Genomic DNA, 115,343 nt, shown 5'->3' with positions numbered 1-115,343 from the left:
GATGCGGATGCCAAGCTTCGGCCACACCGGATCCCAGTTCTGGATGCCCTCCACGTAGCGCCACATGCGGTCGCCGTTGATGAGGCGAGCTCCCGCGCTCGCGGAGCCACTCGCGTTTCTCGCCGGCAGCAAACTGAAGGTAGGCCTCCGCCCAGCGGCGCAGTCACTCGTCATCGTCTCGATCAAAACTGGCAGTGCCGAAGCAGTCCTGCGTAGCGAGCTCGAGAGAGTCTTTGATGCCCAGCCGCAGCGACCAATCCGGCGAGGCCTCCGCCGACAACGATCGCGTCCAATTCGGGGGACTGCGGCATCCGTGACTCCTTCGACACTGAGCGACGCCAACGGTGGCGACTCCTGCGCTGACAGTATGCCGGTCATCCTCACAATCTGGGGCAACTTTGGCGTGGAACCTTGTGCCCCGCCCACGGGGTAGGTACCGTCAGATTAACTCCGAGCGACGAGGCTCGGATCAACCGGCGATTTACCAATCGCGGTTGTGAGGATCGCTAGAGCGCAGCACATCAGCAGGCGCGCTGGCGGATCGGAGAAACGATGAGTACCACCGTGCCCGTGAAAGCCCAGATTCCTGGAGCGAAGAAGCAAACTCCTGAGTTTGTGCAACTTCTTGACCCAGACGGAAAACGGTTAAGCGACGAACTCTATGACCCTTGGGTGTCAGACGTCACCGGTGATCAGCTCGCAAGTCTCTATGAAGACCTCATCATCGTGCGCCGTATCGATACGGAAGCAACCGCTCTGCAGCGTCAGGGCGAACTTGGCCTCTGGCCACCGCTCCTCGGGCAGGAAGCCGCTCAAGTCGGCTCTGCCCGCACTCTGCGCCCCGACGACTTTGTCTTCTCCAGCTATCGCGAGAATGCGGTGGCGTATTGCCGCGGAGTGCAGCTGCCTGACCTAGTGCGGGTCTGGCGCGGCACAGCAGCCTCGGGTTGGGATCCTTTCGAAGTCGGTATGGCAACGCCTGCCGTCATCATCGGGGCCCAGACGCTGCACGCCACCGGCTATGCGGTCGGGTGCACGTTTGACGGCGTCGACAGCGTCTCGGTCGCCTACTTTGGCGATGGCGCGACGAGCGAGGGGGACGTGAGCGAAGCGATGGTGTTCGCGGCCTCCTTCAACGCTCCCGTGATTTTCTTCTGCCAAAACAACCAGTGGGCAATCTCTGAGCCCGTGGGGCTTCAAGCTCAGCGGCCGATTGCCGATCGGGCTCCGGGGTTCGGGATTCCGAGCATCCGGGTCGATGGCAACGACGTGTTGGCCGTCATGGCTGCGACACGCAGTGCCCTTGACCGGGCGCGCAATGGCGGCGGACCCACGTTTATCGAAGCCGTGACGTATCGTCGCGGGCCGCACACGACCTCCGATGATCCGAGCCGCTATGTCGACCCGGTTGTTGCCAAGGAATGGGAAGCGAAAGATCCCATTGCGCGCGTGGAAGCCTTTTTGCGCAGCGAAGGGGTGCTGACCGACGAACTGGCGGCATCCATTCAGGGTCGAGCAGATGCAGTGGCGGCCGAATTCCGCGCCGGATGCTTGGCGCTCGAGAATCCCGAACCGCTCAGTGTGTTCGACAACGTCTATGCAACCGAGCACTCGGGGCTGGCGCGTCAAAAGAGCCAGTACAAGGCCTACCTTGAGGGGTTTGAGAAATGACCGAACTAACTCTTGCGAAAGCTCTCGGCTCTGGGTTGCGGCGTGCGCTCAGCGACGACGACAAAGTTGTCTTGCTTGGTGAAGACATCGGTACTCTCGGTGGCGTTTTTCGCGTGACCGACGGGCTGCAGCGCGACTTCGGCAAAGACCGCGTGATCGACACCCCTCTCGCCGAAGCCGGAATTATCGGTATGGCGGTCGGCCTTGCTTTCCGTGGCTACCGCCCGGTCTGCGAGATCCAGTTCGACGGCTTCATTTACCCGGGCTTCGACCAGATCGTTGCCCAGGTCGCCAAGCTGCACTACCGCACCGCCGGCAAGGTGCGGATGCCGCTGACGATTCGTGTGCCCTATGGCGGAGGTATCGGCGCTGTCGAGCACCACTCTGAGTCACCGGAGGCGTACTTCGCGCACACCGCTGGACTGCGCGTCGTCACCTGTTCGACGCCGCAGGATGCCCACAGCATGCTGCGCGAAGCAATCGCGAGCGACGACCCGGTTCTGTTCTTTGAGCCCAAACGTCGCTACTGGACCAAGGGTGAGGTTGACGAAGACGCCACCGCTCTGCCCATGGGCAAAGCCCGCGTCGTGACCGAGGGCACCGACGTCACCCTCGTCACCTACGGCCCGCTCGTCGCCACCGCTCTGGATGCCGCAGTTGCTGCCGCCGATGACGGCGTCTCTATCGAGGTGGTTGATCTTCGCTCGCTCTCTCCGGTCGACTTCGACACTGTTGAGGCGAGCGTGCGCAAGACGGGGCGGCTCGTGATTACCCACGAAGCTTCGGAATCGGGCGGCCTCGGTGCCGAGATCGCTGCAACACTCACAGATCGCTGTTTCTACTACTTGGAGGCAGCTCCTGTGCGCATCACGGGCTTCGATGTGCCGTACCCGGCCGCGAAGTTGGAGGACCACTTCTTGCCTGACCTTGACCGCATCCTTGACGGTGTTGACCGTGCGCTGGGTCGCGTGAATTCACTCACCGGTTGGAGCGCGTAATGGCTGTCAAAGAGTTTGCTCTGCCCGATTTGGGTGAGGGCCTCACGGAGTCTGAGATTGTCGAATGGCATGTTGCTGTCGGCGACCTTGTGACGCTCAACCAGCCCATTGCTGAGGTGGAGACCGCCAAGGCGATTGTCTCCCTGCCTTCGCCAGTCGCCGGCAAGATTTCGGCCCTGCACGCTGAACCCGGTTCGACCGTGCAAGTGGGCACGCGTATCGTCACGTTCGAGTTGGATGGTGGCCCAAACGCCGCCCCTGACGCTGCTGGCACTCCGGCTGTCGGTGGTGCCTCTGCGGACGCTGACGCTGCAACTGGCGCTGGCGCAGAGAGCGCGAAAGCGGATAGCGCAGAACAGGCGCCGGTCGCTGAGGCTGCCCCTGAGCGCAACGCCGTGCTCGTCGGGTATGGTCCCGCCGTCGAGAGCGGCAAGCGCCCTACGCGCAAGCCTCGCGCCGCGCGGGCGGCATCCGCAGCGGCAGTGGAAGCCCCTTCGGCTGTGGCTGCGGCAGAGCCCGCGCCAGTGCCTGAATCCGAGACCGCGCCACAGACTGCGCCCGAGCCTGCCGTGACATCCTCCGATGCCCGCACCAAGACGACTCCGCCGGTGCGCAAGCTCGCGGCTGATCGCGGCGTCGACCTGACGCAACTGACCGGCACGGGCCCCGAGGGCATCATCACGCGCGACGATGTGCTGAGCGCGGCAGAACAGTCGCCCGCTGATACGCAGCCGGGCGACGACACGCAGACTGGCGACGACACTGCGGCAGGAGCATCCGCACCGCAGGCGGCGAGAGCCGTCGCGGGCACTCGTCCGCGCGAGACCCGCACGCCGATCAAGTCGGTGCGCAAGGCAACCGCGGCCGCGATGGTGGCGAGTGCGTTCACGGCGCCCCATGTCACCGAATTCCTGACGATCGATGTCACGCGCACGCTGGAGCTGGTAGCGAAGCTGAAGGCGAGAGGCACCGCAGCATCCGTTCTCTCCGTCGTTGCGAAGGCGCTGTGCATCGGTGTGGCGCGTCATCCGTCGCTCAATTCGCGGTGGGATGTCGAGGCGAACGAGATTGTTGAGTTCGGGTACATCAACCTCGGTATCGCCGTCGCGACGCCCCGGGGCCTGATGGTGCCGAACCTCAAGGATGCTGATGCCATGAGCCTCGCCGAGCTCACTGACGCGATCGGCGACTTGGCGCGCAATGCGCGAGCGAGCAAAGCAACTCCGGCATCGCTCAATGGTGGAACTATTTCGATCACCAACGTGGGCGTCTTCGGCATCGACGCAGGCACCCCCATCCTGAACCCGGGAGAAGCCGCGATTCTGGCGATGGGTGCTGTTCGCAGAATGCCGTGGGAGCACCACGGCGAAATCGCCCTCCGCGACGTCATGACGTTGAGTTTGTCGTTCGATCATCGCCTTGTTGACGGCGAGCAAGGCGCCCGTTTCTTGACCGATGTTGGTTCGATTCTGAACGACCCCGGCACCGTTTTGACGATGGTGTGAAAGCAGCGGTGGCCGCAACAGGTAAGAATGGTCTTATGACCGAGAATCTCGACCCTGCTGCGGCCACCCCTTCTTCACGCGCTCCGCGTCGTTTGTTGGTTGGTGTTTTCGCGCTCGCCGCTTTTGTGATCGCGGCAGACCAGCTGAGCAAGTGGTGGGCTGAAACCAATCTCGGTGGCGGCATCAACATCCCGATCATTGGTGATCTGTTGTCGTTCCAGCTCGTCTACAACCCCGGCGCTGCCTTCTCGCTTGCCGAGGAATACACCTGGGTGCTCACGATTATTGCGGCGCTCGCCGTGGTCGCGATCACGTGGTACGCGTGGACAGTTCAGTCCCGCGCCTGGGCCATCGCGCTCGGCATGCTCCTCGGCGGTGCCATCACTCACCTCGGTGACCGCCTGTTCCGTGACCCCGGTTTTGCGCGCGGTCACGTCGTCGACTTCATCAACTACAACGGCTACTTCATCGGCAACATCGCCGACATTGCCCTCGTGGGCGGTGCGATCATGATCGTCATCATTTCCATCATGGGAATCGCCGCCAAGCCCGAAGAGGCAACGGCATCGAGCGCGGATGCTCCGGCGGAAGCAACGACCACCGAATGACCGATCTCAGCCTGCGCATGCCCAACACGCGTCTGCGGGCAGTGCTCAACCTCGGAACGCAGCGCTCACCGGCGCTCGACCTCCCGCCTGCTCTGAAAGCTCCCGAGCTCTTCGGCGATTGGGATGACGAAGCTCAGGTGAGCGATCTCTACGTCGAGTATGCCGATGGGCAACTGCACTTCGAAACAACGAGTGCGGGCAGCAATCACCATTTCCACACTCCGGCGGGTGAGCATCGCGGCTCGAGCCCGTGGTCGGCTAACGACACCCGCGTGCTCCTGCAGTGGGCAACGCAGCTTGCCAGCGCCTTTCACGCGCTGCTGCCGAAGCTGCTCGACGACATCACCCAGGCCGCGGCGTGGCACGATGCCGGGCTCGATCTCTACATTTGCGAGGTCGAAGAGCCGGTGCAGCTCGATCTGCTCGAGATCGAGGTCGAGGGAGAGCTCTTGACGCTCCCGTGGCTCGGTGCCGGCACCGTGACGCACGACCACATCGAGGGCGAGAATCATCCGATTGCGCTGCTCTGGGGCGCAGGGGAGTCAGAGCCCGACCGACCGATTGCTCAAGCGTGGACCGATCCGCGCACGGGCGAGCCGCGCTCTAAAGCTGTGCCCGGTATTGACTGGAACGTCATCGGGCTTGCCGCTGAAGAGGTCTTGCCGTGGCTTGAGGGTATTTACCTCAACCACCATGTGATTCCGGATGCCGCGGGCACGCTCTTGAACGCCGTCTTGCGGCGTTTGGGCGGCCTGTCTTCAGACCGCGCCTCGTCCTAGCGATTCGTAGCGCTTCGTAGCTAGTCGAAGCTGATCGACGGCTCGTCGCTGACAGACAGCGTCAGCACGGCCTTCTTGATCAGATCGTTGCCCTCGATCGAGCGTTCGAGCTCACGCAGTTGACGTGCGACTTCTTCTTCGCGGTGGTTGCCCTCTAGGTCGATGGCTGCCACGACGAACAGTTGTGACGGGCCTACGAACTCGAGGTGCAGGTAGGTGACCCGACTGATTTCGGGATGCTCGGCGAGAGCCCGCCCCGCTACAGCGCGCGCAGCATCGCCCGGCGTTTGACCGACGAGGAACCGACGATTGCGGTTGATGAGAACGACCGCCACCACACCGAGAAGGAGGCCGATCGCAAGCGAACCAACGGCATCCCACACTGAATTGCCGGTGAGCTGGTGCAGCAGGATGCCGAAGAAGGCGATGGTGAGGCCGATCAGGGCGGCAGCATCTTCGGCCAGCACCGCACGAAGGGTGGTGTTGGAACTGTTGAGGGCATATTCGAGGGTGCGGCGGCCGAAGCGTGCGGCTCCTTTTTTGGCTTGGACCATTGACTGCACGAAGGAGACGCCTTCGAGCACGGCGGCGATCCCGAGCACGAGGTAGGCGATGCCGAAGTCACTGGCGGGTTCTGGGTCGATGAGTTCGGAGATTCCGTGCTGCACCGAGACGACAGCACCCGCGGTGAACAAGCCGACGGCCGCGAAGAGTGACCAGACGTAGGCCTCACGTCCGAATCCGAGTGGATGGCTCGCATCGGCAGGTTTAACCGAGCGGCGTTCGGCAATGAGGAGAAAGATCTCATTGCCGGCGTCGGCCCACGAGTGTGCGGATTCGGCGAGCATCGAAGCCGAACCGGTGATCAATGCTGCGATCGATTTTGCAATTGCTACGAGAAGGTTGGCAACGAAGGCGACCACGACGGTGCGCACTTGTGCTGTTTTCTTGGGAGCGTCACTCATAGTTACACGCTAGTACCGTGGCTCCTAGCCGCGGTACGCAGGGCTGGTCGATCAGCACCGAGCGCTGCGTCAGTCTCCGACTGCACCGATGATCCGGGTGCTGCCCCTGACTTGAAAACGAAGCGTCGCTGCACCTGGAAGCTGATGATGTAGAGCGTGACGTCAGAGAAGACCTTGGCGATGACGAGCGGAACGCCCCAGTCGACGAGTACCGAGAGCCACACGTAGCTGGAGGCGACGAGCGCGAGCGCGAGAATGACGTAGCGCAGGGCATCCCGCGCCACATGTTCGCGATTGCTGGCGTTGAACACTAGGTGGCGGTTGATGAGGAAGTTCACGGAGGCGCTCACGAGCCGGGCGCCGACCACCGACACGAGCAGCGACTGGGTGAGGGCAAAGAGGATGAAGAGGCCGATCGCGTCGATCAGGAAGGCCGCCAGAGAAGAGGAAATGTAGCGCAGCAGTGGCGCGAAGACTTTCACCGAATCAACGATCGGTCGAAAGTGCGAGGAGGCATTGTGCTGCAAGTAGACCGTCTCAATCTCGATTTCTTCAATCCGGATGCCCGCCGAGCGCGACCCGAGCAACGCGTTCAGTTCGTACTCGAACCGTTCGCCCTTCACTCCGAGTAGCCAGTCGAGCATTGTGGCGGGGTAGCCGCGCAGCCCGGTCTGAGTGTCGCGCACGGCAACGCCGGTGGCGAACTTGAAAGCTGCGCGTGAGACGGCGTTGCCGAAGCGGCTGCGGGTGGGAACGTCGCCCGCAAAGGCGCGACCGCCGAGAACCATCGCGCCGTCGGACGCCCGCAGTTGGGCAACCACGCGCAGGATGTCTCCCACTTTGTGTTGGCCGTCGCTGTCTGCGCAGACGACGGCCTCACCGGGGTGATTTTTGCGGATAGAGCGGAAGCCGAATTTGAGGGCGTGCCCTTTGCCGCGGTTGTCGTCGTAGCCGATCACGTCGGCGCCGGCGTGCTGCACGGCAGCGAACAGGTCGGCATAGGCCGGGCCGCTGCCGTCATCCACGACGACGACGCGGAGCAGAGGGGCAGTCGCGCGCAGATCGCACACGAGCTGCAGGAGGCGGTCATCCGGTTCAAAGGAGGGGATGAGGATGATCATGATGCGGCTCCCACGTAGAGGATGTCTGAGGTTTCGCGTTCTCCGCCATTGGACGGATGGTTGATGACGGTGCCGTTGAAGTACATGGTCGAAGAGCCGCCGCCATCGAGGTTGTAGGCGGTAGTGGCACCGAGATCTTGCATGATGACGGCGAGGTCGGGCAGGGTCACACCGGCGCTGTAGCCGGGGTCGCGACCATCGACGACAACGAAGACGAGATGGTTGTCGTCGATCACGCCGACCGCAGTGCGGGGCTGTTCGCCCTGGATGGAGTGATTGCCGAAGTTGGTGTCGATCTCGACGTTCTCGATACCGGCAACGACATCGCCGTCTTCGACGATTGCGGGCCCGAAGGAGAGCGTGTTCCAGACGCCGTCGGCGATCAGCTCGTCGGCAGAGGTAGTGGTTTCGTCATAGACCTCGACGCTGCCGTCGAGATAGAACGCGAGCCCATCGCGGGCCGGTTCGTCGCGGTAGGTGACACCGTTGCGGATGACGATGCCAGTGTCTCGAAAGCCGTAGTAGTCGCCGTTGATGGCGAAGATCGCATCGTGCTCAGCCGCGATGGACGAGGTGAGGTCGATGATGTTCTCACCGAAGCTGTTCTGAGCAAATGCCGACCGCAGGGCAGTGGCCTCCGTCAGTTCGACATCCGCGACGTAGTAGGTGACGGTGTCGGCACCGCTGCCAGAGACGACCGTGGAGATTGTGACGTTGGCGTCGCCGGAGGTATAGCTCGTCTCGGTGAGAACGGGTTCCGTGGACGTCGCGGTCGTGGGCTCGGCGCTCGTGGTGGTGCTGTTGTCGGCTTCGTACTGCGCGACGTCAGAAATCTCGACGTGCTCGATGACAAATCGATCGAGAGCCCACGCAGCGGTGCTGCCCAGACCGAGCACGAGCACCAGCACGGAGCCGATGACGATGTGCCGTTTTCGCAGAGGTTTCTTTTGCATGGTCTAAGGAATACGGGGAGTTGCTATCCCGGCCTCATGAAATAGCTGAGAGCTTGCAAGGAGCCGCCAGAGAGTCTGCTTTGAAGACAAAGAAGGGCCTGCGACCGATCAGTCGCAGGCCCTTCGTCCTCGGGGGAGGTGCTGGGTGGTGGTTAGTCGTCGGTGGGTGCTTCTTCGACCGCGTCAGCGTCATCATCACGGTTGGGTCGGTCTGCGACGTCGCCGCGATCGCCGTGGCCTGCGCGGGCGCCCGGGGTGCCTTCGCCGTTACCGTCACCGCCGCCGACGCGTTCGTCGCCAGAAGCTTCCCTGGCGGCTTCGCGGTCAGTTCGAATGTCAGCAAGTGCGGTGGTTACCGCGTCTTCGTCAACGTTGAGTTCGGCAGCGAGAGCCGTCACGAACGCGGCCTGGCGGGCATCCTTGGCGGCCATCTTTTCATCGGCGGTCGCGTCTTTATCGAGGGTTGTTTCGGATGGTTCGGTTGCGTCCCGCACGGCAGTCACGGCGTCAGAGACTTCAGTTTCGGTGAGTCCGAGTGCGGTGGCGAGAGTTGCAGCATCAATTCGGGCGCCACCCTGGCTGTGACCGCGGGCAGCACGGTCGCCGGTGGCGGAAGTGCCCGATTCAGAGGCGCTTGAGCTGGAGGTGGCGGTCGTGAGAGTCTCGGCCTGAGCGGGCAGGGCCACTGCAAGTCCGACGCACGAGGCCAAAACTACTCCGGCCGCTCCTGCAATCAGTGTCTTCTTCATGGTTGATCCTTTTCGTCATTTCCGGAATCTCCGGTGTACGAAACCAACACTGCGGGCCGGGTCTATCAAGGCACTGTGCTGGCACTGCACGCCCCGTGGGGAAGTGCTGATGTAACCCAATGAGGCGGCTATGCGCGGCGCTGAGTTCGGCCGCGGGATGCCGGCGGCTGGCCGGGCGTCGAGGGCGGCTAGGCGGCGAGCGGGCGGTTAGGCGTCGAGGGCGGCCAACGCCATCCGCTCGAGCACGGCACTGGTGGCGCCGGCACGCCCGCTGTGGGGAGTGGAGTTGATGAGCCCGAAAGTGGCGTGGGCGCGGGTGCGCAGCTCGGTGGTCGCGGCATCCGGATGCAGCTGAGAGAGCACGCCAACCCACAGTTCAACGTAACTGCGCTGCAGGGCGCGCACCTCGTGTTGGTCGCTGGCGGTCAGGCTGTCGAGGTCGCGATCTTGAACCCGGATGACGTCGGCATTGCCGAGCGCAAACTCCACATGAAACTGAACAAGGCTTTCGAGCGCGGCTCGCGGTGTGGCGGCGTGCTCGATCACGTTCTGGGCTCCGCGGCACAGGTTGGAGCTGGCATCGACCAAAATCGCGGCGAGCACGTCTTGTTTGCCGTCGAAGTGGCGGTACACAGCGGGGCCGCTCACGCCGGCGGCGGAGCCGAGTTCTTCGAGCGAGACGCGCGTGAAGCCGCGCTCGGCGAAGAGGCTGGCGGCGGCGTCGAGGAGGGCCTCGCGTCGGTCGGCCTTCGCTTGGCTGCGCGGAGTTGGCGTCTCGTTCATGTTCTGAGTCTAGACAGTTCGGTTAATGCTCGCTAACCTAAATTCAGTTAGTAATGACTAACCCAAGTGGCCACAAGCTGCGCTGAACGAAGGTGTTCGATGGAGAAGATTTCCTCGGCCGCTCAACCGTCCCACCCGACGTTTGCGGCTAACGAAGAGTCAATGCGCGGCCTTGTCGAGCAATTGCGCGAACGACTCGCGACGACGGCCCTCGGTGGCTCGGAGAAATCCCGCGAACGCCACGTCTCCCGCGGCAAGCTGCTGCCTCGCGACCGAGTCGACGAACTGCTCGATGAGGGCAGTCCCTTCATCGAGATCGCCCCGCTCGCCGCGAATGGAATCTACGACGACCAGGCTCCCGGCGCTGGCGTTATTGCCGGTATCGGCCTCATCCACTCTCGCCCTGTGCTCGTGATCTCGAACGATGCGACGGTCAAGGGCGGCACCTACTTTCCCCTCACGGTCAAGAAGCATTTGCGGGCGCAAGAGATTGCGCTCGAGAACAAGTTGCCGTGCGTGTACCTCGTTGACTCGGGCGGCGCGTTTCTCCCGATGCAGGACGAGGTCTTCCCCGACCGCGACCATTTCGGGCGCATCTTCTACAACCAAGCTCGACTCTCAGCGGCCGGCATCCCGCAGATCGCCTCGGTCATGGGCTCCTGCACTGCGGGTGGCGCTTACGTTCCCGCGATGAGCGACGAAACGATCATCGTGCGCAATCAGGGCACGATCTTCTTGGGTGGTCCGCCGCTCGTGAAGGCTGCCATCGGCGAGATCGTCACGGCCGAAGAGCTCGGTGGGGGAGACGTGCACGCGCGCACCTCCGGCGTCACCGACCACCTCGCCGACGACGACCGCCACGCGCTCGAAATTGTGCGGGACATCATCAAGACCATCCCGAAGCCTGCCGCTCCGGCGTGGGATGTTGTTGCCTCGCGGCCTCCCGCCGTGAACCCCGACGAGCTGTACGGCGTTGTGCCGACCGACGTGCAAAGCCCCTACGAAGTGCGCGAAGTGATTGCGCGTCTCGTGGATGGCAGCGAGTTCCACGAGTTCAAGAAGGAATACGGCACGACCCTCATCACCGGGTTCGCAACGCTGCACGGGCATCCGATCGGCATCGTCGCCAACGCCGGGGTGCTGTTCAGCGAGTCGGCGCTCAAGGGCGCGCACTTCATCGAACTGTGCGATCAGCGCGGCATCCCGCTGCTGTTCCTGCAGAACATTTCCGGCTTCATGGTCGGCAAGGAATATGAGGCCGGCGGCATCGCAAAGAACGGCGCCAAGATGGTGACCGCGGTGGCGACAACGCGCGTTCCCAAGTTCACGGTCGTGATCGGCGGCTCATTCGGTGCCGGCAACTACTCGATGTGCGGCCGCTCGTACTCTCCGCGCTTCTTGTGGATGTGGCCCAACGCCCGCATCTCGGTCATGGGCGGCCCGCAGGCTGCTGCGGTGCTCTCCACGGTGCGCCGCGATCAGCTCGGCGAGGAGGCCTTCACCGACGACGACAAGGCCGAGTTCGAGAAGCCCATCCGCGAGCAATACGAACGCCAGGGCAGCCCCTACTATTCGACAGCCCGCCTCTGGGATGACGGAATCATTGACCCCAAAGACACCAGAGACGTGCTCGGCATGGCCCTCGATATCGCCGCGGCCACCCCGCTGCCTGAGCCGGGCTTCGGCCTCTTCCGGATGTGATTGCCATGTTCTCTGCCGTTCTGGTCGCCAATCGTGGCGAAATTTCCTGTCGCATCACGCGCACCCTGCACTCGATGGGCATCCGCTCGATCGCGGTCTACACGGAGCACGATCGTGACGCGAAGCACGTTCAAGTGGCGGATGCCGCGGTGCTGATCGACAGCTACCTCTCGGTCGAATCGATCGTTGCTGCCGCTCATGCCGTAGACGGCATGCAGGCCGATGCGGTGCACCCGGGCTATGGCTTCCTCTCCGAAAATGCGTCTTTGGCTGAAGCCTGCGCGGCAGCCGGAATCACGTTCATCGGCCCCGGCGTCGAGGCGCTCGAGATCATGGGCGACAAGATCGCGTCGAAGAAGCACGTGACGGAGCGTGGCGTTGCCGTGATCCCCGGCATCGCTGAGCCGGGCATGACGAACGATGATCTGGTCGCTGCTGCTACCGAGGTCGGATTCCCGCTGCTGATCAAGCCATCGGCTGGTGGTGGTGGCAAGGGCATGACGATCGTGCGCGAGCCCGACGCCGTTGCTGGTGCACTCGACTCCGCTCGTCGCGTGGCTAGCGCCGCGTTCGGAGATGACACGCTCTTCCTCGAGCGCCTTGTGGAGAAGCCTCGCCACATTGAGGTGCAGGTTCTGGCCGATAGCCACGGCACGATCATCCACTTGGGGGAGCGCGAATGTTCGCTGCAGCGTCGCCACCAGAAGATCATCGAAGAAGCGCCGTCACCGTTGCTCGATGAAGCAACGCGGCAGCGCATCGGCGAAGCGGCCTGTGAGGTCGCGCGCAGCGTGAGCTACGTCGGCGCCGGAACGGTCGAGTTCCTCGTCTCCGACAATGCGCCAGACGAGTTCTTCTTCATGGAGATGAACACGCGCCTGCAGGTGGAGCATCCCGTCACCGAAATGGTCACCGGCATCGACCTCGTGGAGTGGCAAGTGCGAATCGCTGCCGGCGAGCAACTCACGGTGGAGGCGCCAACGCTCACCGGTCACGCGGTTGAGGCACGCATCTACTCCGAAGATCCGGCCAACGACTTCTTGCCCTCCGCCGGTCAGATCGTGCACCTGCACGAAGCCGCCGACGGAAGTGCGCTCAGCGCCGGCACAACAGGCACAGCCACAGCCAGCACAGCCACATCCAGCGTGCGCGTCGACAGCTCACTCATCCAAGGCGGCACGGTCTCGGCCAACTATGACCCGATGCTCGCCAAAGTCATCGCTCACGGTGCCACCCGCGCCGAAGCGCTCCAGACCCTCGACCGTGCTCTCGCCGACACCGTCATCCTCGGCGTCACGACGAACATTGAATTTCTCCGAGCCCTCGTCGCTCGCGACGACGTACAAGCCGGCGCACTAGACACGGGCCTCATCGAACGAGCTCTTACCGAGATCGAGTTCGCCGCGCCAACCCCGGCGGTGCTCGCAGCTGCGGCTCTGAGCATCCATTCGGAACGCTGGATGCCGGGCTCACCCTGGCAGCAGCCCAGCGGTTGGCGTGTGGGCCAGCATCGCCCGGCCCGCTACCGTCTCGCGAGTGCGGGGCAGGTGCACGAGGTTCTGGTTGCCGGCCCGCCCAGCGCAGCGGAGGTCACGATCGACGGCACCACCAGCCCGGCGCGCTTGACGAGCACCGGTGTCGAGTGGGGCACCCAGAGCATCCGCCTGGCGATAGAAACAGTCGACGCCACGGTGTGGGTTGGGCAGGAGGGCACTTCCTGGGCTCTCACTGCGCAGTCTCGCGCCGAGTCGCTCGCGGCCCATCGCGCGACGCTCGCGAGAGTCGCTGGCGTGGTCGATCCCGAGTTGCGTTCGCCCATGCCCGGCACCGTCGTGGCCGTGGCAGTGGCGAACGGAGATTCTGTGACTGCCGGTCAGACGGTGCTCACGATTGAAGCCATGAAGATGGAACACCCCGTTGTCGCGACCCTTGATGGGGTTGTCGACATCAGTTTGAAGCCTGGCGATCTGGTCACACGCGATCAGATCGTTGCCCGAATCGAATCGCCACAAGCGAGCACTGAAGGAGAAACCTCATGAGTCACGACGCTACCCGCGGCGAAATCACCCACCTCGGCCTCACCGATGAGCAGTTGAAGTTGAGCGCTGACGTGCGCGATTTCGCTGACAAGGTTGTTGCTCCGGCAGCGTATGAGTACGACACGAAGCGTGAACTGCCTTACGGCATCATCGCCCAGATGGGTGAGATGGGTCTCTTCGGTTTGCCGTTCCCCAAGGAATTCGGCGGGCAGGGCAAAGACTACGTTTCGCTGTGCCTCGCGATTGAGCAACTTGCTCGCGTTGACCAGTCGATCGCGGTGACGCTCGAGGCCGGCATCGGTCTTGGCGCGATGCCGATCTTCAAGCACGGGAGCGAAGAGCAGAAGCAGCAGTGGGTTCCGATGCTCGCGCGCGGTGAAGCTCTCGCTGGTTTCGGTCTGACTGAAGCGGATGCCGGCTCCGATGCTGCGGGAACTAAGACCACTGCCGAGCTCGTCGATGGCGAATGGGTCATCAATGGCACGAAGCAGTTCATCACTAACTCGGGCAGCGAGATCACGAAGGTTGTGACGGTGACGGCGGTAACTGGTCGTCGCGAGAATGGGCGCCCTGAGCTGAGCGCCATCCTCGTTCCGAACGGTACGCCCGGCTTCACGGTGCACCCGCCGTACGACAAGGTCGGTTGGCACACCTCCGACACGCACCCGCTGTCGTTCGACAACGTGCGGGTTCCCGAAGAGAACCTGATGGGGGAGCGCGGCCGTGGCTTCGCGAACTTCATTGAGGCTCTGGATGAGGGCCGCGTCGCGTTCTCGGCTCTCTGCACGGGTGCGGCTCAAGGCTGCTTGGAGGAGTCGATTCGGTACGCCAACGAGCGCCACGTCTTCGGTCGTTCGATTGGTTCGAACCAGCACATTGCGTTCAAGATTGCGCGGATGCAGGCCCGAGTTCACTCGGCACGCTTGGCAACCTACGATGCAGCCCGCAAACTGGTTGCTGGAGTTCCTTTCAAAATGGAGGCGAGCATGGCGAAAATGATCAGCAGCGAGGCGGCCATGGATAACGCTCGGGATGCCACCCAAATCTTTGGTGGCTATGGCTTCATGAACGAGAACCCTGTCGCCCGCCACTACCGTGACTCGAAGGTGCTGGAGCTCGGTGAGGGCACCACTGAGGTGCAGATGATGGTCATTGCTCGTGAGCTGGGGTTCGCGACCCTATGACCGGCAAACGTATTCAGCAGCGCGGCCTCTGGTTCGACGAGTTCGAGGAGGGCGCGGTCTATCTGCACGCGCCCGGCCGCACCGTCACCGAGGCCGACAATGTTCTCTTCACGACGATGACGATGAACACCCAGTCGCTGCATTTGGATGCCGCGTGGTCGGAGCAGCAGCCGTTCGGACAGCGTCTGGTGAACTCGATGTTCACGCTCTCGACGATGGTGGGGGCATCCGTTGCTCAACTGACGCAGGGCACGATTGTGGCGAACTTGGGCTTCACGGAGGTCAACTTTCCGCATCCGCTGTATCACGGCGACACGATGTATTCCGAGAGTGAGGTGCTGGAGAAGCGGCTCTCGAAGTCGCGCCCCGGCCAGGGAATTATTTCGTTGCGTCACACGGCCAAGAACCAGGACGGTGTTGTGGTGGCTGTCGCGACCCGTTCGGTGATGGTCTGGACTGAGGAGGGCGCACCGTGAGCTTTACATTAGGGCCGTCGATTCTGTTTGTGCCGGGCGATCGCCCCGACCGTTATACCAAGGCGCTTGAGCGCGCGGATGCCATCATCATTGACCTTGAGGATGCCGTAGCCAGTGTCGACAAGGCTGCGGCCCGCGCTGCTTTGATTGCTAACCCGATGGATCCGGCCCGCACGATCGTGCGCCTGAACCCGGCGGGCACCGAGGATCACGATAGTGACCTGGAGGCGTTGGAGCAGACGGAGTACCGCACGGTGATGCTCTCGAAGTCGGAGTCGGTTGCCGACTTCGATGCGCTCACTGACCTCGACGTGATCGCCCTGTGCGAGACGGCGCGCGGTGTGCTGGCGGCGACAAGTTTGGCGGCGCTGGATTGCGTGGTTGCCCTCATGTGGGGCGCCGAAGATCTGGTGGCGTCGCTCGGCGGTTCGTCGTCGCGCGAGGATTCCGGCCCCTACCGTGGCGTCGCGTTGCATGCGCGCTCGTCGGTCTTGTTGGCGGCCGGAGCCTATTCGAAGGCTGTGATTGATGCGGTGCATCTCGACATCGCAGACCTGGACGGTCTCGGTGCTGAGGCTCGGGATGCCGCGGCTCTCGGGTTCACGGCAACGGCCTGCATTCATCCCTCTCAGGTCGCTATTGTGCGCGAAAGTTATGCGCCCACGGTCGAGCAAATCGCGTCAGCACGAGCACTTCTCGCCGCCGCGGAATCGCAGCCCGGAGTCTTCAGCTTCGAGGGTCGCATGGTCGACGGGCCCATCCTGCGGCACGCGGAGTGTGTGGTCGCGCGGGCGGGGTTGCGCGAGGGTTAGAAGCCTCTTGCATTGGCCAAGGGGCGAAGCGGGAGTTGCGGGTGGGCATTGCATGGGGGGGTCCAAGCGTGAGAAGTTGCCTGCAATTTGAGCGGGTCAACCTGACTGAATATGCGCGAAATATGGGAGGAGTACATCAAAGTTTCCTGAAGTAGCGCGCTGTAGATCAACGATGTCGTTATCTCCTGCTCGTGCCTTCACGCACCCTGATTCAGGTTGGGCGCGCTGAGAAGGAGCGCGCCTTGGAGACACCGACAAAATAACTGCAATGATTGCGGTTATCACCGAAGAACCGGAGGTCAGCAATGAGTGAAATTCAGCAAGAGTGGCTTGAGTCCGGCGAGACCGACGAGACTGACGAGAATTTAGGTCAAATTGACGAATATGATCTGACGTCATCTCCGAACGATTTCAACGTGAAGACAATCTACGATTTCATCGATTCAGGTGCGGTCAAGATTCCTGGGTTTCAACGTAACTATGTTTGGGATATCCGCAGAGCCAGCAAGTTAATCGAAAGTCTAATAATTGGCTTGCCTGTTCCTCAGGTATTTCTCTATGAGGAGGGACGAAATAGCTTTCTCGTGATTGACGGGCAACAACGCCTGATGACGATCTATTACTTCATCCGGGGACGGTTTCCTCGCCGTGACAAACGTGTTGAGATACGACGGATTCTGAGCCAAGAAGGTCGGATACCTGACGCTATTTTGGAAGATAACGAGTACTTCGACAACTTCAATCTGCAGCTCTCCGAAATCTCGCCCGGGCGACCAAACAAATTCAACAAGTTGAATTACCACACGCTCGACGACCACCAGCTGCAGTTCAATTTGCGGACGATTCGAAACGTCATCGTCAAGCAAGTACGCCCCTCAAACGACGATTCCTCGATTTATGAAATGTTCAATCGGCTAAACACTGGCGGCATTTTGTTGACGCCGCAGGAAATTCGGTCGAGCCTCTACCATTCGAAGTTTTACGACGCACTCGCGCGCATCAACTTGGATCCTCGCTGGCGTCGCCTTCTTGCGCAGCCCGATGCGGATTTACACATGCGCGATGTGGAAGTGCTCTTGAGAGGAATCGCGATTTGGAAGAATGGCGAGACATATTCGCCGTCAATGGTCAAATTCCTGAATCGCTTCTCCAAAGAGGCTGGAAAACTCGACGAAAAGACGATGGACGAGATCGAGACTGTCGTCGATAAGGTATTGAACGCGCTCGACGGGCTACCTCGTGCTCCGTTTTTGACCAAGCAGCAGCGTTTCAGTCTTCCCTTCTTCGAGGCGGTGTTTGCTGTGGCGGCGAAGAAATTTGAGTCCGGAGAGGCCTGGACTTTGGATGCCGAACTGCTCCAGGAGCTGGCAGATTCGGAAGAGTTCCAAGGGTTCACGCAGGAGCAGACGACGAACACTAGTCATGTAAAGGGACGATTGAACGTGGCAGAACGGGTACTCAACCGGGCCAGGGGTTAAGCATGGCCGGGCCGGTAGACGAGCTCAAAGCACATCATGATGCGCTTCTTGCGCATCTCGAACAGGAGCCCTCTCTCGCGGTTTCAACTCGGGCGGTGCTTTCGAAAGCACTTTTGCTCGCCGGAGCCAGCGAACTAGAGGTGGACGTTACACGGATCATCGAGGACTATTTTTCCGAAGTGACGAGCAATAACTCGACTGCGACCGCCTTTGTCGCGAAGGCGGCGTTGGCCCGCAGATACCACTCATTTTTCCAGTGGGACGGGAATAATATCAACTCATTTTTTGCGCTATTCGGCCCCGATTTCAAAGAATACGCCAGCAAATTGGTCGGAAAGAATTCTGATCTCGAGAAAAACATTCGAGGATTCTTGCGGATCGGTTCGGAGCGCAATCTCCTAGTTCACGGAAATTTCGCGGCCTACTCTTTGACATTGACATCCGATGAAATCTATAGGCTCTATACCGAGGCCGCAGGATTCAGGGACGCATTGCCGGGCATTTTGCGACGAACGGAAGCCCACGAGGTGTAGAGCAGGCCGTCTCTTTGAGTCTTCGCTGGAATTAGGCCGCGACGCCCAAGGATGGCTTTGGTCGGGCCGCTAGAGTTCTCGTTCGCAGTTGCATGCACTGCAATTCTCTTCTCTCCCGTGAGTCGATGTTGGCCTGTGGCCCATGGAAAGCGTACCGGCGGCTGCAATTTCACAATCGTGCGTTACTTGGCCTGCCATGCCATTTTTCATGGCCGCGAGGTCTTATCGGTTGCGCTCCGTGCTCCAGTTCTCTTTAGGTCTTCGTCTATTGCCGTCGAATATTTTGCAGGTACACCTCAAACGTATTGACCATGGCTTGAGCGGCACGGTTGAGGCATGACCAGTTTTCGGCATTCTGAATTCCGCTGCGACTGCGTGTTTTTGGCCTAGCGCGAAATGCATGAAAAGTGAACGTGCTTGCGGCTCGATCTGCTTCCTGGAACGTCTCGCTTGCGGACAAGCGCTAGCGCCTATGATTTGGTCTAGAGAAACGACGTGGGAGGGGCTCGAGTGAAGGTATTCGTAAGTTGGTCCGGGGACGAAAGCCGAAAACTGGCGGAGGGTATTCGCGCGTGGCTTCCCCAAGTGCTTCTCCAGAACGTAGAGGCGTTCGTTTCCAGTCAGGATATCGAGAAGGGATCTCGCGGGCTTAGCGTAATTGCGAATAACCTCGACGACACCGACTACGGAATCATCATTCTCACTCAAGCCACACAGGATGCGCCTTGGCTCAACTTCGAAGCAGGGGCCCTAGGGAAGTCGTTAGGCGAGTCGCGTGTCTCGCCTCTGCTGGTCGATCTAACGCAAGCAGATGTGACCGGCCCGATCCAGCAGTTTCAGATGACCAGCCTCGCCCACATTGAAGACGTGTGGAAGCTGGTCACTGACATTAACAAACTCGTTGACAATCCGGTCCCACTGGCTCAGATGCGAATCCTCTTCGACAACGCATGGCCGGCGTTTGAGAAGGCGATAAAGGTTGCGCAGAAGGGGGCAGGCCCCGCTAAAACGACAAGGCCGTCCCAAGAAATCCTCGATGAAATCTTATTCAGAGTTCGGAACCTCGAACGCCGATCGAGCCCTCAGCCGCGCCGCATGGGACCCTCCGGCCTTACCCGCGAGGACGAGCACAAGCTCGTCCTTTTGGTTCTCGGACTAATCGATTCCCCGAGCGCTGAGAATCTTCGAGCAGGAATTAAGGTCGGAGCCTCGGGCCCGATCGTGACGGTGTCGGTACCCCGTGACGCGCGGCCCGACCTCGACGGCTTGCAGCAGATTGCAAACGACGAGAATGTCCGAATTGAACTCGACGAGCTCGGAATAATCGTTGAGCCCCATGGCAGATTTCGTGATCCCGCCGCTGGCAAGCAGGCGGATTAGTGTAGTACGCAAAAGGAGCACTGACCATGCAATTACGTCTCAGCGACGAACACCTCGAGCTGATGGACCGCATTCGGCCTGTCGACGTACCCAATGTCCCGTGCTCTGAATGCGTCCCTTCTGTCGACGGACGGATGATCACCCACACTGATGAATGTCCACTCATGCGAAGCATCGAGGGCGAGTGCGAGAGTGACCGAAACTGGTTTGATTCTCACCCGGCGGCCGAGTTCTTTTATAGACAGATTTGTTGGGCTGAGGCCGCAGAGCTCGCGGCGGTCCACCCAGAGCTATGCGCTGCTCTTCCGGAAAACCACAGACTGGTCGCCCAGGGGAAGGTTCGCGTTGAGCGGGTTGCTGATGGGGTACGTATTCGTCGGTTCGAGGACATCTACTTCGTGGTTGAGGCATCCTGAGATCGATTTCAACCGTTTCAGGCAATCATCGATTCAGTAATCGCGCGTCCACTTTTTTGCAGTTAGTCCTCAAGCGCGTTGACCCCTCGTACCGGGCACGGACATGGTGAGCACCGATTTCGGCGTCGTACGGTCGTGGCAGAGCTCGATGGTATCGAGAGGTACCAGCCTGTGGGGTGAGCAGCGGCCACGAGCGTCTGGGGTCACTGTGAGGTGGGCAGCTTACGAAAATGGAGTTTCTCGCATTCCAGGCTTTACGTCTTCGCGCCGCCCTAACGCCGGTCTAAGGATCTGGCTCGACAACAGGCCCGCCACTCCGGATCCATCACCGCCTCAGACCATCGACCCCAAGTCTGACCCCGTCGACGGGTACGCGGCGGTTGTCGCCTTGATCTGGCGGGTGGTGAGGCCGTTCTTCATGGCGAGAGCGACCGTGTTGGCGAGTTCGGCGTAGTCGTGGCCGAGGAGGTGGGCGCCGATGATGCGGTCGGTGCTTTTGTCGACCAGGATCTTTGTCGCACCGGTCGTCTCGCCAATGCGGTAGTTGGAGAACCAGCCGCTCGTGTCAGTGAAGCGCACATCAACGTCGAGGCCGCTCTCCTTGGCCTCGTGCTCGAGCATGCCGACTCTCACGAGCTCCGGAATGGTGAACACCGCAGTGGGAATGGCGCTGTAATCCGGTGTCGCCGAATTCGGCTTCAGCATGTTGGATGCCGCGATCTTCGCCTCGAACACCGCTACCGGTGTCAGCGGCATCCCTGGGGTGTCTGCAGCATCGCCAGCCGCGTAAACGTCAGGGTTCGTGGTGCTCTGGAGGTGCTCCGAAACCTGGATGCCGCGAGGGCCGAAGGCGACATTGGCCGCTTCGAGGTTCAAACGACCCAGGTCTGCGGTGCGCCCCGCACCGTGCACAACAAGGTCAACATCCATCGTGGATTCTGTGCCGCCCTGTTGCGTCGTGACGCGGAATCCTTGGGCGAGTTTCTCGACGCTCGCAATGGTCGTCTCGCGACGCACCGCGACGCCGGCGCTCTCGCCACGCTTGAGCAAGAGTTCGACGAGGTCTGGGTCGAAACCCTTCAGCGGGATGCGGCCGCGGTCGATCACCACTGGGGTGCTTCCCGCGCGGGCTGCAATGTGCGCAAACTCGAACGACACGAAGCCGCCGCCAATGAACGCAATCCGTCGCGGAAGCTCGGAGAGGTTCAGGAAGCCGGTGCTGTCTATGAGGTGCTCGTGGCCGGGGAAGTCTAGCTCGCGGGGCACCGCACCCGTCGCGATCAAGAATTTGTTCGCCTGAAACTTCGTGCCGTCGATCTCGATGTGGTTGGTGTCGATGAACGTCGCGATCCCGTGCAGGGTGTCAACGCCGGCCGCCTTGAGGCCCTTCTCCATGCTCTCGGGCACCGGATCGGTGAACCCGTGCTTGTGCTGCATGAGGTCAGCCCAGTTGACGCTGAGGTCATCCGCATTGACTCCTTTGCCAGCGAAGAGGCGGGCAGAATCGACGATCTCTGCAGCGCGCCGAAGGATCTTCTTGGGGTCGCATCCACGAAGCGCGCACGTGCCGCCATAGGGGAGTGCATCCACAATTCCGACGCGCCACCCGCGTGACGCCGTCTTCTTCGCGGCGGCAATGCCGGCCATTCCGGCGCCGATCACGAGCAGGTCATAGTTGTTGTCACTCATGGCTGTTCAACTTCTCTCTCAGCTGGTCGATGGTGGGTGCGCCGGCAAAGCCGTCCGGAGTGATGTAGCGGCGGCATGCGAGCCCGACCGGGGCATCCGGCTGGGCAAAGGGATCCACACCATCGAAGAGGATGCTGGGCGACCCGCGGAACCCCACACGCTCAGCTTCTTCAACCGTGTCGACCAGGTGTCGCGACACGGTGATCTGCGGGAACTCCTGTACGAGTTCGTTGATGTGCTGATCGGCAACCTTCCAGTTGGGGCAGCCCTCGAAGTATTGCAGCGTGATTTCCATACCTTCACCGTAAACCTTGAAGTGCACTTGAAGGTCAAGCGCTAGTCTTGCCCCATGCTTATTGGAGAAGTCGCCGATCGTCTGGATGTTCCGCGCCACACGATTCGTTTTTACGAAAAGCAAGGGCTTCTGCCCGAGCCTCAGCGGCAAGGCAACGGGTATCGCGACTACGATCCCGCCGTTGTCGACCGAGTCACGTTCATCCGCAACAGCCAAGCCGCGGGGCTCACGCTGTCGGAAATCATGAGCATCCTGTCGCTGCGGGATGCCGGCGAAGCGCCCTGCACCCACGTCTCAAGCTTGCTCGAACACAAACTAGAAGGCGTGCAGGAGCGCCTGAAAGACCTAGCGGCGCTCGAAGCGGAGCTGAAGCAACTCATCAACCAGGCGCAAGCTCTCGACCCGGCCAACTGCAGCGAGGCGGAGATTTGCACGATCATCCCGGGCGCCCAACGCTAGTGGAGTTTCTCTTACTTTTTCCGTAGGGTGGGCGGATGATTGGTCAAATTGGGATCGTAGGAATCGTCTTCAACGTCGTTTTCTTTGCCGCAGTACTTGTGCTCGTTGTGCTGGCTATCTGGGCTCTCATCCTGTCGATAAAGGCACTGAAGAAGTACCTCGGGCAATCGAACGCGACGGACTCGGTCGATCAGAATTCGTAAATCTCGGTGAGCTCATCTGACAGCAGCACCGTGTACGGAAGGCCTCGCAGAGCATCCGCATCAGCCTAGATGTCGTGGCTGCTGTATCGCGATCGACGGTCTGAAACGGTTCATCGCTGCTACTCGTCCGTAACATTTTCGAATACCTGATACATGACGCGCTGTTCATCTTCGTCGGCGTACGTACTAACGCTGATCTGGTAAGCGTCGTTCGAGAACATGCCCGCGATCAGGTACGAGTCACTCCACAGGGTCTCTTCGAACCCCGCTTCAACAATCATCTTGCGCGCGGCTTTGACCGACGATTTTGCGTCATCGACGATGAAAGTTACCGTCCATGTTTGTTGGCCTTCGATCGTGAGGCCAACTGCCGATTCAATCTTTCCCTCGATAATCGGGACCTCGTCCGGAAAGTCCTGGGGCATCGTCCCGTTGGCTTCGATGTCAATATCGCTCCCCGTAGCTCCTTCAATAAGCTTTTCCGCACCTTCTTCAGCGATGCCGCTGCCGATTTTGTCAGTTAGCTGGTCAATGGGGTTAGCAAAGCAGCCGCTGAGCGACAGAGTTGTCGCCAGCGCTACCGCGATGATGGTGGACTTGGTGAAGGTGGTGTGTGTTGTCATAGCTGCCGGCGGGCCGGACTCTCTTTTCTCATCGATAGTTGCTGATCGTGCGATGAAGTCTGCAGGTGGTCGCTCAGAGGCAAGCAGGCGAAGTCGCAAGAGTGTTGCTGACACTCTTTATGGCGGACTGGACGTCGTCGGCGTCAAGAATCGCATCGACCTCTCCGGCTTCGAGACCGACAGCGCTGATTGCCGCATCATGATAGATCTGGTAATCCGCGCGTACAGGGTCTGGCAGTTGGTCTGCGTAGGGGGTGGTGTCACTGAAGATGGCGGCGACAACTTCTTCGGTCAGAGGGGCTTGTTCAGCCTGCAAGCGCAACCCCGCTTCAACAAGACCAACCGTGCCAAATGCCGCAATACAGTCTTTGTCGATTTCGGATTCTTCCTCCGCACCTTCGGGCTCAGCAGCAGACTCACTAGGGGTGAGTGCGCTGTCACCATTCGAGACAGTTCCCGTTGCGCATCCGCTCAGGGCGACCCCTAAACCGAGCAGGAACACTAAGGACCAAGGTGCGAGTGAATATTGTCTGTTCTTCATCGTTGCCTCTCTAGGGACTGACTCGAGGAACGTGACGCATCAAACGACGCGCGGTCGCCCGATGCCGTTCACCATTAGTCCCCGAGTAGATGCTGATCCTCAAGACAACCCCATGCCGCTCACAATCGGCTCACACTTTATTTCCCGGGGGCAGCACAGACGCTGCACAGTGGGCGGTGCTCGCCCACTTTCTCACCGTCATTCTGCGTTCGCCTGCCTAGGTCCTCCTCACGTTCAAGGAACGCCGCCGTCATGTGGCAATCGAGAGCAAGGAAGCGCTGAACTGGACGATCAATACCTCTGGATCAAGTAACCCACGAGACCAGAGCAGGTTTTTCGCTGAGCAATTGCGCGACAGCGGAACGCTGATGTTTCAGTTGGTCAGGCAGGCCCTCAGCACCGGAACCCGCGATCAAGGACACCCAAGTATCCGCCGCGGTTGCTACGAGCCCCAGTTCGCGTGCGTCGCGAGCAATCTCGTTGAGTTCGATCGCGTCCCCAGCGACATTTGCTTCACCGTGACGCAAGAGCAGGGTGAGTAGACCGCCGCCAGCAATAGCATGTGCCTCGCCCAGAACCGCCACAGCTTCGTCCATTTTGCAGCCTATGCGGATCGCGCAATGCGCAAGCATCCCCGCAAAGTAGGTGTGCTGTGCCCAGAGCAACCACTGCGCCGTCTCCACTAGCGTGTGTGCAGCCTCTTCGCGATGCCCCTCGGCCCAGGCGCTTCGGGCCTCAGCCCAAACGCGGAGCATCACGACTTTGGGGTCGCTGGACGCTGCCGCGGGGATGCCATCGAACATTGCTCGTGACTCCGCGCTAGGGTGCCCCGCGGCCAGAGCGCTTGCCGCTGTGAGCGCTTGTGCCGCGGGAAGGAGACCGGTCGCATCACGCCATTCGAGGTGCTCGACGGCAGACAAAGCAAGCGTGTAGGCCTGCGACGCATCCCCGGAAAGCAACTCACTGAAACCGAGCGCGTACTCCCACTGCCCCAGCGACTCAGGAGCACGGGCACTCGCCTCAACGATCTTCTTTCGAAGTCGATGCTGAGCCGCAACAACGTCACCCGAGTTCGAGAGAGCCATAATCTCGGTGAGGGTGATGAGGGCAGCGCCACCGGGAACCAAATCGATGATTTCTTCGGGTACCTGGTGAAGTTGCGCGAGCACCCTATGAGCTTCATCAAGCGGGCCTGTGATCACTCCCGAAACGCCAATGATGATCAGTCCCGACGCATCCGCGACATCAGAGGTGATCGCGGGAGGCGACTCAACCTCGCCGCCCATCCCCGTCCCCGTTCTTGTCCCTGCCACCGCAGACCAGCGCATCCGCCCGCGGTGAAGCTGAGCTAATTCGCCCGGCGCTTCGACCAAGCTGAGCGCTCGTTCGATAATTTCTAGTGCGCTCCTTGGGTCCTGAAGCCGAAGACCGCTGTGCTGCGCATGGGCCAACGCGACGGCCGTGATTTCGGCCTCGGAAGCAGCGTAACGGTGTGCGTTGCCAAAATGAGCGTCAGCAGCATCCACCATCCTTAGTGCTGAAACTGCAAGTCCGGCGAGCCTGTACGCGTGAACATTTTGGGGATCCTGCATGATCACGGCTTCGACTGCTCGGAGGGCGAGACGTTCATCGAATGCCCCAAGAGCCATTTCGGCAAGCGCCATCGTCGCAGGGATATCGATCGGGTCACCAAGATCGAGTGCCAGAATATGGGCACGGAGTTGCGCCCGTGGCATGTCTGAGGCCAAATCGCTCTTCAGGACCTGCACAACTTCGCGGGTGAGGTCATTCCACAACGCTTTCGAGAATCGGGCGCGAAGAACCTCAGACTCTAGTGGATTCTTGAGGCGCCACCGCCCGCCATCGGACAACACCAGCACATCTGCGCGTACCAGAATACGTCGCTGCGTAGCCCCCAGAGCCTCACCGGGATACTCACCGGCGATAGCCACTAGCGCCGCGGCTTCAACGCTCGCATCCTCGAGCCCGTCGAACCGCGCGCCGACCAGTTGCGCTAGCCGAGGCGACGGGGCGGGATGTCCACGCAGTTCCCAGCCGTGTTCGGTCTGCACTAACAGCCCGTCCGTCAGCGAACCCGCAATGATCTCACGCACATGAAAAGGATTACCGGCGGCGGCATCGAGGATGCTCAACCGGGAGTCAGGAGTCAGAGGCCCTCCAGTGATGCTGACTGCTAGCTCGTAGGCCTCCCCGTCGCTCAGCTTCTGGACTGAGACCTCAGTGAGTTCGCCGCTGTCGTACAGAGCTTGTATTTCGGCCGGAGCCTCGGTAAGGCTCCGCGCGACCATAATCGTAGGGACGCGAGAGGTGCTGATGAGTTGCGTAACGACGAAGAGGGATGACTCATCCAACTGATTCACATTGTCGACGAGCAGAACCGTAGTAGATCGGTGACGAGTGAAAGAGTCGATCAATGCTGCAGGTGTTCTCCACCCCTCTGAGAAGGAACCCGCAGTACCGGCAAATACTCCGAGCGGTATCGAGCGGCTGAGCGTACTCGCGGACAAAAATGGTGTCAGGCAGTGCTGAGCCTCAAATCGTGCCCGAGCTGCCCGGAGCAGGTGGGTCTTCCCGATCCCTGCAGGTCCGGTGACAATCAATGCTCGGTGCTGCTTCACTAAAGTCGCGAGCGTCTCCGTGTCATTCGAGCTCAACGCCAGGCCTATTGCGGGAGGTCGCCCGAGTTCCCTGGTGATTTGGGACAAGACCGGCGTTGCTACCGGGAGGCGTAAGAGTGATTCTGACGGTTGTTCCTGCAAAATGCGCACATGCAGCTGCCCAAGTTCGCCACTAGGTTCCACACCGAGCCGATCGGTGGAAATCGCGCGGGCGCGCGCAAAGACGTCGAGAGCTTCTTGCGCGTGACCACGTCGATACAGCGCAGTCATCAACTGACCCCAGTGTCGCTCGAGCAGGGGACTCTCTTCGACCAGCGCGGCGAGTTCAGGAATAGCAGTGGATTCGCGCCCGAGTGCGAGATCGATATCGATGCGGTCTGCCAGCGCCGAAGCCCGCAATTTCTCAAGTCGCGCTGATTCTGCTTGAAGCGCCGAGGACTCAGGTAAATCAGTGAAAGCGGCCCCGCGCCACAGCTCGAGCGCCTCGTGAAGACGCTCGGATGCTTGGACGAGACCACCGTCGGCGAGGAGCCAGCCGCCTTCCTCCCTCAGATTCTCGAAACGCATAGTGTCTGTGTGAAAACCTGTCGGAGCAAGACTGTAACCCCCGTTGACGAGCCCAATCTCGAGCGACGGAAGAGCTGACCTCAACCGAGACACTCGCGCTTGTAGCGCATGAGCAGGATCACGGGGAGCAGTCTCATCCCACAAATCACCGCACAATCGGGATGGAGAAAGAGGGCGGCCTCGGGCAACGACCAGCTGAGCGAGAAGTGCTTGCTGTTTGGCTCCACCGAGACGGTAATTCTGCGCACCCCGACGAACTTCTACCGGCCCGAGAACGAGGATATCCAGCATCAGCACACCCCCAACCGTCGCGCGTGAGATTAGGTTAGCAAAGTTCAACTGCCCTCAGGCGGAAAGATCATGGCGACCGTGCTGAGGGCAATAAGTAGTGTTGATTTAGCTGGAGGTACGGGGCTCGCGCCGTCGACGATGCTTGTCTTTTGACCGGCATCGTAGGATCGCCGGCCAGATGATTGGTCACATCGGGGTGCTCGGAATGGCCATCAAGCTACTTTTCTTCGCCGCCGTAGTCGCCCGAGATTGACCAACACTCTTTCGGATCTCATTTCACGATCACAGGCGCTGTCGCTGTGAAGACCGCCGTCGATCAGAACTCGTAAATCTCGGTGAGCTCATCCGACAGCAGCACCGTGTGCGGAAGACCGCGCAGAGCATCAGCATCAACCGAGATGCCTCTCAGTTGTGCGGCCTCGGCGTAGCCTTCCCAGGGAAAAGAATCGGGTTTCGCGGCGTCATCGTTCCGCACCAGATCGAGAACCTCGGAGATCACATCGGCTGCGGATCGTTTCCACGAAACGACGTCGCCACCCCCAAATCTGGATGTGGTCACTCCGCGATCCATATCGAGACGGATCATTGAATCATCGGAGACCCGCAGGTACTGGGTCATCTTCATGCTCATGGTTGGTTGGGTATTTTCTGGAGCTGGAACATCGAGCTCGCAGATGATGACCAGACCGGTCACCGACAGCGTGGACATGTCGAAAGGGAGACGATGCAGGATCTCCGAGCTAGCGGCTGCGCGCCCGATCGGCGCGTAACTGCCCTGCTCATCGCTATCTGTCATGGTGTGTAGCAGTGTAGATCGTCCTCGTCGCGCTGCGAAATGAAGCGAACTACATTGCTTACGGTGATCTTGGCCGGGGTTATGTTGATAGCAGCGCGGCGGCCACCGCCCAGCCGTTAACGATGACGTGGATCGCGATGATGGCTGTGAGGTTTCGGTAGCGCCACCACATCACGCCGAGGAATAGCCCGAAACTACCTTGAAGGACGATGAATCGAGCAACGTCCAGCACAGCATCTCCGGTGCCATGTGACCCGGCGTGCATGAGGGCGAACAGGAGAGACGTGATTACTATCGCGGGCCAGGGGCCAAAGGCCGCTTCGAGACGAGTCTGAATCCATTTTCGGTAGAAGAGTTCCTCTCCGATGCCCGCAGTAACAGCGGTTGCCAGCGCACCGACCACCACATAACCGCGATCCATCCCCGTTATATCGAACGGGGGGTTCCACGGTGCGACCTGCGATAACACTGTCCAAACGAGAACCACAATCGCCGGGGCCCACCATCGCGAAGAGTTCTTATTCCACTGGATGCGCACACTCCGTCTCCAGATAAGCACCAGCATGCTGGGAACGATCATAAGAATTACGAGCTTTCCGAGGACGTAGAACTCACCCAGAAGCGGAACAACGAACGCCAAAAACGGAAAGGCAAGTGCGAGCACGAGCAGCGCAATTGTCGTGATGAGAAATGGGCGACGTTCTCTCACGACAGCCGGGCGAGGCAGCGAAGGTCGTGGCAGGAGCAGAGTAAGCCCGATACCAACAGCGGTGGGAAGCAGAATCACCCAGTACGCGACTGGTTGTGCGCCGGCGTCGGACGACACCGGTGTGCCTGAGGGCGAGAGCGTCAGCACGATCGACAAACTCACGATCCACAGGGCTGCCCCGGCCAATACAATCCAGCGTCCGAGCAGCGGATTCGTTATTAGTGGCCGATCCCTCATGAATTAGCCCGCTTTCGCTAGTGTGCGAATATCCTACAGAATTCTCCGCTCGGGATCGCCGAAGTCGTGCCTTAGGCCAGGCGCTCGTTCTCCGGTCCACCGATTTGCCTTGCTACTCCTCAAACGTGTTGACCATGGCGTGCGCGGCGCGGTCGAGGTACGCCCAGATTTCGGCGTCGTAGAGCGGCGGCAATTCGAGAGTGTCGAGGGCATTGCGCATGTGGTGCAACCAGCGGTCACGAGCATCCGGGTTCACCTTGAAGGGCATGTGGCGCATGCGCAGGCGGGGGTGTCCGCGTTCCTGGCTGTAGGTGTTCGGGCCGCCCTAGTACTGTTCCAAGAAGCCCGTCAGGCGCTGGATCGCACCCTCGAGATCGGGCTGCTCTGGGTACATCGGCAGCACTCTTCGACTGGTGACGCGCCTACGGCGTCGCTCGCGGCAGGTACCGCTTCGGGCCGAGCATCGCGAGAGGTCTGCCCGGCGGGCTCGGATGGCGCGGGTTTCCTTTCACCGTCAACGGGTCAAGCGTGAAGGCTCGCACACCGACGCGATCAAGCGTTGCCAGAATGTCAAGCTGCGCGCGCCTTAACGTTTGATGCGGCATGTTTCCCCAACCAGCCAGCACCTCAGTGATGTTGAGGTCTCCGAGCACCTGCTCGATCGCCGTGCAGTTCGCGGCAGAGAGCGCTGAGTCGTAGGGAAGGAGATACTTCGGCTTCGGCGAGCGTTCGGGATAGAGGTTCAGCATGACCCATCCCGAGTAGCCGTGCTGCTTACTCGCGTCGATGAGTCTGAGCACGGTCTTGTCCGCCGCTGAGCTCTTCGCGTGGGACGGGTTCATGCAGATCGCTACCAACGGGGGAGTCGCTGGCGAAGAGCTTCCAATCGAGCCCAGAGCGAACCGGTGGGTCAATGACTCCGGCCTCGGCTCCCAGAAATCAGGATTCTGGCCAGCAGGATACGCGATCAAGACGTCACTGCTGTCGTCTTCGATATCTCATCCGAGAGGACTGTGTGTACGGTGCCCACCGACACACCGATTGCGCGAGCAGTCATTCGGATCGACTCTTCCTTCTCTCTTCGCTCCGTGCCCGATCGGCACGAAACTGCGCTGCTGGTCATCATTATCACCTGTCACGGTGCGTCGTCGTTTAGGAGTTCCGCGTTGCGCTGCGAACTGACTTGCTCTTGGCGCTGATGCTACTCCTCAAATGTGTTGACCATGGCGTGCGCGGCACGGTCGAGGTAGGCCCAGATTTCGGCGTCGTAGAGCGGTGGCAGTTCGAGGGTGTCGAGGGCGTTGCGCATGTGGTGCAACCAGCGGTCGGGAGCCTCCGGGTTCACTTTGAAGGGCATGTGACGCTGGCGCAGGCGGGGGTGGCCGCGTTCCTGGCTGTACGTGTTCGGGCCGCCCCAATACTGTTCCAAGAAGCCCGTCAACCGCTGGATCGCACCCTCAAGGTCGGGCTGCTCCGGGTACATCGGCAGCAGCACCTCATCCGTTGCCACGCCCACATAGAACTCGTGCACGAGCTTTTCGAACGTGGCGCGACCGCCGATGAGTTCCCACATCGAATCGGCCGGAGCTTTTTCGAAGGATGTGATTGATGCCGTGCATTTCGATATCGACGACCTGGATGATCTGCGCGCTGAGGCTCGGGATGCCGCTGGGCTCGGGTTCACGGCGACGGCCTGCATTCATCACTCTCAGGTCGCTAATGTGCGCGGAAGTCATGCTCCCACGGTCGAGTAGATCGCGTCAGCACGGGCACCACCTCATGCCACAGTGGAATCTGAGCCCAGTCGGTTTCCAGAGTCGACGCGGCCACAATCACCACGCGGACTGAACTCAGGACAAGTCCCCGTCGGGTATAGAGCTCACGCCGCATTGTCATGTCCAAGGCGTAGGCCATCGAGCTTGGCCGCTACGCAGCCCTACTGGATTATTACGTGAAGTAGGGCGACCGCTAGCCGCGGTTCGCAGTAGAGAGCCAGGATTCGAGATACTGGGCGACACCATCATCGTGGTGAGAGGCGGTGACCACAGTGGCAGCAGCTAACACCGCGTCTTTCGCGTTGGCCACGGCGATCGAGGTTCCGACTACATCGAAAGCGGGCAGGTCGTTGTAGTTGTCCCCGAAGAAGTAGCAGTCGCTGACATCCACCCCGAGGTCGGCTTCTACTGCACGCAACCCGCTGCCTTTGTCGCACTCTGCGTTTGCGATCTCGAGATAGGTGGGCTTCGATCGATAGGTGACCACATCGCTCACCGTGGAAAGGGATGCCTCGATCTGATTGATCAGATGCTCATCCCCCATGCACATGATCTTGTGCGGCGGCATGGTTGTGATCGCTCCACTTGAAGCATAGAACTCGGCTTTCTCCGGACGCGGCTGCACGCCCGTGTTGTTGATTTCACGGTCGGCCCAGCGGTCGTCGGCCCACACATGCCAATCGTCGCCGGAGTAGAAGCTGCCGTGAACGCCAAGTCGATCGCACAGCTCATAGATCTGGATAGCGGTGTTCGGGGGAATTGGCGTGTTGCGCACCACATCACCGGAAGCAGACAAGACCAACCCCCCGTTATAGGCGATAAGCGGCGCATTCTCACCGGCGTACAGGCGCTCTAGGATACGCATCGATGCTGGCATGCGTGATGAACACAGAACGAAGGTGTGGCCAGCGTCGCGGACATGCCGGATGGCTTGAATCGTGCGTGGGGAGAGGGTGCGCTCCGGGTTGAGCAACGTTCCATCGATGTCTGAGCAGAAAACAGCCATGCTAATTTACTCCCGTTGTGGTTCGGTAGGATTCGGGCCAGCGGGTTTCGCTGTTGCTCCGAGGCTTATTGATGATGGTGCCGATAGTCACGCAGTCGCGCAAGTCAGTGCCACGCAAGTCGGGCTCATCCCAAAGCGCTGAACTGAGGTCTGCACCCCGGAGGTCGGCACCCGAGAAGTTAGGCCGGACGAGGTGCGAGGCCACGAATTTAGCCGCACGTAGGTCGGCGGAGGGGAACATCGTGCCTGTACCCTCGGCTCGGCCAAGGTCGGCTTGCTTGAGATCGCTGCCGACGAAAGTGGCGCCGTCCAGAAGCGCGTTATAAAACCTAACGCCCGACATGGGGCACCGGACGAAACTTGCGGACGTCAGCACAGACTCTCCAAAGTTGGCGGCAACGAACGAAGACTCAGTCGATGAAAATGATTCGGCGGTGGCCGACCGCAAGTCGCATCTCGAGAAGTTGGCGTCGGCGGCGACGGCACCCGAGAGCATCACGCCCACAGCGGAAACGCCGCGCAGGTCGGCCCGGTCGAGCACAGCGTCAGTTAGGTCGGCCGCAGTCAAATCACGTCCCGCTAGCATCACGCTGGAAAGCACCCGACCGCGCAGACGCACACCAGTCAGGTCCTCAGAAGCAAGCAGGCTGGCCAGGAAGCGCTGCTCGTCGGCGGCGGCGGCGTCCCTGCTGGAGGTATACCGCGCGAGCGAGCGCTCAATGACGATGATCCCGAGTCCAACGATCGCGCTCACGAACAGGCTCACCCCGAGGTCCGTGTATTTGTCGCCATCGATGGGACCGCCGACCCACAACACGACACTGCCCGCCAAGGCAGCGAGGGCGACCGCAAGGATGAGGATGAGGGTGAGGGTGTTTCGAGGTCGCCTGTCTCTGATCTTCGTCACTCGGCGACAATTTCTCTAACGATGGCCAGTCTCACGCGAGCCGCACGGTCTTCTTCGCCGTTTGCATCGAGTTCCCGAGCGGCCACTTCGAGCACGTCGTGATCGGTCAGGTCGCGCTGCCCTGTCGCCAGCCGCAGTCGCTCGAGCGCTTCGGCGGTGCGACCGAGCCGCAGCGCCGTCTCGCCAAGGACTAACTCGGTTTCGTGGATTCCCTGAGAAAATCCGATCTGCCGGTGGTCCCGCAGTGCGCGCTCCGCCAGACCCCAAGCTGCCATCAGGTCGGCTTCAGATTCCGCGATTGTCATGAGGATCGTCGCTCGATACTGGGTCGCGATTGCCTCAGAGCGAAGGGACCCAACCTGCGCACTCCACGCGAGCACTCGATCCACGATTTTGAGCGCCTCGACGGGCTCGCCAGCAAGGCGCAACGCCTTTGCGTAGGGAATTAGAAATCGATGCTCGGAAACGCGGGCATCCGCGGATTCGATCGATTGGCGGTAGAGCGATACTGCGTCGGATAAGTCGCCGGACACCCGCGCCAGCTTCGCCTTGTTGCGCAAGACTCTCGCGAGCAGGGGGCCCTTGGACAGCTTTCGGTGCAGGCGGTATGCCTCTTCGACGTTCTCGACATATGCCGCTCGGTGCCGCTGTGACTCAGCAGGATTGATTCCCGACTGGCGCTCGTACTGACGTCCATGAAGTTCTGCGAGGTCGCACATGACCTCACAGAGAGCGACCTCGTCATCGAGGTGCACAGCTAGGTCGCGACTGGCGTCGTACGCAACCAACGCCTGAGTCACCTCGCCGTCGAAGAGCAAGGCGTCCCCGAGTAAGTTGAGCGCCAGAACTCGGATAGTGGATGCCACGCCCGCGCCGGTCAACTGCTTGAGCACTTCACCCGCTCTTGCCGCCTCACTCGCCGCAAGCAGTGCGCCCGCGAGTTCTAGTTGGATAGTCTGCCGCGAGTCGTCTCCCGATAGCACGGCTCCAGTTGATGCTTCAATCGCCTTTTTGAAGAGCGCAGCGGCGTCGGACGATGATCCTGTAGCTTGGGCGTTCCTTGCGGCCTGTAAAAGATACGGGAAAGCGTCAGCGTGGCGAGCGGCCAAGAACAGATGCTCCCCGATGAGGGCATCCCAGTCTTCGTTGGCCGTCGTCACGAGCTCGGAAAGGACTGCGGCCACCTGCGCGTGAACCCGACGGCGGCGCAGTTTACTCAACGACTCGTACAGAACATCGCGGATTTTGCCGTGTGAGAACTCGAAACTTTCGTCGTCCTGGTCAAGCTCGCGAATAAGATCGAAACTCAGAAACTGCTCGACGTCGCGCAGTATTTTCTCTTCCCCCGCTTGCATCAGGCCGGAGAAGACCTCGAACGCGAATCGTCGGCCTACGACAGCCGCGATCTCGAGTTCACTGCGTTGCTCGACATCGAGTAGGTCGAGGCGGGCAGCGATCACCTCTTCGACTGTGTCCGGAATGGCCCATTTCTCGACGTCGTCGCCGAACGTCCACGCCCCATCGGTGATGGTGAGCGCCCCCGGGGAATCATCCGCGTTGGGTGAGCGAAGCATCCGGAGGACTTCGCGGGTAAAGAGGGGGTTTCCTTCAGTTTCGGTGTAGAGCTTGCGATAGAAAGACGCAGGCAACGATGTCTTTCCCGCGAGGATGTTGTCGACGAGCGAATCGAAGTTGCTCTCGTCGAACCCCTTCAGCTCGAACATCGTGCACACGCCGTCCATGCGACGTGCGGATGTGAGCACTGGTCTAAGAGGATGAGCCGAAGAAGCGACGAGGTCAGTCCGGTACGCACCGAAAAGGACCACTTTGCCCTCATTGAGGCGGGAGACGAGGCAGATCAGCGCATCGGCGCTCCCGACATCGAGGTGCTCAAGGTCATCGATAAAGAGAAGGATCGGCCGCGCACCGGGCTTTGCGAACCTGCCGAGAATGATGTTTGTGAAGGTCGCGACAAGCGCTTCCCGTCGACTGGAGGGGTCTGCATTAACGGACTCACTAACCGAAGCCATCTCGGTCTGAGGAGAGTCCTCGCCAAACAGTTCGGCGATCGCAGCACCCGTCGCTCGCCCGCCGGCGACTTGGCGCACCAACTCTCTAGTCGGAAAGTAGCTCATTCCCTCGTGGAACGGCTCGCACGCTGTTCGAAAGACGTCGAACCCCTGTTGTGCGGCACGCTCGAGCACGACGCTCGCTAGAGCTGACTTGCCGACGCCACTGTCACCGCCAATGACGATTACTGCCCCAGACGGAACTGCGTCCCCTTTGGCTACCTCGCTGAGCCGCGCGCTTACGGCTGCCAGTTCGGAGACTCGGCCGTAAATGGAGTTACCGGTTCGGGAATCCACGGACAGCCCCTATCATGAGTGCGGATTGTACATAGCGAGATTGGTCAATTCCCAAACCTTATCGTGACGCGAGTGCAGTGTGGAGAATAATCGAGTGTTCGTCGGATAAGAGACGTTGATCGAATGATCATCGTCACACCGAATTTCACGATCGACCGTGTGGTGTCGGTCGATGAGCTCGTGTCGGCGGGTGGTGAAGGGGTGAATGTAACGCGAACTCTCGCCGCGATGGACAGCCGCGCAGACCTCGTGTGCTCGCCCCAGGGTTCGCTTGTCGAGGTCACGCACGACTTGCGGTGCTCGCAAAACAAGCGGGGTGCAGAGTTGCTGTGGACGAGGCACGCGACTTAATCGCCAAGGCCTTGTCCGCGACGCCTGACTTTGTCTGCTCAAGCCTTTCAGAAGCGCTAGAAATTTTGGGAGGCAACCGCCTAGGCCTAGTCGCTGAGTCTCGCCCGGACCTGCCTGAAATGGCGCGTGCGGCAGGCCGAGCGCTGAGCGAATGGGGTGCGATTCGTGCGGCGGTCACCGGTGGCGCGGCTGGCGCAGGCCGTGTGTGACGGAGGCATAACTCGCTGGGTTCCGGTGACCAAGGTCGACGCCGTGGGGGCTGGAGACTCTTTCGTTGCTGGATTTGTATCCAGCCTTGAGTACTCGAACAACATCGACCGCGCAGTCGATTGTGGCGTTGCCATCGCATCGGCCGCAGTAGTAGTCCCTAGTCGCAAGTCGGGTCCGTGCCACTCGTGCGCAGTGGCTATTCGGCCGGAGGTAGACCGGATTCTAGGAATCAATTGGGAGGGTCTGCCTAGCGACGAGAACCGGGACTGCTGCAAGAGCCACAGCAACAGGGAATCTGGTGTCGAGACACTGCTATCGCCGCCATCGTTGACAGAGTCACTTTCATTCGTAGAGGCCAAATCATAGGGCTCGCGCTGTTGCAGATCATGGTGATCCTGTCGCCACGGGATACCGGAGAAGCGCCGTGCGCCCATGGAATGGGGCTACTCGAACACGAACTAGAAGATTTTCGATAGCGGCTAGGAGACCTCGCGCCTCTCGAATCGGAGCTGAAGGGCGTCAATCAACAAAACTAAAGGTCCCGACCCGGCTAACTGCAGCGCGGCTGAAACCTGCTCCATCATCCCGAGCTCCCGAGCTCCCGAGAGAAATGAAGCCCGGAGGCCCTACTCCTCAAACGTATTGACCATGGCGTGCGCGGCACGGTCGAGGTACGCCCAGATTTCGGCGTCGTAGAGCGGCGGTAATTCGAGAGTGTCGAGGGCGTTGCGCATGTGGTGCAACCAGCGGTCTCGGGCATCCGGGTTCACCTTGAAGGGCATGTGACGCTGGCGCAGGCGGGGGTGTCCGCGTTCCTGGCTGTACGTGTTCGGGCCGCCCCAATACTGTTCCAAGAAACCCGTCAGGCGTTGGATCGCACCCTCGAGCTCGGGCTGCTCGGGGTACATCGGCAGCAGCACCTCATCGGTTGCCACGCCAACATAGAACTCGCGCACGAGCTTCTCGAACGTGTCGCGACCGCCGATGAGTTCCCACATCGAATCGGCCGGAGCATCCGGGGTCACCGCCGGCTTCGCAATCAACCGAATCTTCGGCAATTTCGCCGGCGCAGCCTCACTTGTCGGCTCGACGCCATCAGCGGGCTCGGTCACGTTCTCAGCTTCGGTCATTTCTTGGGCTTCTCCTCGGGAAAATTCACCGGTACCGGCCGCGTGCGGGGCGGTCGTGCACCGCGCACACTCGCAGCACCATCAAAGCCACTCAACACGATCGAGTTCAATGCGGGAAGTTTGACACCCGCCTCATCCAAATCCTTCTTCAAACGGGCGCGCAACTCGCGCGCAACGTCATCCTTTGTGGCGGATGCCGTCTTCACGACGAGTCGAACGACCACGGCTTCATCCGAGATCGATTCGATGCCCCAAATCTCGGGCACCTCCAAGATGCGAGTAGCCCATTTGGGAGTCTTCGATAGATCGATCGCCGTCTGCAAGATGCGCTCCTGCACGGCATCCACATCCGACTCATACGGCACAGCAAGATCGATGATCACGCGCGCCCACCCCTGCGACATGTTGCCGACGCGGGTGATTTCACCATTGCGCACAAACCAGAGGGTGCCGTTCACATCGCGCACCTGCGTGGTGCGGATATCGACAGATTCCACAACGCCCACAGCCGGCCCGAGGTCAACAATGTCGCCAACGCCCAACTGATCCTCGGCCACCATAAAGAGACCGTTCAGCACGTCTTTGACCACGTTTTGGGCACCGAAACCGAGACCGGCACCTGTGGCTGCGGTGATGAGTGCGAAGGCGCCCGTGGCGTTCGGCGCGAAGAGATCGAAGAGCAACAGCAGCACAACGATCACGATGGCAACCGTGATCAGGCTGGAGAGAACTCCGCCGAGGGTGCGGGTGCGTTGAACAACGCGCACCGCCGCCAGGGGAGAGGTCAGAAGAACTTGAGTGTCGTGGATGTTCTCTTTGTGCTTCACGCCGTTCACTACGCGGTCGACGACGCGCTTGATGACGAACAGCAGAATGAAGCGGAGAACCCACGCGCCCGCGATGATGACGACGCCTTTGAGTAGCGTCGAGCCCTCGTAGAACGCGCGCACAGCGGCCCACAAGCCGCCTATCGTGAAATCTTCCATGTTGGGGAGCCTAGCGAGCGACTGCTGAATAGTCGCCGCTAGGCTCCCGCACGGCCACCCGAAGGCGGCTGAAAGGGGTTAGGAGTTGTCGCGAGCCTGAACTACCAGCGCACGCTCAACACCCGCAAGGTTCTCCACGATGATGCGGCGCAGGGCCGGCACGTCGGGGTTTGCCTCAAGCCAGGCGTTCGTGGCATCCACGAGTCCCTGGTTTGCCAGCGGTGCCGGGTATAGGCCACGCAGGACCGTCTCGGCAATCGCGTAGCTGCGGTTGTTCCACACATCGTTGATCGCCTCGAAGTACGGAGCCACAAAAGCTTCCAGCACAGCGGGGTCGTTCACGTGGGTGTAGCCCATCGTCACGTTGCGCACGATCGCGTTCGGAGCCTTGTCGCTCTTCACGAGCGAATCAAACGCAGCCTGCTTGCCAGCCTCGGTTGGAATCGTCGCACGAACCCGAGCCGCAGCCTGCTGGCCGTTTGCCGTCTTGTCCTTGGCGAGCGCCTCATCCACGTCAGCATCACCGGCAGCACCGTTGAGCACGAGGCCCTCCAGAAGCTCCCAGCTCAGGTCAGTGTCAATCTCGAGACCCTCCAGCGTGGTCGAACCGCTGAGCAGAGCGCGAAGCACCGTAACGTGCTGTTCGGTGGAGGCCACATTCGCGAAGTACTTCACGAACTGGAACTGAGCATCCGATCCAGCTTCAGCACTCTGAGCGAGACTCCAGAGCGTGTCGCCGATCTTCTCGACCGTGGCGGCACGACGCTCAGGAGCAACGTACTGCTTAGCAACCAGAACCAGCTGCGCGAGCGTGGTGCGGATGGTGGTCGACTCGGTCTCCGACGCAATGTTGCCGAGAACCAGGGCAACATAATCGCTGGCCGGAGTCTCAGAATCACGAGCAGCATCCCACGCGGCACCCCACACGATGGCACGAGCCAACGGGTTAGTGATGTCCGAGAGGTGGTTCATCGCCACCGCCAATGACGCGTCATCGAGACGGATCTTCGCGTACGCGAGGTCGTCATCGTTGATCAGGATGAGGTCGGGGCGCTTCGTACCGACGAGCTCGGGAACCTCGGTGCGCTCGCCTTCAACATCGATCTCGATGCGGTGGTGGCGAACGAGCTTGCCGTCCTCCAGCGAGTAGTAGCCGATAGCGAGACGGTGTGGGCGGATCGTGGGGTAATCGTCGGCTGCGGTCTGAACGATTGCGAAGCTTTCGACGGTTCCGTCTTCAGCGGTCACCACATCCGGACGCAGCGTGTTCACGCCAGCGGTCTCAAGCCACAGCTTGCTCCACTCCATGAGCTCGCGGCCACTGGTCTTCTCCAGCTCAACGAGCAGATCCTTGAGCTCGGAGTTGCCGTAGGCGTGCTTCTTGAAGTACGCCGCAACGCCAGCCATGAACGCTTCGAGGCCAACCCAAGCAACGAGCTGCTTGAGAATCGAGCCACCCTTGGCGTAGGTGATGCCGTCGAAGTTGACGAGAACGTCATCGAGGTCGTTGATCGACGCGTAGACGGGGTGAGTCGACGGAAGCTGGTCCTGCTTGTAGGCCCAGCTCTTCTCCATGGCCGCGAACGTGGTCCACGCTTCGGTCCACTCGGTAGCTTCAGCGGTAGCGATGGTGGATGCCCACTCAGCGAACGATTCGTTGAGCCACAGGTCGTTCCACCACTTCATGGTCACGAGGTCGCCGAACCACATGTGAGCCAACTCGTGCAAGATCGTGACGACGCGACGTTCCTTGATGGCGTCGGTCACCTTCGAACGGAAGACGTAGGTCTCGGTGAACGTGACAGCGCCAGCATTCTCCATGGCACCCGCGTTGAACTCGGGCACGAACAGCTGGTCGTACTTGGGGAAGGGGTACGGGTACTGGAAGTGCTTCTCGAAGTACTCAAAGCCCTGCTTGGTCTTTTCGAAAATGTAGTCAGCATCGAGGTACTCGCTCAGCGAAGCACGCGTGAAGATACCGAGGGGGATGACGCGGCCATCGCTCGAGGTGAGCTCGTCGCGAACCTCGGCATACGGGCCAGCCACGATCGCGGTGATGTAGCTCGCCATGATCTGAGTGGGTGGGAACTCCCACGTGGCGTTCTCGCCATCCACAACAGGCTCAGGGGTGGGCGAGTTGCTGATCATGGCCCAGCGTGCCGGTGCGGTCACCGTGAACTGGAACGTGGCCTTGAGGTCAGGCTGCTCGAACACAGCGAAAACGCGGCGCGAATCCGGCACCTCGAACTGCGAGTAGAGGTAAACCTCGTCGTCAACGGGGTCAACGAAGCGGTGCAGACCCTCACCGGTGTTGGTGTATTCGGCATCCGCCACAACCTCAAGAACGTTGTTCTCAGCAAGGTTGTCGAGCTGGATGCGCACACCATCGTTCACGGCAGCAACATCAAGAGCGGTGCCGTTGAGGGTGACCGAGTCAACCGTGCGGGTGATCGAATCAATGAAAGTGGATGCGCCAGCAGTGGCAGTAAAACGAACAGTCGTGCTGCTCTTAAACGTCTCAGGGCCAGTGGTGAGGTCAAGCGCAATCTCATAACTGTCTACGTTGACAATCGCTTTGCGTTCTTGCGCTTCAACTCGGGTGAGGTTCTCTCCGGGCACGTACAACTCCTTCGTCTTGGGGCGGTTTGTGACCGCACCCAACTAGCTTATGCCGCGCCCGCTGAATGTCGGCAATGGTGGATGATCGCGACCGTAGACTGGACAAATGCGCATCCATATCGCCACCGATCACGCTGGCCTCGAGTTCAGTGCCACCCTGCAGCAGCACCTCACCGATGCCGGCCACGAAGTGATCGATCACGGCCCCGTTCAGTACGACGCTCTCGACGATTACCCCGGATTCTGCATCGCCGCAGCCCGTGGTGTCGCCGCCGACCAGGCTGCCGGTGTCGAAGCGCTCGGTGTTGTCTTTGGTGGGTCGGGAAACGGTGAGCAGATCGCCGCCAACAAGGTTGTGGGCATCCGCGCCGCCCTCGTGTGGAACGACTCGACCGCCGCTCTGGCCCGCCAGCACAACGACGCCAACGTCATCTCCATCGGCGCCCGTCAGCACACCGTCGACGAAGCCACGCGCTTCATCGACCTCTTCATTGCCGAGCCCTTCTCGGGCGACGAGCGCCACGCCCGCCGCATCGCTCAGCTTGCCGAGTACGAGACGACAGGCGCCATCGCCGCGCACCCCTTCGACGACTAATGCCTGAGGGGCATTCCGTACATCGCATTGCGCGCCAGTTCGCGCTGCACTTCGTCGGCAAAACCGTCGCCGTGTCATCACCGCAAGGTCGCTTTGCTGCGGGAGCCGAACGCATCGATGGACTTCGGATGCTCAGCGCCAAAGCCGTGGGCAAGCAGATGTTCCTCGAATTCGAGCACGACCGCTGGCTGCGCGTGCACCTCGGGCTCTACGGAGCCTGGGATTTCGCCGGCAACTTCACGGCCGACGCGACTACCGCATCTGCTGCCGGGCGCATGGGGCAGACCAACCAGCACGGCACCGTTGTTGATGATGCTGACGCTGGGTCTGGGGCTGTCGAGATGAGCAGCGCTGCGGCGGGTGCGGGCAACACGGTTGTGGGGGAGCACGAAGACTCGCTTGCGAGCATCGGTGCCCCGCGCCGCACGCGCTTGCGGATGTCGGAGCAAGAGAAAGCCAGCGACACGGTTTCAGAGTTCCCGCCCGAGCCCATCGGCGCCGTGCGGGTTCGCCTGCTCACCGACACGACGTGTGCTGACTTGCGCGGGCCCACCGCGTGCGAAGTGCTGAATCCCGACGAAGTGCAAGTCGCGCTCAACAAGCTCGGGCCCGACCCCTTGGTCGACGACAATGGCGAGGCCGAAGAACGCTTTGTGGCAACCGTTCGCAAGAAGCAGACGGCTATCGGCATCCAACTCATGGATCAGTCGATCGTCAGCGGCATCGGCAACGTCTACCGTGCCGAGATTTTGTTCCGCGCCCGCCTCGATCCGCACACACCGGGCAAGCTCATCCCCGAAGAACTGGTGCGCGAACTCTGGCGCGACTGGGCCCACCTGCTCGAAATCGGTGTGCGTACCGGCCAGATGATGACAATGGATGGGCTCACCGGCGACGACTACACGGCCGCGCTCGCGAGCCGGGATGACCGTCACTGGGTGTATCACCGCGAAGGTCTGCCGTGCCGTGTGTGTGGCACGAACATCGCAATGGAACTCGCCTCGGCCCGCAAGCTGTACTGGTGCCCCAGCTGCCAAGCACCACTGGGTAGCTAAAGTGCGTCACCGCTCTAACTGCGCGTACGCTAGCTCAGAACTAGCCGCAGAAATGACAAGGGCACTACCGAGTGAAACTGACTAACGCGCGCATCGTCGGCGACGATGCCTCCGCCCTGGTCGATGTCACCCTCACCGAGGGACGCATCTCCGCTATCGAGCCCCACGGGCAGTCGGCGGATGCCGCTGGCGACGTTGCTGCAGACAGCGACGCTGCCGATCACGACACCATCGATCTCGACGGCCGCTGGATCATGCCCGGCCTGTGGGATCAGCACGTGCACTCCAGCATGTGGGCGCAGCAATCGCAGCGCCTTGATCTCAGCCACACGACCTCGGCCACCGAAGTTGCTGTCACCCTTGCTACTTCGGTGCTCCCGCAGTCCGACGGCATCATCGTGGGTCAAGGATTCCGCGACGCCCTCTGGCCCGACCAGCCCACTCGCGCCCTGCTCGACTCGGCCGTCTCCGACATCGCCGTCGTGCTCGTCAGCGGCGACCTGCATTCCTGTTGGCTCAACAGTCTCGCCCTCGAGCGCTTCGGTTTTTACGACCACCCCACCGGGTTCCTGCGCGAAGAAGAAGCCTTCGCTGTCGGAAGTGCGCTCAGCCGAGTGGAGCCCGACATTCTTGATGGCTGGATCCGTGACGGGGCTGCGGAAGCGGCATCCCGTGGCGTCGTCGGAATCGTCGATCTCGAAATGACGTGGGAGTTCGAGAACTGGCAGCGCCGCATGCTCGAAGGATTCGATCTCTTCCGGGTGCGCGTTGGTGTTTACCCGCGCTTCCTGGAACGCGCCATCTTCGAAGGCCTCGCCACCGGGCAACAGTTGGCGCCACTGCTCGAAGTCGGGCCGTTCAAGATCATCACCGACGGTTCGCTCAACACCCGCACCGCGTACTGCGTCGAGCATTACCCGGGCGAACCACACAACAGGGGAGTGCTCAACATCCCCGCTGACGAACTCGTCGAGTGGATCCGCACTGCCAGCGACGCCGGTTTGTCGCCCGCCGTGCACGCCATCGGCGACGACGCCAACACGCTCGCCCTCAACGCTTTTGAAATCGTCGGATGCCGTGGCCGCATCGAGCACGCCCAGTCACTTTCTGAATCGGACTTGCCTCGCTTCGCGGCTCTCGGAATCGCAGCAAGCGTGCAGCCCGAACACGCCATGGATGACCGCGATGTTGCCGACGCTCTCTGGCCCGGACGCAACCACCGCACGATCGCGCTGCGTTCCATGCTCGATGCCGGCATCGAACTTCTGATGGGCTCGGATGCTCCGGTCGCCCCGCTCGACCCGTGGGCAGCGATCGCGTCGGCTGTGAGCCGCAGCCGCGATGGGCGGGAGCCGTGGTATCCCGAACAGCGCATCACCGTAGCCGAAGCTCTCAAGGCCTCGGTGCAATCGACCATCGCCGTGGGCGAAGTGGCGGACATTGTTGTGACACGCAAAAACCCGCTCGACTGCAGCGGTGATGAGCTGCGGGCGATGCGGGTTGACGCGACGATTCTGGATGGGCGCTTCACTCACAACCAGTTGTAGCGACGACGAATCGGAGGCTCAACTAGTCGCGGTGAAGCGACCGCCAGAGAAGTTACTTGGTGGCGAGGTGAGCGAAGAGGAACCAGCGGTCCTTCTCCAGCCCACGAGCGATCTCGATGGCAACATCTTCGCTGACCTTGTCGAGCTCACCGAGCTCGTCAACGGCGGTGCGGACGGTCACGAGAGTCGCATCGATCGCGGCGATAACCTGCGCGATGACCTCATCGGACTGCTGGAAGCCTGCGGTCATGCTCGGAGTCGTTGCCTTGGCGCCGACGGTCTGCGTGCGAGCGTCAATCGGAAGTCCGAGAGCGACTACGCGCTCTGCTGCCGTGTCTGCCCACTCGCGGGCGTGGTCGACGATGACGTCGAGAAGTTCGTGTACTGCCTGGAAGTTGACACCGCGAACGTGCCAGTGAGCCTGCTTGCCGTCAATCGACAGGGCCGTGAGGTCGGTGACGACCGGGCCGAGGAACTGGGCAACACCCGAGGTGACATCAGGGTCTGCTGAGGTCTGCGGAACTGCTTTAATTTCGGTCATTGTGTGCTCCTTCGTTGTTCTACAGGTACAACGCTACGTCGGCGCAAAAAATTCGCAAGCAAGCTGAGGCAACGCTAACCCGCTACAACACGCGGTTTCCGACAGTGCCGAATGGATGCCAGTCTGCAACGCAGAGCTCGCTCACGGGGGATATCCCCACTGCCGTTTTGTGTGCATCCACGCTGGGGAGTGTTTCTGCTTTTCGCGATTCTGTAGGAGACGAACATCCGCCCCGCCAATGCGCGAGACTAAAGCGAGAGACTAATGACTACAGACACTGTGACGAAGCCCCGAAACCCCTATTGGCAGCTGTGGCGCACCACGCCAAAAGAGGTGCTCTATCTGATCCTCGGATTCCCGATTGCGATAACTGGATTCGGCGTGGCAATCTCGCTCGTCGCTACCGGGATCGGCACACTCGCGGTCTTTCTTATCGGGTTCTTTGTCATGATTTTGGCGTTGTATGTTGGCCGCGGCTTCGGGCTGGCCCATGTCAACCTTCTGGAATGGACTGGCCGGGCCCGGCTAGAGCGCCCGGATTGGCAAGACGACCGAGCCGCTACAGGTTTCGGCGGCTGGCTCGCTGCGACGCTCGGCAACGCCCACTACTGGCTGTACCTGCTGCACACCACAATTCTTGGCTTCATTCTCACGATCATCACGTGGACGATCTCCTTCGTGTGGCTCACCGTCGGACTTACCGGAATCTTCGCGTGGGCCCTCGATGGTGAAGTGCAGACGGGCGACCCCGACTGGTCGATCGGCGAGTGGTCCTTCGGCCTCTTCGGGGTCAACACCGCCGGTTGGAACCCTGTAATTGCCGACAACATCGTTGCGTTCGTCATCGGCCTCATCTTCATCGCCACCCTCCCGTTCGTCACTCGCGGCCTCGTTCTGACCCAGTGGTGGCTTGCCCGCGGAACCCTCACCGCCTTCAAGTCGGATGGTCTTCGCCGCGAAGTGCAGTCCCTCGAAGAGTCGCGTGGCGCTGCCCTCTCGGCAGAAGGTCACTCGCTTCGCCGGCTGGAGCGTGACATCCACGACGGCCCGCAGCAGCGTCTCGTGCGACTGCAGATGGATCTCGCGGCTGCTGAACGCCAGCTCGACACCAATCCAGACAAGGCTCGCCAGTTGCTCACGGAAGCCCAAGCGCAGTCGGCTGAAGCGCTCGAAGAACTGCGGGCTCTGTCACGCGGGTTCGCACCGCCACTTTTGCTCGACCGTGGCCTCGTTGCAGCCCTTGAATCAGTAGCCGCGCGCGCAGCCGTGCCAACGACGCTCACCTCCGAGCTTCCGACCCCGCTCGTTCTTCCAGGCGAAGTCGAGCGTGCGTCGTACTTCGTTGTCGCTGAATTGCTCACCAACGTCGCCAAGCACGCTCACGCTGGCCATGCCTCCGTTCGGCTTCTCACCGAGCAATCGGATGGCCGTCCCTGGCTCCTCGTTCAGGTCACGGATGACGGCCAGGGCGGCGCCGCGGTGCTCGCCGACCACGGTCTTGCTGGCATCGAAGAACGTGTTCGCGGTGTCGGCGGACGCCTTGAGATCGAGAGCCCCACTGGTGGGCCAACGACGGTAGCGGCGCGGCTGCCTTTGCCCAAACTGAGTGCAGATCGGGCGCCCGTTGACCTCTAGTCTTAAGCGCATGAGCCCTTTGCGCGTTGCTGTTGCTGATGATTCGGTACTGCTGCGCGAAGGGCTCGTGCGTGTGCTCGTCGAAGCCGGCTTCGATGTTGTCGGTGCGTTTGGGGACGCGGATGAGCTGCTCGCGAACCTCGACGACTGTGCTCCCGATCTTGTGGTGCTCGACGTGCGCATGCCGCCGACGTTTCGGGATGAGGGAGTGCGCGCCGCCATTCGCTTGCGTGAATTGCGGCCCCAGATCGGCATCCTCTTGCTCTCGCAGTATGTCGAGGTTGTGTATGCGCAAGAGCTCTTGTCGTCAGGTCGCGGCGGGGTCGGCTACCTCTTGAAGGATCGCGTCGCGTCTCTGGATGAGTTGCAGGATGCGGTGGAGCGGATTTCTGCCGGCAGCACGGTGCTCGATCCCGAGGTTGTTGCTCAACTCGTCGGTCGCCGTCAGGATCCCTTGATGTCGTTGACTCCGCGTGAGCACGAGGTCATGACGCTCGTGGCCGAGGGCCGCACGAATGCGGCTATCGCCAAACAGCTCGTCATCGGTGTTGGCGCGGTCGAAAAGAACGTGACGGCAATATTTCAGAAGCTGAATCTCGAAGATTCGGGCAGCGACCACCGCCGCGTTCTCGCGGTGCTCACCTGGTTGCAGCGCTAGCGTCGCCTTCTTTCTGCTTAGCGAAGGGCGCTGAATTTGGTGTTGAGCGTCTTGAGATCGCGGATGCGCCGCTCGAGCGTAATGCCGAGGAACAACACGATCGCGCCACCGACCACAGCCCACAGCCACCACGAGGTCAGCTGGTAGAAGCTGATGAGCGCGGGAGCAAAAGTGTGCGACGCGTGAATGAGAACGACAACGGTGGCAATGATGAGGGGCGCTTTGAGCTTCAGCCATGCTCCGAGCACGATGATCGTCACGCCGACGATTCCGAGAGCAACAATGCGCCACTGAGTTCCCGCGCTATCGGTGTCCACAAACGTCGCGATGAGACTGGGGGCCAGCAGCACAACGAGGCCGCCGCTAAGCCACTGCATGCTGCGCGCATCCGGATCGCTCACCATCCGCAGCCCTCCGTGGGCGAGCAGAGCCACCCCGAGAAGCACAGACACCCACTCGAGTGGCTCCACGAGCGTTCCGAAGTACCCGATCACGCCGAGGATGCTGGCGAGAGTGAAGGCGAGGTAGCTCATGCGGTGGGTAAGCGGTCGCGTAGAGGCACGAGCCGCGAGCACGAGAAGAACGCTGCCGAGTGCGACCAGGCTAATGATGCGAACGGCGTCGACCGACGCGTTTCGCTGGTCTGTGCCGAGCAACGTCAGGATTTCCATCCCATAAAGCAGCACGAGGGCACTGCCGAGCAGCACTTCGCTCATGGTTGCCCACCCCGGGCGGTTCTCGTCACGAGAGAATCCACTCGCAGCGGCACCGAAGCTGGCGAGAGCCAGAAGCGCAACCGCGACCAGCAGACCGGAGTCGAGTTCAGGCAACAGTCCTCTATTTTCAGACAGCAGGATGAACGCCCGTGACGCAGTCGCGAGAATGAGCCCGGATGCGGACGCAATGATTGCGACGCCCCAGAAGTCGATGAGCTCGCTGCGTGGCTCCACGAAGGCGGCCGCCACTAAGAGAGCTCCGCAGAGCCCCGCGATGATGAGGGTGCGGAGTCCGTTGCCGTCTGCAGCATTGAGCGCGAGGGGAAGCACCGCAATGAGCAGGCCGACGAGAGCGATCGCCGGTGCCGAAGCTAGCCGCGCCCCTCTCAGCTCTGCGCGTGCAATCAGTATCGAGAGGGCGATCACGACGGCGCTGAGAGGCAGAACGTACGCTTCAAGAGCGTCGACGCGGGCCTGATCGAGTCGAAGCCACAGTGCCCACGTGCCAAAGGCCACCGCAGCCCACACCACGTGGCGGCGAAGTGATGCAGACCCGAACACTCCGTCAGTCGAAATGGCACTGAGTAGCAGCGCGACCGACACAAACAACACGATCAGCCATGGAGTGCTCTGTGGCTCGAGAACCGCACTCACCGTCGTGATTGCGGCAACCGTAAGAGCACTGATCTCACTTGCTCGACGAACGGCGCTGCGGTGATCCCGCAGTCGCAGAATCATGCTGAATGCAGCGACGAGCACTGCTGCCGTTGCGGGAGCGAGTTCGATCACGACTGCCGAGAGCTCGATCATTCTGGCAGTGCTATCGAGCAGCCAGGCGGTCGCGGGGGCGAGAGCTGCCGCTGCGGCAATGTTCTCGGGCACAAACGTGTGTGCGCCTCGAGCGAAAATGGTGAAGCTCAACGCTACGACGAGGAGCGCGGCACCCACGGTATTGATGACGGCTACATCGAGCATGAAAGGAGCGGTGACTCCTGATCCGCCGACGACGTTTGCGTTCCAGAAGTGTGCTCCGGCGAATGCGGTCGCGCCAAAGCCTGTCCACCAGAGCGCTTGCGGTTCGAGCATCGTGACCTCACGCGAGCGAATAATTAGTGCTCGTGCGATCATCCCGAAGCCAAGGATGGCGGCGATCAGCCAGAACTCGAGGTACTGCACGACGCCCAGGGCGTAGGTCGCGAGTGCAATGAACGACGCGAGGGTGAACGCAAGGTAGGTCACGTGGGGGGTGAGAGGCGGCGTCGCGAAGCGCGCGCCCACAACGAGAAGCACCGCGCCAAGAGCGACTAAGGCAAGCACCCGGATGTCGGTGAGAGGTGTCGACGAAGTAGACGGGTCAATCACGATGATGCCTTCAACCACATACAGCAGTGTCACGGCGGCGCCGAGCAGCACGGGCCCCGACCGCTGCCACAGGGTGGAGTGCGAGACACGCGCGAAACCGGCGGAGGCGAGTCCGAAACTCGCGATCGTCATGACTACTACAGCGCCGATGAGCCACACTTCTGCTTCGGGCAGCGCGCTCGGTGCGGCGGTCACGGAGTAGAGAACGCGCGCTGCTGTGGCGGTGATGAGTCCCGTGGCTGAGGCGACAACGGCGATTCCCCAGAAACTGAGCAACGACTCGCGCGGCGCAATGAACGACGCGGCAATCAGGAGCGCCGCACACAGGGCGGAGATGACGAGGGTGCTGGTGCCTGAGCCACTTGCGGAGTTCAGCGCGAGCGGCACAACGGCGATAAGTAGTCCAGCGAGAGCGATGAACGCTCCAGAACGCAGGCGGGATTCGCGTAGTTCTGCTCTGGCCGTAAAGATGGCGATTGCCACCACAACCGCGGCAAGCGGCAGTACGTAGGCCTCGAGCGCCTCGACTCGGTATTGCTCAAGGCGTAGCCACAAGGCCCACGTGGCGAATGCGACCGCACCCCAGATAACGAAGCGCCGTGGCGAAGCCGAGCCTACGATTCCGTCGGCGGAGATCGATGCCAGCAGAAGGGTGATCGAGACGAGAAGCGCGATCAGCCAGTGTGTCTCGTGGGGCTGAAGAATTGCACTCGCTGTGGTGAACAGTGCAACGGTGAGCGCGCTGAGTTCAGCGATGCGTCGCACGAATGTGTGTCGGCCCCGCACACGCAGGGCCATCGTGAGCGCTCCGACGAGAACGGATGCCGTGGCCGGCGCTAACTCGATCGCTATAGCGCCGAGACCAGCGGTACGGCTCGCACTATCGAGTGCCCACACCAGCGCGGGCGCGAGCGCCGCAGCGGCAACGAAGCTTTCGATCGAGCGCCCTGTCGGTGCACTCGTTGCACTCGTTGCGCTCGCGGCATTCGTAGCGCCCGTATTTGCTGAGGCTCGGGCAACTAGCGCGGTGTTGTTGAGCATCGTGACGATAAGCACTGCGACGAACAGCACAGAGACGAGCAGGCTGATGGTTGTGAGGCTCAGGGCGAGTGGTGCATTCGCGAAAGGGGCCCCGCTGCCTGTTGCTACCCAAAGAATGATGCCCGCAACTGCGGTGCCGACAATCCCTATCCACCACAGAACCTGTCGTTCGAGGGCGGTCACTTCGCGGGTGCGGGGCCAGAGCGATCGCGCGCTGATGACGACGGCAAGAACGGAGACGGTCATCCACGATTCGAGCGGATGGGGATCGAGGGGAGTGAGTGCGAATTGCAGCTGTTCTCCCACGCCCGCGGCCGCGAGCAACAGCACGAGCATCGTCAAGCCCAGCATCGTCGTGCGAACTGACACAACGGTCACGAGGTAGCGGGCGGCAAAGAGCACGGCCGCTGTGCCGAGGCTGGCGAGAAGCCACGTTCCGTAGCTGGACCATCCTGAACCGAAGGCAAGCGCTAGCGGAGTGAAACCGCCCAGGGCAAGAATGATTGTGCTGAGGCGCAGTCCGGGGCGGCGGCGTTGGCTCACACCGATTGCCACGACAGCCAGTACAGCTAGCGCAAGCCACACCGCAACAGCGAGCAGCAGCGTTCCGGCCAGCGGCGCTGCTAGGGCGAGCGCGGCCCCTGCGCTCGCGAGCAGCAGAGAGAGCCGACCGCGGAGTTGCCGCGTGGCCCACCACGCCAACGCCATAATTACTGGAACGCTGAGGAGGGCAAGCTGAGGCCAGCCGTTGTCGCTGATGGCGAACGGCGCGCTCGCCGCGGTGGTGCGGCGCAGGGACGTCTGAGAGAAATACTGCAGCGCTACAGAGAGCGACGCACTGAGGGGCGCGATCAGCGCGATCGCGGTAATCGCCCAAACGCCGAGCGATGCCCACAGGGTGGTACTCCGGCTTGTCGCGCCGAAGTGTCGCCCGCTCGCCTCGCTCAGCACCGCAAGAGTGGTGAGCGCAGCGGCAACGGAGAACACCGCGATAGGGGAGTCGTTCGATAGGAGAGTCGACACTGCTGTCGCGATCGTGAGACCTGCGATCATCGCGAAAGTGTTGCGGATGATCGGATCGAAGGCCGCACGATGAGCCGCGGTGCTGTGGATTGCCGCTACCGCGCCCAAGACGAGGAGCCAGATTCCCGTCGAGCGATTGCCAGCGAATTCTGACGAGACGAACAGAGAGATGATTGCGCTGAAGAACCCGATCGAGAGCCCCAGATAGGCGAAAACGAGCATGGTCGTGCGCTCTACTCGCCCAGAGTATTCTCCGTGCGCAGCTACGAGGTAGATGAGCGTCGCGGTGGTGAACGCCACCATGGGGAGCAGCACATTTGCCTCAGGGAACCGTCCGTCGGTCAAGCCGGCGACGACGAGGGCAGCCGCGGGCGGGAAAGCCACGAACGCCACCACATTGACGAGCCTGATTGTGCTCGCCCGATGCCACCACATGAATCCCAGCGCAGCGACGATCATCGCTGAGCCCCAGTACACGCGGCCGGCAGGGTCGCCGACGACAAGTAATTCATTCGCACGCACAGCGTAGATATCGAGCCCGACAAGCACGATGGCAAGTGCGGATAGGGCTTCAGCGGTAGCAGAGAGCCCACGCTTCTTCACCATGGTTGCCCCGACGATGCTGGCGATAGTGATGGTTGCGATGATCGCCGACCGCCAAATGAGCCCAAAGCTAATGAAGGCGTAGATAAGGAAGAAGATCGCGCCGACCGAGAGCAGCGACACTCCCACGATCAGCAGGATGACCTGGATGCCAGCGTGCGAGCGAGCAGCGGGGGCGTCGATCGTTGTCGGAGCTGTGGCTTCAGTGGTGGGTGGAACTGAAACGGGAGTCGGCATCGCGGAAGCGACCGGGGTGGGAGCAGCGATGGGCGTGGGCTGCGGGAACTGCGGATGCACCGGAGCCTCGATCGGAGCCGGCGTCTCCGGGGCCGCAACGGTGTGATCACTGGATTGCAACATGGCGGCCACGCGGGCTGCGCGTTGTGCTGCCGCAGCTTCGAGCGCAGCGTATTCGGCATCCCGAACTTCGTCACGAACGCGTTTGCGTTCGGCGGCGGTCTCGAAACGGATCTTGCCGATGAGCTCGAGCCGGGAATCGAGCAGAGCCGCGACGTCGAGTGATTCTTCGCGGAGAAGGGCGGCATCCGGGTGATTGAGATCAAGCCCACATTGTGAGCACACCGCGGAAGGCGGGAGCGTGACAAAGCACGCCGGGCATCGCGAAGTATCTGTGAGGTCTAGTGGTCCACGGGGAAAAAGAACGTGACCGACGTGCTCTATGAACGAACGCGGTGCATCAACCATGTACTCGGGACTTCCTTTCGGGAGGAAGCCCCAGAGTATCGCTGACTAAAGCTTAAGAAGCGATAAGCCGCGAAAGTGTGGACTGATTGTGGTTGTAACCGTTCGCAGCCTGGATTTCAGGACGAGGCTTTTCGAGACGGTTAGTCCACGCCTTGCCGTCCCACCAGCGCAGCATGTGGCTGCCTGCGGGGTCCGGGTACCAGCCGAAGGGAGGAAGTTGGGTTGCAGTGTTAGACATCGGGGGAGTCCAAAGGTGCCCTGCCACGAGGGGCGATACGGGTGTGGCGTTCGATCCAGCCGCGGAGGATCAGTTCGGGGGTAACGGCTATCCCCAGTATAGGGGACACGCTAGAGCCCTGACAAGAGGTCACTTTCCGCGGCGAGGGTGACTTCGGAGTTCGAGTCTGCATGGGTAAGATGGAGCCGTGAATATCTTCGGTTTCGTAATCTCCTTCGTGCTCTTTGTGGGCGGCATCTACATGATGGGCGAAGCTTTCTACGTGGAGGGCCTTGAGTCGGTCGTGTTCATCGGCGGCTTGCTTGTTTCCACGGCGGGCGTCTTCATTCCCATTCACGTCATGAAGCGCGTCGACAGCTAGCGCACAATGGCGAGCCTTCTTAGCCGGCTCGCTCCACTTGCGTTGACCCTGCGAGGGTCAAAACGCATGTTTAGCGATCCAGAGCGCACTCTCGCGCGGATCGCTGAGCTTCGAAAGCATCCAGTTTCGTTTGATCCACCGGCATCAATCGCCCGGCACGTGAATGTTTCGTCTCACGATGTTGGCGGCTGGCCCGTGTTTACGATTGCGCCGAAGACGCCATCGAACGCTGGTCATGTTGTCTACCTTCATGGTGGGTCGTACGTGTTCCAGATCAATCCGCTGCACTGGAAGTTCATCGCCCGCCTAGTTCGAGCAACGGGAACCACCTTTATGGTCCCGATCATGCCGCTGGCACCGGAGGGGCGCGCTGCGGTCGTAGTCGACCGCGCAGCAACGATCGTTCAGTCGATTGTCCAAGACGTCGGTGCCGAGAACGTCAGCATCATGGGGGATTCCTCGGGCGGCGGGATGACGATGGCGGTGTCAATGGAGCTGCGCGATCGCAAGCTTCCGCCGCTTCACGCGATAGTGCTCATCGCGCCCTGGCTCGACATCAGCGGCACGGATCCGATGCTCGCAGAGATTGCACCGCACGACCCGTGGCTTGCTGTTCCCGGCACCCATGCGGCCGGCGCCCTCTATCGCGCCGAGCTCGACGAAAGCGATTGGCGGGTCAGCCCCATCCATGGCGATCTCAGCGGACTGGGGCCGATCACCCTTTTCACGGGCACACGCGATCTTGTGCACGCGGATGCGCTGCGCCTTCGTGAGCGCGCACAGCACGAAGGCATCGCGCTCGACTTCCACGTTGGCGAGGGCATGATCCACGATTACCCACTCTTACCGATTCCTGAAGCAGCGCACGCCCGCAGGATCGTTGAACGAGCAATCGTGTGCGGTGGCTCGACGGTGTGACGAGCTAAGACCAACACGCTACGCATCCAGCCATGGATGGCGCAGCCGAATGCTGTGCGTCAGTTAACGAACGAAGGCCACCTCAACCGAGGTGGCCTTCGTTCTGTAGTGGAGGGGATACGGAGAATCGAACTCCGGTCATCAGTTTGGAAGACTGAGGCTTTACCATTAAGCTACATCCCCACTTGGCACCCGATCATGCTGTGCACCGAGGAATACTGTACCCGAAACCTAGCAAAGTACGAAGTCGAGATCGCTGCCCGCGTAATCCGCCCCATATTTGCTGGGTTCTGGCCCCGTAAATGCTGCAAGCGCGGCCCGAAAAACATTGATCTTGGTATCTCGTCAACATTCGGTGCGCGCTCAGGCTAGACTTGCCGAGGTCAAATTTGTACCGGCATTTCTACGTGATGCCATGACCGTAAGACAGCACGGCGCCCCGGGGCGTAGCTCAGCTTGGTAGAGCGCTCGGTTTGGGACCGAGAGGTCGCAGGTTCGAATCCTGTCGCCCCGACGAAATACACCATCGAATTACAGGAGATCCACGACGTGAAGACAACCGTTGAGAAACTGAGCCCGACCCGCGTCAAGCTCAACATCTCGGTCACCCCCGAAGAACTCAAGCCGAGCATCGATCACGCGTATGGCCACATCGCCTCGCAGATCAACATCCCCGGCTTCCGCAAGGGAAAGGTTCCGCCGCAGCTGGTAGACCAGCGTGTCGGCCGCGAAGAGATCCTGAACCACGCGGTCAGCGACGGACTTGACGGTTTCTACCGCCAGGCAGTTACCGAAGAAGAGATTCGCGTTCTCGGTCGCCCCGAGGCAGACATTGTCACGTGGCCCGAGGTCAAAGACTTCAGCGGAGACCTCGTTCTCGCTATTGAGGTAGACGTTCGCCCCGAGTTCGACATGCCCGCCTACGACGAGCTCACCCTCACGGTTGAAGAAGTCAAGGTTTCGGCAGACGACGTCAAGGACGAGCTCGACACCTTGCGTGCCCGCTTCGGCACGCTCGTCACCGTCGAACGCCCCGCCACGAAGGGCGACTTCGCTCAGCTCGACCTCGTCGCCAAGATTGGCGAGACCGAGGTTGACTCCGCAACCAGCATTTCCTACGAGCTCGGCTCGGGTGAACTGATCGAAGGCATCGACGAGGCACTTGACTCGCTCAGCGCCGGCGAATCGACCACCTTCGAGTCCGTACTGCTCGGTGGCGACCACGAGGGTGAAACCGCTGTAATCAGCGTGTCGCTTCTCACCGTCAAGGAGCGCGAGCTTCCCGAAGCAGACGACGACTTCGCTCAGATGGCTAGCGAGTTCGACACCATCAAGGAACTCAAGGCAGACCTCAAGGAGCAGATCAAGCGCTCCAAGTCGTTCGGCCAGGGTGCAGAAGCTCGTGACCAGATCGTTGACGAGCTGCTCAAGAGCGTTGAGATCCCCGTTCCCGAGAAGCTCGTTGAAGACGAAGTTCACCGTCACCTCGAGAACGAGAACCGCCTCGAAGACGACGAGCACCGCGCCGAGGTCGTTATCGCTAGCGAGAAGACCTTCCGTTCGCAGATTCTGCTCGACTCCATCGTTGAGTCCGAAGAGATCAAGGTCAGCCAAGAAGAGCTCACCTCGTACCTCGTGCAGGGCGCACAGCAGTACGGCATGGAGCCCGGCGAGTTCATCCAGATCCTGGACAAGAACGGCCAGATCCCGGCCATGGTTGCTGAGGTCGCTCGCAGCAAGGCTCTCGCAGTCGTGCTCAGCAAGGCCAAGGTCGTTGACACCAAGGGCAAGTCGGTAGACGTTTCGGCATTCACCGCCGTAGCAAACGCCGAGCCCGTTGAGGAAGCTCCCGAGGTTGCTGCAGTAGAAGCAGCAGACGACGAGTCCTAAAACACTTCGCTTAACCCTCACGGCCAACTAGTTATCTAGTTGGCCGTGAGGTCGTTAACGGGCCGTTTCGCTTGAACTACCGTGTGATGGTGTCGAGGAACAGCTTCGCGTAACGTGCGCTATCGATCCCGAGCGCCACATCAATTCGGCGGAAAAGGGGATCTCCTGCTCCGGCCTGGTCGTGGCCGGCCGTGCGATGATCCACGACCGTTTGTCCGCGAGTGAGAGGATCAGCCAGGCTCACTCGCACCGGCAGATGTGTGGTGCTGAGTCCATCCGGATCGATCGCAGCGCACACCGCGCCCGCATCGCCAATATCGCCGTGTCCATCACCGGCGACGCGCACCTCACTGCCTTTTACCGTGACCAAATGCTGCAGCAGGCGCCCGGCGAGCTGCGTGCCGGGTTCGGGACTGGCGGCGAGCCGAACGATGTCCTCAGGCGGGATCGTCACGGCATAGAAAACATCCAAGCCATACATGGTGATGGGGGCGCCAGAGGTCAACACGATTTCGGCGGCCTCGGGATCGTGCCACGTATTGAACTCGGCAACCGCAGTGGCATTGCCGACAGAGGCTGAACCTCCCATGAAGACGATCCGCTCCACGTTGTCTAACACTTCTGGGTACAGGCGCACGAGAAGCGCAATGTTGGTCATCGGCGCAAGCGGCACGAGCGTTACCGGCGTCGGGCTCGCCAGAATTTCTCGACGCAGCAGTTCAACCGCGTGCAGTGGCACGACAGTGCGCGGCGACTCGGGTAAACCGAGGTCGCCAAGACCGTCAGCGCCGTGCACGTGAGCCGCTGAATGAGCCTCAGAGAGCAGCGGACGGTGAGCGCCTGCCGCAACCGGAATATCTCCCGCGCCCGCAGCATCCAAGACCGTCAGAGTGTTGCGCACCACCTGTTCGAGGCTCGCATTGCCGGCGACGCACGTGACAGCCCGCAGATTGACTCCCGGATGCCGCACCGCCAACAGGAGCGCGAGCGCGTCATCAATGCCGGTATCAACGTCGAGAATCATTTGCTGCATTCGGCAATGCTAATGGTCGCAGGGAGCCTGCCAACGCTGAGGCGATCGCGGGGGAACACCGCGAGGCGCTACTCGGCCACCAGCTCCGCTGCGTAGCCGCGCACCGAACGCTGATAGATCGGCAAATAGTTCGCCAATGCCATCAGTGCGACCGAAGCCGCCAGGGTGGGATCGCCGCGAGTGGTGAGGGCAAGGGCGAGAAATGCGGCGGTTGGCCCCGTCCACTCATCGTCGGGATGCTCGTGCAACTGCTGCTCGAGCAAAGCAATCGACTCATCGACGCGATTGAGATTGCGCAGCGTACTCGCCAACTGGATGACCGCGCGTGGCCGCAGGGCGGCATCCAACCCATTGTTAAGAGCACTGCGGTACAGCGGCTCTGCCTCAGTCTCACGACCGGCATAGTCGCGGGCGCCCGCTGCCTCGAACAACGCCTCAGCGTCGTCAGGGGCACGTTCAGCAACGAGCTCATCAATTGCCGCGACAACATCTCCCTCGGCCATAGTGGCGGCGTGGGCCCAAATATCTGCGATTCGATCGCGCCAAGTCTGCTGCATTTGGCGAGCCTACAAGCAGCCTCCGGCGACGCGGTACTTTGCCTAGGGCGAACACGCCAGAATAGCGGCGCGTACTCGGATAGATTCGTATCACGCGATAACTGAAATGGAGCGCAACAATGGCCCAACCGGCATTGGTCTCGAGCATCTTCGACCAACTCCTCAAGGACCGCATCATCTGGCTCGGCTCAGAGGTGCGCGATGCAAACGCGAACGAGATCTGCGCAAAGATCTTGCTGCTCGCCGCAGAGGATCCCAAGCGCGACATCTACCTTTACATCAACTCACCCGGTGGATCCATCACCGCGGGAATGGCGATCTACGACACGATGAAGTTCGTGCCGAACGACATCGTCACCGTCGGCATTGGCCTTGCCGCCTCGATGGGGCAGTTCCTGCTCTCCTCGGGCACCAAGGGCAAGCGCTACATCACCCCCAACGCGCGCGTGCTCCTGCACCAGCCGTCGGGTGGATTCGGTGGAACCGCTGCAGACATCCAGACTCAGGCTGGCGTCATCCTCGATATGAAGAAGCGCATGGCCGAGCTCACCGCCGAGCAAACAGGCAAGAGCGTCGAGCAGGTTCTCATCGACAACGACCGTGACAACTGGTTCACGGCCAAAGAAGCCCTCGAATATGGCTTCGTCGATCACCTCCGCGAATTCGCCTCTGACGTAGTTGGCGGCGGCGGAACTGAAGACAACGCAACCGGCAAGAAGGACTAATTATGGAGAACTTTAACCTCGGAGCACAGGCTCCCGCCGGCATTGGTCGTCCGGATGCTGACGCTCGCTACATCTTGCCGACGTTCGAAGAGCGCACGGCCTACGGCTACAAGCGTCAAGACCCATACGCGAAGCTGTTCGAAGACCGCATCATCTTCTTGGGTGTGCAGATCGACGACGCTTCCGCGGACGACGTTATGGCTCAGCTTCTCGTTCTCGAGAGCCAGGACCCTGACCGCGACATCGTCATGTACATCAACTCACCCGGTGGCTCGTTCACCGCGATGACGGCGATCTACGACACGATGCAGTACATTCGTCCGCAGATTCAGACCGTTGTTCTCGGCCAGGCTGCGTCAGCGGCTGCCGTGATCACTGCCGGTGGAACCAAGGGAAAGCGTTTGGCTCTGCCCAACGCTCGCATCCTCATCCACCAGCCCAGTGGTGGTTCTGAAGGCTCAAGCCAGGCTTCGGACATCGAGATTCAGGCTCGCGAGATTCTGCGCATGCGCGGATGGCTCGAAGAGACCCTGTCGTTCCACTCGAACCGCACCCCTGAGCAGATCAACAAGGACATCGAGCGCGACAAGATCCTGAGCGCAGCTGAGGCAATGGAGTACGGTCTCATCGACCAGGTACTCACGAGCCGCAAGACGCTTCCGGCGATCACGAGCTAGTTCTACGTTCTTAACGTTACTGAGGCCGTTACCCATTGCGGGTGGCGGCCTCAGTGCGTTAACTGCGTTACGCCAAGGCCCATTCTCGCCACACGGTATCGAGCGGCGAGAGGTGGGTTTCTCTCCCAAGCCACCGCGCAAGACCACCCGGCTCCTCGAAATCGAGCACGACTGCAGCAAGATCGATGGACGATGCGGGTGCCCGCGCGCCAGCAAGCAACACAGTATCCATGACACGTTCGTCACCAAGATGACCCCAGACGGGTGCGTTCCCGTCGAAATCTTGTTGCTCAATCAACACGGGTACAGCGTTTGCCGAGACGGAGGTTCGGGTCACCACCCGACCGCCTTTTTCCCCTTCGCGCCCTAACACAAGGGTCTCTCGAATGAGCGCTACAGCGCCTTCATCCAACTCGACGTCAAGGACCCGCTCGACGCAGGCGCCGTCGGCGATGATGAACGGGAGGGTTGCCCAAGACAATTGGGCTCCAGCCTGCAGCCGGACCTGAATCGTCATGGTCGCAGACTGCCCCTCACCGTCGTACGCCACCATTCCGCCAATGTCTTCGAGGGTGAGGCGGCAACCCGCGCCGACCGTGATTTCGATCGCAACGGTGTCGCCGCCGAGCAGGAGCGCGCCCCCGGCGACCAGAGCGACATCCGCTGACTGATCCGTGCAGGAGATGAGTCGCGGTATGAGTATTCCTGCCCTCAACTCCACGCGCGCGTTCCCTGACGCGTTCGCGTTTACCGAGACTCGCGTGACTCGCGAAGCCGCATCAGACTGCACGCGAAGGCCTTAAGCTCTCACTGGATGGTCATGGCCGTGGTCTGAACTGGGACTGTGGGTGTGAACCACAGCTTGGCCGCCCTCATCGAGGTGACTATGCGGCGCCATCGGACCGGGGTCTTGGGGGCTGTGGGTTCCGGAGCGATAGGCGGCGAGCATCTCAAGCACCCACAGCCGTAATAGGGCAATCGAGTTGTCATCCGTTCGCGACAGGGCGATAACGGGCCGACCTTCGCGCGCGTGAGTTGCGTCAGAGACCATCGTCGCGACATCAACGCCGACGTAAGGCGCAAGATCTGTCTTGTTCACGACGAGCAGATCGGCGCGGGAAATGCCCGGGCCACCCTTGCGCGCTACGTCGCCGCCGCCGGCGACATCAAGCACGAAAATTTGCGCGTCTACGAGGGCGGGAGAGAACGTCGCCGTCAAGTTGTCGCCGCCGGACTCGATGATGACAATGTCGAGGGGAGCGAAGTCGGCTTCAAGATCTTCGGCAGCCAGCAGGTTCGCCGTCACGTCATCGCGGATCGCTGTGTGCGGGCACGCTCCTGTCTCCACAGCACGGATTCTTTCGGGATCCAGTACTCCAGCAGACCGCAGGAATCGCGCATCCTCATCCGTGTAGATGTCGTTGGTGATGACACCCAGTCTCAGTTCCTCACCAAGGGAACGACACAGAAGTGCGATGAGCGACGACTTTCCGGTTCCCACTGGACCGGCTATTCCCAGACGTAGTGCGCGGGAGGGCGCGTTTTTTTCAGGCACGGAACAACCTCTTCTTCATAACGGAGTGAGCCTCAGCCCACCCCTCGGCTTGCGGAGCGCCCAAGGCGGGGATCGCCTCAGGCGTAGTGATAAGTGAGAGCTGATGGACAAACGGTTCGGCTACTTCGCAGGCATTGAGCACCCAGGTAACCACTGTGGCGGGGTCGATCGGGTCGAGCTTGAGGACAGCGGATGCTGCATTCTGAACCTCTTCGTAGACGACAAGACGAACCAGGTCGGCTGGCTTCATCAGGGCGGTTGCCGCGATCGCTCCGAGCACGACGGCCCGGGGTGGCTGTCGCAGCTGAGCGCAGAACGCAATTGATGCGCTGCTCGGCCACACGGTGCGGCCAATCCTTGTGTAGCCGCGACCGAGGAGTCGGGAAGCGTCGCGCAATGCCGGGCTAGGGGTTCTCGCCGCCCAGGCCGCGATTAGAGCGTCTATCCCCGACGGCGCGGCTTCGCTGATGAAATGATGCCGTGCCACTACCGCCGTTCCGGCTTCGACGAGTGTTGTCGAGCGTGTTTTGCCGGCAAGGAACGAGGGGATGTCGTCTCGCTTGAGCCCACCAAGCAAAGCAGGTTCCATTCCCGCCGAGTGAGTGTGTCCGCCGGTGGGCAGGCGCGCATCAGCGAGGAGCATCGCGAGCGTCCCCGAGTCGACCATTAGAACATCGTGTAGAGCTGAGCGAGGGGCAGGGTATCGACGGGAGCGGGCACGACAAGTTCGTCATCGATCGAGATCGCGAAGGTATCCGGACGAATATCGATCTTCGGGAGCGTGTCATTGTTCTTCAGGTCATGCTTGGTCACTTCCCGAGTGGACTGCACGGCGACAACGGTGCGCCCAAGTCCCATCCGTTCCTCAAAGCCGTCATCAATTGCGGCCTGCGCGACGAACGAGAGTGAAAGTCGGTCGCCAATGGCATCCGCAAATGACGGTCGCATGAGCACCGGCTGCGGGGTAGGGATTGAGGCGTTGGGATCGCCGAGAGCGCCCCACGCCAAGCCGCCTCCCTTGATGACAACTTCGGGCCTAATGCCGAAGTATCGCGGATCCCACAGCACCAAGTCAGCCAACTTGCCTGGCTCGATGCTCCCTACTTCTTTATCGATTCCGTGACCGATGGCGGGGTTGATTGTGTATTTAGCGATGTAGCGCCGTGCGCGCTCGTTGTCGGCGGGGTGCGCGGCGCCGAGCGACCCGCGCCGTGCTTTCATGACGTGTGCAACCTGCCACGTACGGGAAATGACTTCGCCAATTCGGCCCATCGCCTGAGAGTCTGACGACGTGATCGACAGTGCTCCGATGTCGTGGAGGATGTCCTCCGCCGCGATCGTTGTTGCGCGAATTCTGGACTCAGCGAAGGCGAGGTCTTCGGGCACCGATGCATTGAGGTGATGGCACACCATCAGCATGTCGAGGTGTTCCGCAACAGTATTTATGGTGTGGGGGAGCGTCGGGTTCGTTGATCCCGGGATGACATTGGGCAGAGACGCGATCGACAAAATATCGGGCGCGTGACCGCCGCCAGCACCTTCAACATGAAATGCGTGGATGCCGCGTCCGCCGATCGCATCGATCGTGGACTGCACATAGCCGGCTTCGTTGAGCGAATCGGAGTGCAGCGCGACCTGTAGACCGAAGGTGTCGGCGGCCTCAAGAGCCGCATTGATCGCTGCAGGTGTCGCGCCCCAATCCTCATGAATCTTGAAACCACCAGCACCGGCTAACGCCTGTTCCTTGAGGGCTTCGGGCGAGACGGTGTTTCCCTTGCCGAGCAAGAGCAGGTTAACCGGCAAGCGATCCATGGCGCGGTGCATGGTTTCCAGATGCCACGCGCCGGGGGTGACAGTGGTGGCTTTTGATCCCTCGGAAGGCCCGGTGCCGCCACCTACCACGGTAGTGATTCCTGTGGCGAGCGCTTCATGAATTTGGGAGGGGGAGATGAGGTGAACGTGAGAATCAATACCGCCGGCGGTGAGGATGCGACCCTCTCCCGAGATCACGTCAGTCGATGGGCCGATCACGAGTAGGGGATGGACGCCGTCGGCGATGTCAGGGTTTCCTGCACGGCCTAACGCAACGATTCGTCCATCTCTGATGCCGACATCCGCCCGCTGAATGCCCCACCAGTCAAGCACGATGGCATTCGTAATGAGGGTGTCTAGCGCGCCTTCGGCGCGAGTGCGCACGCCTTGAGCCATAGACTCTCGAATCGATTTGCCGCCACCGAATACGGCTTCTTCTCCACCAACGGTGAGATCGCGCTCGATTTCGATCCAGAGGTCGGTGTCGCCGAGGCGTATCTGGTCGCCCGCAGTAGGACCATAGATTGCTGCGTAGCGTTGTCGGTCAATGGATACCATCGAGTTGCTCCTTGCCTGCATGCGAAAGTTGGAGGCCGGGAATGCGCCTCGCTCCCTGAATTGCGACCGCGTCGAGTTCTCGAGAGGCGCCTGGTTCGAATCGTTGCGATGTTCCCGACGGGATATCGAGCCGGAAACCGTGGGCCGCTTCGCGGTCGAAGGTGAGGGCGGCGTTCGCGTCCGGCAGGTGAAGATGAGACCCGATCTGGATAGGCCGATCTCCAGAGTTGAGGAAGACAACGCGAATACGCTCAGCCTCCGTGCGGTCGGCATTCAGTTCGATGATTCCCGGTCGAATTCTGAAGGCGCCCGGCCCTTCGGAGCGTGCACTAGCCATGATCTATCTCCCTTTTACTGGATGGGGTGATGCAAGGTGACGAGCTTGCGACCGTCGGGAAAGGTTGCTTCGACTTGAACGTCGCGGATCATGTCGGCGACACCGGGCATCACTTGGGCGCGCGTGAGCACCTCCCGGCCTTCGTCCATGAGGTCGGCGACGAGTGCGCCGTCACGGGCGCGTTCGATCACCCAGCTGCTGAGCAAGGCGATGCTCTCGGGGTAGTTGAGGATGACCCCGCGGTCGAGTCGCTCCCGAGCGACCATCGCCGCAACGCTGAGCAATAGTTTTTCGGTATCGGCAGGTGTGAGATGCATCAGACGCCTTCTTTCATCATCGGCTGAGGAGCAACGAATGCAGAGGTGCGATCGCTGTGTGATCGTCCGATTGCCAGCACAACAAGCCAGCCAACAAGGATGAGCCCCGCTAGTACGAAGCCAAGAGATGATACTTCGGCACCCGAGATCCAATTCAGTACACCCGCAGTTCCTCCGGATGCAGTAACTGCCGAAGCGAGCTGTACGACACCGACAACAACCGCGACGGTGACAGCGACGACAGTCATTCCGATGCTGAAGGCTCGTTGGACGCGTGAGGAGCGCGAGCCTGGTCGGTAAACGCGGCTCGCCATGAGGCCTTGAAGGGTATCCATCGCGGTCATTCCTGCTGCGAACAGAATGGGAAGCGCGAGCACAGCCCACAGCGAAGCAGACGAGAGAGCGGCTGCGCCCAACAGGACGAGAAGCCAGATCTCTGTGGCGGTATCGAGGCCGAGTCCGAACAACAGACCGACTACGTACATTCGACTTGGTCGATCCACAGCCTTATCGAAACGTCCGAGTAGCCAAGTGACGGGGCCACGAACTCCGTGACTATGGGAACGGGTGAGCGCAATAATGTTGGCAGCGGCGATGACGAGCAGGAAGACTCCTGAGATCGTGGGGCCGTAGACAGTCGTGGTGAACTGAACCGCTGAGCCGTCAGCTGCCATGGCGGTTTCCAGTGCCTGCCCGAATGCCATAAGAAGCACGCACAGGACCGTGACGATCGTCGAATGCCCCAGCGCGAACCAAAAACCGACGGTGCCGCGCGCTTCGCGGGGCGACGTCGCGAGTCGTCGGGTCGTGTTGTCGATGGCGGCGATGTGATCGGCATCAAAAGCGTGACGAACTCCCAACGCGTAGGCGGTGAGCCCGATTCCGAGAGCGACGGCCAACCCGCTCGCTGCGCCCGAGGAGTCCGCTGCTGACGGCGCGCTCGCGAGAACGAGCGCGCCGAACCCGACGACGTGGAGCGCAACGATGGCACCGAGAACGCCCCAGGGGCGGTTCATGCGTGTGGTCGTGGCAGACCGTGACGGCAGGCTCACGACTTATCCCTCGGTCTGATCGTCACTGCGACCGGAGAGTTCACTGACGAGGGTGAACAATGCCGAATGATCGAGGTCGCCGTCGCCGCGGGCTTTGAGCGAACCCATGAGCTGCGCCACCACGGCTCCGAGAGGAATAGCGACCCCCGCCTCCCGTGCCGCAGCCGTAACGATTCCCAAGTCTTTGTCGTGCAAGGTCACACGGAAGCCCGGTGCGAAGTTTCTGGAGAGCATGTTCGGAGCTTTCCGCGAGAGAACTGTGCTGCCGGCAAGACCTCCCGAAAGCACCTTCACTGCGGACTCCATGTCTACTCCGTGGGCTTCGAGGAAGACGAGAGCTTCGGCGACGAGTTCCATCGTGCCGGCCACGATGAGCTGATTTGCAGCCTTTACCGTCTGACCAGAACCTGACGGGCCCACGTGAACGATCGTTGATCCAACAGCGTCGAAGACGGTGGAAGCCTGAGCGAAAGCCTCGGCTGATCCTCCGACCATGACGGATAGTGCACCCTCCACAGCTCCCGCCTCACCACCCGAGACCGGCGCATCGAGCATGTGAATCCCTGAGCTTGCTGCTTCTTCGGCCAACCGGATGGCAACATCCGGTCGAATCGTCGAAAAGTCGATGACGAGGGTGCCCTGAGGCACACGTGCGAACACGCCGCTTTCGCCGCTCAATACAGACTCGACATCGGGGGAGTCCGGCAGCATCGTCACCACAATTTCGGCGCCGGCGATCGCCTCTTCGACGCTCTGTGCGCCTGACCCGCCCTGCGCAATGAACGTGTCGACGGCGGCCCGGCTGCGGTTAAACCCTGTGACGTCGTGGCCAGCGGCAACCAAGTTGGCCGCCATAGGCGCGCCCATGATGCCGAGACCGATGAATGCAATTTTTGTCATAGTGAAGAACCTCTCGTTACTGAAACTGTGATCGATGGGAAATCATTGAGATTGGCGATGCTGGCTTGAGTGTCGCCAGTGGACGGCTTGTACTCGAGCGCGACCGCCCCGGTATAGCCCTGCTCGGTCAATTCGCTGAGATAGCGGTCTAGATCGAGCGTTCCGGAGCCGGGTTCTCCTCGGCCAGGGAAGTCCGCGATTTGTACATGCGCAACGGATGAGGCGTGACTCTTGATAGCGGCTGAAACATCATCCCCGTTCGCGGCTAAGTGGAAAATATCGAGCAAAAAAGCAACGTTCGAGTGTCCGGATGCCCGGACGCGATCTACCACCGCGATAGCGTCCGCCGCGGTGCGCAGCGGATAAGGCTTGGGGCCGCTCACGGCTTCGATGAGCACTGTCGCCCCGATGGTGGCGGCAGCGTCGGCGGCAAAGCCGAGGCTCTGGATGGCGAGCTCATCCTGTGCTTCCGGAGTCGAGGTCTCGACTCGGTTTCCATAGAGCGCGTTGAACGCTCCCACGTTGAGGCGCGAACCGATGGCCGTTGCGATTTCCACGCTGTCGCGAAATTCTGCTTGGCGGTCGGGAAGAGAGAGGACACCGCAATCGGGCCCGAAAAGGTCCCCAGCAAAGTAGTTGAGTCCGACAAGCTTCGCTCCGGAATCGTCAATAGCCCCGACAAACTTGTCGACGTCGCTATCAGTGGGCGAAGCAGAATCGAACGGCCACCAATATTCGATCGAATCGAAACCAGCGTTATAGGCGGCGGCCGGCCGCTGGAGGAGGGGCAACTCTTGGAACAGCAGCGAGCAATTGGCGACGTAGGTGGAACGTTGGGGGGAGTTCATGCGATGTCCTTACTTGAGTCCGGAAGAAGCGAGGCCCTGCACGAAGAAGCGCTGAGCGAAGAGGAAGAGGAGGATCAGTGGCACTGTGGCCACAGCGGCGCCCGCGAACGTCAAGCCCCAGTTGGGCAGCTCACCCGCAGATACCGACTGGGCAATGGCGACCTGAATGACCTGGTTCTGAGAACTTTGCACGACCGTCAACGGCCAGAGGAATGCGTTCCACGAGAACAAGAAGGTCACGAGGCACAGAGTTGCCAACGATGTGCGCACGTTGGGAAGGATGATCGACCAGAAGACCCGGAAGTGTCCCGCACCATCGAGTCGTGCCGCCTCATCCAACTCCATCGGGATCTCTTCGAAGGCTTGCTTCAGAAGGAAGAGCCCGAAAACGCTCGAGACCCAGGGAAGCGCGACCGCGAGGAGTGTGTCTTGCAGGTTGAGGCCAGCAATTACCCCATACATCGGCACGACAAGCGCTTCTGCCGGAAGCATGAATGTTGCGAGGATCACCGCGAAGACCACGCCGCGGCCCTTGAACGAAATTCTCGTCAACGCATAGGCAGCGAGGGTGCAGACCACCAGGGTGCCGCCCACTTGGATGAACGCGACGATGAGCGAATTGACGAGAGCGAGACCGATTCCTTTTTCGAAAAGCGCCACAAAGTTGTCGATCGTTCCGCCGACGGGAAGAAATACCTTCCACGAGAGCGGGTTGAGATCATCGAAGATCGCGGTCTGATTTTTGAATGCAGACGACACCATCCAGAGGTAGGGCAGGAGGAATGCGCCCACGATGATGGCAATCACCACAAACGAGACGCCGAAGCGAGCGATAGTCATGGGGAGTCGGCGAAGCTGATGTGGTTCCGCTATGCGTTGAGTAGTCATGGCGTCCTCCTAATAGTTCCAACGAGTGCGAAGTAACCGCATCTGGATCAAGCTGATGATGATGGCGAAAGCAAGCACGACGAGCGCCATTGCGGAGGCGTAGCCCGGCTGCTGAAGAATGAACGCCGTCTTGTAGATGTGATAAATGATGAGGTTCGTCGTGCCCTGAGGGGCGCCACCCGTCATGATGTACGCCGGCGCAAATGCTTGGAGTGCGAAGACAGTCATCACTACGACAATGAACAGGGTCGTGCGGGAGAGCAGCGGAAGAGTGATGCTGAGCGTGCGACGGAGGGGCCCGGCTCCATCCATATGTGCCGCCTCGCTGAGCTCGGCGGGAACTGCTTGCAGCCCACCGAGAAAGAGAACGGTTGCCAGGCCGACTTGTTGCCAGACGGTCATCACGATGATGGCGGGGAGTGCTTGGGTGGTGTCGGTGAGAAAACCTGCGGACGGAATTCCAACTGTCGCGAGCACCGAGTTGATCAACCCTGTCTCATTGAGCAGGAACGTCCAGAGTGTCGCGACGACAACCGACGAGGTGACAACGGGAAGAAAGATCATGGTGCGTACGAGAGCCCGAGCGGGCAGCTTGCCGTTGAGAAAAACCGCCAGTGCGAAGGACGCAGGGACGACAAGAACAAGGACACCGAGAATGAACGCGAACGTGATCAGCAGCGACTGGATTGTCTCTGCATCCGTGAAGATCCGGATGAAGTTGTCCGCACCGACGAAGGTTGCGTTGTCGGGGTTGAAAAGGCTGTAGTCGAGCACGCTGCTGCGAGCCATGACTGCCAGCGGAATGTATTGAAAGACCAGCAGAAGCAGAAGGAACGGGGTGAGGAAGGCAAGCGCAGGTAGTGCGCCCTTCCCCATCGCGCTCTTCGATCTGCGCCTGGGCGGAAGCGAAGTGCTTCCGCCCAGGTCTCTGACCGCGAGCGGCGTGGAATCGATCGGGCCAGAATGCATGACGATGTTTCCTGTTCTACTTCGAGAGGATCGGGTCGAGCTTGGCGACTGCCTGATCGAGCTCAGTCTTCGGATCCGCTCCATAAGCGATGTTCTTCAGCGCTGCAGTCACGTAGAGGTCATACGCGTCGAAGTGCGGTCCGGGAGGACGCGGTACGCCCCACTCCTGGATCTCTTCGACGGGAATGTTCAACGGTGCTTCGCTGAGCGAAGGCAGTGCTTCGGTCGTCGACACCAACACTGGAATCCGGAGGTTGTTCTCAACCCACTCGAGGTACTGGTCACCGGTGTCCATTGCAACAACGGCCGTGGCCGCTGCCTCTGCGTTGTTCGAACGTGCGGTGACGCCGAATGTAACAGCGCCGGTGTGCACAACAGGGGTAACGAGATACGGCGTTGGGCTCACACCGAAGTCCACTCCCGCGTTAGTAAGAGTCGTAGCGTTGGAGCTCACTTCGAGGTCGAAGCACGCCTTGCCATCGATCAGTGCATTGGGAAGACCAGTCTTCGATGTCACAGCATCCGGGCCTTCGAACAAGTTCTGGTAGAAGGTCGCACCCTCGATAGCTTCAGGCGTGTTCAGCCAGCCATCGACAGTGGTTCCGTCGTCAGAGATTGCATAGAACGTCTTGTACGCCGATGATGACTCAGGAGCAGTGGGGTCTCCCATACTGCGCAAGAAGAGCTGATCGCGGTACGACGTTCCCGGGGTGCCGTCTCCGAGTCGTGACGGTGCGAGACCGTACACGGTCGACCCAGCAGCCTCGGTTGCCGATACCTGGCAGGTCAGCATTGCGGCTTGCGCCTCTGGCCATGTCCACGCGGTGTCAAGAGAGGTGGGAGGTGTGATGCCGGCTGCATCAGTCAGCTCCTTGTTGAAGTACAAGGAGAGAGTGTCTTGCTCGTTGCCGGGCGAGTAAACCTGGCCGTCCCACGAGTTCTCCGTCAACGTCGCTGACGTCACGTCGTCAAACCAGCCATCGGGCAGGTAATCGTCAAGGGGAAGCAAGAAGCCCTGCGATGCGTAGGATGCGGTGCTTGGAGCGTCGAATCCGACAATGTCTGGCGGGTTCGACGACGGTGCGAGCACCGCGATCTTTGCTGCCAAGTTGCCGAACGGAACTTCGTCCACGGTGAAAATGACGCATTTGTTGGCGGCTGTGTAGGCATCCAATTGCTCGTCAGTGGGGGAGTTGTTTTCTGCGCGGAGTACGGAGAGTTCGGTTACGCCGTCCTCGCAGCCTGCGATGGTGGGGGTGGAGCCGGCAGAACATCCGGCGAGAGCCATAATGGCTACCGTCCCGACCGCCGTGCTCAGTGTTGCGATGTTGCGTTTCATTGTTTTCCCTTGCTTAGGTGGAGCGAAATATTCGAAACGTGAAGAGCAGTGGTTATCGCTGGATAGAGACACACTCCTTCAGCAGTCGATAGAAGACGTCAGCGTTCGCCGTCAATGCGACGTAGGCGTTCGGTTCTTCTATGCCTCGGTGACGAACGTCGATAACAGTCCTACCGAAGGTGCGCACTCCTGTTGTCTCGATGCCGACGTGAAGGTGGTTAAGAGGAAGGACAGCGGGGTCGAGCAGATACGCGATGCAGACGGCATCGTGAATGGGGGCGCTGTCGGGAATCGCCTGTGGCTGGCTTTCATCGTGGGCGACGATGCGCTGTTGGATACAGATCGCGGTCGCCAGTCCAGCGGGGGTACTGAGAGCGTGAAGCTCGGATGCCTGTGCTCCGGTGACGAGTGCGTCGTGCGTCGCGTCGAGGGGAACCAGAACAATTCGCTTGAAGCCGGCTTTGAAAACGACGTCAGCAGCTACGGGGTCATGCCAGATGTTCGATTCTGCCGACGGCGTTGCGTTGCCGAAAGCGTGCGCGCCACCCATGATGACGATCTCGTCGACCTTCTCGATGATCGAGGGGTCGAGGGTGATCGCAGCCGCGATGTTTGTCAGTGGACCGACTGGCACCAGCGTGATGGGTTCAGTACGAGCTCGCAGCGTCTCGACTAACCACTCGACAGCGCCCTGCGTTTGAGCAACCGAGGTGGCGGGCGGGAGGTCGAGCTCCTTCGGGTGCATCTTTCCGCCGCTGTGATCGTCCGAAGGGCTGGGCTGCGGTACGCCGATAGGGCCGAATGGCTCATCGAGTCCCCGATAGACAGGGATGTCGGAGCGGTTGATGTAGTCGAGCACGCGAAGCGTGTTGTCAGTCGTATTCTCGACCGGACGATTGCCCCACACGGTGGTGCACGCAACGAGGTCGATCTCTGGCGATAGCGCTGCCATCATGATTGCAATCGCGTCGTCAGTTCCTGTGTCGACATCGAGGATGATTGACCGTGGCATGTAGTGTGCTCCTTCTTGTTTGGTGATGATGAGGATCAGACCGCGAGTGCGGGGTCTGTCCGGAAGCGATCGTTCAGCATTTCTCCACGGAAGTCCTCGCGTGGGAACTCGCCGTCAGCGAAGACGACGACGCCGCCGCATACGGTCACGCTCGGCCACATCCGCAATGTCATGCCGGCGTAGGGCGAGTAATCGATGGGCGAGTGAAGATCTTCGATCCGTACGACTCGCTCACCTTCCTCGAGGATGACGAGGTCGGCATCCATACCGATTGCGACCTTGCCTTTACCTTCGAGACCGAATCTCACGGCGGCATTGCGCGAGGTGAGTTCGATGAGGCTTTCCATGCTCATGCCGTTGTCCACGACAAGGTGCGTCAAGAGCAGCGGGAGCATGAGGCCGATACCGGGCAATCCAGGCTTGGAAGTTTCCCAGTCAGTTTTTGCGGCGCTTGGCCATTCGTTGTGGTCGGATCCGAAGAAATCGATCTCGCCCGCGAGAACTGCCTCGGTAATGGCGTCGGAAAGACTGCGGTCGCGGATGGGCGGGGCAACTTTGCCCTCCGGGCCAATTGCCGACTCAGTGCTGAGCACCATGTAGTGAACACATGACTCAAGTGCCGCGCCCGGGTAACCCAATGCCTTTCTGGCTTTGATCGCTTCCAAGCTCGAGACGTGCACGATCGATACTTGGCAGCCCGCCTCTTCTGCAAGATAGAGAGCGGTCCAGGCGGCATCCCCTTCGGCGATGGTGGGGCGCGATCGCTCCCACCCTGCGAGCGAGTCGAGCCCAGCGGTGCTTTCCGTTTGCATAGCAGCGTCGACGATGTCGCCATCTTCGGCGTGCACCAGTGCTTGAGCACCGTTGGCTACGATCGCGGCGAATGCTTCTCGCATTTGCGCGTGGTTGAGGCTTCCGATTCCGCCCAGATTCTTGGCCTCTTCACCCCGGTAGGGCATGAAGATCTTGAACGTGCGCATGCCTTCTTTGGTGGCCTGCTCGATTTCTGAGACTTGGCCCATATTCATGAGGCAGCCGTGGAACATCACATTGATCTGAGACTGAGCACGCGCCGCGGCCAGCCCGTCGTGGAACGAATCGAGCAGCGACGGGGTGCCGAACTGCACGTAATTGAGCGCAGTGGTGCAGCCACCGGCAAGCGCGCCGCGCGACTCAGCGGAGAAATTGTCGTCCGGTCCAAGGCCGGGAATGTGGTTGTACTCGTCAGCGCGCTGGTTGATGTGAGCGTGGGAATCGATCGCACCGGGAATCACCCACCGACCCGCGGCATCCGTCGTTTCTGTTGCGTGGCCTAAATCTTGCACGTTGCTCGACATTGCGACGATGACGCCGCCCTTGATGCCGATGTTGTAGAGCGCGTCGTCGTCGGAACGAATTTTTGCGTTCGTGATGACGAGGTCAAGTTGCTCGGCGGGCGCGGAGGCGCTGTGATCGTGGGACATTACTGTGCCATCCATTCAGTCTTCAGATAATCGGTGTCGAGGTAACGTTCGGAAAGTTGGGTGCGGTACCACTCGTCTCGCTCTGTTTCATCGAGGGCTCGGTACTCGCGCCACAGGAGTCCGATGGCTACCCCGGCGTAAAGCTGGTAGTCGAGAACATGGGCGAGCGCCTCGTGGTCGTTCAGGAGCGCGTCGGCGCTTTCAGTGGTGAGCGTTTGAGGGGCCAACGTGACGAAGTCAGCGAATGCTGCGCTCTCGACCGCTGCGAGCGAGTCAACGTGGGGTCGTCCTTCGGGGCGGGAATCGACGTACGTCACGAGATCGTCGTAAAGAGCGAGCCACTGGCTCCGTTGAGGCTCATCGAGCCAGAGCGCAGAGCTGAAGAGCATGAGGGCGTGGTGCCGGATCATCGTGTAGTCGTCCACTAGCCCGTCGAGCTGAATTTGGAGAATGTCGTTCGTGATCGACATTTGGATGCGACTGGTATCGGTCAGCAACGTGCGGTACGACGGGTTCGCGTCGAGCACCGGAGCATAAGCGATCTCGATGAGTCGGAGAAAGAATGCTGCATCAGGAAGATGCCAGATGCGGCGAACTTCTTGGCTTGAGTCCAACCACGTCAACATGAAGTTTCCGAAAGTCCAGTCAGTCTCGTCGTCGGCGAGCACACCGACGACGTCGGCGCGATGCGCAACGGGCCCCGCTAAGGAGAGCAGGTGATCAGAATGCGACTGGGCCTTCGCTACCCACGCTGGCACATCAGCCGTGACAACGGGGGCACAGGTTGGTGCGTGGTGGTGAGGCGAGGGGAGTGAGGAAAGAGCCACAGCCTTGGTTCCTTTCGAATCGCCGGATGAACGTGCGATGTGAGGTTTGTTTAGCGATCTACGCGGGTAGATTGTGGACTATACAAACAGACCGTTTCGTCAGGGTCAAGCACTAATTTTGAAAATGGACCAGTGATTACGCAGATTTAACGTCGAAGAAACATGGAAATCTGCGTGAATTCTTTCTGTACGCACGTTTATTGCCTACCCGCGTAGATATTTTTCGGGTAAAGTGATTTTTCTTTAGCCTTCCACCTTGGATTGCGACATGATCGTCTGTGCGGCGTGTGCGCCGTCGACGTGCTCCGAACGGCACAGGGGAAAGCACTGATGAATAGGGAATCGAATACACCTTGGTAACCAGAGACGATGTTGCTCGCGAAGCGGGCACCTCTACTGCCGTTGTCAGTTACGTCATGAACAACGGCCCCCGCAATGTTGCCGCGCCGACGAAACAGCGTGTGCTCGATGCGGTCGCTCGGCTCGGTTACCGCCCTAATGCCACTGCTCGCGCTTTGGCCTCAGCGTCCAGCACGGTATTAGGGCTGATCGCTTCGGACATCACCAACCCCTACTGCAGTGAGCTCGCCATCGAGGTGGAGAACTCCGCACTTGCCCGTGGCCATTCGCTGCTGCTCGGAAACGCCATGAATAGCGATGAAAGGCAAGCACGCCACCTTCGCTCGTTTATGGAGCACCAAGTGCGCGGGATTCTCTTCGTCGGAAGCACGGACGAGCGTCGTTCAAGTCATGAAGAGACGTCTAGTGTGCTTGAAGGCAACCACACACCACTCGTGTTTTTCGACCGCCCGGCAAGCGAGCTTGGAGCGACCGCGATACTGGTCGACAACCGTGGTGGAGGTTTCGCCGCCACCTCTCACCTACTCGACCACGGGTACGAATCCGTTGCGTGTTTCTCTGGCCCGGCGCACCTGTATGGAGTCAGCGACCGACTAGCCGGGTGGGGCGATGCTCTCAAGGCAAAGGGTATGAAGGTCAACGACCACGAGGTATTCGAGAGCGAATTCGATCGCTACAGCGCTTTCGCGCTCGCACGGGATATTTTTGCGCGACCCACGCGCCCGCGGGCAATCTTCGTCCATAGTGATGAGCAAGCGTTCGGAATCATGACCGCGGCGACGCAAGCGGGGCTCAGCATTCCCGAGGACCTGGCGCTCATTTCTTTCGATGGGCTCAAGGAATCGAGCATCGTCTTGCCCCGCCTCACGACCGTCCAGCAACCGTTCCACACTGCGGCCTCGCTCGGGGTGGATGTTCTTCTTGACGCAACTCCGGGGTCTCAAGAAGCGCCCCACAATCGTGTTCTTCCGCTGGACCTCACCATTCGTGAAAGTTGCGGCTGCAGATAATGGTTGGCTCGGCCCGCTAAGACTCGTCCTTCTCGTCCTTGTTGCGCTTCGCAGTAATCAAGAAGATCGCTACTCCCGCAACTAAGACCAAGGCGATCGCTCCGCCCACGAGCACGAGCGTGCCGGCGTCTGCGGCAGCAGCGTCACTATCCGCGTCGTCCTGCGCTGGGTCGGTTGCATCTGCCGGGGGAGTGGACTCCTCAAGTGTTCCGCCGCCACAGGCTGGAGGCCCGCTCAGTGGGCCGGAGATCGTCTGGTCGGCATCCGGTTCCCACGTGAAGTCGATTTCGTCTGACACGGTGTGGCCATCGGCGGAGACCAGTTGCCAGAGCATCCGGTAGTCGCCTGCTTCACCCAGGGTCGCGCCGGTCGACAGCGTTGCATCGCTGATGGTGAAGCAACCGTCACCGTAGTACCCGCCGTTCGAATCCAAGATCTGAATCGCGAACCCGCCGCCGTCACCCGCAAGGTCGAGCAGGGTGTCGTTTGTGGTGACCGAGAACTCGTCGGGGAGCACGGTGAGGGTGTCGCCCTCCAGCGGCGTGCTCTCGACGAGGTAGTTGTGAGCGTACGCGGGCGCGGCCACGAGCAGCGTGAGTGCTGCTAGCGTGGCCGCGCCGAACGCGGCGCCTCTGCGAATAGCTTGACGCATAGGGTGAACTACTTTGCGGTGGGGCGGCGGAAGGCGAAGGCTGCTACGAGACCGGCGAGGCCAGCGACGAGGCCGGCGATGCCGAGACCGCGGGCAACCGGGTCGCCGCTGCTTGCGGATTCGGCGGAGTGCATTTGCTCTTCGGTTTCGTCAGCGTCGTGGTCACCAGTGTCGCTGTCAGCTGCAGCGTCGTGGTGGTCGACCGCCTCGTCGTTGACGTAGAGGATCGGCGCCGGCTTCTCTGCATCCTCTTCGACACCGTTCCAGCTCACGACGCTGCCATCGGTGTAGCTCTGGTCTGCTGCGAGTACGACACTTCCGACATCAGGAACCGGGCCGAGGGAGACGGGCAGCAGCAAGAGTCCGCCATCACCGAGCTCTGAGCCGGGCTGAGCGGTCCACACGATCGAGGTCACCGCCTCCGTGATCTCGCTTTCGCCGATCATGACAGGCTCGGGCAGTTCGCTGCGCACGAGTTGAGCATCCCAGCCGGCTACCGGCACGAAACGTACGCTCGTGAAGGGAGTGTCGGTAGGCAAAAACAGCTCAACCCGGTTGGTCTTTTCGGTTTCAGATTCGTTGGGAACCTTGACCGTGATGAGGGCGTAGTCGCCAGGGTCTGCCTGACCGGGATCGATCGTGACGTGGGCCATGGCGGCGAGTGGTGCTGCAATGGCGAGGGCGGCTCCCGCCGAGAGCGCGAGTGCAGCTTTAGTGAAATTCTTCATTAGTTTCTTTCTCAAAAGGGGTCGCGAAAATGCGACAAATATCGGGGATGCTGGGCGGCGTCGTGCTAAACCGCAGGCATGGTGGCTGGTGGGCCCCGATAACGCGTGATGGAGAGAACTCGTGCAACAAGCGGCGTTGCCGGCGCGGCGACAGGCACAACGCGGAACTCGAGAATGCGTGTTCCGGCGATGCTCGCGGATGCGAGAAGCCGCGACACAAAGACGCGGGCCGTTTCGAACAGCCCCCAGAAGGCAACCTCGGCGTAGCGGAACATCAGAATCGTGACCACTGCCGCCGCAAGATGCGAAAGCGACATGGTCGAGTCCGCAGTCTGGGTCGCCGAGGAGAAGTCAAACGTCATGGCTGCCATGTTGTGCGGCGCGATACCTTCCGGCGCCAGCATCGAACTAAACAGTGTGTGGTACATCGCCTGGCTCACCAGAATGGCAGCACTGAGGCGAACAATCGAGACCGTGCGCCCGGCCAAAAGGGTGCAAATGGCGACGGAGATGACGAGCGAGACGCCGATGCCGAACATCGACGGAGATGCTCCGCCAGCGACGACGTGGGAGAGAGCTGCGGCACACGTAGCAAACAGCGCAGCTAAGCCGCCGCGGAGCACGCGCGTTGCACGAGTATGCATGGGGCCCCTTCTGTTGGCTAGGTCGAACTCGTTAACCCTAGTTCGTATCCGTAGGCACATTCGCTTGGTCAGATGACGCTTGTTTCGACGCGCCGAAACGCCGCCGGTAATTGTGACGGAGACTGAACGAATATCGGGTTAGGCTCGTTATCAAGGTATTTACTCAAGGAGAGGAACCGGCATGGCCCGAATTGGGGAAAGCGCGGACCTGCTCAAGTGTTCCTTCTGCGGCAAAAGCCAAAAGCAGGTACAGCAATTGATCGCCGGTCCGGGCGTATATATCTGCGACGAGTGCGTAGATCTGTGCAACGAGATCATTGAAGAGCGTCTTGCTGAAGCTGGCGAAGAAACGTCGAGCGAGTTCGACCTGCCTAAGCCGCGTGAAATCTATGACTTCTTAGAGGAATACGTCATCGGCCAGGAGGCAGCTAAGCGCTCGCTTTCGGTGGCCGTCTATAACCATTACAAGCGTGTTCGTGCTCGCAACACCATCACTTCGGCGGATGCCGTGATTGATGACGTCGAGATCGCTAAGTCGAACATCCTGCTGATCGGTCCTACCGGTTGCGGAAAGACGTATCTCGCTCAAACTCTGGCCAAGCGCCTCAACGTGCCGTTCGCTGTAGCGGATGCCACAGCCCTCACCGAGGCCGGCTATGTCGGTGAAGATGTCGAGAACATTCTCCTCAAGCTTCTGCAGGCTGCTGACTATGACGTGAAGCGCGCGGAGACGGGCATCATCTACATCGATGAGATCGACAAGATCGCTCGCAAGGCAGAGAATCCCTCCATCACGCGCGATGTGTCAGGAGAGGGTGTGCAGCAAGCGCTGCTCAAGATTCTTGAGGGCACCGTCGCTTCTGTTCCGCCGCAGGGCGGCCGCAAGCACCCGCACCAAGAGTTCATTCAGGTGGATACCACCAACGTGCTCTTCATCGTGGCTGGCGCATTCTCTGGTCTCGAAGAAATCATCTCGAACCGCGCTGGTAAAAAGGGCATCGGCTTCGGCGCTCCGCTGCACAGCAAGGGCGACGATGTGAACCTCTTCGGCGAAGTTCTGCCAGAAGACCTCCACAAGTTTGGTCTCATCCCTGAGTTCATTGGCCGGCTGCCTGTTGTGACCACGGTCACGCAGCTCGACCAAGTCGCCCTCATGGACATCCTCACCACTCCCAAGAATGCTCTCGTGCGCCAGTACCAGCGCATGTTCGAAATTGACGGCGTTGAGCTTGAGTTCGAACACGATGCCCTCGAGTCGATCGCTGATCTTGCCGTGCTGCGTCAAACGGGTGCTCGAGGCCTCCGTGCGATTCTCGAAGAAGTGCTCGGCCCGATCATGTTCGATGTGCCCTCCGACGAAACCGTCGGCCGCGTCATTGTTACTAGGGCGGCGGTGCTGGAAAATGCAGCGCCCACGATCGTGCCTCGCAAGCCGGTGCGTGCGGAGAAGTCGGCCTAACCGCAGTCCTTTACAAGCGCAGGTGACCCACTGGGTCGCCTGCGCTTTCTGGTTTTAAGGCGGATGCGGGCTATGAACGCGTGCCCGTTGTGCCGATTTTCACCCCATCATCGCTGTACTTTGCAGGCGTGTGGTCTCGCGCCATTGACATTTGCCCGTACTTAATTCTATGGTTTGTTTAGTCCTGAACTAAGGGGAACCAATGGCGATTCGTCCGATGGCACGTACCGATGTAAACCGGTCAGCAATCCTTGCTCACCTGGGTGCACACGGTCCGGCATCCCGTGCTGAGCTTGCTCGCACGCTGAGTCTCTCACCGGCTCTTATGACGCAACTCACCAAAGACTTGCTCCACGACGGTCTCTTGCGGGAGCTTGAGCACCAGCCGTCACAGGGTGGACGACCGGCGCGGATGCTCGGCCTCGTCTCCAGTGCGGGGCGCGCGGTTGGCGTGAAGGTGGCCTCCGATCATGTGGCTTTCGTCGAGGTCGGAATCGATGGCATCGTGCTGCGGACGGCGAGCGAACCGTTCGACGCGTCAGCCACCACGATGCTCATGACACTTGCTGGGCTGCTTCGCTCGTTCATCGCTGGCGGCTCGTCGGCACCACTCCTCGGTATTGGCGTCGGTGTTCCCGGCTCTGTTGATTCGCAAGCCGCCGGAGTGGTGAGTTCCACCCAGCTGAAGTGGAACAACGTGCCGATCGGGGCCACGTTGCGTCGGGAGCTGGGGTTGCCAGTACTCGTCGAAAACAACGTGAACGCTCTCGCGATGGCGGAGCGTCTTTACGGTCTCGGCCGTCGTCACCGCAACTTTCTTGCCGTGACGATCGGAACGGGAATCGGCGCCGCAATCGTGATCGACGGTCTCATCGTCCGTGGCTTTGGCGGCGGCGCGGGAGAGATCGGTCATATTCCCGTGCGCGACAGCGGTCCCCGCTGCACGTGCGGAAACACCGGATGCCTCGAGACCTTTGTCTCAGAGGGCGCACTTGTCGCGACGGCGCGCAATCGCGAAATCATCGCTCCCGGAGCGGGAATTGCGGCACTTCGCGACGCGGCAGATCGCGGCAATGCCGACGCCATCGCTGTCTTCGGCGAGGCCGGGCACCTGCTTGGTCGAGCAATTGCGGGTCTCGTGCATGTTCTTGACCCTGAGATTGTGATCCTGCTGGGGGAGGGCACTGCAGACTGGGGGCACTGGTCCTATGGCTTTGAGCCGGCTTTCCGTGCTGCGCTCATGCCTGCTCGGCGCGGTGTTCCCGTTGCGGTTGAGACCTGGCAAGACGCCAGCTGGGCGCAGGGCGCTGCGACTCTCGTGCTCGCGACTCCGTTCGACGCCGAAGGCATCGCCGGCGAGCAAGGCGACCTGGTCCGTCAGCGTCTTGTGCAGCAGGCGTCTCCGCAGGAGAATTCCTGATGGTTCTGCCGACCGCCCTCGACGCGCCAACGGTGCCCCCACCGTCGCGCGCGCCACGAAGCAGGAAAAAGCCGCGCGCCAGTGCAGGCTATGTGCTGACCGTGCTCGCCTTCCTGCTGCCGAGTGCCATCCCACTGACTCTCTTCGTGCTTGGACCCATGGTTGCGGCCGCTTGGATTAGCTTCACCGAGTGGAATCTCATCACTCCCATGGAATTCATCGGATGGGAGAACTATCGTTCACTCCTCGCCGACGAACGCACCGGGGAAGTCTTCCTCCACACAATCGGTTACATCGCCGGATACCTTCCCCTCGTCTACATCGGCGGATTGGCGCTAGCGCTCGCACTCAATCAAGCCCTGAAGGGTCGGTCCCTCTGGCGGGGAATCTACTTTCTGCCGGTTGTCACGAGTTGGATTGCCGTGGCCATCGTGTGGCGCTGGCTTCTCAACCCCAACAACGGTGTCGTCAACCTCGCGCTTGGCTGGTTCGGCATTGATGGCCCCGGTTGGTGGACAGACCCCGACTGGGCAATGATCTCGATCATCCTTGCCAGCTCGTGGAAAGACCTCGGCTTCGTGATGGTGATTCTGCTTGCGGGGCTGCAGACGATTAACCCTGATCTGTATGACGCCGCCAAGGTGGACGGTGCTGGCGCCTGGAGCCGATTCCGGAACGTCACGATTCCGATGCTGAGCCCCAGCACGTTCTTCGTCGTGGTGATTTCACTCATCAACGGCTTCCAAGTCTTCGACCAGGTCTATGCAATGACGGGTGGCGGACCGGGCGGATCTACGCAAGTGGTCGTTCAGCAGATTTACGACCTCACGTTCCGCTATGGCGCTGCGGGCGAAGCATCCGCCCTCTCGTGGTTGCTCTTTATCGTGATCCTCGCGGTCACTGTGATTCAAATTATTGGACAAAAGAGGTGGGTTCACTATGGCTAAATCGCCGCGCACTCGCCCCAGGATGATCGTCTTGCATGTTGTCGTCATTGCTGGCGCGATCGCGATGTTCTTCCCCTTTCTGTGGACGTTCATCACCTCAATCACTCCGGGCGCTGGATTCTCCATCGCTCCCCAGCTGTGGCCGGAAAACCCATCATTCGAGGCGTATCGAACGCTGTTTACTGAGCGTCCCTTTGGTCGCGTCGTTGCGAACAGCGTCGGGCTCGCCCTCGTGACCACGCTGGCGCAACTCTTCACGAGCGCCACCGCAGCGTATGCGTTTAGTCGACTGCCATTCCGCGGCCGCGGCGTTATCTTCGCGGTCTACCTCGCCACGATGATGATTCCGCTGCAAGTGCTCATCGTGCCGCTGTTTGCTGAGCTCAAAGCATTCGGATTGCTCAACACGTACCTCGGTGCGCTGCTCCCGACGTTTGCGAGCGCATTCGGAATCTTCTTGCTTCGCCAGGCCGTGAACCAGGTTCCGCGGGAACTCGACGAGGCCGCGAAGCTCGACGGCGCCGGTCACTTTCGGGTGTTCACGCAAATCATTCTCCCCAACATCCGGCCGGCTCTCGCCACCCTCACTGTGTTCGCCTTCATGAGCAGCTGGAACGCGTTTTTGTGGCCACTCGTCGTGCTGCGCTCACCCGAGTTGCAGACCCTGCCGATCGCTCTAGCGGGACTTCAAGGTCAATACACGACCGCGTGGGACGTCGTGATGGCCGGCTCGATCGTGAGCATATTGCCGATGCTCGCGCTCTACATTTTCGCCCAAAAGTACATCATTCAGGGCGTCGCAAGCTCAGGGATCAAGTAAGGCCCCGGGACACCAGAGATCCAATCATCACGTGACATCAAAGGAGATATCTAGCATGAAACGTTCACTACTTGCTGCGGGAGGAATCGTCGGCGTCTCAGCACTGCTCTTGAGTGCGTGCGCCTCCGAGCCCGCCAGCGAAGACGGCCCCCTCACCATCACCTACTCGAACTTCACCTCTGCCGGCGGAAACGAAGACAACCTGCAGACGATTGTTGATGCGTTCGAGGCGGAGAACCCCACCATCACCGTTGACATCACCACGCTTCCCTACGGTGACTACTTCACGACCTTGCAAACAGACCTCGCGGCCGGAACAGTGGCGGATGTCGTAGACACCAATTACGACTTCTTCCCACAATTGGCATCGAGCGGTTCGCTCGCCCCTCTCGAAGTGACTAACCCCGAGTCATACCGTGAGTCGCTCATCGACGCCTATGCCGTTGATGGCACGAGCTATGGACTACCCAGTTCGTTCTCCGACGTTGTGCTCTATTACAACGCTGACCTCTTCGATGCGGCCGGACTCGACTACCCGACGAGTGACTGGACCTGGGCTGACGAACAGGCAGCTGCTGACGCTCTCACCGATTCCGCTAGCGGAACTTGGGGCGACCACCAGCCTGTGTCGTTCTACGAGTTCTACAAAGTGCTCGACCAGAACGGTGCATCGTTCTTGAGCGACGACGGAACCTCCGTAGCGTTCAACACGCCCGCGGGCATCGAGGCAGCCGAGTGGCTCACCGACAAGAGCGGCACGGTGATGCCCACGATTGAAGAGGGACAGGGCACAGCAGACTTCGACACCAACCTGTTCCTCGAGGGCAAGCTCGGCATGATGCACTCCGGCATTTGGGTCTTCGGCGCCCTCGCCGACGCACCATTCACGTGGGACATTGCCGTAGAGCCCGGAAATACCCAACAGGCCAGCGCAGTGTTCTCCAACGCGGTAGGTGTGTCAGCAGCATCCGACCACATTGCCGAAGCGACGGCGTTTGCAGAGTTCTTGACGTCGTCCCAGACAATGATCGATGTCCGTCTCGACAGCGGTTGGGAACTGCCGCCGACAAGCGACGAAGACCAGCTCGCCGTCTACCTCACCAAGGACACCCCGGCTAACCGTCAGGCGGTCTTTGACTCGCTCGACTCGATTGCGCTCACCCCGCTCGTCGAGAACGGCCAGCAAGAGATGCAAGACATCGTGACCGAGGAACTGATCGAAGCACAAGCCGGGCGCAAGTCAGTCGCTGACGCTCTGGCCAGTGCTGAAGAACGCATCAACGCAGTAATCGGATAGCACGTCTCCCGAGTGAGGCTCATCCCGTTCACGCGGGGTGGGCCTCCCTCCCAGCTGGCCCAGGAGGGCACTTCATGACTTCACGCCCGGACGACGACTCCCTCGCGTCTCTCGCAGCGCACAGCGTCGAGCTGATCTCGGCGCTGCAGCACCCCAGCGGTGCGTACCCTGCGAGCCCCACCTTTTCGGCCTACACCGGCTACTCCTGGTTCCGCGACGGCGCCTTCATCGCTGATGGAATGTCGAGCGCCAACGCGATCGATTCCGCATCACGATTCTTCGACTGGTGTGCGAGCATCCTTATCGCTCGGCGGGGCCAGATCGAGACCATCGAGCGAGCCGAGGCGGCGGGCACTCCGCTCGATAACTCCCAGATGCTTGCTACCCGTTTCACCTTCGATGGCGCCGAGGGCGACGACGACTGGTGGGACTTTCAAACCGACGGCTACGGCACATGGGTGTGGGCGGTCGTAGCCCATGCTCAACGACACGATCTCGATCTCGATCGGTGGCGTGAAGGCATTGAGCTTTCCGTCCGCTATCTGCTCGCGACGTGGGAGCGCCCCTGCTTCGACTGGTGGGAAGAGTTTGAGACCGAACGTCACGTCTCAACGCTCGGCTGCGTCATTGCCGGGCTGAGTGCTGCGGCATCCACTGATGTGCTCTCGGTCGACGTCGCCACCCGTGCCAGAGATGCAGCGAGTGCTGCTCGCGAACTGATCGAGACGGACGGTGTTCGTGACGGCCACCTCGTCAAATGGCTGGGATCGGATGCCGTAGACGGCTCCCTTGCTGCCCTCATCTCTCCGCTGGCGGTTGTCGACGGCTCACGGACCCTTGCCAGGGCGACCGTAGCCCAGATCGACCACGACCTCACCGTCGACGGCGGTGTGCACCGCTACCTCGGCGACACGTTCTACGGCGGGGGCCAATGGCCACTACTGAGTTGCATGCTCGGCTTGGCCTTCGCAGCAGGCGGCAACACCGCACGCGCACGTAGCCAGCTGCAGTGGGCGGCGGAGACCGTGACCACAGATAATTTCCTGCCCGAGCAGGTCGACGATGACCTGCTTGACCCCAGCCGAGTCGCGGAATGGCGTGAACGCTGGGGGAGCGTGGCCACACCGCTGCTCTGGAGCCACGCGATGTACGTTCGCCTCGCCGTCGAGATTGGCGTGTACGTGCCGCCCGCACCCCCGATGGCGTCGTTAGCCACCACCGAAGCCCGTCACGGAAATGAAAGCGAGACCGACTAGTGCTGAGACATAGACCACTGGGCTCGGGGCATCCGTACTCAGTTGACACTGAGCAGCGTCACCCCGCCCTTCCGATTGCCGGCGAAGCTCTGCGCTTGGGAGTTCGTGCAACAGCGGATGTCGACGTTGTCACTCTCGAATGGGATGACGGAGAGTCGGTCACCGACTTCGCCCTCGAACGAGTGCAGCAGCGCTCGCGGGGCCAAGCCGTCGACGGCGGACACCTCGCGTCGGCGCAAGCGAAACTGGCACGAGCGAGCACCGGATTCGCTGTTGATGTTTCTGCACTCACCGCAGCGGCGCAGTATCGCTATCGGTTCGTCGGTGGCCCAACGGCGGCCCCGCGATCGCAGTCCACTCGGTGGTTCGACGTGCGAGTGGCCGGATGGCGCACTGCGCCCGATTCGATCGTCGCCGCTGACGAGGCGGTTGGTCGTGTCACCGGCAGCACCACTGTTCTCGACGACGGCGAACGCATCCACCGGGTTCGGTTCGCGCTGCGGCTCGACGAGCGTGAGCACGTCTCCGGGTTCGGTGAACGTTTTGATGCCCTCGACCAGCGCGGTGCACGCCTTGATTCGGTTGTTTTCGAGCAGTACAAGTCTCAGGGTGCGGAACGCAAGACCTATCTGCCGATGCCGTTTGCTCACGTTATTGGGGGACGCGGGTGGGGTTTCCATGTGCGCACCAGCAGACGTGTGTGGTTTGACGTAGCCGAGAGCGATGCCGGGATGTTGTGGATCGAATCCGAGGTTGATTCGCCCAGCGACGCATCCGACGTGCTGTCGGTTGGTGGCTATGCGGGAACTCCGGCGACGGTGCTCGATCAGTTTCTCGCTGAGGTCGGCCGTCCCGAAGTGTTGCCGAGCTGGGTTCACCGTTTGTGGGCGAGCGGCAACGAATGGAACACTCAAGCCGAGGTCATGCGTCAGATGGATGCGCATCGGGAGCACGGCATCCCGGTCGGGTCTGTTGTTATCGAGGCGTGGAGCGATGAGAGCACCTTCACGGTGTGGCGGGATGCGCAGTATGCGCCGAATGCGAACGGTGGGCCGCTGAGGCTCAACGACTTCAGTTTTCCCGCAGAAGGTGCCTGGCCTGACCCGAAAGGCATGATCGACGAGTTGCATGATCGCGATGTGCGCGTGCTGCTGTGGCAGATTCCGCTCATCAAGATGCGCCCCCATCCCGTGGGTCAAGCTCGGTTCGACGCCGAGGCAGCGCAGCGAGAGAACGTGCTGATTCAGGATGAGACGCCGCGCGGTGCGCTCAAGCCGTACCGCAATCGCGGTTGGTGGTTTCCGCTGTCGCTGATGCCTGACCTCACCGACGATCGTTCAGCTCAGTGGTGGACGGAGAAGCGTCGTTACCTCGTCGAGGATCTGGGTGTTGACGGTTTCAAAACTGACGGTGGTGAGCATGCGTGGGGTTCCGAACTTCACTATCAGGATGGCCGCCGTGGTGACGAAAAGAACAACACCTTCCCGGTTCACTATGCCCGTGCCTACGGCGATCTACTCAAGAGTGCTGGCAAAGCGCCAGTGACGTTCTCGCGCGCGGGGTACACCGGATCACAAGCGCACGGTGCCTTCTGGGCCGGAGATGAGAACTCTACGTGGGATGCCTTCCGCTGGTCGCTGTTCGCCGGGCTCAATGCGAGCGCGTGCGGCATCCTCTACTGGGGCTGGGATCTCGCTGGTTTCAGCGGTGATGTGCCCACGGCAGAGCTCTACGTTCGTTCACTCGCTGCCGCGGCCTTCGTGCCGATTATGCAGTACCACTCGGAGTTCAATCACCACCGATCGCCGAGTCGTGATCGAACGCCCTGGAACATCGCCGAGCAATCGGGGGATGCGCGCGTGCTCGAGATGAGTCGCAGCATCGTCGAACTGCGTGAACGTCTCGTGCCGTACCTCACCGCCGAAAGTGAGTGGGCCGTTTCTGCTGGCACGAACGTCATGCGGCCGCTGTTCTTCGACTGGCCCGACGACGAGCGCCTTTGGGGGCAACCGTTGCAGTGGATGCTCGGGCGCGACATTCTCGTATCGCCCGTGACTGACGAGGGCGCCACCGATCACACGGCGACTCTTCCTCGTGGTGACTGGGTGTACGCGTTCACTGGCGAACGGGTTGAGGGCGGCAGCGTCGATACACGCGCAGTGCCGTGGGAGCAGGTGCCTGTGTATGTGCGCGCTGAGGCCTGGGAACGACTGAAGTTTACGTTCGCGAACGAGACCTGAAGTGGTGTTCCTGAGGGCGATCGCACCGGGCAAATGCATCGCAGCCGAATTCGGGGGAAGCTGCGAAGAGATCGCCCTCAGGACACCGTGCTAGGCGACGTCTAAGACTGAGGGGGCGCGACAAGCGCGACCCGCACTATTGTGCACGACTACAGGGGGTTCGCGAAAGGTTTTCACCAATTTTTGTGGAGCGAGCACAATAAATCGTCCACACGTGCGGTTTTGGTAGGAGTTTCGGACAATACGTCCCTTGAATTCTCGCGGTTGTGGTGCAAAAAACGCGGCAGTCTCCGAAAACGCTGCCGCGCTTCTGGCGTGACTGGGCGCCCACTTGGGGCGCCCGGCGCAGTTGCGGTGCTGCGGCGGCTAGTTCAGCCCGCGACGGTTCAACAAAGGCTGCAATTCGGCGTCACGGCCGCGGAAATCGCGGAACGCCTCGAGCGGGTTCTTCGAGCCGCCCACACCGAGGAGTCGCGAACGGAAGCGGTCGCCGTTGGCACGGGTGAGCCCACCGTTTTCGGTGAACCACTCGACCGTGTCGGCGTCCAACACTTCACTCCAAATGTAGGAGTAGTAGCCGGCGTCATAGGCCGAGTTCGCGAAGATGTGCTGAAAGTAGGTGCTCGAGTACCGGGGTGGCACCGCGGCGTTGTCGAGGCCGACCTCAGCCAGCGCCTGCGCTTCAAACGCTGCGACATCCGTCACGTTGTCGTCGGCAGCTATGCGGTGCCAAGCCTGGTCGATGAGGGCGGCAGCGAGGTATTCGCTCGTGAGGAACCCCTCATTGAACGCGGCGCTGGCCTGAATGCGCTCCACAATCTCGCGCGGCATCGGTTCGCCTGTTTCGTAGTGCTTGGCGTAGTTGTCGAGAACCTCGGGCCAGAGCATCCACATTTCGTTGACTTGGCTGGGGAACTCAACAAAGTCGCGGTAGGTGTTGGTTCCGGCAAACTTGGGGTACGTCACGCGGGCGAAAAGCCCGTGCAGCGCGTGGCCAAACTCGTGGAACAGCGTGTTGACCTCGTCGTAGGTGAGGAGCGTCGTTTCGCCAGCAGCAGGCTTCGGCACATTGAGATTGTTGGTGACGATGACCGGATGCCCGAGGAGGTCCGACTGCGAGATGAGCGAGTTCATCCACGCTCCGCCGCGCTTGGAGTCGCGCGTGTAGAGATCGAGAGTGTAGAGGCCGACCTCGCTGCCATCCTCGTTCGTGACCTCGAAGACGCGCACGTCGGGGTGGTACGCCGGCAGGTCGCGACGTTCGGTGAAGGTAACGCCGTACAGCTGGGTCGCCGCAAAGAACACTCCGTCGCGCAGCACGCGCTCGGCCTCAAAGTAGGGACGCATCTGGGTGGTGTCGACGTTGTACTGCTCGGCCCGCACCTTCTCGGCATAGAACGCCCAGTCAGCTGCGGTTACCTCAGCGCCCGCAAGCTTCTCCAACGCGGCATGTTCCTCTCGCGCGTTGCGTGCCGCGGCCGGAGCGAGCTTGCCGAGCATGTCAGCGACTCGCTGCGGCGTCTGGGCGGTCTCATCGGCGGTGACCCAAGCGGCGTGGCTTTCGTAGCCGAGAAGGGCTGCACGCTGCGAACGCACCTTCGCAATCTCGAGCACGAGCTCGCGGTTATCGAACGTGCCACCGCGGATGCCGCGCGAGCGCGATGCTGCCAAAACACGGCCCCGAACGTCGGCGTTCTTCAACACCGAGAGGTGCGGCTGGTTCGTGGGCAGAATCAGAGTGATGAGGTATTTGCCTGTGAGTCCACGATCGTTGGCTGCACTGGCAGCCGCAGAAATCTCTGACGGTTCAAGACCATCAAGTTCCTGGATGCTGTCAACCACGATCGCAAGATCGTTGGTGTCGGCAAGCAGGTTCTTTTCGAACTTCGTGGTGAGGGTCGAGAGGCGCGAGTTGTAGTCGCGCAAGGTCGCTTTGGCATCTTCGGAGAGGCCGGCACCGGCAAGGGTGAACTCGGTGAAATAGCGCTCAACAAGGTAGCGAGCTTCGGCATCCAACTCGGTGTCGTCGAGTCCTTCATTGATGCTGCGGATGCGTTCGTAGAGCGCGCTGTTGAGGCTGATGGCGTCGTTGTGCGCGGCAAGTTGGGGAGCGATGACTTCTTCGAGTGCATCCGAGGCTGCATCGCCGTCGGCGGACGTCTTGTTGAAGAACACGGTGGCGACTCGGTTGAGCAGCTGACCGCTCTTTTCAAGCGGGATCATCGTGTTCTCGAACGTGGGCGTGTCTGGCTGCGAGGTGATCGCTTCAATCTCTGCGAGCTGCTCTGCCATGCCTTTGTCGAAGGCGGGCGCGAAGTGCTCATCTTCGATGTCGGCAAAGGGTGGCATGCCGAACGGCAGGGTGCTGGGCTCAAAGAAAGGATTGGTCATTCATCTACCCTATTCTCGGAAGATGACGAGCGAGCGATATACCCACGGGCATCACGAAAGTGTTTTGAAGTCTCACACGTGGCGCACGATCGCTAACTCGGCCGCGTACTTCGAGCCCCACCTTGAGGCGGGGCTCTCGTTGCTCGATATCGGGTGTGGGCCGGGCACGATCACTGCTGAGTTTGCCGAGCGGCTGACTCCTGGTCGTGTTGTGGGGCTGGATGCCGCTCCCGCAGCGATCGAAAAAGCGTCGGCTTTCACTGCCGACAACCTGAGCTTCATCGTGGGTGATGCGTATGCGCTGCCGTTCGATGACAACAGTTTCGATCTCGTGCATTCGCATCAGACTCTGCAGCATTTGGGCGATCCTGTTGCGGCTCTTGTGGAGATGAAGCGGGTTGCCAAGCCGGGTGGGCTCATTGCGGTGCGTGATGTGGATTATGCGGGCACCATTTGCTTTCCCGAGTTGCCGGGGCTGAAGGTCTGGGCTGATGTGTACGACGCCGTACACCGCAGCAATGGGGGAGAGCCGAATGCGGGCCGGCGGCTGAAGTCGTGGGCTCTGCAGGCGGGATTGGCTGACGTCACTACGTCGGCATCGATCTGGAACTTTTCCGACGAAGTCGACCGGGAGTGGTGGGGCAGCATGTGGGAGGCGCGAGTGCTGGAATCGGCTTTCGCCGAGGACGCTCTGAGCAAGTCGTTGGCGACGCAGGATGTGTTGCAGCAGATCAGCAGTGCGTGGCGTGAGTGGGCTGATTCGGCTGAGGGATGGATGGCGATGCCGCACGGGGAGATCCTGGCGCGCGTTTAGCAGCCGATTCCGGTGGGGTTGGCGATGCAGTCTTGGTCGACGAGCACTGTGGTGGCGTGCCCTGCTGTGGCGGTGAGGGGTGGCGCGACGATGGTGAGGGTGCCGACGACGTTCTGCCAGTTGCTGCCGGCGACACGGTATTCGGCGGCATAGGTGACGGCGAGGGTGATGGTGTAATTGCCGGGTTCTTCGAAAACGTGGCTGGTGGGTGTCGGATCAAACTCGGTGATCCGGTATTTGGCCCAGGTTTTGCCGGGGTTGCTAGTGGTTGCGGTGCTGCCGTCGCCGTAGTCCCAGTTGTAGGAGGAGGGCGTGAATCTGACTTGGGCGGTGCCGCCGAAGAGAGTGCCGTCTACGACGTGGGCGGATGCGTTTGCGTAGAAGTTGGTGTCGAGGCCGACGATCATCCACTGGTTAGGTTGCATGCCGGCGGCGGGGGGTCGAGGGCGGAAGGTCGCGATGTCGGAGATGGTGATCGGCCCAGTGTCTCCATCAGCGTCCTCGGCCGGGGGAGTCCACGGCACGCATTCAAGGCGCTGAATGTCGCACCAGGCTTCCTCAACGCTGTCGAGCTCATCGTCGACGGGAATGTAGGCGACGCCGTCAGCCTCGTAGCCGGAGTCGTAGTTCCCGTCGCCTGAGCCTGGCAGAACAGCGGAGCCTTCAATCTCTACGGCGCCTGTGTCGGACTCCGCCGTCGCACATTGACCGGCGACATTCGCCTCGAAGCTACAAGCCATAGCGGGCAGGGGACTCGCTGCGTCGCCGATTAGAAAGCAACTGCCGAGCAAGGCGCCCCCAATTACTAGCAATAGCGCCCTGCGAGGGTTCAACATGCGTCGGTGCTCCATATGTCGCGAGCCGAGACAAGTAGCGTATTCGAGTCAGGGCTGAGGTCGAAGACGACTTGCATTGTCATCGCCGACACCGGGGCTTTCGGCCCAATTTTTTCGCCGTCACGGTAAATTGACAACTTTGACAAGTCGTCGCAGAGGTACACCGCGATCACCTCATTTGGAGAAGAATCGCGCGAATAGCGCTGGAGAACGACTTGATCAAAGGATTCGTCGCCGACTAGGTAGCGACCATCGGCTACCCGCTCCTCAAACTCCTCAAGCAGTTCAACCAAGTGCTCTCCGCTAGCAACGCTGGACAAAGCAGCCGGGTCAGTCACGCCTTCTCGATATGTCTCGAGCGACACCCGCGTGTATTCCGCATATGCCTCTTCAGCCGCAGCCAGCGCTTCTTCGTCGCTCGCGTAGGGCGCGACGAAGGTTGAGGTTGGCGCAGGTGCGGTACTCGCGTCGGAGGGCACGCAGCCACTCAACGTGGCGAGGAGGAGGGTGCCAATCGACAGTCGTAGGAGATTCGGTTGGCGCATACTACGACGCTAAACATCTGGGGCGATTGTGGTGCTCAACTATCCACAAGACCAGGTGTTGCTCGCTCCGGGCTGACGAGTGCGTAAGCACTGGCGCGGAGCGGGCAACAATCAATGTGGCTAGGAGCTAGGTGCCTTAGGAAGCAGCTTCTTCGACGGAAACGCTGCCATCGGCACCTTGGCGAACGGTGGTGCCATCGTCCAGTTCTGCGACCGGGCGCGATTCAAGCCAGGTGAGCGTCCAACGCCACGCGCTCGTATCGAGGTGAGCGACATCCGCTTCAACGCCGGCAATCGCTTCGCGCATTTCTGCGGAAAGACGTTCGGGCACAGCTGCGCCGACCGACCATCGTGTGCCGAGCTGCACTACACGCTCTTTTCGTACAAGATCCACGACGTGCGGTCAGCAACCTTGTCGTAGAGGCGCTTCGCGCTGTCATTCTCTTTGTTGGTGATCCAGCGGAGCTTTCCGCCACCGTCTTCTGCTGCACGGGCAGCGATGTCATCGATGATCGTTCCGGCAACTCCGGCACCACGGTGCTCAGGGTCAACGTAAAGGTCATCCATGAACCAACCCCACGAAGCGGTGAAGGTATCGGGCAGGCGACGGTAGAGACCAAAGGCACACACAAGTCCGGGATCGGGTGCGCCCTCAGGAGCTACAGCAACGACTGCGTTGAGTTGTGCTGAGTCATCCATGAGCCATTCCCAGACACCCTGAACGATGGCATCGGTGAACTCGGTTTCGTAGAAAACTCCGTAATTGACGAAGTGATCTTTCCAGACTTCGAAATCGGCTTCTTGAATATCGCGAACGGTGTACGAAGGCTTCTCTGAGTTCGTCATTTACTCAACAATACGCGGTTTTGGGGTTCGACGCCGAACTCGACGCCGAACCCTTTGCCGGACTTTAGGCCGAAGCTTCGGGTGCTGCCTCAACCAAAACGATGTCGCGAACCTCAATCTCTTCCGCTTCAACAATCGTGAGGTCGTGGATGCGACCCACAGCCTTCAAATCGTCGATGGCGGCAGCGATCAGGGCTGGGCCCGCGAGGGTAGCCGAGGTCACTTCAGTCTTCTGCGAAGCCTTCGCGTCTGTTTTAGCGCGACGGATGCTGATGAGCGCTTGGCTAACCGCGTGGAACAGCCCGCTCGGCTCTGCTGTAACACCGAGTTCGTCGGCGGTCGGCCACGACGCGGAGTGCACTGAGGTGTCGTGCGTCCAGCGCCAGACCTCTTCGGTAGCGAAGGGGAGGTAGGGCGCGAAGAGACGCAAGAACACGTCGATGGCGGTGTGCAACGCACGGTTGGCGCTTGCCTGGGCTTCGGGAGTTCCGGCGCCATAGGCACGTTCCTTCACGAGTTCGAGGTAGTCGTCGCAGAAGGTCCAGAAGAACTTCTCGGTGGTTTCAAGTGCCTTGGCGTGATCAAAGTTTTCCAGAGCCGTGGTGGCCTGATCAACGACCGACGCTAGCTCGGCGAGCATTTCGAGGTCGAGCGCTTCGGTAACGACGGCAGTCGAGCCCGCAGCAACAGTGGGCGCCGGGAACGAGTAAACGAACTTCGACGCGTTCAGGACCTTGATCGCGAGTCGGCGACCGATCTTGATCTGCTTCGGGTTCTGCGGGTCAAACGCCGCGTCAGTACCGAGGCGACTGGATGCTGCCCAGTAGCGAACCGCATCCGAACCGTGGTCATCGAGCATGCCCTTAGGCGTAACAACGTTGCCCTTCGACTTCGACATCTTCTTGCGGTCGGGGTCGACGATGAAGCCGGAGATGCCGGCGTTCTTCCACGGCACCGTTCCGTGCTCGAGTTCGGAGCGCAGCGCGGTCGAGAACAACCACGTACGAATGATGTCTTGGCCCTGACTGCGCAGCGAGTAGGGGAAGACGACGTCGAAGAGCTCGGGGTCGGTCTCCCAACCACCAGCAATCTGCGGGGTCAACGACGAGGTCGCCCAGGTGTCCATGATGTCGAGTTCGCCCTCGAAGCCACCGGGAACACCACGCTGGTCTTCCGTGTAGCCGGGAGCGGTGTCTGAGGACGGGTCGATCGGCAGCGAAGCTTCGCTGGGGACGATCGGGGCACCCTTTTCGCCGTCGGCGTCGAGCTCGTACCAGACGGGGATCGGCACACCGAAGAAGCGCTGGCGCGAAATGAGCCAGTCGCCCGTGAGGCCACCAACCCAGTTGTCGTAGCGAACACGCATGTGATCGGGGGTGAAGTTGATCTGCTTACCGGCCTCAAGAAGGCGGCTGCGCAGCTTCTCATCGCGGGCACCATTAGTGATGTACCACTGGCGCGTCGAAATGATCTCGAGAGGCTTGTCGCCCTTTTCGAAGAACTTCACCTGGTGCTGAATCGGCTTCGCGTCGCCGATCATTTCGCCAGACTCCTTGAGCAGAGCGACCATGGCGGCCTTCGCGCTGAAGACCGTCTTGCCCGCGAGTTCTGCATAGGCAGCCTGAGCGGCGTCGCCCGCGATGACATCGGGGGCGTCGGCAATGATGCGACCGTCGGCACCGATGATGGTGCGGTTCGGCAGATCGAGCTCGCGCCACCAGACAACGTCAGTGACATCACCGAAGGTGCAAATCATCGCGATTCCGGAACCCTTGTCTTGCTGAGCAAGGTGGTGGGCCAGGATCGGAACCTCAACACCGAAGATCGGCGTCGTGACCATCGTGCCGAAGAGGTGCTTGTAACGCTCGTCATCGGGGTGAGCCACGAGCGCAACACACGCCGGTAGAAGCTCGGGGCGCGTCGTCTCAATGTGGATGTCGTCGCCATCCGCCTGGTGGAAAGCAAGACGGTGGTAGGCGGCTGGCTGCTCTTTGTCTTCGAGCTCGGCCTGCGCAACAGCGGTGCGGAACGTGACATCCCACAACGTCGGAGCGAACGCCTGGTAGGCCTCGCCACGGTCAAGGTTGCGCAAGAATGCACGCTGAGCAGCACGCTGAGCGTCGTCACCGATGGTGCGGTAGGTGAGGTTCCAGTCAACGCTCAAACCAAGCTGGCGCCAGAGGTCTTCGAACTGCTTCTCGTCTTCGGCGGTCAGCGTCTCGCACAACTGAACGAAGTTGCGACGAGAAATGGGCAACTGCGCGGCAGCCTTTGTTGACTTGCCTTCGCCACCCTGCTGAGGAGGCTCGAAGCCTTCGTCATAGGGGAGCGTGGGGTCGCAGCGCACACCGTAGTAGTTCTGAACCCGACGCTCGGTGGGCAGACCATTGTCATCCCACCCCATCGGGTAGAAAATCTCCTTGCCACGCATGCGCTGGAAGCGAGTAACCAAGTCCATGTGGGTGTAGCTGAAGACGTGGCCGATGTGCAGGCTTCCGGATGCCGTCGGCGGGGGAGTGTCGACCGAGAATACGCAGTCAGAACCATCGGTGAGCGCCTTCTGGCGATCGAACCGGTAGGTGCCTTCGTTCTCCCACACGGGAGCCCATTTGTCTTCGAGACCTTCTAGGGCAGGCTTTTCGGGAACGCTCGACGACATAATTTCTCCGGTTCGATATGTGCGGCACCGAGTCAAAGAAGAGGTGCCTGAGTGTGAGGTGTACTACCAATCGTAACGGACGGCGTCGCATGAGGTTGCGCCGCGCGAGGACGTCTAGTTCTTTGTCACTGTGACCGTTTTGTGGGTGAGGTTTCCCGCCGCATCCTCGAGCGTCACCGTGTAAATCTCAGTCTCGTTGCTGCACTGGTAGTCGAAGGTGTACGTCGCGGTGGTGGGAACCTCTTCATACGGCTCCTCCTTCGCGTTGGTGGTGCGCACCCCAAACCACGCCATGGTTGCGTTGGCGCTGCTCCAGGCAAAAGTGAGCTGACTTGTGGGGTTCGCAGCGGTGCAGTTTGCACTGGTGGGCGCGCTGAAGGTGGCGAATGACGGACTCGCGGTTGCGGGCGGCGGAGCAGTCGTCGGCTCAGCAGTCGGCTCTGCTTCCTCCGTGGCAGAAGTGCTGGGCGTGGGAGTCTCGCTCGGTGTGGCCGAAGGGCTTTCCGTTGGCACTGGCGTGATGTCGCCACCAGACCCGCGAGAGAACAGCAACGTCAGCATGATGACGACTGCGATCAGCAGCACCCCGCCAATGATCGACAAGATGATGAGCAGCTTGCGCGACTTGGGTTCCGGCGATGACGGAGGATCGACCGGAGGCCCGACCGGAGGCTCACCGCCACCCGGAGGTGGTGCTGCTCCCGCCGGCTCAAACCGCACCGTGGGCGCGTCACCATTCTGCGCATCGAAACGTTTGGTTGGTTGATCGTCACTCATGGCTTAGCTCCAAGATGGGGGATCATGCAAGCAGTCCAGCGTGGCTGAAGCCTAACCCCGCGCTTCGACCCTGTCGAGAGGATCTCAGCAACCGCGCAGCTCAGCGATCGTGTGGTGAGAGAGGTGCCAGCGCGGTGTCGAACGCACGGTGCACGAAGGGTTCGAGTCGTCCGCGCCTCGGACCGGCATTGGCCCACTCTTGGGCAGCAGAGACGACACACGCGATGAGAGCGTAGGCCTGCGTGCGCGCGGTCGCCGCATCCACCCCGTGGCGTTCGAGGAAGCCACTCAGTAGGCGAGCCTGCGTCGCAAAGCGGCTCATTGCTGACGCCTGCAGCTCCGTCGCGCTGCCAATCAGGTCGTACTGGGTGAGCACAAAAGGCACGTGGCGCGATTCCAGCTCGGCCAGCGAACGCAGCATCGCCTGACGGATGGCGAGTAGGGCGGATGCCGCGTCGCCGGTGTCGGTCGGCTGATCAGCCAGCGCCGCCCTCAGCCGCTCGGTCGCGGCATCCAGTTCGACCCAAAATACTTCGCCCTTAGCGTCGAAATAGTTGAAGAACGTATTGCGGCTCACCCCGGCACGGGTAGCGATCTGATCGACGGTGGTGCCGGTGTAGCCGTTCTCGATAAACAACTCGAAGGCAGCCTCTTGCAGGAGTTCGCGGGACGCAGCGGGTGGGCGACCACGGGTGGGAGCGCGGGGAGGTGTCACCGCATCATCCTCTCACTCGCGGGAGAGCCGCAATTAACGAGCGGGTATACGGATGCTGTGGCGCGATAAAGATTTCATCCGTCGGGCCCGTCTCCACAATGCGGCCCTCGTTGATGACGGCCACCCGATCGCTCATGTGGCGAATCACCCCAAGGTCGTGAGAGATGAAGAGATAGCTGAGGTGAAAGTGGCGCTGCAGCTCGTCGAGCAGATTCAGCACGCGGGCCTGAGTGGAAACATCCAGTGACGACACCGGCTCATCACAGAGGATCGTCTGCGGCCCCGGCGCGAGCGCGCGAGCAATTGCCACCCGCTGGCGCTGGCCGCCCGATAAGAGCAGCGGGCGACGGTTCTTCACCGCGCGGGGCAGACCGACAGCATCGAGTAGTTCATCTGGCGTCGTCAGTGACTGGTGGTTCGCGAATGCTCCAGCGCTCAACGCATCGGTGAGGATGCGCTCGACGCTCAGGCGAGGATCGAAGGAGCTCAAGGCATCCTGATAGATCGCACCCAGCGTTGGACGCAGCGGTCGGCGCTCGCGGGCACTCAGCGACCCCCACTCCTGGCCGGCGAGCAGCACTTCGCCGCTGTCCGCTGTCTCCAGGCCAAGGGCGATGCGCGCGATGGTGGTTTTGCCGGAGCCAGACTGGCCGACAAGGCCCAGAGTGGTGCCGGAAGCGAGGGTGAGAGAAACGTTGTCGAGCGCTTGAATCGCCGCCCCGTGTGGGGTGGGATAGCGGCGAGATACACCGCGCAGTTCGAGCGCCGGTAGCGAGGAAGCGGCGGCGGTAGCCGTGGCAGCAGCTCTGGCGCTCGCGGAAGTGTTGGGGAGTGTGACGGCTTCGGCATCCGATGGCAGCGTCAGAGGAATACCGCGCGGCACGTCAACCGGAATGGCTGCGAGCAACTGCTGGGTCGGCACTGTCGCCGGCGCTCGCAGCAAGGCCTTCGTTTCACCGGTCTCCACAATGCGGCCTTCGCTCATTACCGCCACACGATCGGCGACGCGAGAGACAACGGCCAAGTCGTGGGTGATGAGGATCATGGCGGTGCCGTTGTTGCGCAACGACGACAGCAAGTCGAGCACGCGCGCTTGCACCGTGACATCGAGAGCGGTGGTGGGCTCGTCGGCGATGATGAGGGCAGGGCCGGCCGCGATTCCGGCAGCGATGAGGGCGCGTTGGCGCAGCCCGCCCGAGAGTTCGCCGGAGCGTTGCCGGGCTCGCAGCGCAGGATCGGGAATGCCCACGGCATCCAGCAGCTCAAGCACACGAGCCTGACGTTCACGCTGGCTGAGGGTGGTGTGTAGCCGCAGCACATCATCGATTTCGCGGCCGACCGGGCGCAGCGGGTCGAGTGACACGAGCGCATCCTGCAACACCAGCCCAATGGATGCTCCGCGAATCGTTCGCCACCGTCGAGCACCGGGTGCCGGAAGGCTTTCTCCCGCCAGACTCAACTCGCTGAAGCTCACGTGGGCTCCGGCGGGCGCAAGCCCGAGCAGGGAGCGGGCTGTGACGCTCTTGCCTGATCCCGACTCTCCGACGATGGCGAGGCATTCGCCAGCGGCTACATCGAAGCTCACGCCATCGACGGCCGGGCGGGCGGTGCGGTCGAAGTGCACGCTGAGGTTGCTCACACGCAGGAGCGGGGTGGCGGTCATCCGCGGGCCTCCTGGCGGGTGCGGGCGTTGAGGGCGCGGCCGAGCACCGTGAACGATGCGGCGGTCGCGACGATGGCGAGACCGGGGAAGACCGTGAGCCACCAGGCGACGTCGATGTAGGTGCGGCCGCTCGAGAGCATGGCGCCCCATTCGGCGGCGGGCGGGGCGACACCGAGCCCGAGGAAACCGAGCGAGGACGCCCACACGATGGCTTGACCAACGCCAAGGGTGCCGAGCACAAAGATGGGGGAGAGTGCGCCGGGCAGAATGTGTTGCCACACGATGCGCGCCCGCGAATGGCCGAGAACGGTCGCTGCCTCCACGTAGCTGGCGTTGCGAACACTCCGCAGTTGGCTGCGGATGATGCGGGCGTAGCCGGGCGCGGTTGAGAGGCCAACCGCCACGGTCGAGGTGACCACTCCGGGCCCGGCGATCGCGATGAACACGAGCGCGAGCAGCAGGCCGGGAAGAGCAAACATGACCTCGACGATGCGGGTGCTCACGAAGTCGCCGAGTCTGCTGCCGAGCCCGCCTAGGAGCCCGAGAATGAGCGCAAGGCCCAGCCCGACCGCGGTGGCGGCGATTCCGATGAGGAGAGAGTTTCCGGCGCCGAAGACGACGCGGGTGTACACGTCGCGACCCGACTCATCGGTGCCGAAGAAGTGGGCAGCCGAGGGTGATTGGAAGGCCTCGGCAGGGGCAACGGCATCCGGGTCAGCGGTCGTGATGAGCTGCGGTGCGAGAGCAGCAGTCAGAATAAGCGCAAGCACGGCCAGAGCGATGATGACGCCCGTGTTGCGCAGCCACCCGCCGCGGCCTCGGATGCCGGGAGCGCGCCCCGCAGGCTGCGAGAGGCGGCCAGCCAAGATTTCGGTCATCGTGCTGCCACCTCCGTAACGCGAGGGTCGACGATGCGGTCAACGACATCCGTTGCGATCGTGACGATGATGAAGGTCAGTGCCGAGAGCAGGGCGACGGCGGTGACGACGGGAATGTCGCGGATGGTGACGGCACTGAGGAGGGTTCTGCCGAGGCCCGGCCGCGCGAAGATTGTCTCGACGACAACGGCGCCGCTCAGGAGCGAGCCGAAGGCCCAGCCGGAGAGGGAGATGCCGGGAAGGGCTGCGTGGCGCAGCACGTGACGAAGTCGCACACCCCATTCGCTTTCGCCGCGTGCCCGCGCCGAGAGCACGAAGGGTTGTTCGTAGGCGTTGGTGAGGGATTCGCGCATCACTTGGCCGAGGAAGCCGGTGAGGGGCAGAGCAAGGGTGAGCACGGGCAGAACAAGACCGAGGGGGCCGGGGACGCTAATCGGGGGAAGCCAATGCAACGTATTGCTCAGCAGAATGATGAGCAGCGATGCCAACCAAAAATGGGGAACGGCAGCCGCCAAGAGTTCGAGCCCGGACCCCAACGCGCGCGCAACGCGACCGCGACCGCTCGTCGCCAGCGTAAGAGCAAGGGCGCCCAGCCAGGCCACCACAAGAGAAACGATCGTGAGCACGAGCGTCGACCAGAGTTGCGTCAGTACATAGGGAGCCACTGCCACCTTGAGGGCGTACGACGTGCCGAAGTCGGCGACCGCGAGCTTGCCCATCGCCAGAAAATACTGAACGATCAGCGGCTGGTCGAGACCATAATCGGCGCGAATCTGAGCCACCGCTTCGGCAGACGCTTGCGAACCCGGCCCACCCAGAATCGCATCCACCGGATCGCCCGGAATCAGACGCAGAGCAAAGAAAATGACCGTCGCAACAGCCCACAGCACAAACACACCGCCGCCAACGCGGCGCGCGATCCACCCCAGCGACCGCAATCGGGTCGCTGGGGTGGAGACACTCGCTACTGCAGGAGCGTCAGTCGAAACCGTCACAGAGGGCGTTCCTCTAGTTACTCAACCACGCATCGTAGAACGTTGGCGCTGCCACGGGAGGCAACGCCCGGAACCCCTCGACGCTCGTGCTGTAGAGGTAGTGGTTCTGTTGGTCATACAGGGGCAGAACATAGAAACCGTCAACAATGATCGACTGAGCCTCGGCGTACAGGTCTTGGCGCTCGCTGGCATCCGATGTTTCGCTGGCCGTCGTGAGGAGGGCATCGAGGGCGGGGTCACTCAGCTGGGCCAGGTTCGCGTAGTAGCCGCTCGGCGCCGGAATGATCGAATCGGAGTGGTACAGGATGCGCAGCACGTCAGCGCCGACCTTCGTGTACGGAGCGCTCACGAGGTTGTACTCGTTCGTGAACAGAGCGCCATACCAGGACGACAAATCTGTCGGCTGCAGAATGACCTCAAAACCGACGTCCTTAGCGGAAGCCTGAATCTGCTCAAACAGTGACTGCTCAGCGGGGATCGACTGGTTTGTGCTGATCGGGAACGTCAGGCTCAGGCGCTCGCCGTCTTTCGTGCGGTACCCGTCGGAGTCGATCGTGTCCCAGCCTGCCTCGTCGAGCAGGGTCTTAGCTGCCTCCGGGTCGGTGGTGAACACGTCAGGGGTCGAGGTGCCCGCGGCTTCGACGCTCGAGAGCACCGAATACGAACGCTCGGCCGTTCCAAAGAACAGGCTCTCGATTCCAGGGTTTACATCCACAGACCGGATGAAGGCTTCGCGCACCCGGATGTCGTCGAACGGTGCCTTGCCCGAGTTCAGTTCGATGCGGTTGGCGGCGCCGGGGCGCGGTGCATCGAGTTCTTCGATGGTGGCCACGTCGGCGGCGGACGAGATGTTGTTGGGCTGCGCGTTATCGATCACGTCAACGTCGCCCGACTGGAGGGCGGCATAGCGGGTGGCGGCATCCGGAATGAAGCGCCACTCAATAGCGTCGAGACGGGCCGCACCGGTGTGCTCGGCGTCAGCGGGAGCCGAGTTGTAGTCCTCGTTGCGTTCGAGGGTGATCGACTGCTGCTTGACCCAATCGGTCACGATGAAGGGTCCGGTTCCTACAGGGCTCTCACAGTTGGTGGCTTGGTCGCGTTCGAGCGCGGTAGGGGACTGGATGCTCACCCACGGCTGCGAGAACGATTCGAGTAGCGCGCTGTCTGGCGCCGACAGGGTGAAGCGCACCTGATCGGCGGCGACGGCTTCGATGCCGTCGATCTTGCCCACGGCGAGGTAGCCCGTTGAGGAAGCGGTTTCGGGGTCTTTCAAGTGCTCGATGTTCGCTTTGACGGCCTCAGCATCAAAGGGGGTGCCGTCGGTGAAGTTCACATCGTCACGCAGAGTGAAGTCCCACGTGAGGCCGTCTTCGCTCTCGATCCAGTCGGTGGCGAGCCACGGGATGATCTCGCCGTCGCTGTTCTTCGAGACGAGCGATTCGAGGTACTGGGTGCTGATGAGTCCCTGCGGGTAGTTGCCGCCGACGTGCGGGTCGAGGCAGCCGGGCTCAGCATCCCCGGTCGCGTACACGAGCGTGCCGCCGTCAACGGGCTCAGCAGCCGGTTCGCTGGCCGCTGTGCAGCCGGCAAGCAGTGCGGCGCTGGCCGCTATCGAGAGGGGGAGGAACAGGATGCGGGGCGCGTTCACGTGGATCCTTTTGTGGGGGAGGAATGCTGCTCGGGTGCGAGACACTCAATTATTGTTGAACTGAGTACATTAAGTCCAACTGGGCAAAAAACCGGGCCGGTTTGCCTGAGCAAAACCGACCCGGTTAGTGAAACTGAAGGAGCGTGCGTTAGTCCTGCTTGCGCGAGAACTTCGTGGCGATCTTCCACGTGGTGGGGATCACGGCTGCGGCAATACCGGCCTTGATGAGTCCACCGATGATGAAGGGGTAGAGACCCCACGCGAGAACCTGCTCGAGTGTTCCACCGGTCACGATGGCAAGCCACGTGAGGCCGAACGCGAAGGTGACAACCGTGCCACCGAGGAACGAGAGCGCAGCGCCGAGGAACTTCTTGTCCCAGTCGCGCTGAGCAAGCCAGCCGGTGAAGCCGGCAGCAAAGATGAAGCCGATGATGTAGCCGCCGGTGGTGCCAGCAAGAACGCTGACTCCGGAAGAAGCTTCGCTGAAGACGGGGAGTCCAACCAAGCCGAGCAGCGCATACAGCGTCATCGAGATCGCACCACGCGTCGCACCAAGCGAAGCACCAACAAGCAGTACCGCGAGTGTCTGGCCCGTGATCGGTACGGGGTACAGCGGGACAACAACCTGGGCCATTACAGCAGTCAGAGCGGCGCCGGCGGCAACGAGCGTGATGTCAGTGGCGAGGCTACGAGAAAAGACGGTGTCGGCGAGCGTGGGCCGGCCGAGGGTCAAAGTGAGAGTCGACACGCGACGCTCCTTTCCTTTGTCTGCGAACTGTGAAGAGCCCTGCCTGAATAGGCGGGTGCCTGAATAACCCTAGTCATAGATTGCGGGCATCGGTGTGCGCCTCGTGCTAACAAACCTGCTCAGATTTGTGAGATGCGTAACAATTGCGATTCTCACGCCGCCGGAGTGGCAGGCGCTGCAACGGCTGTCGCATCGCCGACTGCCGGCGGAGCCAAGAACAATGTGCCCCGGATGACGCTCCCCGCAAAGGTGCGCAGCGCTACGAGTACCCAGGCTCCCACAAGAGCTACGAAGCTCACGAGTGCCATCACCTCGAGCACCGCGGAACCGGTAGCCACGGCGAGTACGCTCAGCGCAACCACCATGTTGCCCACGGGGAAGGTGAACGACCACCACGTGAGGCTGAACGGCAAGCCGCGGCGGGCGGTGTGCACGGTCATGGCGATTGCTAGCGCCGTCCAGAGGAGCGCAAAACCTAGTGTGGGGACGCCGTAGATGAACCCGAAGAAACTGAGGGCCTCGGCGAGCTCCGCAGACACCGCGGAGGGGGCAACCGCTCCAAGAACAATTGCGGCCGTGATGGACTGGCCGAGTGGGCCAAGCACAATCCAGAGAGTCGGAACCGCTGCGGAGTTGCCGATGTTGTGTCGTGCTAGTCGTCCCCAGATCAGCGGGAGGATCACCGCGGTAGCGATCATGCTGAGCCCGAACATCGCGTAGCAGGCGATCAGCATCGTCAACCGAGCCTCGCCCTCAGGCAGGTATGGGATGAGCGGTGCTCCGGCTGCTGCCGAGACCAGGGGAGGGACCACGGGCATGATCCAGCCTCCGAACGGCGATTGATCTGTGCCGGATGACGACGTGAAGGTCAAGAACGGGACAATCACGGCGGTGGCAAGGCCAAGCACGGTGCCGATTGACCACAAGATCAGTGCGACGGTGAGCGCGGCATCCGCCCCCACGATGTCGGGGCCGAAGAGCAATGCACCTGCGCCGATGGTCAGAATCGCCAGCGGCGGCGCACCATAGAAGTGAACCATTGCCGGATGCCGGTGGTGCGAAAGCGCAACCTCCCGGTGGGCGATCCAGTGCGCTGCGCTCGCGGCGATAAGCCCCAGGAGCAAGACAGTCGCGATCACCCAGACGGTGCTCGCAAACACGTGGAGTTGCGGAGCGATTAGGGGAAGCGTTGCGGCAGCGTTCGCGACGATGCCCGTGCCCATAACGGAGGCAAACCAGTTGGGGCTGATGTGGGAGATCACATCGCGGGGGCTGCTGAGGTCGCGCAACAGCACGCGGCGGCGAGGAATCTGGCTGCTCATGAGTCGTTTCTGAAAGTCGGAGGCGCGACGGGTTCGGCCCACCGGTGCAACCGCGGGTATTCGTGCCGCATTCCCGTAGCCTTGAGCCACCCCGGTGTCGCGCAGCGGTTGTGCGTGGCTACGGGGCATGCCGCGCTTCGTTCTGCAGTGGAGGAACCATGACCGAACTCGTGATCGTTGCCCTCGTGGTGTTCGCCTTCGCGATGGTGTCGCGCAAGCTTGCGCTGTCTCCCGTGACCGCGCCGATGGTCTTTACGGCTGTGGGCATCCTGTTGGGTGCTGTGGGTGCGCGGTGGTTTCAGCTCGACCTCAAGAGCGAGGTCGTCTCAATCCTCGTCGAGGCCACCCTCGTCTTAGTGCTCTTCACGGATGCGGTACGCATCGATCTGCGAGCGTTGCGCAAGCAGATCTTTCTTCCGCTGCGCTTGTTGGGTATCGGCCTGCCGCTCACGATCGTGCTCGGGGCAGTCGCCGCGGCGGCGCTCTTTGGCGAGCTCACCTTCATCGAGGCTGCTCTCATCGCCGCGATTCTGGCGCCGACGGATGCTGCGCTCGGCCAAGCGGTTGTCAGCGATAAACGGTTGCCGGTTCGCCTTCGGCAGGCCCTCAACGTAGAGAGTGGCCTGAACGACGGAATCATGGTTCCGGTTGTCACAGTCTTTCTGGCGATTGCCGCCACCGAAACGGGAGCCGCTTCGGGCGAGAGTTGGGGTCTGTTCGCGGCTCAGCAAATTGGGTTCGGGGTCATCTTCGGTGGGGTTGTCGGAGTGCTTGGCGGGTGGTTGTTGAGCCGAGCGTCGAGCGCCGGATTTGTTGACGGCATTTACCGCCAGCTGGCGACCATTGCCATCGCTGTCGCGGCGTTTGCGAGCGCCGGTGTTGTTGGCGGCAATGGATTTATTGCCGCGTTCGTGGCTGGTCTCGCGTTTAGTGCAGTTGCTCGCGACCACTGCGAGGATGTTCAAGACTTCACTGAAGACGAGGGGGAGTTGCTCAGCTCGATCACCTTCTTGGTGTTCGGCGCGGTACTCGCAGCACCGATCCTCACCTCGCTCACGTGGCAGATCGCTCTCTACGTGGTGTTGTCGCTGACGGTGGTGCGCATGGTGCCCGTTCTCCTGGCGCTGGCGTGGTCGGGTACCCGCTTCGAGACGCGGCTCTTCATCGGATGGTTCGGGCCACGAGGGCTCGCCTCGATTCTGTTCGCTCTCTTAGTGTTCGATGAGCTGAGTGGCTCCGTTGCTGACACCGTGTTCTCGGTAGCGGTGTGGACAATCCTCGTCAGCGTCTTTGCCCATGGCGCGACGGCCAGCCCGTGGACGGCGCGACTTGCACGCCGCCTGAGTTCGGCTCCGGCATCCGCGGCGGAGATGAAGCATGTGCAGGAGATGCCGGCACGTCGTCGGTTCTGAGGCGCACGGTGATCCACCTAGAGCGCGCTTGTGCTAGTCCAACTAGAACAATTATGATGACGTCATGCTAGTTCGAGTGGATCCCGCGTCCGAGACGCCGCTCTTCGAGCAACTCGCGGCGAGCATCCGCCAATCTGTCATCGATAAGACCGTCACAGCAGGGGAGAGGCTCCCCAGCGCACGAGAACTAGCCAGCTCTCTCGGCGTCAACATGCACACCGTCTTACGCGCCTACCAAGAATTGCGCGACGAGGGATTCATCGAACTCCGCCGCGGTCGTGGAGCAATCGTTGCCGCCACCGCCCAGAGCTACGATTCGCTCGCCGACGGCATCACCGCTGTTGTTGCTGAAGCGCGCGCCCACAAGGTTTCACTTGCTACTCTTACCGCCCTCATCCGAGAGGAATACCAATGACCCTTCCCGCCGAGAATGTTTCGCCCCAACTCACGCGAAACCGCCGTCTGATCATTGTGATCGGCGTGGTGATCCCGCTCGTAATCGCGCTGGCCGCTGCCTTCATCATGGCGCTGTGGATCCCTGAGCTTCCGAGCCCGGTTGCCTCGCATTGGGGAACCTCAGGCCCAGACGGATACTCCACCGTGGGCAGCGTTATTGTGTTGCCGCTACTGATGACGCTAATCTTCGCGGCGCTTGCCGCCTTTGCCAGCTGGAAGGGTGGTCCCAACGGCGGAATGCTCTGGGGGCACAAGATCATGGTGGCCGCATCCATGTTCCTGGCGATTACGCTCAGCGTCACAGCGGCGGGCTCACTTGCTGTTCAGCGAGGACTTGAGAACGCTGAGAATGCTCCTGCGATCGGGGGAATTGCCATTGCTGCATTCCCGATCGCACTCATCATGGCCTTATTCGCCTGGCTCATGCTTCCTGCCGCCGAGTACATTCAGTCGACCCCGGTCACCGCGAAGCCCATCGAGGGTGCTGCAACGCAACGCGTGCACTTCTCCACCACGACGCGGGTTGGTCCAGGCGTCGTGATTATCGTCGGCGCTGCCCTCGCCGCTCTGGCCATTGCCCTCGCAGTGCAGGCGGTCAGCAATCCCGAGGAACTCCTCTTGCCCGCTGTCATCGGACTCTTCGTGATCGCACTGTCCGTCAGCACTCTTTCCTGGCGTGTGACAATCGATCAGCGTGGGCTTAAGGTCCGCTCCGCTCTGGGCTTTCCTCGCACCACCATCGCGCCAGACCAGATCGAGTCCGTCGCCGTCGTCGACGTCAACCCGATGGGCGAGTTCGGTGGCTACGGCTGGCGTTGGGCTCCCGATGGTCGCAGCGGCATCGTTCTCTCCAAAGGTGATGCCATCGAAGTGACGCGGATGAACGGCAAAAAGTTCATCGTCACGATGCACGATGCTCAGCTGGCAGCAGAAACGCTCGCTACTATCGCCAAGAAATAGCGCTCAGCGGTCAGCTAACTCGCGTATCATTGACGTACACGCGATGAACCGGCTATCACCGGGGAGCATTCGGAAGAAACCATCTCAACTTCAGCTTCGGCGGGGGAGCAGGCGGCGGTAGAACCGAACGGGTAAGCCCGTTACAGCGATATGAGTGGTGTGCCTCCGGGTGCATAAGCGGGGTGGTACCGCGGCTGAAAGGTCGTCCTCGTGCAGATTATTCGCACCTACGTACCACTGGAGCCTCATGTCGTATCCCCGCCACAGCTCAGACGATTCCGTCGCGCCGTCCCCGAAGTTTCCGGCGATCGAAGAGCAAGTGCTCTCGTACTGGAAGGCAGACGGCACTTTTCAGGCATCCATTGATCAGCGTGAAGGCGCCGATGAGTGGGTCTTCTACGACGGCCCTCCTTTTGCCAATGGCCTCCCGCACTACGGTCACCTGCTGACTGGCTACGCCAAAGACCTCTTTCCGCGGTACCAGACCATGCGCGGCAAGCAAGTACACCGCCGCTTCGGCTGGGACACCCACGGACTCCCCGCTGAACTCGAAGCGATGCGCCAGCTTGGCATCACCGAGAAGAGCCAGATCGAAGAGATGGGCATCGACAAGTTCAATGCCGCCGCTCGCGAATCGGTGCTCAAGTACACCGGCGAATGGCAAGAGTATGTGACGCGCATGGCGCGTTGGGTCGACTTCGAGAACGACTACAAGACGCTCGACGTCAACTTCATGGAGAGCGTCATCTGGGCGTTCAAGCAGCTGCACACAAAGGACCTCGCCTACGAGGGTTTCCGAGTGCTGCCCTACTGCTGGAATGACGAAACCCCGCTTTCCAACCACGAACTGCGCATGGATGACGACGTCTACAAGATGCGTCAAGACCAGACCGTCACGGTCACGTTCCCGCTCGACGGTGTGAAGGCAGAAGCGCTGGGGCTCACCGGCGTAAAGGCTCTTGCCTGGACGACCACCCCGTGGACGCTCCCCACCAACCTTGCTCTCGCAGTCGGCCCCGACATCGACTACGCGATTCTGCCTGCCGGCCCGCTCGGTGCTGGCGACGGTTCGGAGCAGGGCTCCGCCCAGTTCATGCTTGCGGGTGACACCATCGCGGCCTACGCGAAAGAACTTGGCTACGAGACCGCTGAGGAAGCTCTTGCAGCAGTCACGCGCACCATCAAGGGTGCCGAACTCGCGGGCGTTCGCTATGACCGCCTCTGGGATTTCTATGCGGATGCCGAAACCTACGGCACCGAAAACGCGTGGCAGTTCTTGGTCGCCGACTACGTTGCCACCGGTGAAGGTACTGGCATCGTGCACCAGGCGCCCGCCTACGGTGAAGATGACCAAAATGTGTGTGCTGCTGCCGGCATCCCCGTTGTCATCTCGGTTGACGATGGTGGCAAGTTCTTGCCGTCGGTGCCGCCCGTTGAAGGCATGCAGGTATTCGACGCCAACAAGCCGCTCACGAAGTTGCTGCGCGAAGAGGGCCGCCTGCTCAAGGTCGCCAGCTACGAGCACTCCTACCCGCACTGCTGGCGCTGCCGCAACCCACTGATCTACAAGGCTGTGTCGAGCTGGTTCGTCAAGGTTCCTGAGTTCCGCGACCGCATGGGCGAGCTCAACCAGGAGATCAACTGGGTCCCCGAAAACGTCAAGGAAGGCCAATTCGGCAAGTGGGTGAGCAATGCCCGCGACTGGTCGATCAGCCGCAACCGCTACTGGGGTTCACCGATCCCGATCTGGAAGAGCGACAACCCTGACTTCCCGCGCGTGGATGTCTACGGTTCCCTGGCCGAGATCCAAGCGGACTTCGGCCGCTTGCCTCTCAACCACGAGGGCGAGCCCGACCTGCACCGCCCGTTTATCGACGAGCTGACGCGCCCGAACCCCGACGACCCGAGTGGTCAGTCGACGATGCGTCGCATCGAAGACGTGCTCGACGTGTGGTTCGATTCGGGCTCGATGCCGTTCGCTCAGGTTCACTACCCGTTTGAGAACCAAGAGTGGTTCGACACCCACAGCCCGGCCGACTTCATCGTGGAGTACATCGGTCAGACTCGCGGATGGTTCTACACTCTCCACACGCTCTCGACGGCGCTGTTCGACCGCCCGGCCTTCTCTAACGTCATCAGTCACGGCATCGTGCTGGGCAATGACGGCCAAAAGATGTCGAAGAGCCTGCGCAACTATCCGGATGTCTCCGAGGTGTTCGAGCGTGACGGTGCTGACGCGATGCGTTGGTTCCTGATGTCGAGCTCGGTGATCCGTGGCGGAAACCTCATGGTTACCGAAGAGGGCATCCGTGATGGTGTTCGCCAGATGCTGCTGCCGCTGTGGAGCACGTACTACTTCTTCACTCTCTACGCCAACGCTGCCGATAACTATGAGGCGAGCTGGCGCACCGATTCGACGCACGTTCTCGACCGCTACTTGCTCGCTAAGACGCGAGAGCTGATCGAGGATGTCACCGTTGAGCTCGACGCACTCGACAGCCCCATGGCAGCGGCCAAGCTTCGCGACTTCGCCGACGTGCTCACCAACTGGTACGTGCGTCGCAGCCGTGACCGCTTCTGGAGCGGCGACGACAAGGATGCCTTCGACACGCTCTACACCGTCCTAGAGACCGTGGCGCGCGTTGCTGCCCCGCTGCTCCCGCTCGTCTCCGAGGAGATGTGGCGCGGCCTCACGAACGGCCGCAGCGTTCACCTCACGGACTGGCCTGACGCCTCAGCGTTCCCTGCTGACCACGATCTGGTTGCAACGATGGACCGGGTGCGTGAGATCGCCTCGAGCGGACTTGCTCTGCGCAAGGCGCGCAGCCTGCGCGTTCGACTGCCGCTGGCTTCGCTGACGGTTGTGAGCGACACTCCGGCAGCCCTCGCACCGTTTAGCGACATCCTTCGCGATGAGCTCAACGTCAAGGCTGTCAAGTTTGACGCTCTCGAAGAGGGTTCGTTGGAGAGCTTCGGCATCACCAAGAAGCTCACTGTCAACGCTCGGGCTCTCGGCCCGCGCGTCGGCAAGCAAGTGCAGCAGGTCATCAAGGAGGCCAAGGCCGGCAACTGGGAGACCACGGCCGACGGTGTTTCCGTCGACGGGATGCCGCTGGAAGCCGGCGAATACGAACTCCAGATGGAAGCGGCCGACGAAGCGAGCGCAATCGCGTTCCTCTCCGAGGGTGGCTTTGTGATCATTGACACCCAGCTCACTCCGGAACTCTCAGCGGAGGGCCTCGCTCGCGATGTCATCCGTGCGATTCAGGATGCCCGCAAGGCGGCAGGCTTCGACGTGAGCGACCGCATCTCTCTGACGATTGGTGCGCTAGACCCCGCCGACCACGAGGCCATCGGATTCCACAGCGCCATGATTTCCTCAGAAACGCTTGCAGCGCAATCCACCGTTCAGGCCTTCGCGAATGACCTCGAAGAGGGCACACTAGAGGTGCACCGCACGCAACTCGCGGCAGGAAAATACGCCAATATCGGCGCGCTGGTGATCGACATCACCAAGATGGGAACGACCAATGTCTGACCGCGATGATGAACTCGGCAACGACGGCCAATTCGATGAAAACGGCGACCCCATTGAGGCGTCGCTGACCGACGAAGAACGCGCCGAACTCGGCCCGGAGCATCCCCTCGCCGACCTCAGCCCCTTCGCTGATGGTTTTGAGGGCACCAACATCGACGAGGATTCAGACTTCGAACTCGAAGACACTGAATACCTCTCGGATGCCAACAACGTGTTCGAAGAACTGCTTGCGCGAGTGGGGGAGCAGGCGCCTCAACCGCGTCTCGAAGCAACTCGTCGCGCCGTCGAGTTGATCGGCGACCCGCAGCGCACTTACCCCGTTATTCACATCACGGGCACCAACGGCAAGACCTCCACGAGTCGCATCATCGAGAGCATTCTGCGCGCCTACGGGCTGCGCACGGGGCTCATGACGAGTCCGCATCTTGTGCGGGTCAACGAGCGCATCGTGATTGATGGCCGGGCGATTTCGAACCGGGCACTGGCCGAGAACTGGGCTGACATCCGCCCGTTCCTGCTCATGGTGGATGCCGAGCTGATGGCCAAGGGCGAAGAAGCGCTCACCTACTTTGAGGCGCTGACGGTGCTGGCATTCGCGAGCTTTGCGGATGCTCCTATCGATGTGGCCATTCTTGAGGTTGGCATGGGCGGCGAGTGGGATTCCACGAACGTCGCCGACGGTCAAGTTGCCGTGTTCACGCCGATTGCGCTCGATCACACGCATCGTTTGGGCACGACAATCGCGCAGATTGCGCGCACCAAGGCGGGCATCATCAAGCCGGCTGCCGCGATCGTGTCGGCTATTCAGTCGTCGGATGCTCAGATCGAGTTGGAGCGCGCCGCAGACCTTACCGAGTCCACAATTGGTGTCGAGGGCGATGCTTTCGAACTCCTCAGCAGCAATGTTGCCGTGGGTGGCCAACTTATTTCGGTGCGCGGACTCGCAGGCACCTACTCTGATCTGTTCATGCCGTTGTTCGGTGAGTTCCAGGGGCACAACGCCGCGCTCGCTATCGCTGCCGTCGAGTCGTTCTTGGGCGCTGGCAGCCAGGCGCTCGTTCACGATGTGCTCGCTGAAGGGCTCGCTACCGTCGCGTCGCCGGGGCGACTGCAGGTTATTGGTGCGGAACCCACCGTGATTGTGGATGCCGCTCACAACCCTCATGGCGCAGCGGCTCTCGCCGTGGCGCTCAAGGAATACTTCACGTTCGAAGACATCGCTTTTGTCATCGCTGTTGTCGACGACAAGGATGCTGCCGGCATCGTGGAGGCTCTTGCCCCCATTGCTAATCGCTTCTATGTAACGGCATCACAGTCGGACCGGGCCGTTCCTCCGGAGGAACTCGTTGAGACCGTTCGCGCGTTCACCGATGAGACCACCGATTTTGATTCCTTTGCTGAAGCAATGGAGTTGGCGCGCAGCTGGGCGGCAGAAAACGAACGCCGAGCTGTCGTCGTGACCGGTTCCATCACTCTTGTCGGCGAGGCTCTCGCTCTCGCCGAGGCAGAGGGCTGGAAGCCGTGACCTCCGCACCCACGGTTCGCCGAAAGCGCTCCGTCACCGAACTGCTGCTGAGCATCGTGTTGGTGCTCGATGCCACGCTGATCTTTTTCGTAGCGCTCACGGCGTTCGGGCTCAAAGCCCTCGCTCCGGCCCCGGCGTTCATCGGGGGAGCAATTCTGATCGTCGTGTTCGTCGCGCTTGCCCGGATGCTGCACCGCCCGGGGGCCCTCTGGGTCGGTTGGGCGCTGCAGGTCGGTCTCATTGCTCTTGGTTTCATCCTCACGCCGATGTTTTTCGTGGGGGCAGGTTTCGCTGGCATCTGGATCTATTGCTTCATTAAGGGCCAGCAACTCGACCGCGCCAAGGCCGAAATTCTTAACACCCAGTCCATGACCACCCCCTCTGAGGAGACACAATGAACATCGAAGAGACCCTTGTACTGATCAAGCCTGACGGCGTTGCTCGCAATTTGACCGGTGAAATCCTTCGCCGTATTGAGGCCAAGGGCTACCAGCTCGTTGACGTGCGTCTCGTGCAGGCGGATGTCGACCTTCTGTCGCAGCACTACGCCGAGCACGAAGGCAAGCCGTTCTACGAGCCGCTGCTCGACTTCATGCAGTCGGGGCCGACCGTCGCGCTGCGCATCGCGGGCAACCGTGCGATCGAGGGATTCCGTTCTCTCGCGGGCACGACCGACCCGACTACGGCAGCTCCCGGAACGATCCGTGGAGACCTCGGTCGCGACTGGGGCCTGGCTGTTCAGCAGAACCTCGTGCACGGCAGTGACTCGCCTGAGTCCGCAGCGCGTGAGCTTGCACTCTGGTTCGCCTAAATCGCTTTCCTGAACTCATATAGCGCTCACGGGCAAGCGACGGATTAGCGCGGCATTCTCAGCGGCTAAACCGTTCAGTCCACAACATAATGGCGAGGGCCTGACAACCGTCAGGCCCTCGCCATTGTTGTGTTCCCCTGGGGGAATATGTCTTACAGGTACGACAGAGCGTCGAGTCGAATCTGGGCGACAATCGCGATGATGATGTAGCCAACAATCGTGATCACAGGGACCCATCTGTAGGCGGTGCTGGCGGCCTTGCGGAGCGAACGGGGAGCGCGAATCGCGCCTACTTTGATGTTGCGCAGTGTCACTGCCCAGAACATGGGTATCGTGACCGACCACACAACCATGCACCAGGGGCACAGAGTGCCGAGGTTGAAAATGCTCTGGTAGGCGAGCCAGAGAATGAACGCGAAGGCGCCTGCTACTCCGATGTTGAAGGTGACCCAGAACCAACTATTGAAGCGCGCTCCGGCGAGTATTGCGGCACCGACAACAACTGGCGCCATGAACGCCACCAGGCCAATGATGGGGTTGGGGAAGCCGAACAACGCGCCCTGCGCTGACTCGAGGTTGGCTGCGCACTGCACCACGATGCTGAAGTCACAACTCAACACGGCATCCGGGTTTTCGAGCACATGGAGCTTCTCCAGTGTGAGCTGGAACGACGCCCAGAGCCCCACAAGCCCAGCGAATATCAGAAAAATTGCGAGGGCTATGGGCCTGTTGCGAACCCCGGAAGCAGTCATGCTGGGATTATCGCACGCGCGTCAGGCTCACTTTCTGAGAATGCATGCGATAATGAAGCGTAGTTATTCCGAGCCGCGCTCGGAACAACACCAAGAAGTCTTCCCGGGCATAGCGACCGGACCAGTTGCGCAACGCTAGTTGTGTGAGTCGGATAGCCAGTTCCGAAGTGCTGTGAGAGAGCACAACTGCAACGCGAGCCACGGGCCCGTTGCAGGACCTGAAGAATTAGTAGCGGTTCCTGAACCATAGGTTTGGTGGGGGAATAGCGCACGAGAGAGTACCCGGTGGGTGGCGCGGTCGCCTACAAGGGCTAGGAGTACACCAGCGATGGTGAATGAAAGCAATAATTCGAAAGATGTTCCCAAGAAGAAGGGCCTTTTCGGCCGTATTCTTCCTTCGGCAAAAGCGCCGGTAGAGAAGCCTGTGGCACAGAAGCCGCCGGTCGACTCGCCCGTAGCTGACGCTCCGGTCGCCGCAAGCGCGCCCCGTGCAGCGAAGTCTTCTCAGCGTCCCGCTGCGAAGACGGCAAGCGAACACCTTGGTCGCGAGGTCCCAGATGCCGTCACCGGCATGAAGGCTGAAACTGCGAGCGAGTCCACGGCCGCGAACTCCGAGGCAACCGCGCCAGCTGCAGCTAAGGCAGACGTGAACGCAGACGCAAAGACCGGTTCATCAGCTCCCGCACGCTCACGCTCACGCAAGAGCCCGGCCGCTAAGACATCGGCCGAAAAAGCGAAGACCGAGAAGGCAACGACCGCGAAGGCAGCTCGACTGACGCCGCCGTCGACGACGTCGCTGCTCTTTCAGGCACCTGATCTTCCCGATCTGCCCGAGCTTCCGGCCCGGTCGTCGCGTTCGCGCAACGACAACGGTGCTGGTTCTGACAACCGCAGCGGTGACAACCGCGACGGTCGGGACAACCGCAGCAAAGACGATAACGAGGGCCAAGACGAAGCGGGCAACGTTCGCCGTCGCTCACGTCGTCGTTCTGGTGAGGATGCTCGTCCCGGTGACGAGTCGCCCAACACCGTTGTGCGCGTTCGCCAGCCTCGCAAGCAGGCAGAGCCCAGCAATGAACCCACTCGCGTCAAGGGCTCTACTCGCCTTGAGGCGAAGAAGCAGCGCCGTCGTGATGGCCGTGATGCTGGTCGTCGTCGTCCCGTCGTAACGGAGAGCGAGTTCCTCGCGCGCCGTGAAAGCGTTGACCGCGTCATGGTGGTCCGCTCGAAGTTTGATCGCATCCAGATTGGTGTTCTCGAAGACGGCGTCTTGGTCGAACACTATGTAGCGAAGGCTCAAGACGCGAGCCTCATCGGCAACGTCTACCTCGGTCGCGTTCAGAACGTTCTGCCCAGCATGGAAGCAGCCTTTGTCGACATCGGGCGTGGCCGCAACGCTGTGCTTTACTCCGGTGAAGTCGATTGGGATGCCGCCGCTGAGAACTCTGCTGATGGCAAGCCGCAGGCTCGTCGCATTGAGCTCGCGCTCAAGCCAGGTGACCGCGTTCTTGTTCAGGTTACAAAAGACCCCGTAGGCCACAAGGGTGCCCGACTCACGAGTCAGGTTTCTTTGCCCGGTCGTTACCTCGTCTACGTTCCCAATGGTTCGATGAGCGGTATCAGCCGCAAGCTGCCCGACACGGAGCGTTCGCGTCTCAAGAAGATCCTCAAGGGTGTTCTGCCGGAGAACGTCGGTGTCATTGTGCGCACCGCCGCCGAGGGCGCGACTGAGGAACAGCTCACGCTCGACGTGAACCGTTTGACTAACCAGTGGGCTGACATCAGCGCGCAGGTTGAGAACGCTCAGAACCAGGGCCCAGCATTGCTGCACTCTGAACCTGATCTTCTGATCAAGATCATTCGCGATGTCTTCAACGAAGACTTCCACAAGCTTGTTATCGAGGGTGACGACGCTCGCAAGACTATTGAGGGCTACGTTCGCTCGGTCGCACCTGACCTGCTCGATCGTCTGCAGGCTCACGAAGGAACCGTTGACTCCTTCGAGGAGTACCGCATTTCTGAGCAGATCGAGAAGGCTCTCGACCGCAAGGTGTGGTTGCCCTCGGGCGGTTCGCTCGTCATCGACCGCACGGAAGCGATGACTGTCGTTGACGTCAACACCGGCAAGTTTGTCGGCTCCGGCGGCAACCTCGAAGAGACCGTCACCAAGAACAACGTTGAAGCAGCGGAAGAAATCGTTCGCCAGCTGCGTCTGCGTGACATCGGTGGAATCATCGTGGTCGACTTCATCGATATGGTTCTCGAGTCCAACCGTGACCTCGTCTTGCGTCGCCTCGTGGAGTGCTTGAGCCGTGACCGCACGAAGCACCAGGTTGCTGAAGTGACGTCACTCGGTCTCGTGCAGATGACGCGTAAGAAGCTTGGCCTTGGCCTGCTTGAGACGTTCAGCGAGAACTGTGAAGTGTGTGCTGGCCGCGGTGTAGTCGTTCATCACGACCCCGTCACTAAGCACCGCTCGCAGCCGACACAGAACGAGCAGGCTGGCGGTGGACGCCGTGGGCGCAACCGTGGCGGCAACAACAACTCCGGCGGTTCGAACAACAACTCTGGCAACTCGAACGGCAACAACGGCGGCAACAACGGCAACGGTGGTGGATCGCAAACGCAGCAGTCCAACAACTCCGCGAAGGCTGCTGCTCCGGCTTCGGCTCCGAGTAATGGCACTCACGCGATCACTGAAGACGTGCGTAACGCGCTTGCTCGTGTTGCCGCGAGCACCGTCGTTCCTGTCGTCGAAAACCAGGCTAGTGAAACTCCAGCAGTGGATGCCGCGGCATCCGCTCCTGCAGCGACCGAGACAGCGGCGGCTCCCGAGCCCAAGAAGTCACGACGCAGCAAGGGCGGAAACAAGTCATCTCAGCCCGCTCAGCGCGCGAGTGACGCTGTCGAGCCGGCCGCTGAAGCTTCTGTAGCCATTTTTGACATTCCTATCACCAAGGCCGAGAGCTCGACTCCCAAGATCAGCACGCAGGATGCGGAGCAGATTCTGGGTTCGGTTCTCGAGGCTCTTCCTGAGCCCAAACAGCCTGGTCACGGCAAGGCTCGTGGTTCACGTCGCGCCAGCAGTCAGGGCAAAACTGTCAACGCAACGCCTACCGACGACAACTAACACTGCGGCACTCGGTACTTTTCGAGTTTCAACTTTGTAAGGTTTACCCGTGAGCACCACTTTGCCAGCGAGCGTCGATGATCACCATCATCAGCATGATCATCGACCTCGCCGGTCACAAAACCGTTGGTTGTGGTTGGCCTTCGGCACGATCGGTGTCGCGGCAATCTTCGCGCTGCGAGCGTTCACTGGAGAGCTAGAGTCCGTCGGCGTCCCGGGTCTCACCGCTGATCTTCTCACCTTGGCGACGAGTGTCATCATCGAGTCGCTGCCGTTCGTTGTGCTCGGCATCCTGCTGTCAATTGTGGTGCAGACGTGGCTTCCGGATGACTTGCTGATGCGGTATTTGCCGCAGCGTCCGGTGTTGCGTCGGGCCGCAATCTCCTTGTTCGGCATTGCATTGCCGGTCTGCGAGTGCGGCAATGTGCCTCTCGCCCGTGGGCTGATCCTCAAGGGCTTCTCGGTGCCCGAGTCGATGACGTTCCTGTTGGCGGCGCCGATTATCAACCCGATCACGATTGTGACGACTCATCAGGCTTTCGGCTTCGATGACGGCATCCTCGTGGGGCGAATTCTTGGTGGCCTTGCGATCGCCAACATCGTGGGTTGGCTCTTCAGCTTGCACCCGCAGCCCAACGCGATGCTCACTGGTCGTTTCGCTCAGCAGTGTGCGGTGGGTTCTCACGGGCCCCGTCAGTCGCGCACAGAAAAAAGTCTCGACATTTTCATGCGCGAGTCCAGCGTGCTCATGCCAGCGGTGTTCATCGGCTCGCTCATCGCGG

Annotated in this window: 104 protein-coding genes, 2 tRNA genes and 2 pseudogenes (2 of these 108 cut by a window edge); 47 read left to right on the top strand and 61 right to left on the bottom strand. The window is 61.1% G+C overall.

Translation table 11 applies throughout. The features are described 5' to 3' along the window. Positions 1-265 (bottom strand): annotated as a pseudogene (locus I6E81_RS03315) (FAD-binding protein) (its annotated part extends 547 nt beyond the left edge of the window); the annotation flags it as partial. Between the two features lie 287 nt (positions 266-552). Between I6E81_RS03315 and pdhA the strand changes: the two are divergent. The 5 genes from pdhA to I6E81_RS03290 are packed head-to-tail and all read left to right on the top strand — an operon-like array spanning position 553 to position 5,561. Then, complete coding sequence (gene pdhA / locus I6E81_RS03310) at positions 553-1,671, top strand: pyruvate dehydrogenase (acetyl-transferring) E1 component subunit alpha (RefSeq protein ID WP_197105975.1); 1,119 nt, start codon at positions 553-555, stop codon at positions 1,669-1,671. After that, complete coding sequence (locus I6E81_RS03305; RefSeq protein ID WP_197105974.1) at positions 1,668-2,669, top strand: alpha-ketoacid dehydrogenase subunit beta; 1,002 nt, start codon at positions 1,668-1,670, stop codon at positions 2,667-2,669. Before pdhA ends, I6E81_RS03305 begins: the two co-directional genes overlap by 4 nt. Next, complete coding sequence (locus I6E81_RS03300; RefSeq protein WP_197105973.1) at positions 2,669-4,174, top strand: dihydrolipoamide acetyltransferase family protein; 1,506 nt, start codon at positions 2,669-2,671, stop codon at positions 4,172-4,174. Before I6E81_RS03305 ends, I6E81_RS03300 begins: the two co-directional genes overlap by 1 nt. A gap of 35 nt (positions 4,175-4,209) precedes the next feature. Continuing rightward, complete coding sequence (locus I6E81_RS03295; protein WP_197105972.1) at positions 4,210-4,782, top strand: signal peptidase II; 573 nt, start codon at positions 4,210-4,212, stop codon at positions 4,780-4,782. Further along, positions 4,779-5,561, top strand: coding sequence for a hypothetical protein (locus tag I6E81_RS03290; protein ID WP_197105971.1), 783 nt, complete (start codon positions 4,779-4,781; stop codon positions 5,559-5,561). Before I6E81_RS03295 ends, I6E81_RS03290 begins: the two co-directional genes overlap by 4 nt. Before the next feature lie 20 nt (positions 5,562-5,581). Here I6E81_RS03290 and I6E81_RS03285 read toward each other — a convergent pair whose 3' ends face one another. The 5 genes from I6E81_RS03285 to I6E81_RS03265 all read right to left on the bottom strand — a co-directional run bounded on the left by I6E81_RS03285 (position 5,582) and on the right by I6E81_RS03265 (position 10,132). Then, positions 5,582-6,526: a cation diffusion facilitator family transporter gene (locus I6E81_RS03285; RefSeq protein WP_197105970.1), complete on the bottom strand. Its 945-nt coding sequence runs from the start codon at positions 6,524-6,526 to the stop codon at positions 5,582-5,584. A 2-nt stretch (positions 6,527-6,528) separates the two neighbouring features. After that, the gene (locus I6E81_RS03280; protein ID WP_197105969.1) at positions 6,529-7,647 is read right to left on the bottom strand and encodes a bifunctional glycosyltransferase family 2/GtrA family protein; all 1,119 of its coding nucleotides are present in this window, start codon (positions 7,645-7,647) and stop codon (positions 6,529-6,531) included. Then, complete coding sequence (locus I6E81_RS03275) at positions 7,644-8,600, bottom strand: phosphodiester glycosidase family protein (RefSeq protein WP_197105968.1); 957 nt, start codon at positions 8,598-8,600, stop codon at positions 7,644-7,646. Before I6E81_RS03275 ends, I6E81_RS03280 begins: the two co-directional genes overlap by 4 nt. Before the next feature lie 152 nt (positions 8,601-8,752). Next, positions 8,753-9,349, bottom strand: coding sequence for a hypothetical protein (locus I6E81_RS03270; protein WP_197105967.1), 597 nt, complete (start codon positions 9,347-9,349; stop codon positions 8,753-8,755). Between the two features lie 207 nt (positions 9,350-9,556). After that, a complete protein-coding gene (locus I6E81_RS03265) occupies positions 9,557-10,132 on the bottom strand; it encodes a TetR/AcrR family transcriptional regulator (RefSeq protein WP_197105966.1) in 576 nt (191 codons plus the stop codon). Positions 10,133-10,231: 99 nt separating this feature from the next. Between I6E81_RS03265 and I6E81_RS03260 the strand changes: the two genes are divergently transcribed. The 8 genes from I6E81_RS03260 to I6E81_RS03225 all read left to right on the top strand — a co-directional run bounded on the left by I6E81_RS03260 (position 10,232) and on the right by I6E81_RS03225 (position 19,735). Then, positions 10,232-11,833, top strand: coding sequence for a carboxyl transferase domain-containing protein (locus I6E81_RS03260; protein WP_197105965.1), 1,602 nt, complete (start codon positions 10,232-10,234; stop codon positions 11,831-11,833). 5 nt (positions 11,834-11,838) lie between these two features. Further along, entirely contained in the window at positions 11,839-13,872 is a 2,034-nt protein-coding gene (locus I6E81_RS03255) for a biotin carboxylase N-terminal domain-containing protein (RefSeq protein ID WP_231603850.1), read from the top strand. Then, the gene (locus I6E81_RS03250; protein ID WP_197105964.1) at positions 13,869-15,056 is read left to right on the top strand and encodes an acyl-CoA dehydrogenase family protein; all 1,188 of its coding nucleotides are present in this window, start codon (positions 13,869-13,871) and stop codon (positions 15,054-15,056) included. Before I6E81_RS03255 ends, I6E81_RS03250 begins: the two co-directional genes overlap by 4 nt. Further along, on the top strand, positions 15,053-15,532 hold the full coding sequence (locus tag I6E81_RS03245) for a MaoC family dehydratase (RefSeq protein ID WP_100388689.1): 480 nt from the start codon (positions 15,053-15,055) through the stop codon (positions 15,530-15,532). The genes I6E81_RS03250 and I6E81_RS03245 overlap by 4 nt, the downstream gene beginning before the upstream one ends. Next, positions 15,529-16,344: a CoA ester lyase gene (locus I6E81_RS03240; protein ID WP_197105963.1), complete on the top strand. Its 816-nt coding sequence runs from the start codon at positions 15,529-15,531 to the stop codon at positions 16,342-16,344. Before I6E81_RS03245 ends, I6E81_RS03240 begins: the two co-directional genes overlap by 4 nt. 305 nt (positions 16,345-16,649) lie before the next feature. Beyond that, positions 16,650-17,822, top strand: coding sequence for a DUF262 domain-containing protein (locus I6E81_RS03235; RefSeq protein WP_197105962.1), 1,173 nt, complete (start codon positions 16,650-16,652; stop codon positions 17,820-17,822). Between the two features lie 2 nt (positions 17,823-17,824). Further along, complete coding sequence (locus I6E81_RS03230; RefSeq protein ID WP_197105961.1) at positions 17,825-18,355, top strand: HEPN domain-containing protein; 531 nt, start codon at positions 17,825-17,827, stop codon at positions 18,353-18,355. A 510-nt stretch (positions 18,356-18,865) separates the two neighbouring features. Further along, the gene (locus I6E81_RS03225) at positions 18,866-19,735 is read left to right on the top strand and encodes a TIR domain-containing protein (protein WP_197105960.1); all 870 of its coding nucleotides are present in this window, start codon (positions 18,866-18,868) and stop codon (positions 19,733-19,735) included. Between the two features lie 749 nt (positions 19,736-20,484). Here I6E81_RS03225 and I6E81_RS03220 read toward each other — a convergent pair. Both I6E81_RS03220 and I6E81_RS03215 read right to left on the bottom strand, forming a co-directional pair. Continuing rightward, positions 20,485-21,840: an NAD(P)/FAD-dependent oxidoreductase gene (locus tag I6E81_RS03220; RefSeq protein WP_197105959.1), complete on the bottom strand. Its 1,356-nt coding sequence runs from the start codon at positions 21,838-21,840 to the stop codon at positions 20,485-20,487. After that, positions 21,833-22,135 (bottom strand): thioredoxin family protein, encoded by a 303-nt coding sequence (locus I6E81_RS03215; protein WP_197105958.1) that lies wholly within the window; start codon positions 22,133-22,135, stop codon positions 21,833-21,835. The genes I6E81_RS03220 and I6E81_RS03215 overlap by 8 nt, the downstream gene beginning before the upstream one ends. Positions 22,136-22,189: 54 nt before the next feature. On the opposite strand from I6E81_RS03215, the gene I6E81_RS03210 reads away from it, so the two are divergent. Beyond that, complete coding sequence (locus tag I6E81_RS03210; protein ID WP_197105957.1) at positions 22,190-22,594, top strand: heavy metal-responsive transcriptional regulator; 405 nt, start codon at positions 22,190-22,192, stop codon at positions 22,592-22,594. Between the two features lie 35 nt (positions 22,595-22,629). Continuing rightward, complete coding sequence (locus tag I6E81_RS03205) at positions 22,630-22,797, top strand: hypothetical protein (protein WP_197105956.1); 168 nt, start codon at positions 22,630-22,632, stop codon at positions 22,795-22,797. A 119-nt stretch (positions 22,798-22,916) separates the two neighbouring features. On the opposite strand, the gene I6E81_RS03200 is transcribed toward I6E81_RS03205, so the two are convergent. The 8 genes and pseudogenes from I6E81_RS03200 to I6E81_RS03165 all read right to left on the bottom strand — a co-directional run bounded on the left by I6E81_RS03200 (position 22,917) and on the right by I6E81_RS03165 (position 30,773). Beyond that, positions 22,917-23,420 carry a hypothetical protein gene (locus tag I6E81_RS03200; protein WP_197105955.1) on the bottom strand — a complete coding sequence of 168 codons (504 nt, stop codon included), beginning with the start codon at positions 23,418-23,420 and terminating at the stop codon, positions 22,917-22,919. 73 nt (positions 23,421-23,493) lie between these two features. Beyond that, on the bottom strand, positions 23,494-23,961 hold the full coding sequence (locus I6E81_RS03195) for a hypothetical protein (protein ID WP_197105954.1): 468 nt from the start codon (positions 23,959-23,961) through the stop codon (positions 23,494-23,496). A gap of 305 nt (positions 23,962-24,266) precedes the next feature. Continuing rightward, the gene (locus tag I6E81_RS03190; protein ID WP_197105953.1) at positions 24,267-27,167 is read right to left on the bottom strand and encodes a BTAD domain-containing putative transcriptional regulator; all 2,901 of its coding nucleotides are present in this window, start codon (positions 27,165-27,167) and stop codon (positions 24,267-24,269) included. Positions 27,168-27,774: 607 nt separating this feature from the next. Next, on the bottom strand, positions 27,775-28,254 hold the full coding sequence (locus tag I6E81_RS03185) for a hypothetical protein (RefSeq protein ID WP_197105952.1): 480 nt from the start codon (positions 28,252-28,254) through the stop codon (positions 27,775-27,777). 79 nt (positions 28,255-28,333) lie between these two features. Continuing rightward, positions 28,334-29,200, bottom strand: a complete 867-nt coding sequence (locus I6E81_RS03180) for a CPBP family intramembrane glutamic endopeptidase (protein WP_197105951.1) — start codon at positions 29,198-29,200, stop codon at positions 28,334-28,336. 112 nt (positions 29,201-29,312) lie between these two features. After that, positions 29,313-29,603, bottom strand: a pseudogene (locus I6E81_RS03175) (globin); the annotation flags it as partial. A 19-nt stretch (positions 29,604-29,622) separates the two neighbouring features. Next, positions 29,623-30,114 carry a DUF1643 domain-containing protein gene (locus I6E81_RS03170; protein ID WP_255529002.1) on the bottom strand — a complete coding sequence of 164 codons (492 nt, stop codon included), beginning with the start codon at positions 30,112-30,114 and terminating at the stop codon, positions 29,623-29,625. Positions 30,115-30,401: 287 nt separating this feature from the next. Further along, a complete protein-coding gene (locus I6E81_RS03165) occupies positions 30,402-30,773 on the bottom strand; it encodes a globin (protein ID WP_197105949.1) in 372 nt (123 codons plus the stop codon). Between I6E81_RS03165 and I6E81_RS03160 the strand changes: the two genes are divergently transcribed. After that, positions 30,760-30,954, top strand: a complete 195-nt coding sequence (locus I6E81_RS03160) for a hypothetical protein (protein WP_231603848.1) — start codon at positions 30,760-30,762, stop codon at positions 30,952-30,954. The two genes, I6E81_RS03165 and I6E81_RS03160, sit on opposite strands and share 14 nt — an antisense overlap. 214 nt (positions 30,955-31,168) lie before the next feature. Here the strand turns inward: I6E81_RS03160 and I6E81_RS03155 are convergent, their stop codons facing one another. From I6E81_RS03155 to I6E81_RS03145, 3 genes are read right to left on the bottom strand one after another with little or no spacing between them, the layout of a single operon-like run. Further along, positions 31,169-31,981 carry a Cof-type HAD-IIB family hydrolase gene (locus tag I6E81_RS03155; protein WP_197105948.1) on the bottom strand — a complete coding sequence of 271 codons (813 nt, stop codon included), beginning with the start codon at positions 31,979-31,981 and terminating at the stop codon, positions 31,169-31,171. A gap of 1 nt (position 31,982) precedes the next feature. Next, positions 31,983-32,888: a pentapeptide repeat-containing protein gene (locus tag I6E81_RS14590; RefSeq protein ID WP_197105947.1), complete on the bottom strand. Its 906-nt coding sequence runs from the start codon at positions 32,886-32,888 to the stop codon at positions 31,983-31,985. Next, entirely contained in the window at positions 32,885-35,254 is a 2,370-nt protein-coding gene (locus I6E81_RS03145; protein WP_197105946.1) for an AAA family ATPase, read from the bottom strand. Before I6E81_RS03145 ends, I6E81_RS14590 begins: the two co-directional genes overlap by 4 nt. Before the next feature lie 123 nt (positions 35,255-35,377). Between I6E81_RS03145 and I6E81_RS03140 the strand changes: the two genes are divergently transcribed. Together I6E81_RS03140 and I6E81_RS14660 are read left to right on the top strand one after the other, a co-directional pair. Next, positions 35,378-35,605, top strand: coding sequence for a hypothetical protein (locus I6E81_RS03140; protein ID WP_197105945.1), 228 nt, complete (start codon positions 35,378-35,380; stop codon positions 35,603-35,605). 156 nt (positions 35,606-35,761) lie between these two features. After that, positions 35,762-36,181: a PfkB family carbohydrate kinase gene (locus I6E81_RS14660; RefSeq protein WP_368855402.1), complete on the top strand. Its 420-nt coding sequence runs from the start codon at positions 35,762-35,764 to the stop codon at positions 36,179-36,181. A 260-nt stretch (positions 36,182-36,441) separates the two neighbouring features. Here the strand turns inward: I6E81_RS14660 and I6E81_RS03130 are convergent, their stop codons facing one another. From I6E81_RS03130 to pepN, 3 genes are all read right to left on the bottom strand, one after another. After that, positions 36,442-36,813, bottom strand: a complete 372-nt coding sequence (locus I6E81_RS03130; protein ID WP_197107140.1) for a globin — start codon at positions 36,811-36,813, stop codon at positions 36,442-36,444. A 128-nt stretch (positions 36,814-36,941) separates the two neighbouring features. Beyond that, positions 36,942-37,931: a mechanosensitive ion channel family protein gene (locus tag I6E81_RS03125; protein ID WP_197105943.1), complete on the bottom strand. Its 990-nt coding sequence runs from the start codon at positions 37,929-37,931 to the stop codon at positions 36,942-36,944. A 78-nt stretch (positions 37,932-38,009) separates the two neighbouring features. Further along, entirely contained in the window at positions 38,010-40,550 is a 2,541-nt protein-coding gene (gene pepN / locus I6E81_RS03120; protein WP_197105942.1) for an aminopeptidase N, read from the bottom strand. A gap of 106 nt (positions 40,551-40,656) precedes the next feature. Here pepN and I6E81_RS03115 point away from each other — a divergent pair, with 106 nt between their 5' ends. The 3 genes from I6E81_RS03115 to I6E81_RS03105 all read left to right on the top strand — a co-directional run bounded on the left by I6E81_RS03115 (position 40,657) and on the right by I6E81_RS03105 (position 43,747). Further along, positions 40,657-41,145 carry a ribose-5-phosphate isomerase gene (locus tag I6E81_RS03115; protein WP_197105941.1) on the top strand — a complete coding sequence of 163 codons (489 nt, stop codon included), beginning with the start codon at positions 40,657-40,659 and terminating at the stop codon, positions 41,143-41,145. Then, on the top strand, positions 41,145-42,200 hold the full coding sequence (locus I6E81_RS03110; protein ID WP_197105940.1) for an Fpg/Nei family DNA glycosylase: 1,056 nt from the start codon (positions 41,145-41,147) through the stop codon (positions 42,198-42,200). The genes I6E81_RS03115 and I6E81_RS03110 overlap by 1 nt, the downstream gene beginning before the upstream one ends. A gap of 71 nt (positions 42,201-42,271) precedes the next feature. Then, positions 42,272-43,747, top strand: coding sequence for an amidohydrolase (locus I6E81_RS03105; protein WP_197105939.1), 1,476 nt, complete (start codon positions 42,272-42,274; stop codon positions 43,745-43,747). Between the two features lie 52 nt (positions 43,748-43,799). Here I6E81_RS03105 and I6E81_RS03100 read toward each other — a convergent pair whose 3' ends face one another. Beyond that, positions 43,800-44,288 carry a Dps family protein gene (locus tag I6E81_RS03100; protein ID WP_197105938.1) on the bottom strand — a complete coding sequence of 163 codons (489 nt, stop codon included), beginning with the start codon at positions 44,286-44,288 and terminating at the stop codon, positions 43,800-43,802. Between the two features lie 264 nt (positions 44,289-44,552). Here I6E81_RS03100 and I6E81_RS03095 point away from each other — a divergent pair, with 264 nt between their 5' ends. Together I6E81_RS03095 and I6E81_RS03090 are read left to right on the top strand one after the other, a co-directional pair. Continuing rightward, positions 44,553-45,923: a sensor histidine kinase gene (locus I6E81_RS03095; protein ID WP_197105937.1), complete on the top strand. Its 1,371-nt coding sequence runs from the start codon at positions 44,553-44,555 to the stop codon at positions 45,921-45,923. A gap of 10 nt (positions 45,924-45,933) precedes the next feature. After that, positions 45,934-46,581: a response regulator transcription factor gene (locus I6E81_RS03090; protein ID WP_231600582.1), complete on the top strand. Its 648-nt coding sequence runs from the start codon at positions 45,934-45,936 to the stop codon at positions 46,579-46,581. A 17-nt stretch (positions 46,582-46,598) separates the two neighbouring features. On the opposite strand, the gene I6E81_RS03085 is transcribed toward I6E81_RS03090, so the two are convergent. Next, entirely contained in the window at positions 46,599-51,908 is a 5,310-nt protein-coding gene (locus I6E81_RS03085) for an SCO7613 C-terminal domain-containing membrane protein (RefSeq protein ID WP_197105936.1), read from the bottom strand. 175 nt (positions 51,909-52,083) lie between these two features. Further along, positions 52,084-52,269: a DUF2510 domain-containing protein gene (locus tag I6E81_RS03080; protein ID WP_197105935.1), complete on the bottom strand. Its 186-nt coding sequence runs from the start codon at positions 52,267-52,269 to the stop codon at positions 52,084-52,086. 187 nt (positions 52,270-52,456) lie between these two features. Here I6E81_RS03080 and I6E81_RS03075 point away from each other — a divergent pair, with 187 nt between their 5' ends. After that, positions 52,457-52,630 (top strand): hypothetical protein, encoded by a 174-nt coding sequence (locus I6E81_RS03075; RefSeq protein ID WP_197105934.1) that lies wholly within the window; start codon positions 52,457-52,459, stop codon positions 52,628-52,630. Positions 52,631-52,696: 66 nt separating this feature from the next. Then, a complete protein-coding gene (locus I6E81_RS03070; RefSeq protein ID WP_231603846.1) occupies positions 52,697-53,548 on the top strand; it encodes an alpha/beta hydrolase fold domain-containing protein in 852 nt (283 codons plus the stop codon). A gap of 109 nt (positions 53,549-53,657) precedes the next feature. Here I6E81_RS03070 and I6E81_RS03065 read toward each other — a convergent pair. Beyond that, positions 53,658-53,731, bottom strand: a tRNA-Gly gene (locus I6E81_RS03065). Between the two features lie 257 nt (positions 53,732-53,988). On the opposite strand from I6E81_RS03065, the gene I6E81_RS03060 reads away from it, so the two are divergent. Both I6E81_RS03060 and tig read left to right on the top strand, forming a co-directional pair. After that, a tRNA-Pro gene (locus I6E81_RS03060) sits at positions 53,989-54,062 on the top strand. Between the two features lie 35 nt (positions 54,063-54,097). Beyond that, positions 54,098-55,438 (top strand): trigger factor, encoded by a 1,341-nt coding sequence (gene tig, locus I6E81_RS03055; protein ID WP_197105932.1) that lies wholly within the window; start codon positions 54,098-54,100, stop codon positions 55,436-55,438. 76 nt (positions 55,439-55,514) lie between these two features. Here the strand turns inward: tig and I6E81_RS03050 are convergent, their stop codons facing one another. Then, positions 55,515-56,471: a nucleoside hydrolase gene (locus tag I6E81_RS03050; RefSeq protein ID WP_231603845.1), complete on the bottom strand. Its 957-nt coding sequence runs from the start codon at positions 56,469-56,471 to the stop codon at positions 55,515-55,517. 68 nt (positions 56,472-56,539) lie between these two features. Further along, positions 56,540-57,028 (bottom strand): tetratricopeptide repeat protein, encoded by a 489-nt coding sequence (locus I6E81_RS03045; RefSeq protein ID WP_197105931.1) that lies wholly within the window; start codon positions 57,026-57,028, stop codon positions 56,540-56,542. Between the two features lie 119 nt (positions 57,029-57,147). Here I6E81_RS03045 and I6E81_RS03040 point away from each other — a divergent pair, with 119 nt between their 5' ends. Together I6E81_RS03040 and I6E81_RS03035 are read left to right on the top strand one after the other, a co-directional pair. Then, complete coding sequence (locus I6E81_RS03040) at positions 57,148-57,753, top strand: ATP-dependent Clp protease proteolytic subunit (RefSeq protein WP_197105930.1); 606 nt, start codon at positions 57,148-57,150, stop codon at positions 57,751-57,753. Positions 57,754-57,755: 2 nt separating this feature from the next. Then, the gene (locus I6E81_RS03035) at positions 57,756-58,430 is read left to right on the top strand and encodes an ATP-dependent Clp protease proteolytic subunit (protein WP_100388715.1); all 675 of its coding nucleotides are present in this window, start codon (positions 57,756-57,758) and stop codon (positions 58,428-58,430) included. Between the two features lie 67 nt (positions 58,431-58,497). Here the strand turns inward: I6E81_RS03035 and I6E81_RS03030 are convergent, their stop codons facing one another. From I6E81_RS03030 to I6E81_RS02960, 15 genes are all read right to left on the bottom strand, one after another. Further along, positions 58,498-59,151 (bottom strand): urease accessory protein UreD, encoded by a 654-nt coding sequence (locus I6E81_RS03030; RefSeq protein WP_197105929.1) that lies wholly within the window; start codon positions 59,149-59,151, stop codon positions 58,498-58,500. A gap of 78 nt (positions 59,152-59,229) precedes the next feature. After that, complete coding sequence (gene ureG, locus I6E81_RS03025; protein ID WP_197105928.1) at positions 59,230-59,985, bottom strand: urease accessory protein UreG; 756 nt, start codon at positions 59,983-59,985, stop codon at positions 59,230-59,232. Further along, positions 59,978-60,652 (bottom strand): urease accessory protein UreF, encoded by a 675-nt coding sequence (locus tag I6E81_RS03020; RefSeq protein ID WP_197105927.1) that lies wholly within the window; start codon positions 60,650-60,652, stop codon positions 59,978-59,980. The genes ureG and I6E81_RS03020 overlap by 8 nt, the downstream gene beginning before the upstream one ends. After that, the gene (locus tag I6E81_RS03015; protein WP_197105926.1) at positions 60,652-62,355 is read right to left on the bottom strand and encodes an urease subunit alpha; all 1,704 of its coding nucleotides are present in this window, start codon (positions 62,353-62,355) and stop codon (positions 60,652-60,654) included. Before I6E81_RS03015 ends, I6E81_RS03020 begins: the two co-directional genes overlap by 1 nt. Next, positions 62,342-62,692 carry an urease subunit beta gene (gene ureB / locus I6E81_RS03010; RefSeq protein WP_197105925.1) on the bottom strand — a complete coding sequence of 117 codons (351 nt, stop codon included), beginning with the start codon at positions 62,690-62,692 and terminating at the stop codon, positions 62,342-62,344. The genes I6E81_RS03015 and ureB overlap by 14 nt, the downstream gene beginning before the upstream one ends. Before the next feature lie 14 nt (positions 62,693-62,706). Continuing rightward, on the bottom strand, positions 62,707-63,009 hold the full coding sequence (locus I6E81_RS03005; RefSeq protein ID WP_197105924.1) for an urease subunit gamma: 303 nt from the start codon (positions 63,007-63,009) through the stop codon (positions 62,707-62,709). Then, positions 63,009-64,061: a HoxN/HupN/NixA family nickel/cobalt transporter gene (locus I6E81_RS03000; RefSeq protein ID WP_197105923.1), complete on the bottom strand. Its 1,053-nt coding sequence runs from the start codon at positions 64,059-64,061 to the stop codon at positions 63,009-63,011. The genes I6E81_RS03005 and I6E81_RS03000 overlap by 1 nt, the downstream gene beginning before the upstream one ends. Positions 64,062-64,064: 3 nt before the next feature. Continuing rightward, positions 64,065-64,961 carry a 2-hydroxy-3-oxopropionate reductase gene (locus tag I6E81_RS02995; protein ID WP_197105922.1) on the bottom strand — a complete coding sequence of 299 codons (897 nt, stop codon included), beginning with the start codon at positions 64,959-64,961 and terminating at the stop codon, positions 64,065-64,067. Next, positions 64,958-65,809, bottom strand: coding sequence for a hydroxypyruvate isomerase family protein (locus tag I6E81_RS02990; protein WP_197105921.1), 852 nt, complete (start codon positions 65,807-65,809; stop codon positions 64,958-64,960). Before I6E81_RS02990 ends, I6E81_RS02995 begins: the two co-directional genes overlap by 4 nt. 9 nt (positions 65,810-65,818) lie before the next feature. Then, a complete protein-coding gene (locus I6E81_RS02985; protein ID WP_197105920.1) occupies positions 65,819-66,697 on the bottom strand; it encodes a carbohydrate ABC transporter permease in 879 nt (292 codons plus the stop codon). Between the two features lie 9 nt (positions 66,698-66,706). Further along, positions 66,707-67,573 (bottom strand): carbohydrate ABC transporter permease, encoded by an 867-nt coding sequence (locus I6E81_RS02980; protein WP_197105919.1) that lies wholly within the window; start codon positions 67,571-67,573, stop codon positions 66,707-66,709. 109 nt (positions 67,574-67,682) lie between these two features. After that, complete coding sequence (locus I6E81_RS02975) at positions 67,683-69,005, bottom strand: ABC transporter substrate-binding protein (RefSeq protein ID WP_197105918.1); 1,323 nt, start codon at positions 69,003-69,005, stop codon at positions 67,683-67,685. Between the two features lie 52 nt (positions 69,006-69,057). Then, positions 69,058-70,017: a nucleoside hydrolase gene (locus I6E81_RS02970; protein ID WP_197105917.1), complete on the bottom strand. Its 960-nt coding sequence runs from the start codon at positions 70,015-70,017 to the stop codon at positions 69,058-69,060. A 35-nt stretch (positions 70,018-70,052) separates the two neighbouring features. Next, positions 70,053-71,480, bottom strand: coding sequence for a dihydroorotase family protein (locus I6E81_RS02965; RefSeq protein WP_197105916.1), 1,428 nt, complete (start codon positions 71,478-71,480; stop codon positions 70,053-70,055). Continuing rightward, positions 71,480-72,307: a hypothetical protein gene (locus tag I6E81_RS02960; RefSeq protein WP_197105915.1), complete on the bottom strand. Its 828-nt coding sequence runs from the start codon at positions 72,305-72,307 to the stop codon at positions 71,480-71,482. Before I6E81_RS02960 ends, I6E81_RS02965 begins: the two co-directional genes overlap by 1 nt. Positions 72,308-72,660: 353 nt before the next feature. On the opposite strand from I6E81_RS02960, the gene I6E81_RS02955 reads away from it, so the two are divergent. Further along, positions 72,661-73,677 (top strand): LacI family DNA-binding transcriptional regulator, encoded by a 1,017-nt coding sequence (locus I6E81_RS02955; protein ID WP_197105914.1) that lies wholly within the window; start codon positions 72,661-72,663, stop codon positions 73,675-73,677. Positions 73,678-73,693: 16 nt separating this feature from the next. Here the strand turns inward: I6E81_RS02955 and I6E81_RS02950 are convergent, their stop codons facing one another. The 3 genes from I6E81_RS02950 to I6E81_RS02940 all read right to left on the bottom strand — a co-directional run bounded on the left by I6E81_RS02950 (position 73,694) and on the right by I6E81_RS02940 (position 75,701). After that, positions 73,694-74,329 carry a copper resistance CopC family protein gene (locus I6E81_RS02950; protein ID WP_197105913.1) on the bottom strand — a complete coding sequence of 212 codons (636 nt, stop codon included), beginning with the start codon at positions 74,327-74,329 and terminating at the stop codon, positions 73,694-73,696. 8 nt (positions 74,330-74,337) lie between these two features. Next, positions 74,338-75,057, bottom strand: coding sequence for a YcnI family protein (locus I6E81_RS02945; RefSeq protein ID WP_197105912.1), 720 nt, complete (start codon positions 75,055-75,057; stop codon positions 74,338-74,340). A gap of 65 nt (positions 75,058-75,122) precedes the next feature. Next, positions 75,123-75,701, bottom strand: coding sequence for a hypothetical protein (locus I6E81_RS02940; RefSeq protein ID WP_197105911.1), 579 nt, complete (start codon positions 75,699-75,701; stop codon positions 75,123-75,125). A gap of 181 nt (positions 75,702-75,882) precedes the next feature. Between I6E81_RS02940 and clpX the strand changes: the two genes are divergently transcribed. The 7 genes from clpX (at position 75,883) to I6E81_RS02905 (ending at position 85,140) form a co-directional block, all read left to right on the top strand. Then, positions 75,883-77,160, top strand: a complete 1,278-nt coding sequence (gene clpX, locus I6E81_RS02935; protein ID WP_197105910.1) for an ATP-dependent Clp protease ATP-binding subunit ClpX — start codon at positions 75,883-75,885, stop codon at positions 77,158-77,160. A gap of 202 nt (positions 77,161-77,362) precedes the next feature. After that, positions 77,363-78,580, top strand: a complete 1,218-nt coding sequence (locus tag I6E81_RS02930; RefSeq protein WP_197105909.1) for an ROK family transcriptional regulator — start codon at positions 77,363-77,365, stop codon at positions 78,578-78,580. After that, positions 78,580-79,527, top strand: a complete 948-nt coding sequence (locus I6E81_RS02925) for a carbohydrate ABC transporter permease (protein ID WP_197105908.1) — start codon at positions 78,580-78,582, stop codon at positions 79,525-79,527. The genes I6E81_RS02930 and I6E81_RS02925 overlap by 1 nt, the downstream gene beginning before the upstream one ends. After that, on the top strand, positions 79,520-80,347 hold the full coding sequence (locus tag I6E81_RS02920; protein ID WP_197105907.1) for a carbohydrate ABC transporter permease: 828 nt from the start codon (positions 79,520-79,522) through the stop codon (positions 80,345-80,347). Before I6E81_RS02925 ends, I6E81_RS02920 begins: the two co-directional genes overlap by 8 nt. 55 nt (positions 80,348-80,402) lie before the next feature. Then, positions 80,403-81,644: a sugar ABC transporter substrate-binding protein gene (locus I6E81_RS02915; RefSeq protein WP_197105906.1), complete on the top strand. Its 1,242-nt coding sequence runs from the start codon at positions 80,403-80,405 to the stop codon at positions 81,642-81,644. A 74-nt stretch (positions 81,645-81,718) separates the two neighbouring features. Beyond that, the gene (locus I6E81_RS02910; protein WP_197105905.1) at positions 81,719-82,900 is read left to right on the top strand and encodes a glycoside hydrolase family 15 protein; all 1,182 of its coding nucleotides are present in this window, start codon (positions 81,719-81,721) and stop codon (positions 82,898-82,900) included. Beyond that, positions 82,900-85,140 (top strand): TIM-barrel domain-containing protein, encoded by a 2,241-nt coding sequence (locus I6E81_RS02905; protein WP_197105904.1) that lies wholly within the window; start codon positions 82,900-82,902, stop codon positions 85,138-85,140. Before I6E81_RS02910 ends, I6E81_RS02905 begins: the two co-directional genes overlap by 1 nt. A 366-nt stretch (positions 85,141-85,506) precedes the next feature. Here the strand turns inward: I6E81_RS02905 and I6E81_RS02900 are convergent, their stop codons facing one another. Further along, positions 85,507-87,531, bottom strand: coding sequence for a M3 family metallopeptidase (locus I6E81_RS02900; RefSeq protein WP_197105903.1), 2,025 nt, complete (start codon positions 87,529-87,531; stop codon positions 85,507-85,509). A 22-nt stretch (positions 87,532-87,553) separates the two neighbouring features. Between I6E81_RS02900 and I6E81_RS02895 the strand changes: the two genes are divergently transcribed. Further along, positions 87,554-88,345, top strand: coding sequence for a class I SAM-dependent methyltransferase (locus tag I6E81_RS02895; RefSeq protein WP_197105902.1), 792 nt, complete (start codon positions 87,554-87,556; stop codon positions 88,343-88,345). Here the strand turns inward: I6E81_RS02895 and I6E81_RS02890 are convergent. The 13 genes from I6E81_RS02890 to I6E81_RS02830 all read right to left on the bottom strand — a co-directional run bounded on the left by I6E81_RS02890 (position 88,342) and on the right by I6E81_RS02830 (position 102,106). Next, complete coding sequence (locus tag I6E81_RS02890; RefSeq protein WP_231603844.1) at positions 88,342-89,085, bottom strand: PKD domain-containing protein; 744 nt, start codon at positions 89,083-89,085, stop codon at positions 88,342-88,344. The genes I6E81_RS02895 and I6E81_RS02890 overlap by 4 nt on opposite strands. 89 nt (positions 89,086-89,174) lie before the next feature. Continuing rightward, positions 89,175-89,726, bottom strand: a complete 552-nt coding sequence (locus I6E81_RS02885) for a hypothetical protein (protein WP_197105901.1) — start codon at positions 89,724-89,726, stop codon at positions 89,175-89,177. 136 nt (positions 89,727-89,862) lie between these two features. Beyond that, the gene (locus tag I6E81_RS02880) at positions 89,863-90,093 is read right to left on the bottom strand and encodes a hypothetical protein (protein ID WP_197105900.1); all 231 of its coding nucleotides are present in this window, start codon (positions 90,091-90,093) and stop codon (positions 89,863-89,865) included. Then, a complete protein-coding gene (locus I6E81_RS02875; protein ID WP_197105899.1) occupies positions 90,093-90,572 on the bottom strand; it encodes a GNAT family N-acetyltransferase in 480 nt (159 codons plus the stop codon). Before I6E81_RS02875 ends, I6E81_RS02880 begins: the two co-directional genes overlap by 1 nt. Positions 90,573-90,636: 64 nt before the next feature. Continuing rightward, positions 90,637-93,231, bottom strand: coding sequence for a valine--tRNA ligase (gene valS / locus I6E81_RS02870; protein ID WP_197105898.1), 2,595 nt, complete (start codon positions 93,229-93,231; stop codon positions 90,637-90,639). 114 nt (positions 93,232-93,345) lie between these two features. After that, positions 93,346-94,008 (bottom strand): hypothetical protein, encoded by a 663-nt coding sequence (locus I6E81_RS02865; RefSeq protein WP_197105897.1) that lies wholly within the window; start codon positions 94,006-94,008, stop codon positions 93,346-93,348. A gap of 100 nt (positions 94,009-94,108) precedes the next feature. Further along, entirely contained in the window at positions 94,109-94,723 is a 615-nt protein-coding gene (locus tag I6E81_RS02860; RefSeq protein ID WP_197105896.1) for a TetR/AcrR family transcriptional regulator, read from the bottom strand. Positions 94,724-94,727: 4 nt separating this feature from the next. Next, a complete protein-coding gene (nikE, locus tag I6E81_RS02855) occupies positions 94,728-96,386 on the bottom strand; it encodes an ABC transporter ATP-binding protein (protein ID WP_197105895.1) in 1,659 nt (552 codons plus the stop codon). Further along, complete coding sequence (locus I6E81_RS02850) at positions 96,383-97,264, bottom strand: ABC transporter permease (protein ID WP_197105894.1); 882 nt, start codon at positions 97,262-97,264, stop codon at positions 96,383-96,385. The genes nikE and I6E81_RS02850 overlap by 4 nt, the downstream gene beginning before the upstream one ends. Next, positions 97,261-98,259: an ABC transporter permease gene (locus I6E81_RS02845; RefSeq protein WP_197105893.1), complete on the bottom strand. Its 999-nt coding sequence runs from the start codon at positions 98,257-98,259 to the stop codon at positions 97,261-97,263. The genes I6E81_RS02850 and I6E81_RS02845 overlap by 4 nt, the downstream gene beginning before the upstream one ends. Positions 98,260-98,272: 13 nt before the next feature. Then, entirely contained in the window at positions 98,273-99,907 is a 1,635-nt protein-coding gene (locus I6E81_RS02840; protein WP_197105892.1) for an ABC transporter substrate-binding protein, read from the bottom strand. A gap of 148 nt (positions 99,908-100,055) precedes the next feature. Then, entirely contained in the window at positions 100,056-100,655 is a 600-nt protein-coding gene (locus I6E81_RS02835; protein ID WP_197105891.1) for a biotin transporter BioY, read from the bottom strand. Positions 100,656-100,807: 152 nt separating this feature from the next. Beyond that, positions 100,808-102,106, bottom strand: a complete 1,299-nt coding sequence (locus I6E81_RS02830) for a TDT family transporter (RefSeq protein ID WP_231603843.1) — start codon at positions 102,104-102,106, stop codon at positions 100,808-100,810. A 29-nt stretch (positions 102,107-102,135) separates the two neighbouring features. On the opposite strand from I6E81_RS02830, the gene I6E81_RS02825 reads away from it, so the two are divergent. The 7 genes from I6E81_RS02825 (at position 102,136) to ndk (ending at position 110,679) form a co-directional block, all read left to right on the top strand. Continuing rightward, a complete protein-coding gene (locus I6E81_RS02825) occupies positions 102,136-103,389 on the top strand; it encodes a sodium:proton antiporter (protein WP_197105890.1) in 1,254 nt (417 codons plus the stop codon). A 64-nt stretch (positions 103,390-103,453) separates the two neighbouring features. Then, on the top strand, positions 103,454-103,804 hold the full coding sequence (locus tag I6E81_RS02820) for a GntR family transcriptional regulator (RefSeq protein ID WP_197105889.1): 351 nt from the start codon (positions 103,454-103,456) through the stop codon (positions 103,802-103,804). Beyond that, positions 103,801-104,805, top strand: coding sequence for a DUF1648 domain-containing protein (locus I6E81_RS02815; protein ID WP_197105888.1), 1,005 nt, complete (start codon positions 103,801-103,803; stop codon positions 104,803-104,805). Before I6E81_RS02820 ends, I6E81_RS02815 begins: the two co-directional genes overlap by 4 nt. Before the next feature lie 247 nt (positions 104,806-105,052). Then, positions 105,053-108,343 (top strand): isoleucine--tRNA ligase, encoded by a 3,291-nt coding sequence (ileS, locus tag I6E81_RS02810; RefSeq protein WP_197105887.1) that lies wholly within the window; start codon positions 105,053-105,055, stop codon positions 108,341-108,343. Continuing rightward, positions 108,336-109,868: a folylpolyglutamate synthase/dihydrofolate synthase family protein gene (locus tag I6E81_RS02805; protein ID WP_197105886.1), complete on the top strand. Its 1,533-nt coding sequence runs from the start codon at positions 108,336-108,338 to the stop codon at positions 109,866-109,868. Before ileS ends, I6E81_RS02805 begins: the two co-directional genes overlap by 8 nt. Next, a complete protein-coding gene (locus I6E81_RS02800) occupies positions 109,865-110,266 on the top strand; it encodes a DUF4233 domain-containing protein (RefSeq protein ID WP_197105885.1) in 402 nt (133 codons plus the stop codon). Before I6E81_RS02805 ends, I6E81_RS02800 begins: the two co-directional genes overlap by 4 nt. Then, positions 110,263-110,679 carry a nucleoside-diphosphate kinase gene (gene ndk / locus I6E81_RS02795; RefSeq protein ID WP_009772535.1) on the top strand — a complete coding sequence of 139 codons (417 nt, stop codon included), beginning with the start codon at positions 110,263-110,265 and terminating at the stop codon, positions 110,677-110,679. The genes I6E81_RS02800 and ndk overlap by 4 nt, the downstream gene beginning before the upstream one ends. Positions 110,680-110,831: 152 nt before the next feature. Here the strand turns inward: ndk and I6E81_RS02790 are convergent, their stop codons facing one another. Continuing rightward, complete coding sequence (locus tag I6E81_RS02790; protein ID WP_197105884.1) at positions 110,832-111,431, bottom strand: vitamin K epoxide reductase family protein; 600 nt, start codon at positions 111,429-111,431, stop codon at positions 110,832-110,834. A 328-nt stretch (positions 111,432-111,759) separates the two neighbouring features. Here I6E81_RS02790 and I6E81_RS02785 point away from each other — a divergent pair, with 328 nt between their 5' ends. Then, positions 111,760-114,561, top strand: coding sequence for an Rne/Rng family ribonuclease (locus I6E81_RS02785; protein ID WP_197105883.1), 2,802 nt, complete (start codon positions 111,760-111,762; stop codon positions 114,559-114,561). Positions 114,562-114,610: 49 nt separating this feature from the next. Further along, positions 114,611-115,343, top strand: partial view of a permease gene (locus I6E81_RS02780; RefSeq protein WP_307784087.1) — the 5' portion only. 317 nt of this gene lie beyond the right edge of the window; only the first 733 of its 1,050 coding nucleotides appear in the window; its start codon is at positions 114,611-114,613; its stop codon lies off the right edge, out of view.

This window comes from Salinibacterium sp. NG22, assembly GCF_015864925.1.
GTDB lineage: Bacteria > Actinomycetota > Actinomycetes > Actinomycetales > Microbacteriaceae > Rhodoglobus.
The sequence above is the reverse complement of the archived record's forward strand: the minus strand, read 5'-3'. Positions and strand labels throughout refer to the sequence as shown.

Coding starts and splice junctions, on each gene's coding strand:
- I6E81_RS02925 (WP_197105908.1), top strand. CDS start 78,580: ATGGTTCTGCCGACCGCCCTCGACGCGCCAACGGTGCCCCCACCGTCG.
- I6E81_RS02825 (WP_197105890.1), top strand. CDS start 102,136: ATGACCGAACTCGTGATCGTTGCCCTCGTGGTGTTCGCCTTCGCGATG.
- I6E81_RS03115 (WP_197105941.1), top strand. CDS start 40,657: ATGCGCATCCATATCGCCACCGATCACGCTGGCCTCGAGTTCAGTGCC.
- I6E81_RS02885 (WP_197105901.1), bottom strand. CDS start 89,726: ATGCGCCAACCGAATCTCCTACGACTGTCGATTGGCACCCTCCTCCTC.
- valS (WP_197105898.1), bottom strand. CDS start 93,231: ATGTCGTCGAGCGTTCCCGAAAAGCCTGCCCTAGAAGGTCTCGAAGAC.
- I6E81_RS02945 (WP_197105912.1), bottom strand. CDS start 75,057: ATGAAGAATTTCACTAAAGCTGCACTCGCGCTCTCGGCGGGAGCCGCC.
- I6E81_RS03300 (WP_197105973.1), top strand. CDS start 2,669: ATGGCTGTCAAAGAGTTTGCTCTGCCCGATTTGGGTGAGGGCCTCACG.
- I6E81_RS03070 (WP_231603846.1), top strand. CDS start 52,697: ATGTTTAGCGATCCAGAGCGCACTCTCGCGCGGATCGCTGAGCTTCGA.
- pdhA (WP_197105975.1), top strand. CDS start 553: ATGAGTACCACCGTGCCCGTGAAAGCCCAGATTCCTGGAGCGAAGAAG.
- I6E81_RS02950 (WP_197105913.1), bottom strand. CDS start 74,329: ATGCGTCAAGCTATTCGCAGAGGCGCCGCGTTCGGCGCGGCCACGCTA.
- I6E81_RS03270 (WP_197105967.1), bottom strand. CDS start 9,349: ATGAAGAAGACACTGATTGCAGGAGCGGCCGGAGTAGTTTTGGCCTCG.
- ileS (WP_197105887.1), top strand. CDS start 105,053: ATGTCGTATCCCCGCCACAGCTCAGACGATTCCGTCGCGCCGTCCCCG.
- I6E81_RS03230 (WP_197105961.1), top strand. CDS start 17,825: ATGGCCGGGCCGGTAGACGAGCTCAAAGCACATCATGATGCGCTTCTT.
- I6E81_RS03040 (WP_197105930.1), top strand. CDS start 57,148: ATGGCCCAACCGGCATTGGTCTCGAGCATCTTCGACCAACTCCTCAAG.
- I6E81_RS03125 (WP_197105943.1), bottom strand. CDS start 37,931: ATGGAAGATTTCACGATAGGCGGCTTGTGGGCCGCTGTGCGCGCGTTC.
- I6E81_RS02915 (WP_197105906.1), top strand. CDS start 80,403: ATGAAACGTTCACTACTTGCTGCGGGAGGAATCGTCGGCGTCTCAGCA.
- I6E81_RS03090 (WP_231600582.1), top strand. CDS start 45,934: ATGAGCCCTTTGCGCGTTGCTGTTGCTGATGATTCGGTACTGCTGCGC.
- I6E81_RS02865 (WP_197105897.1), bottom strand. CDS start 94,008: ATGAGTGACGATCAACCAACCAAACGTTTCGATGCGCAGAATGGTGAC.
- ndk (WP_009772535.1), top strand. CDS start 110,263: ATGAACATCGAAGAGACCCTTGTACTGATCAAGCCTGACGGCGTTGCT.
- I6E81_RS03155 (WP_197105948.1), bottom strand. CDS start 31,981: ATGGCTGTTTTCTGCTCAGACATCGATGGAACGTTGCTCAACCCGGAG.
- I6E81_RS03245 (WP_100388689.1), top strand. CDS start 15,053: ATGACCGGCAAACGTATTCAGCAGCGCGGCCTCTGGTTCGACGAGTTC.
- I6E81_RS02910 (WP_197105905.1), top strand. CDS start 81,719: ATGACTTCACGCCCGGACGACGACTCCCTCGCGTCTCTCGCAGCGCAC.
- I6E81_RS02900 (WP_197105903.1), bottom strand. CDS start 87,531: ATGACCAATCCTTTCTTTGAGCCCAGCACCCTGCCGTTCGGCATGCCA.
- I6E81_RS03220 (WP_197105959.1), bottom strand. CDS start 21,840: ATGAGTGACAACAACTATGACCTGCTCGTGATCGGCGCCGGAATGGCC.
- I6E81_RS03130 (WP_197107140.1), bottom strand. CDS start 36,813: ATGTGGGAACTCATCGGCGGTCGCGACACGTTCGAGAAGCTCGTGCGC.
- I6E81_RS02895 (WP_197105902.1), top strand. CDS start 87,554: ATGACGAGCGAGCGATATACCCACGGGCATCACGAAAGTGTTTTGAAG.
- I6E81_RS03305 (WP_197105974.1), top strand. CDS start 1,668: ATGACCGAACTAACTCTTGCGAAAGCTCTCGGCTCTGGGTTGCGGCGT.
- I6E81_RS03185 (WP_197105952.1), bottom strand. CDS start 28,254: ATGACAGATAGCGATGAGCAGGGCAGTTACGCGCCGATCGGGCGCGCA.
- I6E81_RS03140 (WP_197105945.1), top strand. CDS start 35,378: ATGATCATCGTCACACCGAATTTCACGATCGACCGTGTGGTGTCGGTC.
- I6E81_RS02850 (WP_197105894.1), bottom strand. CDS start 97,264: ATGACCGAAATCTTGGCTGGCCGCCTCTCGCAGCCTGCGGGGCGCGCT.
- I6E81_RS03095 (WP_197105937.1), top strand. CDS start 44,553: ATGACTACAGACACTGTGACGAAGCCCCGAAACCCCTATTGGCAGCTG.
- I6E81_RS03035 (WP_100388715.1), top strand. CDS start 57,756: ATGGAGAACTTTAACCTCGGAGCACAGGCTCCCGCCGGCATTGGTCGT.
- I6E81_RS03200 (WP_197105955.1), bottom strand. CDS start 23,420: ATGACAACACACACCACCTTCACCAAGTCCACCATCATCGCGGTAGCG.
- I6E81_RS03110 (WP_197105940.1), top strand. CDS start 41,145: ATGCCTGAGGGGCATTCCGTACATCGCATTGCGCGCCAGTTCGCGCTG.
- I6E81_RS02875 (WP_197105899.1), bottom strand. CDS start 90,572: ATGACGAACTCAGAGAAGCCTTCGTACACCGTTCGCGATATTCAAGAA.
- I6E81_RS02890 (WP_231603844.1), bottom strand. CDS start 89,085: ATGGCTTGTAGCTTCGAGGCGAATGTCGCCGGTCAATGTGCGACGGCG.
- I6E81_RS03005 (WP_197105924.1), bottom strand. CDS start 63,009: ATGCATCTCACACCTGCCGATACCGAAAAACTATTGCTCAGCGTTGCG.
- I6E81_RS03280 (WP_197105969.1), bottom strand. CDS start 7,647: ATGATCATCCTCATCCCCTCCTTTGAACCGGATGACCGCCTCCTGCAG.
- I6E81_RS03050 (WP_231603845.1), bottom strand. CDS start 56,471: ATGCAGCAAATGATTCTCGACGTTGATACCGGCATTGATGACGCGCTC.
- I6E81_RS03190 (WP_197105953.1), bottom strand. CDS start 27,167: ATGCGTTTCGAGAATCTGAGGGAGGAAGGCGGCTGGCTCCTCGCCGAC.
- I6E81_RS03275 (WP_197105968.1), bottom strand. CDS start 8,600: ATGCAAAAGAAACCTCTGCGAAAACGGCACATCGTCATCGGCTCCGTG.
- I6E81_RS03195 (WP_197105954.1), bottom strand. CDS start 23,961: ATGAAGAACAGACAATATTCACTCGCACCTTGGTCCTTAGTGTTCCTG.
- I6E81_RS03285 (WP_197105970.1), bottom strand. CDS start 6,526: ATGAGTGACGCTCCCAAGAAAACAGCACAAGTGCGCACCGTCGTGGTC.
- I6E81_RS02985 (WP_197105920.1), bottom strand. CDS start 66,697: ATGACTACTCAACGCATAGCGGAACCACATCAGCTTCGCCGACTCCCC.
- I6E81_RS02970 (WP_197105917.1), bottom strand. CDS start 70,017: ATGCCACGGTCAATCATCCTCGATGTCGACACAGGAACTGACGACGCG.
- I6E81_RS03250 (WP_197105964.1), top strand. CDS start 13,869: ATGAGTCACGACGCTACCCGCGGCGAAATCACCCACCTCGGCCTCACC.
- I6E81_RS03205 (WP_197105956.1), top strand. CDS start 22,630: ATGATTGGTCAAATTGGGATCGTAGGAATCGTCTTCAACGTCGTTTTC.
- I6E81_RS03210 (WP_197105957.1), top strand. CDS start 22,190: ATGCTTATTGGAGAAGTCGCCGATCGTCTGGATGTTCCGCGCCACACG.
- I6E81_RS03045 (WP_197105931.1), bottom strand. CDS start 57,028: ATGCAGCAGACTTGGCGCGATCGAATCGCAGATATTTGGGCCCACGCC.
- I6E81_RS02965 (WP_197105916.1), bottom strand. CDS start 71,480: ATGTCCCACGATCACAGCGCCTCCGCGCCCGCCGAGCAACTTGACCTC.
- I6E81_RS02980 (WP_197105919.1), bottom strand. CDS start 67,573: ATGGGGAAGGGCGCACTACCTGCGCTTGCCTTCCTCACCCCGTTCCTT.
- clpX (WP_197105910.1), top strand. CDS start 75,883: ATGGCCCGAATTGGGGAAAGCGCGGACCTGCTCAAGTGTTCCTTCTGC.
- I6E81_RS03235 (WP_197105962.1), top strand. CDS start 16,650: ATGAGTGAAATTCAGCAAGAGTGGCTTGAGTCCGGCGAGACCGACGAG.
- I6E81_RS03260 (WP_197105965.1), top strand. CDS start 10,232: ATGGAGAAGATTTCCTCGGCCGCTCAACCGTCCCACCCGACGTTTGCG.
- nikE (WP_197105895.1), bottom strand. CDS start 96,386: ATGACCGCCACCCCGCTCCTGCGTGTGAGCAACCTCAGCGTGCACTTC.
- I6E81_RS03160 (WP_231603848.1), top strand. CDS start 30,760: ATGAGTTCCCACATCGAATCGGCCGGAGCTTTTTCGAAGGATGTGATT.
- I6E81_RS03080 (WP_197105935.1), bottom strand. CDS start 52,269: ATGTCTAACACTGCAACCCAACTTCCTCCCTTCGGCTGGTACCCGGAC.
- I6E81_RS02920 (WP_197105907.1), top strand. CDS start 79,520: ATGGCTAAATCGCCGCGCACTCGCCCCAGGATGATCGTCTTGCATGTT.
- I6E81_RS02995 (WP_197105922.1), bottom strand. CDS start 64,961: ATGACAAAAATTGCATTCATCGGTCTCGGCATCATGGGCGCGCCTATG.
- I6E81_RS03015 (WP_197105926.1), bottom strand. CDS start 62,355: ATGGTATCCATTGACCGACAACGCTACGCAGCAATCTATGGTCCTACT.
- ureB (WP_197105925.1), bottom strand. CDS start 62,692: ATGGCTAGTGCACGCTCCGAAGGGCCGGGCGCCTTCAGAATTCGACCG.
- I6E81_RS03100 (WP_197105938.1), bottom strand. CDS start 44,288: ATGACCGAAATTAAAGCAGTTCCGCAGACCTCAGCAGACCCTGATGTC.
- I6E81_RS02790 (WP_197105884.1), bottom strand. CDS start 111,431: ATGACTGCTTCCGGGGTTCGCAACAGGCCCATAGCCCTCGCAATTTTT.
- I6E81_RS03265 (WP_197105966.1), bottom strand. CDS start 10,132: ATGAACGAGACGCCAACTCCGCGCAGCCAAGCGAAGGCCGACCGACGC.
- I6E81_RS03255 (WP_231603850.1), top strand. CDS start 11,839: ATGTTCTCTGCCGTTCTGGTCGCCAATCGTGGCGAAATTTCCTGTCGC.
- I6E81_RS03165 (WP_197105949.1), bottom strand. CDS start 30,773: ATGTGGGAACTCATCGGCGGTCGCGCCACGTTCGAAAAGCTCGTGCAC.
- I6E81_RS02805 (WP_197105886.1), top strand. CDS start 108,336: ATGTCTGACCGCGATGATGAACTCGGCAACGACGGCCAATTCGATGAA.
- I6E81_RS03020 (WP_197105927.1), bottom strand. CDS start 60,652: ATGGTCGACTCGGGGACGCTCGCGATGCTCCTCGCTGATGCGCGCCTG.
- I6E81_RS02975 (WP_197105918.1), bottom strand. CDS start 69,005: ATGAAACGCAACATCGCAACACTGAGCACGGCGGTCGGGACGGTAGCC.
- I6E81_RS03290 (WP_197105971.1), top strand. CDS start 4,779: ATGACCGATCTCAGCCTGCGCATGCCCAACACGCGTCTGCGGGCAGTG.
- I6E81_RS02930 (WP_197105909.1), top strand. CDS start 77,363: ATGGCGATTCGTCCGATGGCACGTACCGATGTAAACCGGTCAGCAATC.
- I6E81_RS02830 (WP_231603843.1), bottom strand. CDS start 102,106: ATGCCCCGTAGCCACGCACAACCGCTGCGCGACACCGGGGTGGCTCAA.
- I6E81_RS03295 (WP_197105972.1), top strand. CDS start 4,210: ATGACCGAGAATCTCGACCCTGCTGCGGCCACCCCTTCTTCACGCGCT.
- I6E81_RS02990 (WP_197105921.1), bottom strand. CDS start 65,809: ATGAACTCCCCCCAACGTTCCACCTACGTCGCCAATTGCTCGCTGCTG.
- I6E81_RS02820 (WP_197105889.1), top strand. CDS start 103,454: ATGCTAGTTCGAGTGGATCCCGCGTCCGAGACGCCGCTCTTCGAGCAA.
- I6E81_RS02785 (WP_197105883.1), top strand. CDS start 111,760: ATGGTGAATGAAAGCAATAATTCGAAAGATGTTCCCAAGAAGAAGGGC.
- I6E81_RS02815 (WP_197105888.1), top strand. CDS start 103,801: ATGACCCTTCCCGCCGAGAATGTTTCGCCCCAACTCACGCGAAACCGC.
- I6E81_RS03215 (WP_197105958.1), bottom strand. CDS start 22,135: ATGGAAATCACGCTGCAATACTTCGAGGGCTGCCCCAACTGGAAGGTT.
- I6E81_RS02940 (WP_197105911.1), bottom strand. CDS start 75,701: ATGCATACTCGTGCAACGCGCGTGCTCCGCGGCGGCTTAGCTGCGCTG.
- I6E81_RS03180 (WP_197105951.1), bottom strand. CDS start 29,200: ATGAGGGATCGGCCACTAATAACGAATCCGCTGCTCGGACGCTGGATT.